This window comes from Halomonas sp. H10-59 (assembly GCF_040070555.1).
GTDB classification, from domain to species: domain Bacteria; phylum Pseudomonadota; class Gammaproteobacteria; order Pseudomonadales; family Halomonadaceae; genus Halomonas; species Halomonas litopenaei.
Map to the genome: position 1 here is coordinate 394,913 of NZ_CP098828.1, position 111,923 is coordinate 506,835.

General features: G+C 65.6%; 107 protein-coding genes and 1 pseudogene (2 of these 108 running past the window's edge). 68 read left to right on the plus strand and 40 right to left on the minus strand.

Features of this window, described 5'->3' with window-relative positions:
- A protein-coding gene (gene polA, locus NFG57_RS01805) for a DNA polymerase I (protein WP_348815219.1) crosses the window boundary here: on the plus strand, positions 1–444 show its 3' end. Its footprint begins 2,358 nt before the window's first position; only the last 444 of its 2,802 coding nucleotides appear in the window; its start codon lies off the left edge, out of view; it ends in the stop codon at positions 442–444.
- Between the two features lie 38 nt (positions 445–482).
- On the opposite strand, the gene NFG57_RS01810 is transcribed toward polA, so the two are convergent.
- Positions 483–1,229 (minus strand): NAD(P)H-dependent oxidoreductase, encoded by a 747-nt coding sequence (locus NFG57_RS01810; RefSeq protein WP_287163403.1) that lies wholly within the window; start codon positions 1,227–1,229, stop codon positions 483–485.
- An 89-nt stretch (positions 1,230–1,318) separates the two neighbouring features.
- Between NFG57_RS01810 and NFG57_RS01815 the strand changes: the two genes are divergently transcribed.
- Together NFG57_RS01815 and NFG57_RS01820 are read left to right on the plus strand one after the other, a co-directional pair.
- Complete coding sequence (locus tag NFG57_RS01815) at positions 1,319–2,200, plus strand: LysR family transcriptional regulator (RefSeq protein ID WP_287163401.1); 882 nt, start codon at positions 1,319–1,321, stop codon at positions 2,198–2,200.
- Between the two features lie 79 nt (positions 2,201–2,279).
- Positions 2,280–3,008 (plus strand): haloacid dehalogenase type II, encoded by a 729-nt coding sequence (locus tag NFG57_RS01820; RefSeq protein ID WP_287163400.1) that lies wholly within the window; start codon positions 2,280–2,282, stop codon positions 3,006–3,008.
- Between the two features lie 8 nt (positions 3,009–3,016).
- On the opposite strand, the gene NFG57_RS01825 is transcribed toward NFG57_RS01820, so the two are convergent.
- The 4 genes from NFG57_RS01825 to NFG57_RS01840 all read right to left on the minus strand — a co-directional run bounded on the left by NFG57_RS01825 (position 3,017) and on the right by NFG57_RS01840 (position 7,683).
- Positions 3,017–4,084: a sodium:calcium antiporter gene (locus tag NFG57_RS01825; RefSeq protein ID WP_348815220.1), complete on the minus strand. Its 1,068-nt coding sequence runs from the start codon at positions 4,082–4,084 to the stop codon at positions 3,017–3,019.
- 73 nt (positions 4,085–4,157) lie between these two features.
- Positions 4,158–4,871, minus strand: coding sequence for a sulfite exporter TauE/SafE family protein (locus NFG57_RS01830; RefSeq protein WP_348815221.1), 714 nt, complete (start codon positions 4,869–4,871; stop codon positions 4,158–4,160).
- Entirely contained in the window at positions 4,865–6,319 is a 1,455-nt protein-coding gene (locus NFG57_RS01835; protein ID WP_348815222.1) for an amidohydrolase family protein, read from the minus strand. Before NFG57_RS01835 ends, NFG57_RS01830 begins: the two co-directional genes overlap by 7 nt.
- Positions 6,316–7,683, minus strand: a complete 1,368-nt coding sequence (locus NFG57_RS01840) for a solute carrier family 23 protein (protein WP_348815224.1) — start codon at positions 7,681–7,683, stop codon at positions 6,316–6,318. Before NFG57_RS01840 ends, NFG57_RS01835 begins: the two co-directional genes overlap by 4 nt.
- A gap of 202 nt (positions 7,684–7,885) precedes the next feature.
- On the opposite strand from NFG57_RS01840, the gene NFG57_RS01845 reads away from it, so the two are divergent.
- The gene (locus NFG57_RS01845) at positions 7,886–8,794 is read left to right on the plus strand and encodes a LysR family transcriptional regulator (protein WP_239452541.1); all 909 of its coding nucleotides are present in this window, start codon (positions 7,886–7,888) and stop codon (positions 8,792–8,794) included.
- Positions 8,795–9,059: 265 nt separating this feature from the next.
- Positions 9,060–9,569 (plus strand): hypothetical protein, encoded by a 510-nt coding sequence (locus NFG57_RS01850; protein ID WP_146164618.1) that lies wholly within the window; start codon positions 9,060–9,062, stop codon positions 9,567–9,569.
- 146 nt (positions 9,570–9,715) lie between these two features.
- Here the strand turns inward: NFG57_RS01850 and NFG57_RS01855 are convergent, their stop codons facing one another.
- The gene (locus NFG57_RS01855) at positions 9,716–10,735 is read right to left on the minus strand and encodes a Fe(3+) ABC transporter substrate-binding protein (RefSeq protein ID WP_348815225.1); all 1,020 of its coding nucleotides are present in this window, start codon (positions 10,733–10,735) and stop codon (positions 9,716–9,718) included.
- 382 nt (positions 10,736–11,117) lie between these two features.
- Here NFG57_RS01855 and NFG57_RS01860 point away from each other — a divergent pair, with 382 nt between their 5' ends.
- A complete protein-coding gene (locus tag NFG57_RS01860; RefSeq protein ID WP_045991380.1) occupies positions 11,118–12,263 on the plus strand; it encodes an ABC transporter ATP-binding protein in 1,146 nt (381 codons plus the stop codon).
- 78 nt (positions 12,264–12,341) lie between these two features.
- Here NFG57_RS01860 and NFG57_RS01865 read toward each other — a convergent pair whose 3' ends face one another.
- On the minus strand, positions 12,342–13,997 hold the full coding sequence (locus NFG57_RS01865; protein ID WP_231498506.1) for an iron ABC transporter permease: 1,656 nt from the start codon (positions 13,995–13,997) through the stop codon (positions 12,342–12,344).
- A 217-nt stretch (positions 13,998–14,214) separates the two neighbouring features.
- On the opposite strand from NFG57_RS01865, the gene NFG57_RS01870 reads away from it, so the two are divergent.
- Genes NFG57_RS01870 through NFG57_RS01880 form a run of 3 tightly spaced genes read left to right on the plus strand, consistent with a single transcriptional unit; the run spans position 14,215 to position 19,030 of the window.
- Complete coding sequence (locus tag NFG57_RS01870) at positions 14,215–14,808, plus strand: TetR/AcrR family transcriptional regulator (RefSeq protein WP_348815226.1); 594 nt, start codon at positions 14,215–14,217, stop codon at positions 14,806–14,808.
- Between the two features lie 16 nt (positions 14,809–14,824).
- A complete protein-coding gene (locus NFG57_RS01875) occupies positions 14,825–15,982 on the plus strand; it encodes an efflux RND transporter periplasmic adaptor subunit (protein ID WP_108131137.1) in 1,158 nt (385 codons plus the stop codon).
- A gap of 3 nt (positions 15,983–15,985) precedes the next feature.
- Positions 15,986–19,030, plus strand: a complete 3,045-nt coding sequence (locus tag NFG57_RS01880; protein WP_348815227.1) for an efflux RND transporter permease subunit — start codon at positions 15,986–15,988, stop codon at positions 19,028–19,030.
- Positions 19,031–19,045: 15 nt separating this feature from the next.
- On the opposite strand, the gene NFG57_RS01885 is transcribed toward NFG57_RS01880, so the two are convergent.
- The 4 genes from NFG57_RS01885 to dctP all read right to left on the minus strand — a co-directional run bounded on the left by NFG57_RS01885 (position 19,046) and on the right by dctP (position 23,232).
- The gene (locus NFG57_RS01885) at positions 19,046–20,005 is read right to left on the minus strand and encodes an alpha/beta fold hydrolase (protein ID WP_213229982.1); all 960 of its coding nucleotides are present in this window, start codon (positions 20,003–20,005) and stop codon (positions 19,046–19,048) included.
- Positions 20,006–20,201: 196 nt separating this feature from the next.
- On the minus strand, positions 20,202–21,530 hold the full coding sequence (locus NFG57_RS01890) for a TRAP transporter large permease subunit (RefSeq protein ID WP_045991386.1): 1,329 nt from the start codon (positions 21,528–21,530) through the stop codon (positions 20,202–20,204).
- Positions 21,527–22,039 (minus strand): TRAP transporter small permease subunit, encoded by a 513-nt coding sequence (locus NFG57_RS01895; protein WP_045991387.1) that lies wholly within the window; start codon positions 22,037–22,039, stop codon positions 21,527–21,529. Before NFG57_RS01895 ends, NFG57_RS01890 begins: the two co-directional genes overlap by 4 nt.
- Positions 22,040–22,125: 86 nt before the next feature.
- Positions 22,126–23,232 (minus strand): TRAP transporter substrate-binding protein DctP, encoded by a 1,107-nt coding sequence (dctP, locus tag NFG57_RS01900; protein ID WP_045991388.1) that lies wholly within the window; start codon positions 23,230–23,232, stop codon positions 22,126–22,128.
- 374 nt (positions 23,233–23,606) lie between these two features.
- Here dctP and NFG57_RS01905 point away from each other — a divergent pair, with 374 nt between their 5' ends.
- Genes NFG57_RS01905 through rmuC form a run of 3 tightly spaced genes read left to right on the plus strand, consistent with a single transcriptional unit; the run spans position 23,607 to position 29,073 of the window.
- Entirely contained in the window at positions 23,607–26,117 is a 2,511-nt protein-coding gene (locus NFG57_RS01905) for a GNAT family N-acetyltransferase (protein WP_348815228.1), read from the plus strand.
- A gap of 34 nt (positions 26,118–26,151) precedes the next feature.
- The gene (locus NFG57_RS01910; protein ID WP_348815229.1) at positions 26,152–27,618 is read left to right on the plus strand and encodes an aminoacyl-histidine dipeptidase; all 1,467 of its coding nucleotides are present in this window, start codon (positions 26,152–26,154) and stop codon (positions 27,616–27,618) included.
- A 12-nt stretch (positions 27,619–27,630) separates the two neighbouring features.
- Entirely contained in the window at positions 27,631–29,073 is a 1,443-nt protein-coding gene (rmuC, locus tag NFG57_RS01915) for a DNA recombination protein RmuC (RefSeq protein WP_348815230.1), read from the plus strand.
- A gap of 78 nt (positions 29,074–29,151) precedes the next feature.
- On the opposite strand, the gene NFG57_RS01920 is transcribed toward rmuC, so the two are convergent.
- The gene (locus NFG57_RS01920) at positions 29,152–29,625 is read right to left on the minus strand and encodes a Dps family protein (RefSeq protein ID WP_108131144.1); all 474 of its coding nucleotides are present in this window, start codon (positions 29,623–29,625) and stop codon (positions 29,152–29,154) included.
- A gap of 182 nt (positions 29,626–29,807) precedes the next feature.
- Complete coding sequence (locus NFG57_RS01925; RefSeq protein WP_348815231.1) at positions 29,808–30,944, minus strand: glycerate kinase; 1,137 nt, start codon at positions 30,942–30,944, stop codon at positions 29,808–29,810.
- A gap of 212 nt (positions 30,945–31,156) precedes the next feature.
- On the opposite strand from NFG57_RS01925, the gene NFG57_RS01930 reads away from it, so the two are divergent.
- Genes NFG57_RS01930 through NFG57_RS01945 form a run of 4 tightly spaced genes read left to right on the plus strand, consistent with a single transcriptional unit; the run spans position 31,157 to position 33,808 of the window.
- A complete protein-coding gene (locus NFG57_RS01930) occupies positions 31,157–31,690 on the plus strand; it encodes a hypothetical protein (RefSeq protein WP_108195008.1) in 534 nt (177 codons plus the stop codon).
- Between the two features lie 17 nt (positions 31,691–31,707).
- A complete protein-coding gene (locus tag NFG57_RS01935; RefSeq protein ID WP_348815232.1) occupies positions 31,708–32,085 on the plus strand; it encodes a hypothetical protein in 378 nt (125 codons plus the stop codon).
- Between the two features lie 59 nt (positions 32,086–32,144).
- The gene (locus tag NFG57_RS01940; protein ID WP_231498421.1) at positions 32,145–32,789 is read left to right on the plus strand and encodes a DUF1007 family protein; all 645 of its coding nucleotides are present in this window, start codon (positions 32,145–32,147) and stop codon (positions 32,787–32,789) included.
- Complete coding sequence (locus tag NFG57_RS01945; RefSeq protein ID WP_348815233.1) at positions 32,783–33,808, plus strand: sodium:proton antiporter; 1,026 nt, start codon at positions 32,783–32,785, stop codon at positions 33,806–33,808. Before NFG57_RS01940 ends, NFG57_RS01945 begins: the two co-directional genes overlap by 7 nt.
- A 108-nt stretch (positions 33,809–33,916) precedes the next feature.
- On the opposite strand, the gene NFG57_RS01950 is transcribed toward NFG57_RS01945, so the two are convergent.
- Positions 33,917–34,342 carry an HIT domain-containing protein gene (locus tag NFG57_RS01950; RefSeq protein ID WP_045991397.1) on the minus strand — a complete coding sequence of 142 codons (426 nt, stop codon included), beginning with the start codon at positions 34,340–34,342 and terminating at the stop codon, positions 33,917–33,919.
- Between the two features lie 91 nt (positions 34,343–34,433).
- Here NFG57_RS01950 and NFG57_RS01955 point away from each other — a divergent pair, with 91 nt between their 5' ends.
- The 3 genes from NFG57_RS01955 to NFG57_RS01965 all read left to right on the plus strand — a co-directional run bounded on the left by NFG57_RS01955 (position 34,434) and on the right by NFG57_RS01965 (position 36,141).
- Positions 34,434–35,180 carry a sulfite exporter TauE/SafE family protein gene (locus tag NFG57_RS01955; protein ID WP_124804986.1) on the plus strand — a complete coding sequence of 249 codons (747 nt, stop codon included), beginning with the start codon at positions 34,434–34,436 and terminating at the stop codon, positions 35,178–35,180.
- Between the two features lie 159 nt (positions 35,181–35,339).
- Positions 35,340–35,471, plus strand: coding sequence for an entericidin A/B family lipoprotein (locus tag NFG57_RS01960; protein WP_045991399.1), 132 nt, complete (start codon positions 35,340–35,342; stop codon positions 35,469–35,471).
- 355 nt (positions 35,472–35,826) lie between these two features.
- Entirely contained in the window at positions 35,827–36,141 is a 315-nt protein-coding gene (locus tag NFG57_RS01965) for an I78 family peptidase inhibitor (protein ID WP_045991400.1), read from the plus strand.
- 107 nt (positions 36,142–36,248) lie between these two features.
- Here the strand turns inward: NFG57_RS01965 and NFG57_RS01970 are convergent, their stop codons facing one another.
- The 3 genes from NFG57_RS01970 to NFG57_RS01980 form a co-directional block, all read right to left on the minus strand.
- The gene (locus NFG57_RS01970; protein WP_045991401.1) at positions 36,249–36,752 is read right to left on the minus strand and encodes an acyl-CoA thioesterase; all 504 of its coding nucleotides are present in this window, start codon (positions 36,750–36,752) and stop codon (positions 36,249–36,251) included.
- 170 nt (positions 36,753–36,922) lie between these two features.
- On the minus strand, positions 36,923–38,230 hold the full coding sequence (locus NFG57_RS01975) for a TIGR00366 family protein (RefSeq protein ID WP_045991402.1): 1,308 nt from the start codon (positions 38,228–38,230) through the stop codon (positions 36,923–36,925).
- 151 nt (positions 38,231–38,381) lie between these two features.
- A complete protein-coding gene (locus NFG57_RS01980) occupies positions 38,382–39,725 on the minus strand; it encodes an MATE family efflux transporter (protein ID WP_231498423.1) in 1,344 nt (447 codons plus the stop codon).
- Positions 39,726–40,164: 439 nt separating this feature from the next.
- Between NFG57_RS01980 and NFG57_RS01985 the strand changes: the two genes are divergently transcribed.
- The 10 genes from NFG57_RS01985 to NFG57_RS02030 all read left to right on the plus strand — a co-directional run bounded on the left by NFG57_RS01985 (position 40,165) and on the right by NFG57_RS02030 (position 49,477).
- On the plus strand, positions 40,165–40,407 hold the full coding sequence (locus NFG57_RS01985; protein WP_348815234.1) for a Flp family type IVb pilin: 243 nt from the start codon (positions 40,165–40,167) through the stop codon (positions 40,405–40,407).
- A 36-nt stretch (positions 40,408–40,443) separates the two neighbouring features.
- On the plus strand, positions 40,444–41,361 hold the full coding sequence (gene cpaB / locus NFG57_RS01990) for a Flp pilus assembly protein CpaB (protein ID WP_348815235.1): 918 nt from the start codon (positions 40,444–40,446) through the stop codon (positions 41,359–41,361).
- A 205-nt stretch (positions 41,362–41,566) separates the two neighbouring features.
- Complete coding sequence (locus NFG57_RS01995; protein WP_348815237.1) at positions 41,567–42,886, plus strand: type II and III secretion system protein family protein; 1,320 nt, start codon at positions 41,567–41,569, stop codon at positions 42,884–42,886.
- A gap of 43 nt (positions 42,887–42,929) precedes the next feature.
- Complete coding sequence (locus NFG57_RS02000; protein WP_052704231.1) at positions 42,930–44,210, plus strand: CpaF family protein; 1,281 nt, start codon at positions 42,930–42,932, stop codon at positions 44,208–44,210.
- Complete coding sequence (locus tag NFG57_RS02005) at positions 44,207–45,085, plus strand: type II secretion system F family protein (RefSeq protein ID WP_348815238.1); 879 nt, start codon at positions 44,207–44,209, stop codon at positions 45,083–45,085. The genes NFG57_RS02000 and NFG57_RS02005 overlap by 4 nt, the downstream gene beginning before the upstream one ends.
- Positions 45,086–45,129: 44 nt before the next feature.
- Positions 45,130–46,008, plus strand: coding sequence for a type II secretion system F family protein (locus tag NFG57_RS02010; RefSeq protein ID WP_045991405.1), 879 nt, complete (start codon positions 45,130–45,132; stop codon positions 46,006–46,008).
- Between the two features lie 22 nt (positions 46,009–46,030).
- Positions 46,031–46,840: a tetratricopeptide repeat protein gene (locus tag NFG57_RS02015; RefSeq protein ID WP_348815240.1), complete on the plus strand. Its 810-nt coding sequence runs from the start codon at positions 46,031–46,033 to the stop codon at positions 46,838–46,840.
- Entirely contained in the window at positions 46,837–47,256 is a 420-nt protein-coding gene (locus NFG57_RS02020) for a DUF3613 domain-containing protein (RefSeq protein WP_348815241.1), read from the plus strand. The genes NFG57_RS02015 and NFG57_RS02020 overlap by 4 nt, the downstream gene beginning before the upstream one ends.
- Positions 47,257–47,410: 154 nt before the next feature.
- A complete protein-coding gene (locus NFG57_RS02025) occupies positions 47,411–49,036 on the plus strand; it encodes a pilus assembly protein TadG-related protein (RefSeq protein ID WP_348815242.1) in 1,626 nt (541 codons plus the stop codon).
- A gap of 3 nt (positions 49,037–49,039) precedes the next feature.
- Positions 49,040–49,477: a TadE family protein gene (locus NFG57_RS02030; protein WP_124804980.1), complete on the plus strand. Its 438-nt coding sequence runs from the start codon at positions 49,040–49,042 to the stop codon at positions 49,475–49,477.
- A gap of 137 nt (positions 49,478–49,614) precedes the next feature.
- Here NFG57_RS02030 and NFG57_RS02035 read toward each other — a convergent pair whose 3' ends face one another.
- The 3 genes from NFG57_RS02035 to NFG57_RS02045 all read right to left on the minus strand — a co-directional run bounded on the left by NFG57_RS02035 (position 49,615) and on the right by NFG57_RS02045 (position 52,462).
- On the minus strand, positions 49,615–49,863 hold the full coding sequence (locus NFG57_RS02035) for a YfhL family 4Fe-4S dicluster ferredoxin (RefSeq protein ID WP_045991409.1): 249 nt from the start codon (positions 49,861–49,863) through the stop codon (positions 49,615–49,617).
- Positions 49,864–50,051: 188 nt separating this feature from the next.
- Positions 50,052–50,531, minus strand: a complete 480-nt coding sequence (coaD, locus tag NFG57_RS02040) for a pantetheine-phosphate adenylyltransferase (protein WP_045991410.1) — start codon at positions 50,529–50,531, stop codon at positions 50,052–50,054.
- On the minus strand, positions 50,531–52,462 hold the full coding sequence (locus NFG57_RS02045; RefSeq protein WP_045991411.1) for a beta-ketoacyl synthase: 1,932 nt from the start codon (positions 52,460–52,462) through the stop codon (positions 50,531–50,533). Before NFG57_RS02045 ends, coaD begins: the two co-directional genes overlap by 1 nt.
- Before the next feature lie 543 nt (positions 52,463–53,005).
- Here NFG57_RS02045 and NFG57_RS02050 point away from each other — a divergent pair.
- A complete protein-coding gene (locus NFG57_RS02050; RefSeq protein ID WP_045991412.1) occupies positions 53,006–53,695 on the plus strand; it encodes a class I SAM-dependent methyltransferase in 690 nt (229 codons plus the stop codon).
- 59 nt (positions 53,696–53,754) lie between these two features.
- Here NFG57_RS02050 and NFG57_RS02055 read toward each other — a convergent pair whose 3' ends face one another.
- Positions 53,755–54,660, minus strand: a complete 906-nt coding sequence (locus tag NFG57_RS02055) for a LysR family transcriptional regulator (protein WP_222568317.1) — start codon at positions 54,658–54,660, stop codon at positions 53,755–53,757.
- A 113-nt stretch (positions 54,661–54,773) separates the two neighbouring features.
- Between NFG57_RS02055 and NFG57_RS02060 the strand changes: the two genes are divergently transcribed.
- Together NFG57_RS02060 and NFG57_RS02065 are read left to right on the plus strand one after the other, a co-directional pair.
- On the plus strand, positions 54,774–55,190 hold the full coding sequence (locus NFG57_RS02060; protein ID WP_348815244.1) for a PACE efflux transporter: 417 nt from the start codon (positions 54,774–54,776) through the stop codon (positions 55,188–55,190).
- Positions 55,085–55,516: a multidrug efflux SMR transporter gene (locus tag NFG57_RS02065; RefSeq protein WP_083970209.1), complete on the plus strand. Its 432-nt coding sequence runs from the start codon at positions 55,085–55,087 to the stop codon at positions 55,514–55,516. Before NFG57_RS02060 ends, NFG57_RS02065 begins: the two co-directional genes overlap by 106 nt.
- On the opposite strand, the gene NFG57_RS02070 is transcribed toward NFG57_RS02065, so the two are convergent.
- Complete coding sequence (locus NFG57_RS02070; protein WP_348815246.1) at positions 55,510–56,934, minus strand: mechanosensitive ion channel family protein; 1,425 nt, start codon at positions 56,932–56,934, stop codon at positions 55,510–55,512. The two genes, NFG57_RS02065 and NFG57_RS02070, sit on opposite strands and share 7 nt — an antisense overlap.
- A gap of 316 nt (positions 56,935–57,250) precedes the next feature.
- Here NFG57_RS02070 and dacB point away from each other — a divergent pair, with 316 nt between their 5' ends.
- The 4 genes from dacB to aroQ all read left to right on the plus strand — a co-directional run bounded on the left by dacB (position 57,251) and on the right by aroQ (position 62,953).
- The gene (gene dacB / locus NFG57_RS02075) at positions 57,251–58,729 is read left to right on the plus strand and encodes a D-alanyl-D-alanine carboxypeptidase/D-alanyl-D-alanine-endopeptidase (protein ID WP_348815247.1); all 1,479 of its coding nucleotides are present in this window, start codon (positions 57,251–57,253) and stop codon (positions 58,727–58,729) included.
- A 37-nt stretch (positions 58,730–58,766) separates the two neighbouring features.
- Positions 58,767–59,141 (plus strand): diacylglycerol kinase, encoded by a 375-nt coding sequence (locus NFG57_RS02080; protein ID WP_045991417.1) that lies wholly within the window; start codon positions 58,767–58,769, stop codon positions 59,139–59,141.
- A 147-nt stretch (positions 59,142–59,288) separates the two neighbouring features.
- On the plus strand, positions 59,289–62,264 hold the full coding sequence (gene glnE / locus NFG57_RS02085; RefSeq protein WP_348815248.1) for a bifunctional [glutamate--ammonia ligase]-adenylyl-L-tyrosine phosphorylase/[glutamate--ammonia-ligase] adenylyltransferase: 2,976 nt from the start codon (positions 59,289–59,291) through the stop codon (positions 62,262–62,264).
- Between the two features lie 248 nt (positions 62,265–62,512).
- On the plus strand, positions 62,513–62,953 hold the full coding sequence (gene aroQ, locus NFG57_RS02090) for a type II 3-dehydroquinate dehydratase (protein ID WP_108131164.1): 441 nt from the start codon (positions 62,513–62,515) through the stop codon (positions 62,951–62,953).
- Between the two features lie 7 nt (positions 62,954–62,960).
- Here the strand turns inward: aroQ and NFG57_RS02095 are convergent, their stop codons facing one another.
- From NFG57_RS02095 to NFG57_RS02105, 3 genes are all read right to left on the minus strand, one after another.
- A complete protein-coding gene (locus NFG57_RS02095) occupies positions 62,961–63,884 on the minus strand; it encodes a DMT family transporter (protein ID WP_108448540.1) in 924 nt (307 codons plus the stop codon).
- Positions 63,885–64,047: 163 nt separating this feature from the next.
- Positions 64,048–65,019, minus strand: coding sequence for an AEC family transporter (locus NFG57_RS02100; protein WP_045991421.1), 972 nt, complete (start codon positions 65,017–65,019; stop codon positions 64,048–64,050).
- Positions 65,020–65,087: 68 nt separating this feature from the next.
- Positions 65,088–65,879, minus strand: a complete 792-nt coding sequence (locus NFG57_RS02105; protein ID WP_348815249.1) for an IclR family transcriptional regulator C-terminal domain-containing protein — start codon at positions 65,877–65,879, stop codon at positions 65,088–65,090.
- Between the two features lie 356 nt (positions 65,880–66,235).
- On the opposite strand from NFG57_RS02105, the gene NFG57_RS02110 reads away from it, so the two are divergent.
- The 11 genes from NFG57_RS02110 (at position 66,236) to NFG57_RS02160 (ending at position 77,130) form a co-directional block, all read left to right on the plus strand.
- Positions 66,236–67,624 carry an adenylosuccinate lyase family protein gene (locus NFG57_RS02110; RefSeq protein ID WP_348815250.1) on the plus strand — a complete coding sequence of 463 codons (1,389 nt, stop codon included), beginning with the start codon at positions 66,236–66,238 and terminating at the stop codon, positions 67,622–67,624.
- Between the two features lie 183 nt (positions 67,625–67,807).
- Positions 67,808–68,629: a CoA transferase subunit A gene (locus NFG57_RS02115; protein WP_348815251.1), complete on the plus strand. Its 822-nt coding sequence runs from the start codon at positions 67,808–67,810 to the stop codon at positions 68,627–68,629.
- An 8-nt stretch (positions 68,630–68,637) separates the two neighbouring features.
- On the plus strand, positions 68,638–69,405 hold the full coding sequence (locus NFG57_RS02120; RefSeq protein WP_331281207.1) for a CoA-transferase subunit beta: 768 nt from the start codon (positions 68,638–68,640) through the stop codon (positions 69,403–69,405).
- Between the two features lie 87 nt (positions 69,406–69,492).
- Positions 69,493–70,698 carry a 3-oxoadipyl-CoA thiolase gene (pcaF, locus tag NFG57_RS02125; protein ID WP_108131170.1) on the plus strand — a complete coding sequence of 402 codons (1,206 nt, stop codon included), beginning with the start codon at positions 69,493–69,495 and terminating at the stop codon, positions 70,696–70,698.
- Between the two features lie 18 nt (positions 70,699–70,716).
- Entirely contained in the window at positions 70,717–71,895 is a 1,179-nt protein-coding gene (locus NFG57_RS02130) for an alpha/beta fold hydrolase (protein ID WP_348815252.1), read from the plus strand.
- A gap of 370 nt (positions 71,896–72,265) precedes the next feature.
- Positions 72,266–73,093 carry a 3-keto-5-aminohexanoate cleavage protein gene (locus tag NFG57_RS02135; RefSeq protein ID WP_348815253.1) on the plus strand — a complete coding sequence of 276 codons (828 nt, stop codon included), beginning with the start codon at positions 72,266–72,268 and terminating at the stop codon, positions 73,091–73,093.
- 455 nt (positions 73,094–73,548) lie between these two features.
- Complete coding sequence (locus NFG57_RS02140) at positions 73,549–73,986, plus strand: hypothetical protein (protein WP_045991427.1); 438 nt, start codon at positions 73,549–73,551, stop codon at positions 73,984–73,986.
- A 28-nt stretch (positions 73,987–74,014) separates the two neighbouring features.
- Positions 74,015–74,995: a pca operon transcription factor PcaQ gene (gene pcaQ, locus NFG57_RS02145; RefSeq protein ID WP_287163351.1), complete on the plus strand. Its 981-nt coding sequence runs from the start codon at positions 74,015–74,017 to the stop codon at positions 74,993–74,995.
- A gap of 214 nt (positions 74,996–75,209) precedes the next feature.
- Positions 75,210–75,935, plus strand: coding sequence for a protocatechuate 3,4-dioxygenase subunit beta (gene pcaH / locus NFG57_RS02150; RefSeq protein ID WP_348815255.1), 726 nt, complete (start codon positions 75,210–75,212; stop codon positions 75,933–75,935).
- Between the two features lie 62 nt (positions 75,936–75,997).
- Complete coding sequence (gene pcaG / locus NFG57_RS02155; protein WP_083970203.1) at positions 75,998–76,636, plus strand: protocatechuate 3,4-dioxygenase subunit alpha; 639 nt, start codon at positions 75,998–76,000, stop codon at positions 76,634–76,636.
- Between the two features lie 131 nt (positions 76,637–76,767).
- Complete coding sequence (locus NFG57_RS02160; RefSeq protein ID WP_108131173.1) at positions 76,768–77,130, plus strand: RidA family protein; 363 nt, start codon at positions 76,768–76,770, stop codon at positions 77,128–77,130.
- Between the two features lie 61 nt (positions 77,131–77,191).
- On the opposite strand, the gene NFG57_RS02165 is transcribed toward NFG57_RS02160, so the two are convergent.
- A complete protein-coding gene (locus tag NFG57_RS02165) occupies positions 77,192–78,094 on the minus strand; it encodes a LysR family transcriptional regulator (protein ID WP_045991431.1) in 903 nt (300 codons plus the stop codon).
- 287 nt (positions 78,095–78,381) lie between these two features.
- Between NFG57_RS02165 and NFG57_RS02170 the strand changes: the two genes are divergently transcribed.
- The 14 genes from NFG57_RS02170 to NFG57_RS02235 all read left to right on the plus strand — a co-directional run bounded on the left by NFG57_RS02170 (position 78,382) and on the right by NFG57_RS02235 (position 92,297).
- Positions 78,382–79,500: a muconate/chloromuconate family cycloisomerase gene (locus NFG57_RS02170; protein ID WP_124804967.1), complete on the plus strand. Its 1,119-nt coding sequence runs from the start codon at positions 78,382–78,384 to the stop codon at positions 79,498–79,500.
- A 75-nt stretch (positions 79,501–79,575) separates the two neighbouring features.
- Positions 79,576–79,866 carry a muconolactone Delta-isomerase gene (catC, locus tag NFG57_RS02175; RefSeq protein WP_045991433.1) on the plus strand — a complete coding sequence of 97 codons (291 nt, stop codon included), beginning with the start codon at positions 79,576–79,578 and terminating at the stop codon, positions 79,864–79,866.
- Between the two features lie 106 nt (positions 79,867–79,972).
- Positions 79,973–80,932: a catechol 1,2-dioxygenase gene (catA, locus tag NFG57_RS02180; protein WP_108131175.1), complete on the plus strand. Its 960-nt coding sequence runs from the start codon at positions 79,973–79,975 to the stop codon at positions 80,930–80,932.
- Positions 80,933–81,154: 222 nt separating this feature from the next.
- Positions 81,155–82,522, plus strand: a complete 1,368-nt coding sequence (locus tag NFG57_RS02185; RefSeq protein WP_108131176.1) for a Rieske 2Fe-2S domain-containing protein — start codon at positions 81,155–81,157, stop codon at positions 82,520–82,522.
- A gap of 20 nt (positions 82,523–82,542) precedes the next feature.
- Positions 82,543–83,034, plus strand: coding sequence for a benzoate 1,2-dioxygenase small subunit (gene benB, locus NFG57_RS02190; RefSeq protein ID WP_331281208.1), 492 nt, complete (start codon positions 82,543–82,545; stop codon positions 83,032–83,034).
- A 20-nt stretch (positions 83,035–83,054) separates the two neighbouring features.
- Positions 83,055–84,074: a benzoate 1,2-dioxygenase electron transfer component BenC gene (gene benC, locus NFG57_RS02195; RefSeq protein ID WP_348815257.1), complete on the plus strand. Its 1,020-nt coding sequence runs from the start codon at positions 83,055–83,057 to the stop codon at positions 84,072–84,074.
- A 138-nt stretch (positions 84,075–84,212) separates the two neighbouring features.
- On the plus strand, positions 84,213–85,484 hold the full coding sequence (locus tag NFG57_RS02200; protein WP_348815258.1) for an ABC transporter substrate-binding protein: 1,272 nt from the start codon (positions 84,213–84,215) through the stop codon (positions 85,482–85,484).
- A 90-nt stretch (positions 85,485–85,574) separates the two neighbouring features.
- On the plus strand, positions 85,575–86,435 hold the full coding sequence (locus NFG57_RS02205) for a branched-chain amino acid ABC transporter permease (RefSeq protein WP_348815259.1): 861 nt from the start codon (positions 85,575–85,577) through the stop codon (positions 86,433–86,435).
- Between the two features lie 91 nt (positions 86,436–86,526).
- Entirely contained in the window at positions 86,527–87,621 is a 1,095-nt protein-coding gene (locus NFG57_RS02210; protein WP_108448474.1) for a branched-chain amino acid ABC transporter permease, read from the plus strand.
- Positions 87,618–88,436 (plus strand): ABC transporter ATP-binding protein, encoded by an 819-nt coding sequence (locus NFG57_RS02215; RefSeq protein WP_348815261.1) that lies wholly within the window; start codon positions 87,618–87,620, stop codon positions 88,434–88,436. Before NFG57_RS02210 ends, NFG57_RS02215 begins: the two co-directional genes overlap by 4 nt.
- Entirely contained in the window at positions 88,433–89,203 is a 771-nt protein-coding gene (locus tag NFG57_RS02220; protein WP_348815263.1) for an ABC transporter ATP-binding protein, read from the plus strand. Before NFG57_RS02215 ends, NFG57_RS02220 begins: the two co-directional genes overlap by 4 nt.
- Before the next feature lie 53 nt (positions 89,204–89,256).
- Positions 89,257–90,030 (plus strand): benzoate diol dehydrogenase BenD, encoded by a 774-nt coding sequence (gene benD, locus NFG57_RS02225; RefSeq protein WP_348815264.1) that lies wholly within the window; start codon positions 89,257–89,259, stop codon positions 90,028–90,030.
- A 197-nt stretch (positions 90,031–90,227) separates the two neighbouring features.
- The gene (locus tag NFG57_RS02230; RefSeq protein ID WP_348815265.1) at positions 90,228–91,454 is read left to right on the plus strand and encodes a benzoate/H(+) symporter BenE family transporter; all 1,227 of its coding nucleotides are present in this window, start codon (positions 90,228–90,230) and stop codon (positions 91,452–91,454) included.
- 378 nt (positions 91,455–91,832) lie between these two features.
- Positions 91,833–92,297: a hypothetical protein gene (locus NFG57_RS02235; protein WP_348815266.1), complete on the plus strand. Its 465-nt coding sequence runs from the start codon at positions 91,833–91,835 to the stop codon at positions 92,295–92,297.
- Positions 92,298–92,324: 27 nt separating this feature from the next.
- On the opposite strand, the gene NFG57_RS02240 is transcribed toward NFG57_RS02235, so the two are convergent.
- The 4 genes from NFG57_RS02240 to adhE form a co-directional block, all read right to left on the minus strand.
- Positions 92,325–92,696, minus strand: a complete 372-nt coding sequence (locus NFG57_RS02240) for a DnaJ family domain-containing protein (protein WP_108448480.1) — start codon at positions 92,694–92,696, stop codon at positions 92,325–92,327.
- 106 nt (positions 92,697–92,802) lie between these two features.
- Entirely contained in the window at positions 92,803–94,203 is a 1,401-nt protein-coding gene (locus NFG57_RS02245) for an amidase (RefSeq protein ID WP_348815267.1), read from the minus strand.
- Between the two features lie 118 nt (positions 94,204–94,321).
- The gene (locus NFG57_RS02250) at positions 94,322–95,260 is read right to left on the minus strand and encodes a helix-turn-helix domain-containing protein (protein ID WP_222515717.1); all 939 of its coding nucleotides are present in this window, start codon (positions 95,258–95,260) and stop codon (positions 94,322–94,324) included.
- A 274-nt stretch (positions 95,261–95,534) separates the two neighbouring features.
- Positions 95,535–98,318, minus strand: a complete 2,784-nt coding sequence (adhE, locus tag NFG57_RS02255; RefSeq protein WP_348815269.1) for a bifunctional acetaldehyde-CoA/alcohol dehydrogenase — start codon at positions 98,316–98,318, stop codon at positions 95,535–95,537.
- Between the two features lie 476 nt (positions 98,319–98,794).
- Here adhE and NFG57_RS02260 point away from each other — a divergent pair, with 476 nt between their 5' ends.
- From NFG57_RS02260 to NFG57_RS02275, 4 genes are all read left to right on the plus strand, one after another.
- Entirely contained in the window at positions 98,795–100,258 is a 1,464-nt protein-coding gene (locus NFG57_RS02260) for an aldehyde dehydrogenase family protein (protein WP_108448484.1), read from the plus strand.
- Positions 100,259–100,423: 165 nt separating this feature from the next.
- Complete coding sequence (locus tag NFG57_RS02265) at positions 100,424–100,621, plus strand: hypothetical protein (RefSeq protein WP_045991360.1); 198 nt, start codon at positions 100,424–100,426, stop codon at positions 100,619–100,621.
- A gap of 174 nt (positions 100,622–100,795) precedes the next feature.
- Complete coding sequence (locus NFG57_RS02270) at positions 100,796–101,545, plus strand: carbonic anhydrase family protein (protein ID WP_348815270.1); 750 nt, start codon at positions 100,796–100,798, stop codon at positions 101,543–101,545.
- Between the two features lie 186 nt (positions 101,546–101,731).
- On the plus strand, positions 101,732–102,514 hold the full coding sequence (locus NFG57_RS02275) for a hypothetical protein (protein ID WP_348815271.1): 783 nt from the start codon (positions 101,732–101,734) through the stop codon (positions 102,512–102,514).
- A gap of 224 nt (positions 102,515–102,738) precedes the next feature.
- Here the strand turns inward: NFG57_RS02275 and NFG57_RS02280 are convergent, their stop codons facing one another.
- Entirely contained in the window at positions 102,739–103,584 is an 846-nt protein-coding gene (locus tag NFG57_RS02280) for a TIM44-like domain-containing protein (protein ID WP_045991358.1), read from the minus strand.
- 138 nt (positions 103,585–103,722) lie between these two features.
- Between NFG57_RS02280 and NFG57_RS02285 the strand changes: the two genes are divergently transcribed.
- Positions 103,723–104,304: an isochorismatase family protein gene (locus NFG57_RS02285; RefSeq protein ID WP_348815273.1), complete on the plus strand. Its 582-nt coding sequence runs from the start codon at positions 103,723–103,725 to the stop codon at positions 104,302–104,304.
- A gap of 125 nt (positions 104,305–104,429) precedes the next feature.
- On the opposite strand, the gene yaaA is transcribed toward NFG57_RS02285, so the two are convergent.
- Both yaaA and NFG57_RS02295 read right to left on the minus strand, forming a co-directional pair.
- The gene (yaaA, locus tag NFG57_RS02290; RefSeq protein WP_348815275.1) at positions 104,430–105,206 is read right to left on the minus strand and encodes a peroxide stress protein YaaA; all 777 of its coding nucleotides are present in this window, start codon (positions 105,204–105,206) and stop codon (positions 104,430–104,432) included.
- 175 nt (positions 105,207–105,381) lie between these two features.
- On the minus strand, positions 105,382–106,413 hold the full coding sequence (locus NFG57_RS02295; RefSeq protein ID WP_348815276.1) for an NADP(H)-dependent aldo-keto reductase: 1,032 nt from the start codon (positions 106,411–106,413) through the stop codon (positions 105,382–105,384).
- Between the two features lie 258 nt (positions 106,414–106,671).
- Here NFG57_RS02295 and NFG57_RS02300 point away from each other — a divergent pair.
- A pseudogene (locus NFG57_RS02300) lies at positions 106,672–107,127 on the plus strand (sel1 repeat family protein); the annotation flags it as partial.
- Positions 107,128–107,478: 351 nt separating this feature from the next.
- Complete coding sequence (locus NFG57_RS02305; protein WP_108131597.1) at positions 107,479–107,985, plus strand: hypothetical protein; 507 nt, start codon at positions 107,479–107,481, stop codon at positions 107,983–107,985.
- 202 nt (positions 107,986–108,187) lie between these two features.
- On the opposite strand, the gene NFG57_RS02310 is transcribed toward NFG57_RS02305, so the two are convergent.
- The 7 genes from NFG57_RS02310 to NFG57_RS02340 all read right to left on the minus strand — a co-directional run.
- On the minus strand, positions 108,188–109,156 hold the full coding sequence (locus tag NFG57_RS02310) for an NAD(P)H-quinone oxidoreductase (RefSeq protein WP_348815277.1): 969 nt from the start codon (positions 109,154–109,156) through the stop codon (positions 108,188–108,190).
- Positions 109,157–109,222: 66 nt separating this feature from the next.
- On the minus strand, positions 109,223–109,774 hold the full coding sequence (locus NFG57_RS02315; protein ID WP_045991353.1) for a TIGR00730 family Rossman fold protein: 552 nt from the start codon (positions 109,772–109,774) through the stop codon (positions 109,223–109,225).
- 54 nt (positions 109,775–109,828) lie between these two features.
- On the minus strand, positions 109,829–110,350 hold the full coding sequence (locus NFG57_RS02320) for a DUF501 domain-containing protein (protein WP_045991352.1): 522 nt from the start codon (positions 110,348–110,350) through the stop codon (positions 109,829–109,831).
- On the minus strand, positions 110,334–110,648 hold the full coding sequence (locus tag NFG57_RS02325; protein WP_045991351.1) for a hypothetical protein: 315 nt from the start codon (positions 110,646–110,648) through the stop codon (positions 110,334–110,336). Before NFG57_RS02325 ends, NFG57_RS02320 begins: the two co-directional genes overlap by 17 nt.
- A gap of 138 nt (positions 110,649–110,786) precedes the next feature.
- Positions 110,787–111,254, minus strand: coding sequence for a Cys-tRNA(Pro) deacylase (ybaK, locus tag NFG57_RS02330; RefSeq protein WP_348815278.1), 468 nt, complete (start codon positions 111,252–111,254; stop codon positions 110,787–110,789).
- A gap of 2 nt (positions 111,255–111,256) precedes the next feature.
- Positions 111,257–111,661 carry a thioesterase family protein gene (locus NFG57_RS02335; protein ID WP_045991349.1) on the minus strand — a complete coding sequence of 135 codons (405 nt, stop codon included), beginning with the start codon at positions 111,659–111,661 and terminating at the stop codon, positions 111,257–111,259.
- A gap of 144 nt (positions 111,662–111,805) precedes the next feature.
- Positions 111,806–111,923: the 3' portion of a hypothetical protein gene (locus tag NFG57_RS02340; RefSeq protein ID WP_045991348.1), read on the minus strand. It continues 686 nt past the right edge of the window; 118 of the gene's 804 nt are visible here — the last part of the coding sequence; its start codon lies beyond the right edge, outside the window — the gene reads right to left on this strand; its stop codon occupies positions 111,806–111,808.

Sequence of the window (111,923 nt, forward strand, 5' to 3'; positions counted from 1 at the left end):
ACCTATATCGACCGCTACTTCGATCGCTACCCGGGGGTGGCCCGCTATATGGAGCGCATCCGCGCCCAGGCCGCCGAAGACGGCTACGTCGAGACGGTGTTCGGACGCCGGCTCTACCTGCCGGAGATCCACTCCCAGAACCGTGCCCGGCGCCAGGGCGCCGAGCGTACCGCCATCAACGCACCGATGCAGGGCACCGCGGCGGACATCATCAAGCGCGCGATGATCGATATGGACGCCTGGCTCGCAGACCAGGCCGGCAGCGACGGCTTCGACGCCTGGATGGTGATGCAGGTCCATGACGAACTGGTGTTCGAGGTCAGAGATGACCAGGCCGAGACCTTCATGGAAGAGGTCAAGACGCGCATGCAGAACGCCGCCAGCCTCGACGTACCGCTGATCGTCGAGGCCGAGTGCGGTGACAACTGGGACGAAGCGCACTAAGGCGTTGCCGCGGATACTGGAGTGCCGAGTCGGAGCTTCTATCGCCATCGCAGAGGATGACGCAGGCCCAGCCGACCTTGCTCGTCCCAGTCATCCCACCCTGAGAAGGGGATCGTCGACTCCCCTTCCAGGCCCTTGAGCCTGGCCCGCCAGTCGGCCTTGGTGCTTTCGAGGTGCCGGCAGAATGCGGTCTCCTCCTGATAGGCGAGGCCGCCGCCCTGGATGCCGAAGGCGAGCTGTGGTGGCAGCACTTCGAGGCCCAGGTAATACAGGGAACAGTGGAAGGGGTACATCAGCCTAACAATGTCTCCCGCTCTGCCAGCGGGCTCGAAGGCTTCCGCCGGCGATCCTGTCGTCACCGCGCAGATGGCGCGTTTGCCCTTGAGTCGCCCGTGATCATAGCGGCGACTTCCGGAGTACATCCCTCCGTACACCATCACGCGATCGAACCAGCCCTTGAGCATGGCCGGTGGTCCATGCCACCACAGTGGAAACTGAAAAATCACCAGCTCTGCCTGTTCCAGCCGTTGGATTTCTCTTGCCACATCCTCGGGAAGCTGTCCTCCTTCGAAGGCATGGCGTTGTTCCGTCAGTGCCCTAAACACCTGCGAATCCTGGCGATTGCGATAGTGGCGAGGGTGTTCAATGGCATCGAAGCCTTCAGCGTACAGGTCGCTGATGACCACCCTATGGCCCTGGGAGGTCAGAGTGTCGGCGGTGATGGCGGTCAAGGCGCCGTTCAAGGAGTGGGGTTCAGGGTGACAGTGAACGATCAGGACATTCATGGTCGACTCCGTTGCGGTGGGTGTGGTTCAGGCTATGCCTTACACTTGTGCAACAAAATTCCCTATTCTTGTCGGTAGGCTTTGCAAAAATGAACAGTTGGGACGACTTGAGGACGGTGCTCGAGATTTCGCGCTCGGGCTCTCTCTCAGGGGCGGCACGCCAGCTTGGCGTCAGCCACGCCACCGTGTTTCGGCGCTTGCGAAACATCGAGCGGCGCCTGGGCGTGCTGTTGTTCGAGCGCTCACCCGGTGGTTACCAGCCCACCTTGGCGGGGGAAGAGATGGCGCAGGCGGCAGCGCGCGTGCACCAGGAGGTAGAAGGGGTGACGCGCCGCATCCAGGGGAGGGATCAACGGCTGGAGGGCGTCATTCGCGTCACCCTGACAGACTCCTTGCTGCAGGGGCTGCTGATGCCGGTATTCGAGGCGTTCCAGCAACGCCATCCCGCCATCGTGCTTGATGTCTCGGTCTCCAATGCCCTCTATGATCTGGCTGCTCGCGACGCCGAGGTGGCGATTCGGCCCTCCAACCAGCCGCCCGAGACGTTGGTGGGTCGGCGAGTCGGTTCGATCCGCCAGGCGATCTACGTGGCTCGCGATGGCGACATCTCCGAGCCGGGCGATATTACCGCCTGGATCGATCAGGGACAGCGCCCCGACGATGCGGCGCTGGCGGCTTGGATGGAAGACAAGGTCGAGCAAGCGATGGTCCGCTTCCGTTGCGATAGCCTGCTGGGGCGGCAGCAGGCCGCCAGGCGTGGCTTGGGGGCGGTGGTGCTTCCTCGTTATCTGGGCGATGCTGATGTCGGCTTGAAACAGGTAGGAGATGAGTTGGAGGCATTGGCGGTCGACCTGTGGCTGTTGGCCCACCAGGACATGCGTCAGGTCGTGCGTATACGCCTGTTTCTCGACTTTCTTGCCGAGTCGCTCAGGGCGAGGTTGGCGCCCGGGGCGGCAGACCCAAAGCGCTAGGCCAAGCCTTGGTACCCGCCGTAGGGTACCGCTACGACTTTGGACAAGACCCACCGGCCGCGAAACAAGGAGAGCGATCATGACGACAGCACCGGTACGCCCGCAGATACTCGCCTTCGATATCTTCGGCACTGTGGTCGACTGGCACGGGAGCATCGTCCGGGAGGTCGAGGCGCTGGGTTTGCTCACGTCGCCAGGCGCCTCGGCACCGATGACGCCCGCGGACTTCGCCAGAGCCTGGCGCGCGGGCTATCGGCCGGCCATGGACAGGGTGATGTCCGGCGAGCTTGGCTGGACGCGTATCGACGACTTGCATCGGATGATTCTCGATGAGCTGCTCGATCGCCACGGGCTGGCACTGGACGAGGCGGGCAGGGCCCATCTCAACCGCGCCTGGCATCGTCTGGCGCCCTGGCCCGACAGCGTCGAGGGGCTGTCACGGCTCAAGCGCGGCTTTACCCTGTGCACCCTGTCCAATGGCAACCTGGGGCTGCTCGCCAATATGGCCAAGCACGCCGGCCTGCCCTGGGACCTGATCCTGTCCGCCGAGGTCTTCCGCGCCTACAAGCCCCATCCCGACACCTACCTGGGAGTGGCCGAGGTCTTCGAGGTGGCCCCCGAGGAGGTGATGCTGGTGGCCGCCCACCAGGATGACCTCGACGCCGCCCGCCGCTGCGGCCTCAAGACCGCCTACATCGAGCGTCCCCATGAGTTCGGCGAAGACGCCCCCAAGGCGGTGGAAGGTTCGCCCGACAACGATTTCCACTGCACCTCGTTGATCGATCTGGCCGATCGTCTGGGCGCCTAGTGTCATCGCTATCCAGTCGTGGCGTGGGCGCTGACAGCGCCCGATGGCGGCAGGTGCGGCACCAGGTCGATGGTGCCGAAGGACTCGAGCGAGACCCACACCACGAAGGCCGCGTAGACCACCAGCAGACAGATCGACTCGCGCCGCGACAGGATCATGTGGGTGCGCATCATCAGAAACAGCAGCACCGTGGCGAAGGTCAGCGCGGCCATCATCGGCGCCGCCAGCGAGAAGTCGATCACCGCGGTACCGGCGATCAGCACGCCTGCCGGGATGCACACCAGCAGGTCGAAGGTGTTGCTGCCTAGCACATTGGCGATGCTGGTGACGCCGCGTCCCTGGCGTGCCGCGCGGATGGAGACGAAGGCATCGGGAATCGAGGTGCCGGCCGCGACCACGGTGATGCCCCACAGGAAACTCGGGGTGCCGAAGATCTCGCCGAAGTTGATCGCCGCGCGCACCAGCCCCTCGACGCCGACCACGATGACCACCAGCGACAGCGCCAGTCGTCCCCACTCTCGTCCCGGGCGGATGTCGCTGACGTCCTCGTCGGATTCATGATCCAGAGTGTCCTGGTACTGCACAAATAGGTAGAGCCCGTACAGGGCTACCGGCATCAAGGCCAGCCAGCGGGTCATCTCGCCCTGGATGCTGCCGCCCTGGGGCGAGGTCTCCACCGGATGGTAGATGGCGGCGAAGGCGAAGGTCAGGGTCAGCACCGCCACCGCGATCATGTAGAACTGGGCTTCCTTGTAGACCAGGTCGCGATTGGCCTGAAGCGGTGACTTCGAGGCCAGCCCGCTGAGCCCGGGAATCACCAGGATATTGAACAGCGCCGAGCCGACGATGGCCGCCACACCGAGCTCGAACTCGCCGTGGACCAGGGTCGAGATGGCGGTGGTGGACAGCTCCGGGAAGCTCGAGCCTACCGCCACCACGATGGCACCCTGAACGATTTCCGGCAGCCGGTAGTAGGCCGACAGGCGCTGGCTCGAGTGTTCGAGCAGACCGCTGCCCTTCCAGATGATGGCGGTGGCGATGATGGCGACCAGCGTCCAGAGCAAGATGGCGGACATTCCCTATCCTTGAGCGAGAAGTGGCCCTGTCAGCTTAGCCTTCCTGATCGCTCGCGCAAAAGACAGACGCTGGCTATCGCGGCACCATCAGGAACAGCCCGGAGAGTAGCGCAAACAACAGGACCCCCTGACGCAGGCGCTTGGCATCCAGACGCTGGTGCATGATTCGGCTCAAGACGGTACCGATCAGCAGAGGAGGAAGAAGAGCGAGCGCCCACCACAGCTGTGCCTGTTGCACGGCACCTGCCATGGCGAGAATCAACAGTGACAGTACCTCGCCGACCACGAAGCAACAGGCAATGGTGGAGCGTAGCTCGGGACCCGGTCGATGCTGGTAGAGCAGGGCCAGGGGAGGGCCACCGACCCCGGTGGCGGTTTCGGTGACACCGGTGATGGCACCCACCGTGAGGCAGGCGCCGGTGCCCGGTCGAAACACCGGAGCAAAGAGGGCGACCAGCACCGCGAGCACGGTGGATGCTCCGATCAACTGGTTGAGCCCCTGAGTGCTCAGCACCATCAACACCGCGAGCCCGGCCAGGGTGCCTGGCAATCGTCCAGCGCTGATCCAGGCGCTGCCGCGCCAATCGATGGCCTCGCGCTCGCGCAGCGCCACCAGGAGATTCAGCGGAAGCATCAGGACCAGCAATGCCACCGGCAGCAGAGTCGGTGCCAGAATTCCCAGCACCGGGGCCACGATCAGCGCGAAACCGATACCGATGGCTCCCTGGACGAAGGACGCCAGCAGGGTGGCTACGGCGGCGATCGCATAGGTAGTGGTCGTTAGCATCGGGGCTCCCCATTGCCTCGCTGCCTGAAGGGCGTCGTTTCACCAGCTTTTCCATGGCGCTCGCGATGCACCTCGGAGGTCGGATGGACCCGCTGGATCGGTGCCTTGTTGATGGCGGCGGGAGCCACCTCGCGGACCTCGGCAAGCAGTGCCCGTGCGTCCCAGTCCACTGGCCAGCCTTGCCAGAGTCTCAGTCGGCCAGCGGTGAACACGGCTTCGATCTGATCCCGATTGCCGTAGCGCACAAGTTCCCAGGGCCGGTCCCAGGAAGGCGTCATCTCAGGCACCTCGAGATCCACCAGCAGGAAGTCGGCGGCTTTATCCACAGTGATGTCGCCGGTGATGCTGCCAAGCCCGCAGCACTCGGCGCTGCCCTGGGTAGCGTGCTCCAGCCAGCGCCAGCCACCGCCACAGGAGCTGTCGCCGGTAGCCAGACCGAAGGCCATTCGCTGGCTGGTCTCGGCCGCATCCATCAGGCGAAAGCCATCACTGCGGGTACCGTCTGTACCGAGCCCGAAACGGATGCCAAGCGCCGCCATCTGCAGGGCGGGCGCCACCGCGTTGCCTTTCCAGCTGCTGGCGACCGGATTGAAGGCCACCGCGGTATCGGTATCTCGCAGCAGATTGAGTTCGTCTGGCGTGACCAGGGTGGCGTGGGCGATCAGGGTCTGTGGGCCGAGTGCGCCCACCGCATGCAGATGCTCCAGCGGCCGCTGTGAGCGCGTTACCAGAGAACGTTCGACCGCCTGGAGGTGCTCGTTGACGTGGCTCTGGAAGATCGCTCCCTTGTCGCGGCATAGCGTGGCGACGTCATTGAGCATATCGTCGCTGGCCGCTTCGGGAATGGAAATTGCCAGGGATGGATGGATCAACGCGTGGTCGCGGTAGTCCGCCAGGTGGGCCACGGCACGGTCGAGAATGGCGTTGCGTTGCCGGGGCGAACCGCTACCGCCCCGATCATTGCAGATCATGCCGAGCACGCAGCGAAGCCCACTTTCTTCGGCCGCCTTGGCGAGTGCGCCGATTTCCCCCGCACTGCGGGTGCCCGCGTCCACCGCAGTGGTAAAGCCTCCACGCAAGGCCTCGAGTGCCGCCAGTTTGGACGACAAGTGAAGCAGTCGCTCGTCCAGGCTGGACTCCAGCGGCACCCAGATGCGTCGAAAGATTTCGGAGGGTTCCCCGAACACCAGCGACTTGCCCAGTGACTGGGTCAGGTGATGGTGGCTGTCGACGAACCCCGGCATCATCAGGTGTCCCGGCAGGTCGATCGGGGACAACGTCGGATGACGGGCGACTAGGGCTTCCTTGGGTCCGATATCGATGAAGCACCCGGCGCTCGTCACGACTCCCATGTCACGCTGAATGCTTCCATTCGCGAGCAGTTCTCCAGGGCACAGCAGCAGCTCGCTGGCCGAGAGTCGCTGGCGCAGTTGCTGATCGAGCGTCATGAATCTGTCTCCGGAGCTTCGGTGTGGGAGGGCTGGGTCTCGCGGGCGCTGTTGCCGCTGCCCAGGTGGTAGAAGGCCAGGTTGACGATCACCGCGGTGAGGGTGCCCATGGCCAGTCCATTACCCAGGATGATCTGCAGGTGGGTCGGGAAGGCTGAGTAGAAGCCCGGTACAACGATCGGCAGCAGACCCATGGCCAGCGCCGAGGCCAGGGTGAAGAGGTTGCCGTGCTCATTGAAGTCGACGCGGCGCAGGATGTTGATGCCCATGACCCCGATGATGGCGAAGACGATGACGGCGGTGCCGGCCACCACCGGTGTCGGCAGGGTGGCGGCCAGTCGGCCCAGAGGTGCCAGCATGGCCAGCAGGATCAGCAGACAGCCGGCGGCGATGGTGACATAGCGCAAGCGCACGCCAGTGGCCCGGATGATGCCGATATTCTCGCCGCTGGTGATGATCAGCGAGGTGCCGAGGCACCCGCCGAACAGCGAGCCCAGGGCGTCGGCGCGAATGTTCCTGGGAACCAGGGCCTTGGCGTCGCCACGCTTGCCGACGATTTCGGCGGTGGCCATGGTCTGGCCGGTGGCCTCGGTCATCGACACCACGCTGAAGATGATCAGCGGCAGCGACGCCAGCAGGTCGAACTTGGGCATGCCGAAAGGAAAGAGTTGGGGCAGGGCGATCAAGGGGCCATCGAGGATGCCCGCCACGCTGAGGTGACCGAAGGCTGCCGCGATCAGCGCACCCATGACAAGTCCGATCATCACCGAGATGCGACGCAGGGCGCCGGTAAACACTCTGGCACTCACGACGATGCAGGCGATGGTGGCCAGCGCCAGCAGAATGGTCGAAGGGGCAGCGAAGTCGGGGCTGTCAGGGCGCCCGGCGATGAGGCCACCGAAGATCTTGACCAGGTTGATGGCCACCAGCAGCAGCATGGTGCCGATCACGATGGGCGGAAAGAAGCGGAGAACTCGGGTGAAGAAGGGCAGTGCCAGGAAGTAGAACAAGGCGGTCAGAATCACCGCACCGGTTGCGGTCTGGATATCGGTGGCCTGGGCGATCGCCAGAAAAATGACGATGGGGGCACCGCCAGGTACCTGCACGAACGGGAGTCTCGCGCCGAAGCCCAGTACCCCGATGGATTGCAGCAGGGTGCCGAGGCCACAGGCGAGGAAGGTGGCGCTCATCAGCGGTACCGTGACGTCAGGTCCGAAGCCCAGCGCCTGGCCGACCAGGAAGACCGCCGTGATCGGTGCGGCTGCCATCACCAATACGTGCTGCAAGCCGTAGAGGATGGCGGCCTTCAGTGGCAGCCGTTCATCCACCGGATCGACGGAATCGGTGCGAAGAGGAGAAGACATGGGTGGCCTCATTGTTGTTGTCGTTCAAGAATGTGCGTCCAGGTGTTTGCCGAACCGCGTTTCTTCTGCGGGTTTCAGAGGAAAGCTAGCGCTGAGTTAGTGTGCGCGTCTATCATCGTTTTTCGTGAGATGTGTTGCCGAAATGGCAACGATTAGTGAGCCAGCCATGGTCTGACGAATCAGGAGACACCGCGTGCCCTTGATGACCACCGCGCTACGCTATTTCGATGAGGTTGCCCGACAAGGGTCGATCCGCAGGGCCGCAGACCAGCTCCATGTGGCAGCATCGGCGGTCAATCGCCAGATCCTCAAACTGGAGGACGAGCTTGGCGTACCGCTGTTTGAGCGGCTTCCCCGCGGCCTGCGCCTGTCCTCGGCGGGCGAGCTGCTGGTCTATCAGGTGCGACAGTGGCAGCGGGACGAACGTCAGCTGCTGGGGGTGCTGGACGATATCCGTGGCACCGGTACCAGTGAGGTGCGGGTCGCGTCGGTGGAGTCAGTGACCGACCGCCTGCTGCCGGTGACCATTCGGCGCTTCATGGAGCGCTATCCTCGTGTGCGTTTCGACCTGTCCACCGATCTTACCGACCCCATCATCGACGCTATCCTGTCGGGAGAGGCTGACATCGGACTTTGCATCAATCCGCCGTCCAACCCCCGTCTGCGTACCCTGCGACGGCTCGAATTGCGTTTCGGGGCGGTCATGGCGCCGTGGCACTCTCTGGCCAAGGCGAGCGAGCTTCGCCTCAAGGATTTCGAGAACGTCCCGGTGATCTTGCCGGACCAGGCAATGTTTCGTGGCTCTACTCTGGAACGCGCGCTGTCCACTCAGGACGTGCGACTCTCCGCCGTTGCCGCGTGTGGCCGCATCCTGAGCATGAAGTCGCTCGCCAGAGAGGGCGTGGGCGTGGCGTTTCTCAATCCGCTGGATGTGACTCGTGAACTGGCCGAGGGGGAGCTTGTCTTTGTGCCTTTGCGGGATCGCGGTATCGCTGCGGCACAGTTGGAAATGTGTGTGGCCAAGGATCGGCCGCTGCCTCTGGCCATCGCCGTATTCGCCGAAATGCTGGATGAGGCGCTGAAGGAACTGGATGTCGCCACCACCGTCTAGGGCTTGTCTGAAAAGTGCCTGCGCTCGGTAATACGGCGTTAAAAATCGGATCAAAATGCTCATTTACACCCCGTAAACTGCGCTTTCTCACCGATTTTTGCCTTGTCTAACCTTCGCTCGTCGACTTTTCGGACAGCGCCTAGTCACTCGCGTCACGCGAAGTAGGTCTTCAGACTGCCGAGATGGCACTGCGGGTGCTATGGTGTCGGTCATGGATTGCTTATCTGGTCGTGGTTGCCACGGCCTCACTGCCGGAGACAAGGATATGACACGGGGAAAGATGGGATGGGCCGCTGTGGCCATGCTGACACTGGCTGGCTGTGCGTCGACCTCACAACCGCAGACGGCGGCCGAGATGTTCGACTGCGACGCCCTCAATCAGGCCGTGGCCAGTGCCGACAATGATTTCACCGACATCAAGGGACGCTTCGACGACACTCGGCTGACCCGCAGCTGGGAAACCGATGTCCAGGCCTTCCACGACTCCTGTCTGATCACCTCGGCGCAGCGCCCGGATCACTACTCCTGTTTCGGACGGATGGACAGTGACGACCCGCGTGGTGCCCTGGTGGCCGGTGGTGAGGCCCTTGGCCAGTGCCTGGGCAGTGACTGGACCTCCACCCGCGAGACGTCCGATCGTCTGGTCTTCTCCAGGGCCGGCAGCGACACCACCGTGACGCTGGAAACCTTCCTCAACGACCGCGGCCGCCGTATGGGCAGCCTGGATGTCTGGCAGCATCCGGATGATCTGCGTCTGGAGTCCACCGACGGCTGACTGCCGCTGTTGGACCCATGACGGGTCCATTGACTGCACCAACGACAGGGCCCGTGCCGATCGGCACGGGCCCTGTCGTTGTGGCCTTGGCGTTTGTGCTGCTTGCGCAGGCCCTCGTCAGCGGCGAGGGCCCGACGTGATTGAGCCTAGCGCCAGCCGACGCGATCGAAGATCTTGACCGCTTCCGGGTTGTTCTTGCCCAGCACGCTGACGTTGACCTCGTCCTTCTTGAACTCGCCCCAGGAGCCGAGTACCTCGTCCACGGCGACGCCCTCGACCACCGGGAATTCGTGGTTGCCCACGGCGAACAGTTCCTGAGCTTCGTCGGAGGCCAGGAACTCGAGGAAGGCGACGGCGTTGTCGTGGTTAGGTGCACCCTTGACCAGGCCGGCACCGCCGACGTTGACGTGGGCACCACGGTCATCCTGGTTGGGGAACAGGATCTGCACGCTTTCGGCGGCCTCGCGCTCGTCGGCGTCGTCGGAGGTCAGCAGACGCACGTAGTAGTAGTGGTTGGCCACCGCCACGTCGCACTCGCCGCTGGCTACGCCCTTGATCTGGTCGCGGTCGCCACCCTCGGGGTCGCGAGCCATGTTGTCGACCACGCCCTGGGCCCACTCTTCGGCACCTTCCTCACCGTGGTGCTCGACCATCGAGGCCAGCAGTGACTGGTTGTAGATGTTGTTGGAGGAACGGATGCAGATCTTGCCCTTGAGGCTGGGATCGGCCAGCTTCTCGTAGCTGTCGACCTGCTCGGGCTCGATGGTCTCGGGGTTGTAGAAGATCGCCCGCACGCGCTGGCTGAAGCCGAACCAGTCGCCTTCGGGGTGGCGCATGCTCTCGGGCAGGCGCTCGTTGAGCACCTCGGAGTCCACCGGCGCGAAGATGCCTTCCTCCTCGGCGCGCCACAGGCGGCCGGCGTCCACGGTCATCATGATGTCGGCGGGGCTGGCCTCGCCCTCGCGCTTGATGCGCTGGATGAGCTGGTCGGAATCGCCCTGAAGCACGTTGACCTCAATGCCGGTCTGTTCGGTGAAGGCGTCGTACATGGCCTGGTCGGAGTCGTAGTGACGTGCCGAGTACACATTGACGCTGCCGTCGGCGTAGGCGAGACCGGAAGCGCCGGCCAGGGCGATGGCGATGGCAAGACGAGAGACGTTGGACATCGGAGACCTCGAGTGGCGGATGGAATGATAATACGTGTCATTCGGTGTCCGTATTGAACGACCTCCCGGGCACGGCGTCAATCACTGTGCCTCCTTGGGCTGATGTAGGGTGCTTCTCTCGGCATAGTGGAGGGGGCACGATCGATGTACTGATGGGGGCTACGTCGGGGGCGGATACCTCCGACCATCGGGCGCTCCAGCCTGGCGCTGCGCCCCCTGGCACCCGCTGCTTCGGGAGCCGGCAGGGCGGCGAGGCTGACCCACTAGCGCGGGAGATATCGCACAGGCAAAGGAGAAGGCGTGTCGAAAGGATTCGCGTTACCATGGCCAATCCATCGGCTTTCGCCGTCGTCCATCCGACCTTCGACACGCGATCCCCTCCATGACCTCACACCTTGCCAGCTCCGCCACCGTTTCCGAGCAGACCTTCGAGGAAGGCGTTGTCGCCGATCCTCTGCTGGCTGTGCGCAATATCCAGCATCGATACGACAGCAAGCTTGCCGTCAGCGACGCCTCCTTCGACATCGCGCCGGGCGAGGTGGTGTGCCTGCTCGGGCCGTCGGGCTGTGGCAAGACGACGCTGCTGCGCATCGTCGCCGGACTCGAGGCGTTGCAGCAGGGGGAGCTCAAGTTTGACGGCCAGACCCTGGCCGCACCGGGGCGCCCCCACGTGCCGCCGGAGAAGCGCAGCGTGGGGCTGGCCTTCCAGGAATCGGCACTGTTTCCCCACTTGAGCGTGCTCGACAACGTGACCTTCGGGCTCAAGGGGATGCCGGCGCGGGCGCGCCGTGAACGAGCCCTGGAACTGCTCGCTCAGCTGGGTATGGACGGCTACTCCGAGGCCTTCCCGCACACCCTGTCCGGTGGCCAGCAGCAGCGGGTGGCCCTGGCCAGGGCCCTGGCGCCCTCGCCGCAATTGATGCTGCTGGACGAGCCTTTCTCGAGCCTCGACGCGCGTCTCAGGGACCGTATCCGCGATGACACCCTGCACGTGCTCAAGCAGGTGGGCGCAGGCACCCTACTGGTGACCCATGACCCCGAAGAGGCGATGTTCATGGCCGATCGCATCGTGCTGATGCGCGATGGTCGGGTGGTGCAGGTAGGCACGCCGGAAGAGCTCTACTGCGCGCCGGCCGACCCCTTCGTGGTGACCTTCTTCGGGGACGTCAATCGCCTGGAAGGCGTCGCCCAGCGTGGCTATGTGCATACCGCGGTGGGGCCCGTCGCCACCGACCTGCCTGACGGCGCCCGCGCCCAGGTGCTGATGCGCCCGGAGGCGCTCAGGGTGGTGGAAATCGAGAGCGACGGCCAGCACGCCCACCACAGCCACGTGCTGATGGCACGACTGCTGGGGCGTTGCAGTCTGCTGCACCTCTGCGTGCACGGTATCGATGGCCAGGAGGCCCACATGCACGCCCGGGTACCTGGGGTCTTTCTGCCGAGGGAAGGCCAGGCCGTGCAGGTCAGTCTCGACCCGGCCCAGGTATTCGTGTTCCCCGCCGAGGCGTCCGGCGCCGAAGCCGTCTAGACCCCCTGGCCCCGGCGCACCAGGGGTGGGGACTATTCGTATCCAGTCGTATCCAGTCGTATCCAGCAGGGGCCAGCGTCAGTCGCTGGCCTGGCCCGGGCGTGAGCGGCGCATCGCCAGGCTCAGCAGCACCACCGGAATGATCCCCACGGCAACGATGGCCAGGGACGCTGTCGAAGCCTCGGCCAGGCGTTCGTCAGCGGCCAGGTTGTGGGCTCGCACCGCCAGGGTGTCGAAGTTGAACGGGCGCAGGATGATGGTGGCCGGCAGCTCCTTCATCACGTCGACGAAGACCAGGATCCCGGCGGCCAGCAGGCTGCCGCGCATGATCGGCGTATGCACCTTGCGCAGGGTGCCGGTGGCGGTCTCGCCGAGGGTGCGGGCGGCCGCGTCCATCGACGGGGTGACCTTGCCCAGGCTCGCTTCCACGGCGTTGAACGACACCGCGAGAAAACGCACCACATAGGCATAGATCAGGATAAAGGCGGTACCGCTGAGGATCAGGCCGATCACCTCCCCGGTGGCGGCCTTGTACAGCTGGTTGAGCTGGACGTCGACCCAGGCGAAGGGGATCAGGATGCCTACCGCCACCACCGACCCCGGAATCGCGTAGCCCAGCGAGGCCACCCGAGTGGCCGTGCGGGTCAGCGGGCCCTGTTCGAGTCGGGCGCCATAGCTCAGCACCACCGCCAGCCCCACCGCGATCAGGGCGGCGACGGCTGCCAGCAGCAGGCTGTTGCCGGCGTACTCGAAAAAGGCGCTGCCCAGCACGCTGTCTCCGGCCTTCAGCGCCATGTACCCCAGCAGCAGGCAGGGCAACAGGAAGCCCACTGTCACCGGCAGCGCGCAGGCCAGGGTGGCCGCCCAGGCGCGTGCACCGCTTAGACGGTACTCCGGTAGTTGCTGGTAGCGGTGAGAGGTGTGGTGGAAGCGGCGCTTGCCCCGGGACCAGCGCTCCAGCAGCACGAACAGGATCACGAAGGCCAGCAGGCACGCCGCCAACTGGGCGGCGGCGACCTGTTCGCCAAGTCCGAACCAGGTGCGATAGATGCCGGTGGTGAAGGTATCCACGCCGAAGTACTGCACCGCGCCGAACTCGTTGAGGGTTTCCATCAAGGCCAGCGACACGCCCCCCACCAGCGCCGGTCGCGCCAGCGGTACCGCCACCTGGGTAAACATTTGCCAGGGGCCGCGGCCCAGGGTGCGTCCCACGTCGAGCATGCACACCGACTGCTCGAGGAAGGCCGCCCTGGCCAGCATGTACACGTAGGGGTAGAGCACCAGGGTGATCAGGGTGGCGGCACCCGGTAACGAGCGGATGTCGGGAAACCAGTAGTCCCCGCGGGACCAGCCGAAGGCTTCGCGCAGGGCCTCCTGCACCGGCCCTGCGTACTGCAGAAAGTCGGTGTAGGCGTAGGCGATGACGTAGGTGGGTACCGCCAACGGCAGCAGCATGGCCCATTCGAACAGGCGCTTGCCGGGAAAACGGCACATCACTACCAGCCAGGCGCAGCCGGTACCGATGGCCAGGGTACCAAGGCCGACGCTGAGTACCAGGAACAGGGTGTTGAGCAGATAACGCGTCAGCACAGTGTCGGCCAGGTGACGCCAGATATCGCCGGCGGGCACCAGAATATGGGCCAGGATCACCAGCACCGGCAGTGCCACCACCGCGGCGACAGCCAGCGTCAACCAGCCCCAGCGCGAAAGCCGCCGGGAACGAACCTTGGCCACGGAATGAGTACTGCTGGACACGGACGGACTCCTGCTGCGGGCACCGCTGACGGACGGGAGGCCAGATCATACCAGTCCGTGCCGGCGGCTGCAGTTGGCCATCAAGGGGAGGCATGGAGGCGCGCACCAAACGGAAGTGAGACCTTGGCTCGGCGGGCTTTGAAAGTGAATAACTATTCATTTATTTTAAGAGGCATCTCAAAAGAGGGTAAATGTCATGCGCCCACGCGACGACACCAAGCGGGTGGCACTGCTCGAGGCGACCCTGGTCGAGGTCACCGAGCACGGCTTCGGCGTGGCCTCGGTGGCCCGTATCGCACGTCGCGCCAGGGTGTCGCCCGCCACCCTCTATATCCACTTTGCCGACAAGGACGCCCTGCTGGAGGCGACCTTTGTGCACGTCTGTGACCAGCTGATCGATACCGCCCTGGAGGCCTTCGATGCGGCACTCGAGCTGCGCCAGGCGCTGCGCGAGATGTGGCATGCGCTGTTTCATCTGGCCCTCGACCAGCCGCGCCTGTTTCGCTTCCACGACGCCTTCAGCCATTCGGTATGGATGAATGATCGGGTCCGCGAGCGCAACGATATGCGCCTGGCGCCCTTGCTCGATGCCATCGCCCAGGGGCATCGGGATGGCGTGCTCAAGCCGGTTGGGCTTGCGCTGCTGGAAAGCTTCATGTTCCGCCCGATCTACCACCTGGTGCAGAGCCAGGGGAGCCACCCGTTCGAGCCCACCCACACCAATATCGACCAGGCCTTTGCGATGGCCTGGGACGCCATTGCCGTTCGCCACGACAACCCGCGTCCCTGACGCCTCAGGAGCCCCCATGACCTTCTCTACGTTTCCTCCGACGTCGCGCCTTGAGCGCCTGCTGGCCAGGTTCAGTCTGCTTGCCGTCGTGGCGCTTGTCGCCGGCTGTGAATCCGACCAACCGCCCTTGTCCCAGCAGCAGGTACACCCGGTGAAGCTGGTGTCGCTGGACGCCGGGCGCCAGGGCATGTTGATGCGTTATCCCGGCCAGGTGCAGGCCTCGGAGCGTTCGGAGCTGTCGTTCCGGGTCGGTGGGGAGCTGCGCGAGCTGGCCGTGCAGCCGGGGGATGAGGTGGAAGCGGGGGACCTTATCGCCCGCCTCGATGATCGTGATGCCAAGAGCCAGCTGGCCAACGCCCGTTCGAGCTACAACCTGGCCGAGGCGACCTACGAGCGTATGCGTATCTCGCTGGAGCGTGGTGCCATCAGTCGGTCCCGCTTCGACGAGGCGCGTGCCGAGTTTCTGTCGGCCCAGGCCCAGCTCAAGCAGGCCCAGGACCAGCTCAGCTACACCGAGCTCAGCGCGCCCTTCAGCGGCGTGATTGCGTCGGTCCCGGTGGACAACTATCAGGTGGTCGGTGCCCAGCAGACCATCGCCGAGCTGCAGCAGCCGGGATCCATCGACGTGACCTTCCAACTGCCTGAGCAGCAGGTCCGCCGGATCAATGACGAGCGCGCCCAGGCGGTGCAGGACGGCGAGGATGCGGTGGTCTGGGTGACCTTCGCCGAGAACCAGCAGCAGCGCTACCCGGCCCGCTACAAGGAGCACGACAGCAGCGTCAGCCAGGGGTCGCTGAGCTATGAGGTCACCCTGACCTTGCCTGAACCCGACGACATCACGGTGCTGTCGGGCATGAGCGCCACGGTGCTGCTGGACATGAGCGCCCTGACCGGTGATAGCCAGGATCCCTGGCGGGTGCCGGTGGCGGCGGTGGCCACGCGGGAATCGCAGCCTGACCAGGCGGTGGTGTGGCGCTTCGTGCCCGACGACGAGTCCCGCGCCGATGGCCCTGGACGTGTCGAGGCGGTGCCGGTCGTGCCGGGGCGCATCACCACCCAGGGGATGCTGATCGAGGGCGAGCTCGAGGCCGGCGACCGGCTGGTCGCCGCCGGTGCCGAACGCATGCAGGAAGGACGCAGGGTACGACCCTGGATCAAGGAAGAGGGGCTCTGATCGATGGTCGACTACTTTCTGCGCCAGAAGGTCATCAGCTGGATGATCACCCTGCTGCTGGCCGTCGGCGGGGTGGTGTCTTTCTTCGGGCTCGGGCAGCTGGAGTTTCCCGAGTTCACCATCCGCAACGCCATCATTTCGACCCAGTACCCCGGCGCCACGCCAGAACAGGTAGAAGAGGAGGTCACCCTGCGCCTGGAGAAGGCGATCCAGCAGATGCCCGACCTGAAGCGGGTCAGCTCGGTCAACGCCGACGGCCTGTCGCAGATCACCGTGGAGCTCGAGAACACGGTGCGCGAGCACGAACTTGCCCAGTACTGGGACCTGCTGCGGCGCAAGATCAGCGACGTCCAGGCCGAGCTGCCCCCCGGCGCCGGGACCTCCATCGTCAACGATGACTTCGGTGACGTCTTCGGCCTGCTGTTGACCCTGACCGGCGAGGACTACAGCCAGCAGGACCTGGAAGACCACGCCGACCTGCTGCAGCGGGAGCTGCGCCTGGTCGACGGGGTCAAGAAGGTCGCCATCGCCGGCACCGTGCAGGACCAGGTGGTGGTGTCGCTGGACCGTGACCGGATGCGCGCGCTGGGGATCTCGCCACAGCAGTTGAGTGACCTGCTCAACGCCCAGAACGTGGTGGGCGACGCGGGCCATATCAAGCTCGATGGCCTGTCGCTGTCGGTGCAGCCCACCGGCGAGTTCGACAGCGTCGAGTCGCTCGAGCGGCTGGTGGTGGGCCGTCCCGGTGACGGCCTGATCCGCCTTGGCGATATCGCCGAGGTCACTCGCCAGACCACCGATACGCCCCAGTTGCTCTACCACGCAGGGGGGCAGTCCGCGCTGTCCATCGGCATCTCGTTTGGTTCCGGCGTCAACGTGGTGGAGGTCGGCGAACGGGTCGAGAAGCGGCTTTCCGAGCTCGAACAGCGCATGCCGCTGGGCATGGAACTGGCCACCGTCTACCACCAGCCCGAGGTGGTGGAGGACGCGGTCAACGGCTTTCTGATCAACCTGGCCGAGGCGGTCGGCATCGTCATACTGGTGCTGTTGCTGTTCATGGGGGTGCGTAGCGGGCTGCTGATGGGCCTGATCCTGCTGCTGACCATCCTCGGCACCTTCATCATGATGTCGATTCACGGCATCCAGCTGCAGAAGATCTCGCTGGGCGCCTTGATCATTGCCCTCGGCATGCTGGTGGACAACGCCATCGTGGTCACCGAGGGCATGATGATCGGCCTTGCCCGGGGCAAGACCAAGCGCCAGGCGGCGCTGGAGGTGGTCGGTCAGAATCGCCTGCCGCTGCTGGGTGCCACGGTCATCGCGATCACCGCCTTTGCTCCCATCGGGCTGTCGCCGGACGCTACCGGCGAGTTCGTCGGGTCACTGTTCTGGGTATTGTGCTATTCACTGTTCCTGAGCTGGATCACCGCCCTGACCCTGACCCCCTTCTTCTTCGATCTGTTCTTCAAGGAACGCATCGAAGCGGGCGAGGAGGGGGATAGCGATCCCTATCGTGGCCTGCTGTTCCGGGTGTTTCGCCGCCTGCTGGTCCTGGGGATTCGGTTCCGCTACCTGACATTGGTGCTGGCGGTGGCGCTGCTGGCCGGTGCCTTGTCGCTGTCGGGGCAGGTCAAGAACGCCTTCTTTCCCGACGCCACCACACCGCTGTTCTTTGCCGATGTGTGGTTGCCGGAGGGCACCGACGTGCTGGAGACCGAGCGCACCATCGCGCGCCTCGAGACGCAGGTGCTGGAGATGCAGGACGTGACCCGGGTGACCAGCGTGATCGGTGGCGGCGCACAGCGCTTCACCCTGACCTATGCCCCCGAGGACCGTTATGCGAGTTTTGGTCAGCTGATCGTCGAGACCGAGGACCGCGCGTCCCGGGAAGCCCGCATGAAAGAGGTGATCGAGACCCTGCGCGAGGACTTCCCCCGGGTCCAGTACAAGGTCCAGGCGTTGCAGGTCGGCCCCTCGGCCAAGGCCAGCATCGAGGCGCGCATCTACGGTGACGATCCCGAGACCCTGCACCGCCTGGGCGCCGAGGTGCGTGGCATCTTCCAGGACGAGCCGATGACCGACAGCATCCGGCTGTCCTGGAGCAATCGCGAGAGCGTCATCGTGCCCGAGTTCCTCGAGCAACAGGCACGTCGCGTCGGAGTCACCCGGGACGCCTTGCACCAGGCGCTCAGGCTCAACAATGACGGCGAGCAGGTCGGCGTCTACCGCGAAGGCAGCGAGCTGATTCCGATCGTGATGCGCTCCCGGGAGGACCAGCGCCACGACATCGACAACCTCAGCGCGGTCAACGTCTGGAGTGAAGAGCAGGGACGTTATCTCAGCGCCGGCAACGTGCTCGGCGAGCTGCACACCGAGCTGCGTGATCCGCTGATCAAGCGTCGCGACCGGCGTCGCATGCTGGCGGTGTACGCCGAGCCGATGCCGCTGTCCGGCGAGACCGCTGCCAGCGTGCTGGCGCGGCTGCGTCCCCAGGTCGAGGCCATCGAGCTGCCGCCGGGCTATGCCATCGAATGGGGCGGTGAGTACGAAACCGCCAGCGACGCCCAGAAGGCGCTGCTGTCATCGCTGCCCATGGGCCTGCTCGGGATGTTCATCATCACCGTGCTGCTGTTTGGCCGGCTGCGCCAGGCGCTGGCGATCTGGTCGATCGTGCCGCTGATGCTGATCGGTATCATCGGTGGCCTGGCGTTGCTCGGGGCGCCCTTCACCTTCATGGCGCTGCTCGGCACCTTGAGCCTGATCGGCATGGTGCTGAAGAACGCCATCGTGCTGATGGAAGAGATCAACGTGCAGCGTGGCCAGCAGGACAATGCCCACGACGCCGTGATCCAGGCCGCGGTCAGTCGTGTGCGGCCGGTGACCATGGCCGCCGTGACCACCATGCTGGGGATGCTGCCGCTGTTCACCGATGCCTTCTTCGCCTCCATGGCGGTGGTCATCGTGTTCGGTCTGGGAGTCGCCACCCTGTTGACCCTGGTGATCCTGCCGGTGGCGTATTGCACCCTGATGCGAATTCGCGCCGACTGATCCTACCGCCGCTGTCTAGCCGCCGGCTCCCTGAACGCTGGCCCCATGGGGGCCAGCCTCGTCGGCGATGGGGGACCAGGGGGCGGCTGACACGCCATCTGGCTGCGTCGACGGGGCCCGCTCCACCAGCCAGGAAGAAACCAGCGGCCACAGGGTGTCACGGTGGCGGCGGCGAAATCCTTCCAGGTGCCCCAGCACACCACTGCCCATTACCCTGGGAGACAGCTGCAGGCGCTTGATCGAAGCCCCGGTGAAGTAGCCTGCCAGCAGGTCGATGCTGTCGCTGCTGGCGTAGGGGTCGTCGTCGAGCCCCACCACCAGCAGAGGTAACGCCACGCGGGCGAATCGCACTTCGGCGTTGAGTTCCGGGTCGTCGAAGAAGTAGCGCGGCAGGCTGGTCCAGCGACTGCACTGGCGAGCCACACCATCGGGCACGTCTTCACCGATACCGAGCCGTCGGCAGGGCACATAGCCTTTGATGCGGGACAGCAAAGGAAACACCAGTTTGAACAGCATCCAGGCGCGCAGCCTCAGCCAGGGTGATGAGATGAAGCGCAGACAGCTGGCATTGCAGGCGATCAGCACCGCGCCGCTCAAGTGTCGACTGGCGTCGCCCAGGCCGATGGCATGGCCACCGAAGCTGTGACCGATGGCAAGCAGCGGCAAGTCCGGCCAGTGCTGGCGAGCCCACTGGGTCACGCTGTCGGCGTCTAGCTCGGCCCAGTCCTGCATGCGCACCCCCAGTTTCTCGAGATGCTCCGGTCGCGACCGCCCGATGCCGCGATAGTCGTAGCTCAGCACGTGGAAGCCTTGCTCGGCCAGGAATAGTGCGAAGGCCTGATAAAGGCGTTGTGACACCGCCGAAGCGGAGTGAATGATCACCACCCCACGTAGCGGCTGTGTGGCCTCGAAGTGGCTGGCGCCGAGCGGATAGGCATCGGAGGCGGAGAGGGTGAAGCGGGTCACGTTGGCCATGATGCTGCCCTTGCACAGAGTGTCTAAGAACTCTTAATACGATGCAGGAACGGCGTCGAGGCTTTACCCAATCAGGAGCGCGAGGGGATGAAAAGTCGAAGAATATGCCGGAAACGCACTGTCAAAATCGTCGTTCTAAACGAGTAGCCCCCGCGAAGCGGGGGCTGTGTGGTTGTGCTGGAGGCTACCCTGAGGGTCAGTAGCCCAGCAGCATCGAGGGCAGGCCTGTGACCAGGGCGGGGAAGTAGGACATCAGCACGCAGGCAATCAATATCAGCGCGCAGAACGGGATCACCGCCTTGTACAGGTCGAGGGTCTCGACCTCCGGTGGCGCCACGCCCTTCAGGTAGAACAGCGCATAGCCGAAGGGCGGGGTCAGGAAGGAGGTCTGCAATACCACCGCCACCATCACCACGAACCACAGCATGTCGACGCCCATGGTCTCGATGATCGGCAGCATGATCGGGAAGCTCAGCAGCACGATGCCGGTCCAGTCGAGGAACATGCCCAGCACGAATACCAGCAGGAACATCAGGATCAGTGCGCCGGTGGTGCCACCGGGCATCGCCAGCACCAGTTCGCTGATCACGTCCATGCCGCCGCCGATGGAGAACACCCCGGTGAAGGCGGTCGCCCCCACCAGCACGAACATCACCATGGTGGTGGTCTTGCCGGCCTCGATGAAGGTGTTGTAGCAGGTCGACAGCTTGCGATCACCGAAGATCAGGAACAGCAGGAAGGCCAGGGTCACGCCGATGGCCGAGGCCTCGGTGGCCGTGGCGATACCGGTGAACAGGGCGCCCAGCACCCCGAGGATCAAGCTCATCGGCGGCAGTACGTACTTGCACAAACGGATCACCAGCTCCCCGGTGCTGGTCTCGGCACGCTCCTCGGCGCCTACAGGAGGGCCGAAGTCGGGCTTGATCAGGCAGATCACCAGCACGTAGAGCGCGTACATCGAGCCCAGCAGCAGACCCGGCACCAGGGCGCCGGCGAACAGCGCGCCCACCGACACCGGCGAGTAGCTGGCCATCAGGATCAGCATGATGCTTGGCGGAATCAGGATGCCGAGACAGCCGCTGGCCATGATGACGCCGGCGGACAGGCCCTTGTTGTAGCCGTACTTGAGCATCGGTGCCAGGGCGATCAGGCCCATCACCGCGATGGAGGCGCCGACGATGCCGGTGGTGGCCGCCAGCAGCACCGAGACGATGACCACGGTCAGCGCCAGGCCGCCGCGCACGCGTCCGAGCAACAGGCGCATGCTCTCGAACATCTTCTCGGTGACGCCCGAGTCGTTGAGAAAGCGCGCCATCAGAATAAACAGCGGGATCGCCACCAGGACATAATTGTCCATGGCGCGCCCATAGATGTTGTTGATGATGATGCCGAGCACCTGGGGACCGGGGCCGAACCAGGCGCCGAGTACCGCGACACCGCCCAGCACGAAGGCCAGCGGGTGGCCCATGAACAGCCCCAGCATCAGGCCTGCAAACATGAAGATGGTCAGAAGTTCAGCGCTCATTTGGCTTCCTCCACGCCCTGGCCTGTCAGCTCATTGATGGCGCGAATGACGATGGCGATGGCCTGCAGAAGGATCAGCACGCTGGCGATGACCAGCACGGCCTTTACTGGGTAGACCGGGATCGAGACGATGCCGTAGGTGGACTCGGCGCGGCTCCAGGAGCGCTCGAAGAAGCGCCAGCTATAGGTAATGAACATGATGATGAAGGGGGTGAAGAACAGCAGGTAGCCGAGCAGGTCGATCAGTGCGCGACCGCGCCGGGACAGCAGCTGCTTGACGATGTCCACCTCCACATGGGCGTGATGGCGCAGCCCGTAGGCGGCCATCAGCATGAAATGGGTACCGAACAGCATGGTGGTGACGTCGAAGGCCCAGTCGCTGGGGCGTCCGATAAAGAAGCGCATCGCGATGTCGTAGACCACCACGAGGGTGATGATCGCGATCAGCGGAGCGATCAAACGGCCGAACCACTCGTTCAAGCAGTCGATGGCCTTGGCAATGGCGTTCATGGTGGGGTTCTCGTCGAAGTCCAACGATGACCGGCGGCCTCGCGCAGAGAGCCGCCGGCCGGTAGTGACAGAAACGTGCCTGGTTGTTACTCGAGGCAGGCTTCGATCTCGTCAAGCGACGGTAGGTTGTCGGTGACGCGGCTCATGTTGTAGGGCACCGAGACGTCACGCCACTGAGCGTAGTCCTGCATGTAGCTGATCATCGACTGGTAGACCTTGCCGAGCATCGGGTCCTCGCAGGAACCCTGCACGATCACCTGGTTGGTGACCTCCTGGATCTGGGCCAGGTCTTCCTCGGACAGCTGGTTGATGGTGGTGCCGTCCTCGAGGAACTTGGCGGTACCCTCGGTGGACTGCTTCTCGGACCAGGCCAGCGACCAGGCCATGGTAGCCTCGGAGGCGATCTTCAGCTTCTCCTGGGTCTCCTCGGACAGAGCGTCCCAGGCGTCCTTGTTGATCATCACGCCGAACACGCTGGCAGACTGGTGCCAGCCCGGCGTCATCCAGTAGTCGGCAACCTCGGAGAAGCCGGCCTTGTAGTCGACACCGGGGGTCGAGAACTCGGCGCCGTCGACCACACCACGCTCGATGGCCTGGTAGATCTCGCCGCCGGCCAGGGTGACCTGGGAACCACCAAGCTGCTCGAGCACCCGGCCCTGGTCACGCCCGGACAGACGCAGACGCTTGCCTTCGATGTCGGCGAGAGAAGCGATCGGAGTGCCGCCGCGGAAGCCGGACTCGTTGTTGGTGATACCGTAGGGCAGGTAGACCAGGTTGTACTGGCCGTAGATCTCCTGGTAGAGCTCGAAGCCGCCCCACTGGGTGATCCAGTTCAGGTAGTCCATGCCGTTGAACAGGCTGGGGGTGGCTGCCAGCGGCGAGAACGCCGGGCTGCGGCCGGCCCAGTAGCCCGGCCAGTCGCCGGCGGCCTGGATGCTGCCGGTCTCGGTGGCGTCGAAGACCTCGGTGCCGGGCATCAGGGTGCCGCCGGCGTAGAACTCGATCTGGATCTCGTCCCCGGCCAGCTGGTTGACCAGCTCGGCCCAGTGCTTGTCGATCTGGATCAGGTCGAGGTTTTCCGGCCAGGTGGTGGTCATGGTCCACTTTTCCTGGGCCATGGCGCCACTCGACAGGGCGGCCAGGGCGATGCCGGCAGCCATGCTGGTCAGGGTAAACTTGGTCATTTGCTTCATGCAGGTGCTCCCCGTGGGTTGTTGTGTTCTGTGCAAAGGAGGCGATCGCTGCCTCACCGAAATTGCGTCTGGCACCCTGGGCCATTGTCTTGGGTTCGGTGCCTGGGGGTAGTGGCGTTCCAGCGTGGGGTTGGCCCACGGTGGCGCCTCGGCTTCATCAAGCTAGCACGGTCTTCAAGAGATGATCGATGCGACCCATGTCGATGAAACGGCACACTTTTTTGGCGACTGCACAGTCGATAGCGTGAGAAAAAGTTTCGACAATTCAGCAAAATGAATAAGTTAGAGCGACATCTATGCTGCGCTGCCGTAGTCGGCTCGATCGTTTAATCGGCGCAGCCTTTAGACCAAAGTTGATTTATCAGGGAGCCTTAATGTCCCACTTTTTGACCCGACAGGACCTCGCGCGGCTCGCTGCCTTTCGACAGCAACTGCGAGGGCGGCGCTTTCGCGGCTTGCTGTGGGTGAGCGAGGCTCCTGACCGGGCGCGGGGCGTCGCTCGCGAGTGCCTGGCCCAAGGCGGATGGTCGGCGCCGCTGTGGGTCGGGGAAACGTCGATCGACGAGGCTGCTGACGGGGCCGGCACCGGGGCCCATGCCAGGGCCGGCACCGGGGCCCATGACAGAGCCGCCACCGGGGCCCATGACAGAGCCGCCACCCCCCCGCCGTCGCTTGAGCGCCTTCCCGCCGCCAAGGCGCGTACCCGGCTCGGCGGCGAGCACGACCTGGTGGTGTTCGACGCCGCCTCGCCAGGCACTGGCCTCGATCCTGACGCCCTGGGGGCGGTGGCCGGCACCCTGGTGGCGGGAGGCCTGCTGGTGCTGTTGACCCCCGACGACGGTGGCCGCCGACCCGACGACGACTACCGCCGCCTGGCGGCTCACCCTTGGCGGCCGGAACAGCTCACGAGCCGTTATCTAGAGCGCTGCCATCGTCTGCTGGCGGGTTTTCCCGGGATGCTGCGCTGGCGGCAGGGGGAGGGCCTGACGGCAACGCCCGATGATGGCCAGGAAAGCCCTTTTGCCGATGGCTCATGTCCAGACAGCCCGTGTCTAGACAGCCCCGACCCGGATTGCCTGAGCCCCGACCAGGCCGAGGTGGTACGTCGGCTGACGCGGCTCAGGCGTCGCCGCCCGTTGGTGATCACCGCCGATCGTGGTCGCGGCAAGTCGGCGGCGCTGGGCATCGCCTGCGCCCGCTTGCTGGTCAAGGCCGAGCAGCAGCGCCAGGCGCCGCTGGATATCCTGGTGACGGCACCGAGGGCGTCCTCGGTGGCGCCGGTATTCGAGCGCCTGGCGGCGCTGCTGCCCGAGGGACAGGGCGATGAAAGGGACTTCGAGGCGCCTGGTGGCAGGGTGAGGTTTGTCGCCCCGGATGCGCTGACCGACGCCGTCGCCCAGGGCGAGGCCGGTGGCCCCGGCTCGCTGCTGCTGGTGGATGAGGCGGCGGCGATTCCGGCGGCGCTGCTGGGCGAGTGGCTGGCGGCTTTTCCACGGCTCGCCTTCGCCACCACGGTGCACGGCTACGAGGGCTCCGGGCGAGGCTTTGCGTTGCGCTTTCGTCGTCATCTGGAGGCGCAGACGCCCCAGTGGCAGTCCATCGAGCTCAGGACGCCGATACGCTGGGCCGATGGAGACCCCCTGGAGCGGGCCATCGACGCGCTGCTGTGTCTGGATGCCGAACTGCCGACAGTACCGAAGGTGGCGAGGGTGAGTGCGCCTGGCCCTGGTCAAAAGTTGGCCGAGCTGCCCTGTACCACGCTCGATCGCGATGCCCTGAGCCGGGACGAAGCCGCCCTGAGGGCCATCTTCGGCCTGCTGGTCCAGGCCCACTATCGCACCACCCCGGCGGACCTGCGGGCGCTGCTGGACGCGCCGGCGACCCGCATCTCGATCCTCGGGACGCCACGTTCGCCGCTGGCGGTGTGCCTGTGCGTCGATGAGGGCGGCTTCGATGCCGATCTGGCCGAGCGGGTGCTGCTGGGACAGCGACGCCCACGTGGTCACCTGATGGCCCAGTCGCTGGCGGCCCACGCCGGTGAAGCAGCGGCACTGAAGGCACCCAGTACCCGGATCACCCGGATTGCCGTACACCCCGACTGGCGCCGCCTGGGGTGCGGGGCGAGGCTGATCCAGGAAGCGGCACTCCAGGCCGAACAGGCCGGCAAGGCGCTGCTGGGGGCGAGCTTCGGTGCCGATCCGGAACTGCTGGCGTTCTGGCAGGCCCAGGGATTTCGCCCGGTGCGCCTGGGGCTGACCCGAGAGGCCGCCACCGGCGAGCATGCGGCGATGGTGGCGCTGGCCCTGGGGGAGCACAACCGGGACCTGATCGAGCGGCTGTCGCGACGCTTTGAGCGGCAGCTGCCAGGGCTTCTGGCCTTCGAACTGACACGCCTGTCGCCACCCTTGGTGCTGGCGTTGCTGGGGAGCGTCGGCGATCGCTGTGCATTCGACGCCGATGACTGCTTTTCTCTCGAGGCCGAGGACCGCTTTTCGCTCGACGCCGATGACCGCTTTTCTCTCGACGCCGAAGATCGCTTTTCTTTCGACGCCGATGACCGTCGTGAGCTCCAGGACCTGGCCAGGGGCCAGCGCGAGCCGGCGCTGGCGCGTCCGGCCATCCAGGCCCTGGTTCGCCGGCTGGCGTCGCTGTCACTGTCGCCGCCCATGTCGTCGTCCATGTCCAAGGCGAGGTCCAAGGCTGACGATGACCACGACAGTCTGGCCTGGCTCGCAGCGTGGGCGTTTCAGGGACGTTCGGAAAGTTCCCTGGCGCAGGGGCTATCGCTGCGCGGCAAGGCACAGGTCAAGCAATGGTTGCGGGACGCCGTGGGCCGAGCCCTGGCACTGCTGGAGGCCCTTTCCAAGGCCCCGGGGCGAGGGTAGAGTGCCAACATTCGCAAAGGCAGACATAGACATCATGAACGAACATCTCGATAGCCTCGCTCCGACCGCCGTATGGCGTCACTTCCGTACCCTGTGCAACACGCCGCGCCCCTCGGGCCACGAGGCGGCTCTGGTCGAGATCCTTGAAGCCTGGGCAGACGAGCACGGCATCGCCCACGACCGTGACGCCTACGGCAACCTGCGTCTGTCCAAGCCGGCGAGCCCCGGGCGCGAAGGGGCACCGGGTGTGATCCTCCAGGGCCATCTGGACATGGTGGCCCAGGCCAACGCCGACAAGCCCCACGACTTCACCCGGGACCCCATCGTCACGCGGGTCGAGGACGGCTGGCTCAAGGCCGACCAGACCACCCTGGGCGCCGACAATGGCCTGGGGGTGGCGGCGGCGCTGGCGATCCTCGGCGATGATGAGCTCGTCCATGGTCCGCTGGAGGCGATCTTCACCCTGGAGGAAGAAACCTCCATGGGCGGTGCGCTGAATCTGGCCGAAGGCTGGCTGGAGGGCAGCCTGTTGCTCAACCTGGACTCCGAGGACCGTGGCCAGGTCTACATCGGTTGTGCCGGTGGCGCCGACGTGGTGGTCGAGGCCCAGTTGCCGGTGGAGTCGGTGGGCGAGGACGAAGAAGCCCTGACGCTGAGCCTCAAGGGCCTGCGTGGTGGCCACTCCGGGATCGATATCGACAAGGGGCTGGGCAACGCCAATCGCCTGCTGGTGCGGGTGCTGCGCGCCCTCGACAGCTGCGAGGTTCGCCTGGTCGACTACCGTGGCGGCACCCTGAGAAACGCCATCCCCCGCGAGGCCGAGGCGGTGGTGATGGTGCCTCGGGACGAGATCGACGCGCTGCGCTCGCGCATCGAGCGCCTCGAGGCCGACATGCGCCGCGAGCTGTCCGGCGTCGACGAGGGCCTGCGGCTGACCCTGGAGCCCTGCGCCACGCCGCGCGAGGAAGCGCTGACCCGCCACGCCAGCCGCCTGCTGGTGGCGGCGTTGCACGCCGCGCCCTGCGGTGTCGAGCGCATGAGCGTCGAGGTGCCAGGCGTAGTCGAGACCTCCAACAACCTGGGCGTGGTCAGTCTCGAGAACGGCCGCTTTCACCTGTGCGCCCTGGTGCGTTCACTGCGCGACAGCGCCACCATGGATCTGGCCGAGCGCTTCACCGCGCTGTTCGAGCTGATCGGTGCCCGTACCCGGGTCGAGAACGGCTACCCCGGCTGGACGCCTCAGCCCGACAGCGACCTGCTCAAGCGCTTCTGTGAGCTGCATCGTCAGCGCCTGGCGGTGGACCCGGAGATCAAGGTCATCCACGCCGGGCTCGAGTGCGGGATTCTCGGCGGCAAGTACCCCGAGCTTCAGATGATTTCCTTCGGCCCCCTGATTCGCGGCGCCCACTCGCCGGACGAGCGCGTCGAGATCGCTTCGGTGGAGGAATTCTACGGCCTGCTCAAGGCGCTGATCGGCGACCTGGCCGAGGGCTCCCGCTGATATGAGGCTGAGATGAGTCCGGCCCTCGAGTCACTGTTCGCCCAGCCCCTGGCGCCGGCTCTTGCCGGCGTCTCGCTGCTGGCGATTGCGTTGCTGGCGCTGGCCTGGCGAGGGTATCGACAGGGGCAGCGGCGTGAACAGGCCCTGGCAGCTGAGCTCGAGACGACCAAGGCTCAGCTCGAGCAGCGGCGCGAGGCCGCACGCCAGCTCGAGCAGGAGCTGGCCATCAGCGATGCCCAGCTCGACGCCAGCCGAGAGCAGCTCGAGACCCAGCGGGGCGAGCTCGGCGCCGCCCGTCAGCAGCTCGCCGATGTGCGTGAGCACAACGCCCGCCTGGAGACCGAGCGCGAGCAGATGGCGGCGCGTCATCGCGAGCAGATGGCGCTGGTGGAATCCTCCCGGGAGCAGCTCAAGCAGGAATTTCATCGGCTCGCGGGCCAGGTCTTCGACGAGCGCCAGCAGGCCTACCAGACCCAGAGCCGCGAGGGACTCGAGTCGCTGCTCAAGCCGTTTCGCGAGCAGGTGGACCAGTTCCGCCAGCGGGTCGAGGACCTGACCGGACAGCACAGCCGCGAGGCGGTATCGCTCAAGGCCCAGATCGAGCAGCTGGCGGGTCTCAACGCCCGCCTCGGCGAGGAGGCGGCGGGGCTTGCCCGGGCGCTCAAGGGCGACCAGAAGGCCCAGGGCGGCTGGGGGGAGTTGATGCTGGAGACCGTGCTGGAACGCAGCGGCCTGCGGCGCGACATCGAGTACCGCCGCGAGGTGTCGATGAACGGCGAGCAGGGACGACAGCGTCCCGACGCCATCATCTACCTGCCCGAGGATCGCCACCTGATCGTCGACGCCAAGGTCTCCCTGACCGCCTGGACCCGGGTGGTCAACGCCGACGACGAGAGCGAGCGCGAAAGCGCCATGAGCGCCCATCTGACCTCGCTGCGCAGCCATATCCGCGGACTCGCCGCCAAGGACTACCCGGCCCTGCCGGGGCTGCATTCGCCGGACTTCGTGTTCCTGTTCGTACCGGTGGAACCGGCCTTCGCCGCGGCCTTCGAGCGTGATCCCTCGCTGTTCCAGGAAGCCTTCGACCGCCAGGTGGTGGTGGTCACCCCGACCACCCTGCTGGCCAGTCTGCGGACCGTGGCGGGGCTCTGGAGCATGGAGCGCCAGAACGAGAACGCCCGGGTCATCGTGTCCCGGGCAGAGCGCCTGCTGGCCAAGTTCTCTGGATTCGTCGACAGCCTCGACGACGTCGGCAAGCACCTGGAGCGCGCCAGCGCCAGTCATCACCAGGCGATGAACCGGCTGTCCCAGGGCCAGGGCAGCCTGGTCGCTCAGGCGCTCGAGCTCGAACGCCTCGGCGCGCGGATGAAAAAGCCGCTGCCGGAGGAGCTCAAAAGGGCGGCTCAGTCGCCGGCGACGCTGGGCAACGATGGTCAGGCCGTCGACGACGACTGAAGTGACCGCCGTAAACGACGACGCCCCGCTCAAGCCGAGCGGGGCGTCTTCCTTTGCACTGCGTGGGTCGCCAGGGGGTCAGCCCAGGTAGGCGCCCAGCATCCACACGGTCTTTTCCTGCTCGCGGATGTAGTCTCCGACCTGGGAGGCGGTGCCTTCATCGTCGGCGTCGGAGGCAACGGACAGGATCTCGCGCTGCAGTTCGATCAGCCGCTGGTAGCCTTCCAGCACGCCGCGCACGCAGGCTTCGCCGTCATGCACGTCCTTGGCCTCGGTGATGCGCGACAGCGAGATATAGTCGCTGTAGGCGTGAACCGGCTTGTGACCGAGGGTCAGGATGCGCTCGGCGACCTCGTCCACCTTGGCCAGCAGGTCGGTGTAGAATTCCTCGAATTTTTCGTGGAGTTCGAAGAAGTTCGAGCCCTTCACGTTCCAGTGATAGCCACGAACGTTCATGTAGAAGATCTGGTAGTTGGCCAGGAGCTCGTTGAGCTTTTCGGCCAGATCGCTGGCGCTGCCTGAATGCAGGCCGATGGCGTTAGTGTCGCTCATGCAATACCTCCTTGATCGCTGTGTTCCAGTCTATCCCTAAGGGAGGGCGTTGGAGAGTGAATCTCTTCCATCGCCACGATAGCGTCCATTGATGACGCCTGCCTATGACGTAGGGATGACATAGGGACGACGAAGGCCGCTTTCAAGGGCAGCCCTGTCACCTTGGTAGGCCGGGCCTCCCTTCAACGGCCGATGGCCTGGAGCGTGCGAATCAGGTTCTCGCTTCGATCGGCGAGCAGCTCGGCGCAGCGTTCCAGCGCCTCGTCCAGTGCCATCGGGCCGTCGGCCAGGGCGAAGGCGGCGCTGACGCCCTCGTCCAGCGCCGCCTGCCAGCCTGGCGCCATACGTCCGGCCAGCACGATCACCGGCACCCCCTTGGCGCGGGCCGCCCGCGAAATGCCGATGGGGGTCTTGCCCGACAGGCTCTGGCCATCGAGCTGACCCTCGCCGGTGATCACCAGATCCGCTCGTGCCAGGCGTTCGTCCATGCCGGCCTGTTCCATGATCATCTCGATACCTGGGCGAAGCTCGCCGCCAAGGAAGGCAGCGACGGCAAAGCCCATGCCTCCGGCCGCGCCCGTGCCGGGGGCGTCGCGCAGGTCCTCGCCGAGGCACTCGGCGGCCTTGTCGGCCCAGTGCGCCAGGGCGGCGTCCAGGCGCGCTACATCGGCTTCGCTGGCACCCTTCTGGGGACCGAATACCGCGCTGGCGCCGCGCTCGCCCAGCAGCGGATTGTCCACGTCCACCGCCGCCTCCACCCTGACATCGGCCAGGCGCGAATCGAGCCCCGACAGATCCACCCGAGCCAGTCCCTCGAGTCCCGCCCCGGTGGGGGGAATCGGCTGGTCGTCGGCGTCGAGCAGGCGGGCACCCAGGGCCACCAGCATGCCGGCGCCCCCGTCGTTGGTGGCGCTGCCGCCCAGGGTGATCAACAGGCGTTCGGCGCCAGCGTCCAGGGCGGCCAGGATCAGCTCGCCGACGCCGTGGGTGGTGCTGTCCAGCGCGGTGCGCTCTGACGAGCTCAGCGCCTGCAGGCCGCTGGCCTCGGCCAGCTCGATATAGCCGGTGCGGGACTCTGGGTGCCAACCCCAGGCGGCCTCGGCGGGGCGCCCCAGGGCGTCCTGTACCCTGGCGCTGCGTTTTTCGGCCCCGGTGGCGCCGAGCAGGGCGTCGAGGCTGCCCTCGCCGCCATCGGCCATGGGGCACTCGTCGATGGTGATGTCCGGGTCGGCGCGGCGGGCTCCCTCGGCAATGGCGCGGGCGGCGTCGCTGGCGGCCAGGGCATCCTTGTAGCTGTCGGGGCAGATCAACAGGTTCATGGTCGGTCCTCTGGTGAAAAGGTGGGCGCACGCCTGAGGGGCGACAGGCCGATCGCCGCTGGGCCCGAGGTTCGGCTGGGCGAGCGTTTGCCCGTGGCTCGGGACAGCGTAGACTCTTCACAGTATTTCACGCCCCTGGCTGGGAGGTCCTGATGCAAATGTACAAAAATTTGCCCGATAGAGGCCGCAACATTTGGGCGAAATGCTCATCAGTGGCGGTGCTGGGCCTGTTGCCCTGGCTGAGCGCCTGTCAGAGCACGCCTCAGCAGATGCCGGTGGCGGAACCCGCTCCCTCGTCCGGGTGTCAATGGCCGGTGGTAGCCGGCTCGGTATCCCTGGCCGATGTGGTCACGGTGCTGGAAGGCCGCGACTTCCTGGTGCGTGATACCGATACCGCACTCGGGGTGGTCAGCGCCGAGAAGACCGAGCGCACCACCTACCATAACGCCGACGCCGTGCGCCCACGCCTGGGCGGCTTCGTGCTGGGTGGCAGCGGTGGCCACGTCGGCGCCGGCGTAGGGGTCGGCTTTGGCTCCTGGGGCTGGGGTACCAACGACGATGCGACCCGAGTCGAGCGGGTCTCGGTGGCGCTGGATGGCCAGGACGTCCGTCTGACGCGGGATATTCGCCTGTTTGACTGGACCGGCCAGCTACGTGAGTCCCGCACCGCCAGTGACGCCGACTTCTGTGCATCGGTGCGTCAGCAACTGGCGTCGGTGGCATCCAGCAGCGGGGGTGTGCAATGACGCGAAGGTGGACATCAGTGGAGGGAAAGGCCCCCGGAAAGAGACTGCTGGCGGTGGTGCTGATGGCCGTCTGGCTGTCGGGCTGCGCCGGCTCATCGTCGGTAGCCGAGCCGCCGCGCCAGATGCTGGTCGCGGTGGCGCCCGGGCCGGCCCTGAACGAAACCCTGGCGATGCTGATGGAGCAGGGCTACGTCGTCACCCAGGCCGACGGCGAACTGGGGCGCATCGACGCCTCCCTGGCACGTCCGCCGGGCTATCGCCTCGAGGCGCGGGTCGAGCCTGCCGGCGCCTCCGGTGCCAGCGTCTCGCTGCAAGGCTACCGTGGCGGGCGGCGCCTGCCGCCTGCGGTGGTGGAACCCCTGTTTGTCGAACTACAAGGAAGACTCGCCCGTTGATCTATCTCTCGCGTGCTGTGGCCGGATTTCAGGCCGCTTTGGACTTGCATCGCCGCGCCGTGGCGGCATTTCTTCTGTCTCTCGCGCTGGGCGCCGGCCTGTGGCTGGCGCCCGCCACACTGGCGATGGCGCATCCCCATAGCTGGGTGGATCTGTCGGTGACGCTCGAGACCGACGACCAGGGCAGGGTCACCGCCCTGCGCCAGGTGTGGCGCCTGGATCCCTTCTACAGCCTGGTGCTGCTCGAGGAGGCTCGCGCCGCCGAGGATGGCCAGGACGCCGCGCTGGATCGCCTGGGGGGCGACATGCTGGTCAATCTTGCGCCTCGGGACTTCTTTACCGAGGCCGAGGTCGACGGCAAGGCGCTGGCCTTCGCAGCGGTCAGCGAAGCCACGGTGATGGCCCGTGACGAGCGCGTGGTGCTGCACTTTCGGCTGCCGCTGGCCGAGCCTCAGGACCTTGCCGGCAGTACCCTGGAATATCGCGTCTTCGATCCCTCCTACTACGTCGAGGTGGTGCACGAAGCCGACGACGAGGGGCCTCTGGCCCAGGCGTTGAGCGTGCCGGATGCCTGTCAGGCGTCGATCATCGTCGCCGACCCCGATCCCGAGAAGGTCATGGCGGCGGCCCAGCTCGATGTCGACGATAGCGCCCCCCAGGGGCTCGGTCGCTTCTTTGCCGAGACGGGGCGGGTGTCATGCTGAGCAGGCAACGACCCTGGCTGCAGCTGGCTCTGGCGCTGGGCGTGGTGGCGGTGCTCATCCTGGCGCTCGAGGCCAGCGGTGCGCTGGACGCCCTCGGACACTGGGTCATCGCCATGCAGGCCGACCTGCACCGCCGCTTGACCCAGGCGGTAACGCTGCTCGACCGGACCCCTTCCTCCGACGCCTGGCTGACCTTGATCGGCCTGAGCCTGTTCTACGGCGTTTTCCATGCCGCCGGTCCAGGCCACGGCAAGGCCGTGATCAGCGCCTACCTGGTCTCCCAGGGCGGAGCCTGGCGGCGGGCCCTGGCGCTGTCGGTGGCGGCCGCCCTGCTGCAGGGTGCGGTGGCCATCGTGCTGATCCTGGCGCTGGTGCAGGGACTTGGCTGGCTGACCCGGGAGGCCCTGGGCAGCGTGGTCTGGGTCGAGCGACTGAGCTTTGCGCTGGTCGCGCTGCTGGGCCTGTGGCTGAGTGCACGGGCGCTTGGACGACTGCTCAAGATCGCGCGATCCTCCTCGGCGGACCTGCCGCCTTCTCATGATGGCCACCATGGCCCTCATGAACCGCACCGCCACCACCAACACCACGGTCACCACGACTGCTGCTCAGGCCATCATCATGTCTCGCCCCACGGGCCGCGTCGGGAGGCCTGGCTTGCGGTGCTGGCGATCGGCGCAAGACCCTGCTCAGGGGCGGTGCTGCTGATGGGGGTGACCAGCCTGCTCGGCCAGCCCTGGATGGGGGTGGCCGCGGTACTGGCGATGTCGCTGGGTACCGCCTTGACGGTATCGACGCTGGGGCTTGCCAGCGTGTTGGCGCGGGACTGGGTCGCCGCCCGTGCAGCACGGACCTCCGCCACTCGTGGTCGAGTGATGGCGCGGCTGGGTGCGCTGGTAGCGCTGACCGGGGGGCTGTTGATCGCCGGGCTCGGGATCCTGCTGATGTCTCAGGTCGGCGCCAGCGACCCCAGCCTGCCACTGATGTCCCCCGGAGGGCGACCAGGGGGACTGGGAGCCTGAGCTAGGCCGCTTCGACCTGGCTTTCGCGATGGGACCTGGGCTGTAGTCCGCTATCTGGCGGCCCGGGGCCATGCCCGGGGCACTGCCCCGAGCATCACACCGTCTCGTTCAACCCTTGAAGGACAGCCCGCCTGCCAGCGCCAGGATACGGTCCTTGGTGGCGGCAAGGCTGTCCTTGTCGTAGGGCGTCGCCTGGCCCTGACCCCACACCGGGCCAGGCCAGGCGGGGTCGCCCTGGTGGCGAACGATGACGTGGATGTGCAGTTGCGCGACCATATTGCCGAGGCTGGCGATATTGAGCTTGTCGCCGCTGGCATAGGCCTTCAACGCCTTGCCGATGCGGGTGGCCTCTCGCCATAGCTGCTGCTGGTCCTGTTCGGACAGATCGTACACCTCGCTCACCTCGGCGCGGCGCGGGATCAGCACCAGCCAGGGATAGCGGGCGTCGTCCATCAGCCGCAGCTGACACAGTGGCAGTTCGGTGATGGGGTAGCTGTCCGCGACGAGGCGCGGATCGACGACGAAGTCGCTCATGCAGGGCCTCCAGGATGGTGTCCAGCGCCTAGGGTACATCAGAGCGGGTGGGCAGGGTGACAACGTAGATGATTCGAACAGAGGACGACAGATGACGCCAGTCGAGGGAGTGGCCCTGCTGCTTGCGGGTATCGTGGCAGGTTTTATCAATGTGCTGGCGGCCGGGGGCTCGATGCTGACCCTGCCGCTGTTGATGTTTCTGGGCCTGCCGCCGCAGGTGGCCAACGGTACCAACCGGGTGTCGATCACCCTGCAAAGCGTGTCGGCGGTGGCCAACTTCTTCCGCGCCGGCGCCCGTCATATCCGTCTCAGCCTGCGCCTGTCGGTGCCCGCGGTACTGGGCTCGATGCTGGGGGTGTGGCTGGCGCTCAGGGTCAGCGACGCCCTGTTTGAAACCATTTTGATGGTGGTGATGGTGGCTGCGGCGATCATCATGCTGTTGCCCCAGCCGAAGCTCGACACCCGCCCGCTGACCGTCGAGCGACTGACCCCTGGGGTCTATCTGGCGATGTTTGTCATCGGGCTCTATGGCGGCTTTCTGCAGGTGGGTGTCGGCATCCTGTTCATGATCGTGCTCTATCGCATGCTCAAGATCGATCTTGGCCAGGTCAACGCCTTCAAGGTACTGATCATCCTGGTCTACACCCTGCCGGCGCTGGCCATCTTCCTGTGGCACGACCAGGTGCGCTGGAGCTACGGCCTGGTGCTGGCTGCCGGCAGCATGACCGGGGCCTGGCTGGCGGTGAAGGTCAACATGAGTTCCCGTGGCGCCATGGTGGTCAAGTGGCTGACGGTGGCGGTGATTGCCGTGATCATTCTCAAGCTGGCGCTGTCGTGAGGGGCTTCGCAGTAGCCGGACGGCGTCTGGCGTTGTGCCGTGTGGCGGATTACCTCGTCCGAGCGTTGGCTGGGAGGCTAGCGATGGGCGGTGATCGTGCTAGATTGTCAGAGGATGATGTATTTCGCTTACCTGCCTGGCTGCAAGGAGATAGGAACCATGAAAAGGATGCTGTCGTTGATTCTGGTATCAGTATTCACCCTGGCGCTGTTGAACGGCTGCAACACCGTTCGTGGGGTGGGCGAGGATATCGAGAAGGGTGGAGAGGCGATCCAGAAAAGCTCCAGCTAGCCAGAAAAGCTCGGTCTAGCCGGAAACATTCCGGCTAGACCGAGCCAGGAAACGTAGGGGCAGCGAGAAGAACCACGGCGGTGAGTCGCCTCGTCGTCGCTGTACTCCCGATGGGTGCTCTTTGTCGCCGTGCCTCTGCTGACCGCGCTATCCGTTTCTCCGTCGGAACTTTCCCGCCATTGCTGTCTCCAACAGGTTTCATGTTCGTCGTCCCGGCCGCCCGGCCTGCCAGATGGCAACGAGTTGACCACGGCCTGTCCGTCAGGCGCAGCGCCGTGATAGGTTTTGAGGCGCGCTGCAGCGATACGAGGCTGGCGGGCGCTTGCACAAGGATTTCTGGCACTGGAGGCCATCGATGAAACCACTTCTTCCCCTGCTGCTGGTCGCGGCTCTGGCCGGCTGCTCGTCGTCGTCCGGCGGATCCGGCGAACCGGCACCGCTGCCGCCGGAGCGCGCTCCCATGGCCGAGGCCTGCGACGCCGAGGCGGTGCAGGGCCTGGTCGGCCAGAGCTACGACGCCAGCTTCGATGAACGGCTCAAGGCCGAGAGCGGGGCCAAGACGGTGCGGGTGCTGCGTCCCGGCGGGGTTGCCACCATGGACCTGCGGCTGGATCGCCTCAACGTGCGCCTGGATGATGCCGATGTCATCCGTGAGCTGGCCTGCGGCTGAGCGTCACGCTGCCCGCCCGGCAATCGACAAGGCCGCCCTTCGGGGCGGCCTTGTTGTGTGGACTTGTTGTGTGAAGACCTATCGAGCTGTCGGGCGATGACACGCCTTCAGCGCTCGCCCAGTTCCTGGTTCGTTCGCATCTCTTCCTCTTCGGCCTGCTTGCGCAACTTCTTGCGCAGTGCGGCTTTTTCGTAGCGCAGCTTGCGGATCGGCGTGTCCAGGGTCAGCGGAGGCACCGAGGCCGGGCGGCCGTCGGGGTCCACCGCCACCATGGTCAGGTAGCAGCTGTTGGTGTGGCGAATGACCTTCTGGCGGATGTCCTCTGCCACCACTTTGATGCCGATCTCCATGGAGGAGCGCCCAACATGGTTGACGCTGGCCAGAAAGGTCACCAGCTCGCCCACGTGGATCGGTTGCTTGAAGCGCACCTGGTCCACCGACAGGGTCACCACATAATGGCCTGAATAGCGGCTGGCGCAGGCGTAGGCGACCTCGTCGAGCTTCTTGAGGATGGCGCCACCGTGTACCTTGCCACTGAAATTGGCCATGTCGGGGGTCATCAGTACGGTCATGCTCAATTCGTGCTGACCCGGTAGGCTCTGCTCTGCCATCGAAGTTTCCTCGGAATACGGTGCGCGGGGGGGGCTGTTGGCGTCTGTCTGGCGCTCCACCACAGCATAACGCCTTGCCCCCCGGCAAGGGGACAAGGCGCTCGTTGAAAGTCAGTTGTCGCCTCGGCTGTACAGGCCGCCAGGCGCCCGGCTGACGCTCCGGGAGGCCTCTACAGCCAGGTCAGGCAAACCGAGATGATGATGCCGGTGACGAACAGCTGGATCAGGCAGAAGCCCATGATGTCCTTGGCCTTTAGCCCGGCGATGCCGAGTACCGGCAGCGCCCAGAAGGGCTGCAGCAGGTTGGTCCAGGCGTCACCCCAGGCCACGGCCATGGCCGCACGGGGAATATCCACGCCAAGCGCCTGGGCGGCAGGAATGACCACCGGGGCCTGAACCGCCCACTGGCCGCCGCCGGAGGGCACGAACATGTTGACGATGCCTGCGCTGAGGAAGGTCCAGAACGGCAGGCTGGTCTCGGTGGCAAAGGAGATCATCGCCTCGGACATGGTCTCGGCCAGTCCCGACTGGATCATGATGGCCATGATGCCGGCGTAGAAGGGGAACTGGATGACGATGCCGGCGCCACCCTTGATGCCCTCGTGCAGGCTGTTGAGCAGGCTCTGGGGGGTGCGGTGGAGGATGATGGCCAGGAACAGGAACATGAAGTTGACCACGTTCAGGTTCAGACCGCCGCCGCCGACGAAGTAGCTGATTAGATAGATCAGACCCGGTACGCCTACCAGCAGCGCCAGGGTCATGCTGTTCTCGAGGCGCTCGGCCGGGCGGGTGATGCGTACCCGACGGTCCTCGTCATCTCCCAGCAGCGCCGGATCGACGTAGACGCTTTCCTTTTCGCCGGGCAGCATCAGCCGGTTGACCAGCGGCACCGCGATGAACAGGGCCAGCACGATCAACAGGTTGAAGTAGGAGAAGATCGTCTCGCTGGTGCCGATCACGCCGATCTGCTCCACCGAGAAGTGGCCATCGGTGGCGATGGTCAGCGGCACCGAGCCGGCAAGACCACCGTGCCAGACCACGAAGCCGGAGTAGGCGCTGGCCACCAGCAGGCGATAGTCCACCCGAATGACCCGGGCCAGCTCCTTGGCGAACAGTGCGCCGACCACCAGACCGAAGCCCCAGTTGATCCAGCTGGCCGCCAGCGACACCAGGGTCACCAGCAGGATGGCGGCGCCGGCATTGTTGGCGAGGCCTGCCAGGCTCTGCAGCAGTCGCTTGACCGGCGGTGAGCTTGCCAGCATGAAGCCGGTGACCAGCACCAGCAGCATCTGCATGGAGAAGCTCAGCAGGTTCCAGAAGCCGTCACCCCAGTAGGTGAGCACGGCCATGGGCGACTGGCGTTCGATGGCGATGGCTGCTGCGGCGGCGATGATCGTCAGCAACAGGACGAAGATGTAGGGATCTGGCAGATAGCGTTCCACCAGTTTCACGGCGGGTCGTGACAATGCTCTCAGCATGGCGTGTATCGCTTCTTCTGGTTGTGAAAGAGGGCCTTCCCGGGCCACTGGGAGTCAACGGTGCCGCAGCAGGCGCCCGTGAGTCAAAACCACCTGTAAGGCAGATAACGTCTCGGCACATTCACCATCGGTGATCTTCGGCCGTCGCTCCTCAGGCGGTGTCACGCCAGCGCGTGCTGCGATAGCGAAGATAGTAGGTCACAAGTACCGCCGAGCGCACTGCGGTAAAGGTCGTAAAGGCCAGCCACAGGCCGTGGTTGCCGAGCCCCTGGGTCAGCCACCACAGCGGCAGATAGACCGCCAGGCCGATGAAGATGGAGTTGCGCATTTCGGCAATCGCGGTGGCGCCGATGAAGACCCCATCGAGCAGGTAGCTCCACACCGCGATCAGCGGCATGGCGACCATCCAGGGCAGAAACTGGGCCGCCGTGGCGCGTACCTCCGGCAGGCCGGTAAGCAGCGCGATCAGGGCATTGCCGCCCAGCGCGAAGGCGAGGCTTGCCAGGGCCGCAGTGGCCAGCGAGCACAGCGCCGCCGCGCGCACCGAGAGAGCGAAGTCATCGAAACGACGGCGACCGATGGCGTGACCGGTGAGGGCCTCGGCGGCGTTGGCGAAGCCGTCCAGGCCGTAGGAGGTCAGCATGATGAACTGCAGCAGCACCGCGTTGGCGGCCAGCACGGTGTCCCCCTGGGACGCCCCCTGGGCGGTAAAGAAGGCCTGGGCGAACAGCAGGCCAAGGGTGCGCACGAACAGGTTGGCGTTGACCGAGAACAGCTCCCGGTAGGCGCCAATGGTCAACAGTCGCGCCCGCTCGAAATGTCCGCCCAGTCGGCCCAGGCGTCGACGGCACAGCCACAGCCCCAGGGCGGCGGTGGTGTAGTCGGCGATTACCGTTGCCCAGGCCACGCCGTCGCTGGTCATGTCGAGTCCCACCACGAACAGCACATCGAGCACGATATTGACGCCGTTGTTGGTCAGCAGCAGCAACAGCGTCACCCGACTGTTCTGCTGGCCGAGGAACCAGCCGAGGATGGCGTAATTGGCCAGCACCGCCGGCGCCGACAGCAGACGAATGGCGGCGTAGCTCTCGGCGAGCCCGGTAGCCTCGGGGCTTCCATCCAGTAGCCATAGCCCCAGCGCGATCAGCGGGTCACCCAGCAGGATCAGCGCAAGTCCGATCCCTCCTGCCAACAGCAACGACTGCCCCAGCAGATGGCGCACCTGATCGTCGCGCTCGCGTCCCAGCGCCTGGGAGGTCAGGCCGGTGGTCCCCATGCGCAGAAAGCCAAACCCCCAGTAGAGGAAGCCGAACAGGGTCGCGCCCAGCGTCACTCCGGCCAGGTAGCGTGAGTCGGGCAGGTGGCCGACCACGGCGGTGTCGACGAGGCCCAGCAGCGGCACCGTGATATTGGACAGGATGATCGGCCAGGCCAGGCCGGCGATGCGCGGCAGGCGTTCGAGGGTGGACGAGAAGGTGCTGGTGGAGGTCGACACGATGAAAGGCCTGTTCGGCTGAAGGCAAGGGCGCAACGGGACGGCGGCGAGGTGGGCAAGTGTCCGGTGATGGGGGAAGGGGGTCAAGGCCATGACCCCAAGGCGACGGCCTCAAGGTAATGCCGTCGCCAGGCATGGCGGTCGCGTTGCGGGAAGTGGCTGCTCAGGGCAGGGCCATGCCTGGATTTGAAATGTCCGATATATCATTCAAGTGTCATCTCGTGTGATGAAACAATCTGTATCTCCTGTTAATCAATAGATACGTTTGGTTTCATTCTAGAGGATGACAAAAATAGTCAGGATGACTACTAATAAAGAGAGGTCGATATTAATAAAAAAGAATTAATAAAAGACAGGAGGTATAAGAAGAAAACAGGAATCACTCGCGAAAAGCTGACGATATACAAAGAAAAAAACGATTTTACGCAGGAGTGTCAAAATGAAAGTATTCCAGCGCTTTTCCCCGGGCGAGGCGGCCCCTGTGCGCAAGATTTCCACCCTGAATCACCCCCGCTACCGTGGGCAGCGCGGTGCCAGCGCGATCGAGTATGCGATCATTCTTGCTGTAATTGGTGTCGCGATCGTGCTCTCCGTTCAGAGCGGTGTCATGGATAGCATCACAGACCTGCTTGATACCCAGATATCAGGAATTACCGACAGTGGTGACGGTGACGGCACCTAGCCGTTGATTTTATATAGATTATAAAGGCCTTTCTTAATGTCACCTCTCCTATTAAGGGTGCTGGCTGGTGGTCTTGTGCTCTGCGCTCTGGTCATGGCCTTTATCGGCTGGTCGCTAAGTCGTACCGCGATGACGACGAGCGTCGATTCGGTGTCAGGCCCCGAGCCCACCCCCGAACCTCTGGGCCATCCGGTTCTGGTGGCGGCCAGGGACCTGGCAGCGGGGGAGCGTCCTGCCGATCTCGAAGACGCGTTGCGCCTGGCCTACTTCCCCGAGCCGCCTGCAAGCACCTTCTCTGCTCTCGATCAGTTGCCCGACACGCGCCTGGCACGTCCTCTGGCGGAAGGCGACGTGCTGCGTGAAAGCGGCTTTGTCGGTGGCAGCGCTCTGGCCGAGGTGGTGCCTCCGGGCTTTCGCGCGGTGGGGGTCGGCATCGATGCAGTGATCGGGGGCGGAGGTTTCGTCGCCCCGGGGGATCGAGTCGACGTGCTCTATTTTGCCGAGGCTCAGGGGGAAGGTGGCGAGCGACATCGCCTGGCACGACGACTGTTTGCCGACGTGTCGGTGCTGGGGGTCGGTGAGCGACTGGTGGGTGTCGACGGTGACGATGAAAAAGGTGGAGAGCGCACCGCGGTGCTGGCGATGCCCGAGACCGAGACCGCCCGGCTGCTGCTGGCCGAGACCACCGGGCGGCTGCGCCTGGCGGTGGTGGGCAGCGAGGAGGCCGCCGGCTTTGGCGAGGGGATCGATGATCTGCGCATGATGGCAGGCGGCGCCAGCTTCCTGCCGGTATCCCTGGGCCAGAGCCTCAGTGAGCCGGGCCAGACCGTCAGCTTCGAGGAGTTGACCGGTGTCGAGCGACCGGCAGCGAAAAGGGCTCCCGCGCCGCCACAGACCGGCTATCGGGTGGTGCAGCACGTCGGCGCCAGTCGCAGCGTGGTCACCCTGCCGTGACGGCGGTGGAAGAAGCAGGCAGACAACCATAACGAGAGGCCGGTAGTCGCCGAGGGAAAGGCGAGATACCGCGCCCGCGCAGGGAACAGGAAGGACCATGACGCGAGACAATGAGATCGTCCCACGCAGATCGGGGCGCGGGGGTACGTGCGCCGGAACACCGGTTAGCCGTCTGGCGAACGCGGCCCCTTCGGCACCGTGCCTGATGTTCGGCCTTGGGCGTAGCCTGGTGCTTGGCCTTGTAGTCGGTCTGGCACTTATGCTGGCCGGTGTCACGGCAAGCAATGGCCAGGCGCTGGCGCAACAGCCGCCGCTGACCCTGGCGGTCGGCGATCAGGAGTGGCTGGGCCAGCCCGGCCGTATCACCCGCACGGCGGTGGGGCGGGGCGACGTGGTCGAGGCCCAGGTTCTGGACCCGCGTTCGCTGCTGGTCACCGCGGTGGGGCCGGGCAGCACCACCCTCAAGGTGTGGACGGCGGGGGCCAGTCAGCCCCGCGAGACGCTCATTCAGGTACGTCCCGCCGGCGGCGAGGGGCTCGAAGGCGAGTACTCGCTGGCCCCCCATTCTTCCAGCGCCGAGATCCGTGGCGTTACGAGGTCGTTGGAACGCCACGATCAGGCGGTGTCACGCTTCGCTACCCCTCCCATCGATGCCAGCCAGCAGCTAGGCCCTGTTCAGGTGCAGACGGATATCCGCGTCGTCGAGGTCAACCGCAGTCGCATGGCCTCGGCCGGCTTCTTCATCGGTCGCAACCAGGCCGGCTCCACCCGCTTCGCGCTGGGGCGCAGCGACGAGACCCTCGACTTCCTTTCTGGCGGTGCGGTGGCACCCAACGCCGGAGACGGTGGCTTCTCGATCATCCAGGTCAACACCAGCGGGGTGCTGTCGGCGATCAGTGCGCTGAGCGCCAACGGCTTCGCCTACACCCTGGCCGAACCCAGCCTGGTCAGCCTGTCGGGCCAGACCGCCAGCTTCCTGGCCGGTGGCGAGTTTCCCTTCCCGGTGCAAAGCGGCGATGACGAGATCAGCGTCGACTTCAAGGAGTTCGGTATTCGCCTGCAGCTGACGCCGACGGTGCTCGATGAGCGTCGGATCATGCTCAAGGTGGCGCCCGAGGTGTCCGAACTCGACTTCTCCCGGGGCGTGCAGACCGCAGGAGTGGCGGTGCCGGCACTCAACGTGCGCAGGACCGACACCACCGTGCAGCTCGGCAACGGCGAGAGCTTCATCATCAGTGGCCTGGTCAGTCGCAACATCATCCAGAGCGTGGACAAGATTCCGGGGCTTGGCGATATCCCGGTGATCGGCAGCTTCTTTCGCTCCACCCGACTGGATCGCGACGAGAAGGAGCTGGTGATGATCGTGACCCCCCACCTGGTGCGGCCACTGGCTGCCGGCGTCGATCTGGGGCCGATGCCTGGGGAGGCTTTCGAGGACTATGACCCCAATTTTCTCGAGCTGATGTTCGATCCCCGTGATGCCCAGGAGATCCAGCGTGTCTCCGAGGTCGGCTTCAGTCCCTGAAGGTTGGCGTTCGACGGCTGGTGTTCGGCGATCAGGAGGATGCATGCACTTTCGTCAAAAGCGAGTCCAGGAAACTGAGCCCCAGTCCGCCCCGGTGGTGGGGCCTGGGCTGGTCAGCGAGTTGCACCAGCTGGTCATCGAGCGCCTCGAGGATGATTCGCGGGGACTGCTGGATGATCCGCTGCAGCTACGCCAGCGGGTGCGGGAGCTGATCGAGGAGACCCTCAGACTCAGGGGCTACGCGCGTTCCGACGAGTGTCTCGAGCGGCTGGTCGAAGGTGTCTGCCGCGAGCTCAACGGCTTTGGGCCGCTGGAGCCGCTGCTCGCCGATGACGGTATCTCGGACATCCTGATCAACGGCCATTCCCAGGTGTTTATCGAGCGCGGTGGTCGGCTCGAACCCTGCGCGGTCAACTTCCTCGACGACGACCATGTGCTGAGGGTGGTGCGACGCATGCTGGCCCCCCTGGGTAAACGGCTGGACGAGTCGAGCCCCATGGTCGACGCGCGACTGGCCGACGGCTCCCGGGTCAACGCCATCATCGCGCCGCTGTCGCTCAATGGCCCCAGCGTGTCGATTCGCAAGTTTCGCCGCGAGGCGCTGGGTGCCGATGACCTGGTGGCCATGGGCAGTGTGCCGCCCAACCTCATGACCTTTCTGCGCCGGGCGGTGGAAGAGCGCTGCAATGTGCTGATCAGCGGCGGCACCGGTGCTGGCAAGACCACCCTGCTCAACGTCTTGAGTGGGGCGATACCGGCCAGCCAGCGGGTGGTGACCATCGAGGACAGCGCCGAGCTGCAGCTCGCCAGCCATCACGTGGTACGCCTCGAGACCCGGGCGCCAAACATCGAAGGCGAGGGCGAAGTCGGCGCCAGCGCCCTGGTCAAGAACGCCCTGCGCATGCGTCCTGACCGGGTGCTGCTGGGGGAGAGCCGGGGCGACGAGGTGCTCGACATGCTGCAGGCCATGAATACCGGCCACCAGGGCTCCATGAGCACGGTGCACGCCAACTCCGCCGGCGACGCCGTGGTGCGCCTGGAAATGATGGTACGGATGTCACGCTTTCAGGGCACCGACGCCCTGGTACGCCAGATCATCACCACCGCCCTCGATCTGATCGTCCATGTGGAGCGGGGCAGCGACGGCAAGCGTCGGGTGGCCGAGGTACTGCGAGTCGGTGGTCTCCAGCGCGGCGAAGTCCAGCTGGAGCCCTTGTACCGAGCCGGCGGTGGCGCGGTGCCCTCGCTGCAGCCACCGGGCGACGATGACTCACCGATCGGCTGGCGCCGGCTGCTGAGCTCCCTGCAGGAGCCTTCGCCATGACGGTCTGGGGGATGTTTTCGCTGGTAGCCCTGTGCCTGGGGGGCGCCGCCTGGCTGTTGCTGAAGAGCGCCAGTGCGCTTACAGAACGCGCCGCAGGTGGCACACGCACCGCCCGGCGGCGGCTGATGTCCCAGGATTCGTTGATGGAGTGGCTGGTGGAGAGGCTCACCGCGGCGGGGCTGCCGGCCTCGCCGGCCGTCGTGGCGCTGTCGGGAGGCTGCCTGCTGGTGCTGGCGATGCTGCTGCTGTCGAGGCTGGGGGCGGTGTGGGGACCCGCCATGGTGCTGGTCATGGTACTGGCAGCCAACGCCCTGATTCGCTTCAGAGCGGCAAGGCTGCGACGCCGGGCGAGGCGCCAGCTTGGGCCCTTTCTTGGGCATATCACGCGAGGGCTCGGCGCCGGTCAGGGCCTGGAAACCGCCTTCGAACAGGCCATCAAACGCTCTCGACCGCCGTTGTCGGATGCCCTTTCCCGAGTAAAGCTGCGTCGCCAGCTGGGCCAGGAGCTGGACGAGGGCCTGGCCCGGGAGGGCCAGATACTCAGGCTCGACGAACTGCGGCTGCTGGCCACCGCGATACGCATCAATCAGAGTCACGGCGGCAGCCTTTCCGAGATGCTCGACGCCTTCGCCTCGGCCCTGCATCAACGCGAGCAAAGTGGCCGAGAACTCGCCGCCATGACCGGCGAGACCCGCGTCAGCGCCTGGGTGCTGGGACTGTCGCCGCTGGCGTTGACGCTGTTTATCCACTTCACCCAGCCGGAATTTCTGGCACCGATGCTCGAAAGTGCCGGCGGACGCCAGGCGTTGATGCTGGCGGTGGCGCTGCAGCTCGGCGGCGGCTGGCTGCTGTGGCGAATGCTCAAGTCGGTGTAAACCCGGGCGCGTCGCGACATGACGATAACGAACAGGAGGCGCGGATGTGGAACCTATGGTGGAGCGGGGCGGTGATGGCGTTGGCGCTGGCGGCGTCACTGCTGTTGATCAGCGCCCGCCGGCCGCTGGGCGCCGAGGGCGAGCGACGCCACGACGAATCCCGGCTGCTGCGCGAGGGGCGCGGCCTGTGGCGTAGTCGGTCCCGTCAGCAGGGTATGGCGGCGCGACTGTCGTTGCGCCTGCGCCAGTGCGGGCATGTCGGTGCCAAGGCGCAGCTTGCGGTGTTGCTGGCCTGGGGCGTGCTCGCTGTCGGTGCGGTGATGCTGGGGGGGCTTCTGGCGCTGGCCGGTGGCAGGCCACCGTTGGCGGTGGTCGCCATGGGAGCCGCCTGGGGAGGCTTCGCGCTCGGGCTCGGCTGGCTCGCCATGGAGCGCAAGCGGCGGCGGCGCATTCGACGACTCGATGAGGATATCGAGCTGGTGCTGCAGGTGACGCGGATGCTGTGGGACACCGGCATGACCCTGGAGAGCCTGCTCAACCGGCTGATCCAGCAGCTTGGTGCGACCACCCCGGACATGGTGCTGGAGCTTCGTGTCGTGGCCAATCGTATCGACAGCGGCCAGGACCGGGAACGGGTGCTGGAAGAGGCGGCCGCGGTGCAGGCCAGCGAAGGGGTCGAGCAGTTCTTTCTGCTGTTCGCCCAGATCGCCCGTACCGGCGGGCGAGCCAGGGACAGTCTGGCGACCCTGGTCGATCGCCTCGGGGCGCAGCGACGTACCCGGCTGCAACAGAAGGTCAGCCAGCTCTCCGGCACCATGTCGCTGGTCATGATGCTGTGCCTGTTTCCCGCCCTGCTGATCGTCATGGCAGGGCCTGCGCTGGTCAACCTGGGCGGCCTGATGGGGTCGCTCGGTGGACCATGACAACGGATCGCTGGAGGCGCCCATGCGCATGACAACAACGCTGAACAAGCGCTCGCCATCACCGAAGATGCGTCGCCTGTGGCTGGCCACCGGTGTGGTGCTGATGACCGGATGCTCGAGTACACCGGATGGCCCAACGTCGATGGCGGCGCTGGGCGCGCTGTCGCCGGACATCTCGCGGGCCGCCCCGGAGCAGAGCGTCGGCCCCTGCGGCCGACGCTACGACGCCGAGATCGGCGTCGAGCTGTCGCTGATCCAGCGCATGCTGGACGACGACAAGCCGCGCTCGGCCGCGGCCCATCTAGAGGCCGGCGACTATGGTCTACCGCTGGCCTGGCGGCTTGAGGGCGAGGCGCTACGCGCCGTCGGCGACACTGTCGCCAGCGACCGGGCCTACGAGGCCCTGCTGGGCACCTGCCTGGCCGCGGACGGCTATCGCGGGTTGGCCCGCAATGCCTTCAGTGAGGGACGGCGTGAGCAGGCGCTGGCGCTGATGCGCGAAGCCCGCCAGACACGGCCGATCGATCCACGCATTCGCAACGACCTGGGCTATCTGCTGATGCTGGCGGGGGACAATCGGGCCGCCGCCGAGGAGTTCCGCACCGCGCTCGAGCTGGACTCGGGGCACGAGCAGGCCGCCGCCAATCTGGTGCTGGCGCTGAGCCGCAGCGGACAGCGGCAGCGTGCCGCCGACGCCGCCCGGCACTTCGGTGTGGATGCAAGGCTGGTGGGCGTGCGCGATAGCGCTGCAGCCACAGAGCTCTCTGCATCGGGCTCGGCATCGCCGTCGGTATCACGTCCGGGGGCGCAGGCCGAGAGTGAAGAGTCATGAAGCCTCGTCGATCCATCCATCCGTGCAAGGAGCGCCTGTCCATGCTGTCGAACCTGTTGTCGAAAAAGACCTTGCTCGAGCCGCGAACGCTGGTCACCGTCGCCCTTATCTGCCTGCTGGTCAGCCTAGCGCTGGTGTTCTGGCCCGACAGCGCCAGCGCGCAGCAGACAGGAACCGCGCAGGCCAGCTCCCAGGCCGTTGCCTCGTCGCAGGTCGTGCGCCTGCCGGCCACCCGGGATCCCTTCGGCGAGCGTACCCGCACGCTACTGGCCGTCCAGCGCGACGGGCGCCTGGCGTCACCCTCGCCCCAGGCGCTTTCTGGCAAGGTGCAAGGTCAGATCTACCAGCGCTATGTGGACAGCTTCGGCCACCCGATTCCTGAGCGCTATATCGAGACGGGCTTTGGCGAGGACTAGACGTGCCATGGCGCCGTCGCCGCGGGTTGAGCCCTGGCCGAATCACGTAACCGGAAAGGCCAGAACCGGCTGGTCGGCGGACGATCGTGCTCAGGCGATTGGGCGAGCGAAGGAGCGCAGGTGTGGCCCAGCATCCCAGCGTGGCGCCATCGGCGTGATGACCGCCTTCTTGCTGGTGGGGCTGGTGGTGGTGGTGACGCTGGCACTGGACGCCGGTCGCCTGTATCTCGAGCAGCGCCGACTTCAGCAGGCTGCCGACCTGGCGGCGGTCTCGACGGCAGCAGGCTGCGACGCGCTGTTTCAGGGCGAGGCGTGCCGCTCGGGAGAGCTGCGCCAGGCCGCCATCGCCGCCGCCGCGGCCAACGGAGTCGTCGTGGGCGCCGATAGCGAACAGGGCGAGGCCACTCTGGCGGTGACCCAGGGGGCGCTGGACGATGAAGGTGCTTTTTATGACGAGGCGGGACTGGCCAACGCCGTCAGCGTGGTCCTGAACCGCCAGGTGCCCAGCAGCCTGCTGGCCAACCTGGGAGAGCTGCTCGGGAACGAGGTGGAAGATCTGGTCATGCTCCAGGCCAGCGGTGTGGCGCGGCGAACCGCGGTGGTGACCCTGAGCGCCGGCACCCGCCTGCTTGCGCTCGATACCAGCGAGTCGACGCTGCTCGATGCGCTGCTCGGCAAGCTGATCGGGGGGAGTCTCGATCTCACCGTGCTGGGTGCAGATGACGGCGTGGGCCTGGACGTCAGCCTGGGCGAGGTGCTGGACGTGGAAGCGCTGGACGTCGACCTCGATGAGGGCCTGACTCAGAACTTGGCCCAGACCTTGAACGAACCCCTGGATCTGCACACGCTGGGCAGTCGACTGGCATCGGTGTTGGATCTGGCGGGTGGCAACCCGGTGCTTGGCGACGCGCCAGGCGAGAGCTTCACCCTGGGCGAGCTGCTGGCGATCGATACCAGCGGCGAAGTGTCGATGACATCCTTGCTCGAAGCACGCGTTCCGGTCCGGGATCTGCTCGAAGGGGCGCTGCTGCTGACGACCAGCAAGCAGCAGGATGGCGTCAGCCTCGGCTTGGCCGATCTCTCTCCGCTTGTTGTCGGCCTGGGGCTAGGCCTTGCCGATATCTCGCTTGAACTCGACGTTATCTCGCCGCCGAGCATCGCCGTGGGCCCTCCGGGGCCCGCAGTAGCAAGCCTCGCGAGCGATTGTGCACCTTCCAGTTGCTATCGCAGCGTGGCACGCAATGCCCAGCTCGGGGTGGCGCTGGATGTCGAGCTGAATGTTCTTGGGCTGATCGGTGTGAAGGCGAGCACGCGAGTGACCGGGGCCAGTGGCAAGGCGGCGATCGGTTCACTGGCCCCAGCGGACGATAGCCTCGCGCTGACGCTCGCCGCCAGGCGCGAATTGCTCGAGGTCACCCAGTCGGTGGAGGGTACTGGATTGCTCGGCATCGGCTCGGTTTCGCAGACCGTGCGCTCCGGCGGGACTGGTGATGCCACGCAGCTCATCCGCTGGCCAGCGCAGAAGGGGGCGGAGTTCGATGACCAGGGGGGGGCTCAACTGACCGGCGTGCTCAGCGGCCTGCTATCAGACCTGGGGCTCTCGGCGCTGTTGTCCGGGACCCTTACGGACGTCAATACGATACTGCTCGAGCCGCTGCTCGAGGGGTTGGGCATCGGTATCAACACCCTGGAGGTGCGGGTGCTGGCGGTGGACGCCGGAGGCGTCGAGTCGTTGACTGCCTGCGAGGCAACCCAGGCCGGCTGTCGAGGAGGAACCTAGACCATGCATAGAGGCAAGGGCACGCGAGCGTGCCGCCAGGGCGGAGCAGTGGCCATCGAGTTTGCCATCGTGCTGCCGATCTTCCTGCTGTTGCTGTACGCCCTGGTCAGCTATTCGGTGGCCATGGTGCAGCAGCACCAGTTGACCCAGGTGACCAGCGAGGCGGCCAGGTCTGCCGCGGTGGTGGCGAGCGCCCCCTGGCTCGCCGACGAGGATATGCTGGCCGAGGCCACCCAGCGAGTGCTGGACAGCATCGAGGCCATGGGCTGGCTCGCCGACGATACCCCTGGCTGCATCGAAGGTGCCAGGGTGGCGATCGAGGACGACACCCTGACGGTGTGTCTTGAGCGCTCGCTTTCGATAAAGACCTTGAGCGTGGCGGGCATCAGCGTCCCCGATCTGCCCGACGCCTTGAGTGGGCGGGCGGTGATCAAGCTCTAGCCGGCGTGCCGCCCCTGGCCTTGAAACGACACGAGCCGCCCTTGGGCGGCTCGCGGAGGTTTGCGGGTCGTGGCTTGCGAGAGGTGGTGTGCGGGTCGTGGCTTGCGTCGTCGAGCAGACTTGGCTCGTTGCCGGACTCAGGCAGCGGTGATGATGTGGTACTTCTCCATCAGCTGATCATGGCTCTCGACCCGCTCCGGGTCCAGCGGAATGCAGTCCACCGGACACACCTGCTGGCACTGGGGCTCGTCATAGTGGCCCACGCATTCGGTGCACAGGTTGGGGTCGATGACGTAGATCTCCTCGCCGGGAGAAATGGCGCCATTGGGGCATTCCGGTTCGCAGACGTCGCAGTTGATGCACTCGTCGGTGATCATCAGTGACATTGGGGGGTCCTCGCGCAGAGTCGTGGCCACAGGGCCAAGGCAGCGTGCCGCCGGAATCTCGCCGTCGCGAGGGGGCCGGGCAGGCTGCACGGGGGCTCAGCATGGCCGATAGCCACCCTGGAGTTCGGGATCAACGGGAAGACCACGGCCTGATCGCAGCGCGCCGAGGTCAATTCCCAGTGTGATGGTCAAGTATTGTAATGGCTACGCAGGGTTTGTGCGACCTTGGGGTGCACATGCTTCGAGATGTCGCCGCCCAGCCGAGAGATCTCCCGCACCAGAGTGGAGGAAATGTAGGAGTTCTCCACCTCCGGGGTCAGGAACACGGTCTCCAGGTCCGGCATCTGGGCGCGGTTCATGTTGGCCAATTGCAGCTCGTACTCGAAGTCGGAGACGGCGCGCAGGCCTCTCAGCAGCACCCGGGCGTTCTGCTCTTTCATGAACTCCGTCATCAGGCCGGAAAAGCCCACCACCTCGACGTTGCCAAGGGAGGCAACCACCTCTCGGGTCAGCGCCAGACGGGTGTCCAGATCCAGCGTCGGGCCCTTGCCAGGGCTCGAGGCGATGGCCACCACCACCTTGCCGAACAGCCGCGAGGCGCGCTCGATAAGGTCATAGTGGCCATTGGTGATGGGATCGAAGGTGCCAGGATAGATGGCGGTGGTCATCACCTCTTCTCCTGTCTCTCGTCAGCGAACGGCGTGTCCAGCTCGTCGCCGGCTTCGTCGAGCCGGCCGAAGGGATTGTCCACGCTCAGCGACACCGGCTGCTGGTAGCCGGGGATGTGGATGCTGTCGGCACCGACCTCAAGCTCAGGGCCTTCCAGCACGCCTTCACCGAAACGATAGCGCACGGCGAAGTGTCCCGCATCGGCCTGTTGGTGGTAGACGGCGGCCTGGGCCCGGGTCGCCTCGCGACGCTCGCGCCAGGCGGCCATGGCATCGGCGCCGTGGCGCTTGGCCAGCAGCCGTTCGGTGGCCTCGGGGGAGATCAGCACCCCGGTGGCGTTGTTGCCGCCAAAGCCCTTGGCGTTGATCAGGCTGGCGTCGGCCTTGAACGCCTGGGTGTCCTTGAACAGTCGCAGGCGCTCGGCGTGGACGTCGTCGGCGACCCGGTCGAGGGTACAGATGCCCGGCAGCAGACCGTAGGCGAAGCTGCCCAGGGCGTTGGTGAGCTGGTCGCCGGCGGCGCTGCCCTGGGAGTGGCCAAGGTAGGCCTTGATCGCCACCACCGGCCAGTCGGTGATGCCGTGGGCCTTGGCCACGGCGTCGAACACATGGGACTCGGTGGTGCGGTTCTTCGGCGTCGAGGTGCCGTGGGCGTGGATATAGCTGCGTTCTCGCAGGCTGGTCTCGCCGAGCATGTCGCGAATCAGCGAGCAGGCCTTGCCCAAGGTCACGTAGTTGCCGATGCCGGGGGCCGAGATCGAACGCTTCCAGCCGTCGGCGTTGACGAACACCTCCGGTGCGGCGGCCAGGATATCGGCACCCACTTCCAGCGCCAGGCTGTCGTCCATCAGCATCACGAACTGGCTGGACTCCCCCATGGTAAAGCCGCAGTTACGGGCGAAGGGACGGCTGGCGCGCTGGTAGTCGGCGTCGGTCAGAAGCTCCAGGGCGTCCAGCGCCTTGAGGCTGTCGTCGTCGGCCAGCGCCCCCATGGTGCGAAAGCCCTCGATGATCTCGGGGGTGATCGGGGCGTCCGAGGTGCCGACCATGACGATGCGGCGGCGGCCGCTTCTGATGTCGTCGATGCCCAGGCGCAGGTTGTAGAGGAAGCTGGCGCAGGCGCCCAGAGCGGCGCCGGTGGCACCGACGCTACCCAGCACATAGGCATTGAGGAAGTCAGCGGGCATCTGGCCATAGCCCAGCGGCATCTGCTTGGAGGTCGCGCGCTTGCCCGAGACGAAGCTCTTGAGCAGGCCTCCCCAGCCCTCGTCGTCGAGCTGACCGATGGAGTTGCCGGCATAGACGGCGATGGCGTCCGGGTCCAGGCGGTCGCGCAGCGAGTCCCAGTCGAGTCCACTGTCACCGAGGCAGTCGCTGGCGGCGAATACCGCCATGGAAAGCCCGCGCGGGTGGTGCACGCTGCGGTAGAGCTGACTCGGGTCGAAGCCGCTGGGCAACTGGCCTGCGGCACGGACCTGGGCCTGGCGGGTCTCTGGCAGCATCACGTCCATCTGGCCGGCGGGTACCGTGACTTCCAGATGATGGCGATCGACCTCACGCACCTGCCAGGTGGGCGGCAGGTTGTCCGGTAGCTGTCTGCGGCGCAGGCGAAAGGTCAACGGCGATTCCAGCGCCAGGTTGGCGCGGCGATTGGCGGGCAGCCCCTCGTCATTGAAACGGGGATCCTCGATGCGACGAATCAGGGTGTGACTGAGCACCTGGTCGCGGGTCTCCTGCGCCAGCTGGGCGGCATCGAGCACCTGCCCCTGGGCGTTGTGCCAGCGCTGGTCGGCGTCGCAGTGCGCCAGGCGCATCATCGCCGCCAGGCCGAGCAGGGTGGAGGTCTGCTCGGCCTCGGGAAGGGCGTCGAGCACGGTGCGACGGAAGGCCTGGTGGCCCGAGGTACGGCCGGCCGGGTTGACGCCGCCCATGCCCACGATCACCGGTAAGTGTGACAAGCCGGAGTCCTCGTATTGAAGCGGGTGAAAGGCTCGCTCTCGGAGCGGAGAAACGACATTGAAGGGCGCTGCGACAGCCCCGGACAGCCTGGCTGTCCGTGAACGAGGTAAAGACGGCTCGACTCTCGTGTTGCCTTGCAGCGATAGCGTGACGATCGCCTGCAAGCGTCGGTCGAGAGGAGCCTGAACCTCACCATTCTGGCGGCGAGGAGTCGTGCCTCGCGCGATGCCGCGTGCGCCCCAAGCAAAACGCCGTTCGATATTGCCATGGGAGAGGGATTCAGGCCAGCGATGTTAGCACTTGGTCTTGCCTCAGTCATGCGCGTTTCGGTGAAGCCAAGGGGGAGAAAGGCTTGGCGCCGGGGCTCGCGCCTGGTCTCGCTCGACAACGTGAATGGTGAAGGCGGGACGAGTCCTGCGGTGTAAGCCCCTGCTTACGCGTGAGGCACTTGATACACTGCACGCCAGGGCAAGACCAGGTCTTCGCCTCGCCGTTTCCACTGCCCGAGATCGCCCATGTCCGACGCCCCCCGCATCGTCACCTCGAACCAGACCGGCCCCCACGAGGACCTGCCGCGTCGGGTCAGTCGCGGTCTGTCCCATGTCTGGCGCAAGCCGCTGGCCGAGCACACCCGTGAAGCCTTCGCCGAGGCCGAGACCTGGCGCAGGGCTCAGGGTGAGCGAGGGCTTATTCTCGACGCCTGCTGTGGGGTCGGGCTGTCGACCCGCAAGCTGGCCGAGCGGTTTCCCGAGCACTGCGTGATCGGCGTCGATCGCAGCGCCGATCGACTGTCGCGGGACCACGGCCGGCTGCCGGACAACGCCCTGCTGGTGCGCGCCGACCTGGTCGACTTCTGGCGGCTGGCGCTGGCCGAAGGCTGGCGACCGGAGCGCCACTACCTGCTGTACCCCAACCCCTATCCCAAGTCGGTGCAGCTCAAGCTGCGCTGGCACGGGCATCCGGTATTTCCCGCCATCGTCGGCCTGGGCGGACGTCTCGAGGTGCGCTCCAACTGGCGTCTGTACATCGAGGAGTTCGCCATCGCCGTGTCCCGGGCCACCGGCGTCACCACACCGCTGGGGCCCTTCGACCCCGGCGATGACCCGCTCACCCACTTCGAGCGCAAGTACCACGAGCACCACCAGCCGCTGTGGCACCTGGTCGTCAACCTTGACCATCGCCCGGGGCTGATGCCCGGCATGTAAGCGGCCACTCGCCGACTCCCAGGCCGGCACTCTATCAGGGGGGGGGCACGGCAAATGGCTCACCGGGACGAACTGTGCTCCAGCGCGCGGAAGCTTTCGCCCAGGGTACGGGCGAGCCAGCTGGCGATGGGGCCACGGGCGGCGTCGCGGCGGGCCACCGTCTCCACCTCGATGGTGGGGGGCTCGCCGAGCCCCGGTCCGGTCAGCTCGACCAGTTGGCGACGGAAGGGCGGATAGTGCGCGATGTGCTCCGGTACCAGCGACCAGCCAAGCCCGCGGGCGGTCAACTCGGCCATGGAGTAGAAGCTGTTGAGTCGCCAGTGCTGGGGGCTCAACGGTTGTTCGGCCTGACGGTCTGGCTGGCGCGAGGCGATCATCAGCTGACGATGATGGGCCAGTTCGCTACGGGTCACCGAGTGGACGCTGGCCAGGGGGTGGTCGCTACCCGCCACCCAGCGCTGGCGCAGGTGGGCAATACGTTGGCCTTCCAGCGGGCCGGCGGTGTGGGCCTGGCTCAACAGGATGCCGAGATGGGCGGTGCCCTGTTCGACCCAGTCGGCGACGTCGCCCTGGGCGCCGTAGAGCAGGGTCAGCGATAGCGCCGGGTAGTGTTGCGCCAGTGCCTCCAGGGTGGCATCCACCGGCGGCATCTCGACCAGCGCCTCGTGGATCGCCACCACCAGCTGGGCCTCCTCGCCCTGGGACAGGGTCGCGGCTCGCGCATTCAGGCGCTCGCACTGGGCCAGTACCGCCCTGGCTTCCGGCAGCAGCGCCTGACCCGCCGGGGTCAGGGTTGGCGAGCGCGAACTGCGGTCGAACAACTCGCAGGCCAGATCGAGCTCGAGATGGGCGATGGCGGTGCTCACTGCCGACTGGGCGCGGCCAAGGTGGCGCGCCGCGGCGGAGAAGGAGCCACGCTCGGCGCAGGCAATGAACAGGCGTAGCTGATCCAGGGTCCAGTGCATGGGGTGGGTCTCACCTATCGTAAAACCTGATAGTAGCTACCTGGTAACCATCGTCCAAGTCACTAGAATAGCGATCCATCGATAGTCATCATGCCGTCGGCGGGGGTAGTCAAATGCGGTCGCTCAAGGAACGCCTGGTCCATATGGTGTCGTTTGAACTCGGCGGGCTGGTGATCGTCACCCCGTTGGCCAGCGTGCTGACAGGCCACGGTCTGGGCGAGATGGGCGTGCTGGCGGCGGGGCTGGCCACCGCCGCCATGCTCTGGAACCTGGTCTGGAACTGGCTGTTCGATCGCTGGCTACCGACCCGTCGGCGCACCCTGTCCCAGCGTTTTGCCCAGGCCATGGGCTTCGAGACCGGGCTTCTGATCATGACCCTGCCGGCGGTGGCCTGGTGGATGGAGATCGGCCTGGTCGAGGCATTCTGGCTCGACGCCGGCTTCATGCTGTTCTTTCTGGTCTATGCCATGGTCTTCAATTCCCTGTTCGACCGCATCGTCGAACGTCGACTCCACGGAGCAAACGGATGAGCTACTTGTACCTGGCGCTCGCCATCGTGGCCGAGGTCATCGCCACCTCAGCGCTCAAGGCCTCCAACGAGTTCACCCGGCTGTGGCCAAGCGTGGTGGTGGTGGTCGGCTACCTGGCGGCCTTCTATTTGTTGTCACTGGTGCTGCGCAGCGTGCCGGTAGGCATCGCCTACGCCTTCTGGGCGGGGCTTGGCATCGTGCTGGTGACCCTGGTGGGTATCGTGGTCTACGGCGAGAAGCCAGACCTTCCCGCGGTGATCGGATTGGCCATGATCGTGGGAGGTGTCGCTGTCATTCAGCTGTTTTCCTCGGTGTCCTCTCACTGATGGGGTGGTTCGTCGTGTGACCGGGTTGAGTCGTTGCCGCCCAGCAGGTCGGTGCGGCCTTCCGGCGGCGTCGTAGTGCCGATGGACTGCTCGATGGCCCGGCGTTCGGTCTCGAGGCCGCCTTCGGCACTGGTGACGTCGGCACTGTCACTGGCCGGGACGACGTTGCTCGGTGCTGTCGTGGACGGTGTCGCGACTCCCTGAGGCGGCTCGACGGCGGAGACTTCTGATGGGGAAACGACGGGTACACCCTGGGGAAAGATGATTTCCCGGGCCTCGTCCGGCATCGAGATACCGGCTTCGGTCAAGGTGTTCTTGATCTGGCGCAGTACTGCCGAGCGCAGCTTGACGCCGGCGATGGTCTGGCCGTCAAACCAGAAGTAGGCCTTGAGATTGACCGTGGATGCGCCAAGGGCATCGACCAGTACCATGGGTTCGGGGTGCGCGATGATCGCTTCGTGCGCGGTCAGAACCTGATGGATCAGCGTCTGGGCATGGGTGACAGAGTCATCGTAGCCGATGCCGATATCGACGCTGGTCCTGAGGCCTGGTGAGGTGGAGTAGTTGATGACGATCGTCTTGAAGATCGTGGCATTGGGAATCTGAATATGATTGCCCTCGGCAGACAGCAGCACCGTCGAGCGGGCGTTCATGCTTTGCACGATTCCGCTGTGCTCTGCGACGGTGATCCAGTCGCCGCGACGAAAGGGCTGGCGTATCGACATGATCAGCGTGGCCAGGAAGTTCTCGGCGATGTCGCGAAAGGCAAAGGATACGACAATGCCGATCATGCCGGCGCCGCCGACCACGGAGAACGCCAGGCCGGTCAACCCGGCGACCTGCAGGATGAGATAGATGCCGAGCAGCAACACAGGAAGGGCGATGGCACGGGCCAGCACCTGGCGTAGAAAGGGCGAGGCGACACGCTTGCGCAACAGACGCCTGGCCAGCGCCGAGACCAGGCGTGCAAGCAGCCAGGCCAGCGGCAGCACCAGCAACGCCAGCAAGGCCAGCGGTACATAGGTCAACGCCTCGCGGCCAAAGCGCCCAAGTTCGTCGATGACCGGCGTCAGCGACAGCGTGAATTCGGGCTGCACCTCGATGCGATTGACGACGGCGACAACGCCCTCGGTCTTGGCGGTCAGGGAACCGGCCCAGTCGCGGTGGTTCCCCGAGGCCGTCGCACCGTCCAGGTAGACGATGCCTTCCTTGACCTCGACGGCGAGACTACGATACCAGCCGGCCGAGGCCAGAATGCCGGTCAATCGACGTTCGATATCGGCATCCTCGGTGCGCTCGGAGACCGCGATCGTCTGGGTGCCCTCGACGCTCGGCGCCTCCTGGGCACGTGCGCTGCTGTCGAGTACGACGTTGCCAAGCATGGTGCCAAGGATCAGTACGTACAGGATCCCGCGCATGGCCTTTCTCCACGAATGCAAGTCGCTTCTCAGCATGCTGGTATTTGCCTGGCTTAGCCACTGCAGGCTGTGCTTGGCTGGCGCTATTTCTGCTCGTCGATACGCGCGGTCGTGCGTCGGGTGACGTCGGTCGAAGAAGGCGGGTGGTTCTCCGAGGATTGCGAGAATCGTCACCGATCCGCCGCCGGCCCGGTGGCGTAGAGAGCGTGCGTGGTCATGTCATCAAGCTATAGTCGAATCCTTGGACGCCAGGCGGTAGACTCGGCCCTCGTTGCGCCGCATGGGCGCAACGCCCGTTCATCGCAGGGAAGTCTTCATGTCGCCTCGCTCGCCATTCGCCTGGCCCGTTCTCCTCGTTTCCGCCCTGGTGGCGTTGTGCCTCTCGCTGTTGTCCGCCGCCTCGGCGCAGGCCGCCGGCTTCGGCAATCTGGCCGAATTATCCAAGCAGGGCTTTCTGATCAGTGCCGAGGCACGTCTGCTCGGCACCGGTGATGCGCCCGGCGAGACCCTCGGCAGCCTGACCCCGGAGCGCCAGCTCACCCCGGCCTCGGTGACCAAGGTCTACACCGCGGCAGCGGCGCTGGATGCCTGGGGCCCGCAGCATCGCTTCACCACCGAGCTCGTCAGCACCGCGCGCCCGGGAAGCGACGGTACCCTGGCCGGCGATCTGGTGATGGTGGGGGGAGGCGATCCCAGCCTGACCAGCGAGGACCTGTGGCGCCTTGCCCAGCGTCTGCACCAGGCCGGGGTGCGCCGGGTGACCGGACGGCTGGTGGTCAGTCAATGGCGCTTCGGTCCGGTGACCTGCCGGACCATCGATCGCTGCACCGCCCGCGAGCGCTCCGACAACGCCTACAGCGCGCTGCTGACGTCGGCCGGGGTCAACTACGGTAGCTGGTGCGTGCAGGTGGCGCCTGGCGCCGTCGGCGGCCCGGCGCGTATCACCGGCTGCAACAGCCAGGCGCCGCTGTTCGCGGTCAACAACAGGGTCACCACCCAGGGCGCCAACGCCGGCACCAGCCTGCAGGCGACCCGGGTCAATGGCGCCGAAGGCGAGACCCTGACGGTCAGCGGCCAGATTTCGTCCAACGCCCTGCCGCGCGAGGTCTACCGTGCCAGCGCCGATCCGGCGGCCCAGACGGCGGCGACCCTCAACGCCATGCTGGCGCGCTCCGGCATCCTCGTCGAAGGCGGCGTGGCCACCAGCAGCGAGGCGCCCCCCGGCGGCGCCCGTCGCCTTGCAGCGGTGGACGGCAAGCCGCTGCAGGAGATCCTGCTGCGCATGCTCAACTACTCCAACAACTACATGGCCGATGTGCTGGCGCTGGATCTGGTGGAGGGGCCGCGGGTCGAACTCGATCAGGCCGGTGCGGCGCTGGAGGCCTTTGTCGCCCGGGTGCCTGGCCACGGCGAGGTGACCCTGGAAAGCGGCAGCGGCCTGACCACCGGCAACAAGATCTCGGCCCGGGGCGGCAACGCCCTGCTCGAGTACATGTTCGGGCGGGCGGACCTGTTCCCGGTGTTCAACGCCGGCCTGCAGGCCCCGACCAACGGCCCCATGCGCTTTATCCGGCGCGGTTCGCCGACCTTCCAGAGCCACGTGACGCTCAAGACCGGCACCCTCAATCAGCCGGTGGCGGTACGCGCGGTAACCGGCTACTTCCGTACCGCCAGCCACCGCTTCGGCGTTTTCACCGTGCTGGTCAACGGCACCGCCAACACCCCTTACATCAGCTGGGCCAGGGTCCTTGACCTGGTATCCCTGGATCTCGACCGCATGATTGCCAACCACTGAGGGGCCGGGAGTGCCCCTTTCGCCACGAGGAACCCTCATGAAGCCCGGACACACCGGCTGGCGCCACCTGATTCACTCGACGCGTTACTCGCTCAAGGGCCTGCGGGCCGCCTTTCGTCACGAATCCGCCTTTCGTCAGGAGCTCGCGCTGTGCCTGGTGCTGGTACCGCTGGCCTGGTGGATCGGTGACACCCCGGTGGAGTGGATCCTGCTGGTCGGTAGCTGCTTCATGGTGCTGATCGTGGAACTGCTCAACAGTGCCATCGAGAGCGTGGTCGATCGCATCGGCCCCGAGCGCCATGTGCTGTCCGGTCGGGCCAAGGACATCGGCTCGGCGGCGGTGATGCTGTCACTGGCGATGGCGGGGCTGACCTGGGGGCTGCTGGCCGTGGAGAAGTTCCTGATGGCATAGGCGGCCGTGCTCACACGACCGGGCTTGCCTGATGGCCCAAGGGACCGTGCTCACAGGCCCGGGCTTGAGTATGCTCAGGGGAGGAGCACAGGCCCAGGCCCGCCGTGATCTGCGCACGGGGGCGACGAGTGAACAAGGAGAGCCGCCATGCAGCTGAGCCAGGATTTCTTGCCCCGAGACGACATCCCCACCGCCCTTGTCGGTGCCCTGGATGCCGCCTGGGAGCGCCTTGCCTCGCGGCTCGAACAGGCAGACAACGTCGCCGAAATGAGCGGCAATGAGCCCCCCGGCGAACTTTATCAGGCATTGGAGCCCCATCGCCGGGTCGAGCTCGCCCGGGTGCTGGCGATCTCCGAGTTCGCCTGCGAGACCCTGTGTCGCCATCCCCAGTGGCTGGGTTGCCTGGACTCCAGCGGTGAGCTGGATCGTGCCTTGACGCCCGAGGCGCTCAGGCAGCTGCTCGACGAGGGCCTCGAGGCCGCCGAGGATGAAGCCGCCATGCAGGCGGCGATTCGGCGCTTTCGAGCAGCGCGCATGCTGGCCATCGTGTGGCGCGACATCAACCGCCCCGAGGGCGTCGACGCCTGGGCCACCGGTGCCGCGGTGTCGCGCCTGGCCGAGGTCTGCCTGGAAGGGGCGCTTGGCTGGCTCGAGCGCTTTGTCGAGGCCCGCTGGGGGCGTCCTGCCCCGCGCGAGGACGGCAGCGAACAGCGCCTGGTGGTGCTCGGCATGGGCAAGCTGGGCGCCGGCGAGCTGAACCTGTCGTCCGACATCGATCTGATCTTCGCCTACCCGGAGAAGGGCGAGACCCAAGGTGGGCGCAAGTCGCTGGACCACGTCGAGTACTTCACCAAGCTCGGTCAGAAGCTGATCTCGGCGCTGGACCCGGTGACCGCCGACGGCTTCGTCTTTCGCGTCGACATGCGCCTGCGCCCGCTGGGTGACGGTGGGCCCCTGGTCGGCAGCTTTTCTTCGCTGGCCGGCTACTACCAGGATCAGGGCCGCGAGTGGGAGCGCTACGCCATGCTCAAGGCGCGCCCGGTGGCCGGCGATATCGACGCCGGCTATGAGCTGTTGTCGAGCATCCGTCCCTTCGTCTACCGCAAGTACCTGGACTTCGGCGCCATCGAGTCGCTGCGCGAACTCAAGGCGATGATCAATCGCGAGGTCCGTCGCAAGGGCATGCAGGGCAATATCAAGCTGGGGCCCGGCGGCATCCGCGAGGTGGAGTTCATCGTTCAGGCGTTTCAGCTGATCCGCGGCGGGCGGGATACGGAGCTGCAGGTAACCTCGCTGAAGACCGCCATGCAGCGGCTGCCGGAGTTGGGCCTGCTGCCCCAGGAAGTGATCGACGAACTGCTGCCGGACTACGCCTTTCTGCGCGACCTGGAGCACGCCATCCAGGCCCTCGAGGACCGCCAGACCCAGGCGCTGCCCGACGACGACCTCTACCGCGAGCGGGTGGCGCTGGCCATGAACGCCCAGGGCTGGCCGGCGCTGATGGCGCGCCTGGACGAAGTGCGTGGGCGGGTGCGCAAGCACTTCGACGCGGTCATCAGCGACCCCGAGGACGAGGTCGAGGAAGATGGCGTCGACGAGGGTGCCAGTCTCGATACCTGGCGCCAGCTATGGCGCGGCGAGCCGGACGACGACGAGGCCCAGGCGACACTGCAGGACGCCGGCTTCGACGATGCCGCCACCGCACTCAAGCGAATCAAGGGACTGGCCGGGTCACGCCAGGTTCAGGCCATGCAGCGGGTGGGCTACGAGCGCCTCGATGCACTGATGCCGATGCTGCTGGACGCGGTGGCCGAGAGCGAGGCCCCGGATGCGGCGCTTGAGCGGGTGCTGCCGTTGATCGAGGCGGTGCTCAGGCGCACCGCCTACCTGGCGCTGTTGCGCGAGAACCCCGACGCCCTGGGCCACCTGATGAAGCTGTGCGGCGCAAGTCCCTGGATCGCCGAACAGATCGCCCGCTACCCGATCCTGCTCGACGAGCTGCTGACCCCGGACACCCTCTACACCCCGGCGGACAAGGCGCGCCTGGCCGACGAGCTGCGCCAGACCTTGGCGCGGATTCCCGAGGACGACGAGGAAGCCCAGCTCGAGGCACTGCGGGTGTTCAAGCACGCCCAGGTGCTGCACGTGGCGGCCTCGGACATCGCCGGCACCCGCCATCTGATGAAGGTCAGCGACTACCTCACCTACATCGCCGAGGTGATCCTCGACGCCGTGCTGGCCATGGCCTGGAAGACCCTGACCCGCAAGCACGGCTATCCACTGGGCAAGGACGGCGAGCGCGCCGGTAAAGCGCCGGAGTTTCTGATCGTCGGTTACGGCAAGCTTGGCGGCATCGAGCTTGGCTACGGCTCGGATCTCGACCTGGTGTTCCTGCATGACTGCGCCTCCCAGGGCGAGACCGACGGCAAGCGCGTGATCGACAACACCGTGTTCTTCACCCGGCTGGGCCAGCGCATCATCCACCTGCTGTCGGCGGTGACGCCGGCCGGTTCGCTCTACGAGGTCGACATGCGGCTGCGCCCCTCGGGCAACTCCGGTCTGCTGGTCAGCCCGCTCAAGGCCTTCGCCGAGTACCAGCGCGAGCAGGCCTGGACCTGGGAGCACCAGGCGCTGGTGCGCTCCCGGGTGGTGGCCGGCGACGCGACCCTGGCCGAAGGCTTCGAAGAGGTGCGCCGGGAGATCCTCGGCCGCGAGCGCGATCGCGAGGCGCTGCGCGAGGAGGTGGTCAAGATGCGCCACAAGATGCGCGATCACCTGGGCTCGAAGGGCTCCGACGATACCTTCGACCTCAAGCACGACCCCGGCGGCATGGTCGACATCGAGTTCCTGTGCCAGTACGCGGTGCTGGCGCTATCCCACCAGACACCGGAGCTGATGCGCTTCAGCGACAACATGCGCATCCTCGAGACCCTGGAGGAGACCGACCATCTCGAGGCCGGCGAGGCCCAGGCGCTGCGTGACGCCTACCTGGCCGCGCGCAGCGCCAACCACCGCGCCGCCCTGACGCGGGAAAGCGCCCGGGGCGACGTCGAGGCGTTCAAGGACCACCGCCGGGCCATCATCGAGGCCTGGAAAGCCTGGCTCGAGCCTAAACAGGGGTGAATGACGGCGGGGTCCAGCCGCGCTCGAGTGGCACACCGCAAGAGGGCGAGGCACGTCTGGGCAACAGGTCAAACACCTGGTGAAGCGACATGCCTGTGGATTCAAGCGTCGCACCTCGCTGTCGGTTCGCGCCAGCTGGGCGTGGACGCCTTCAAGCAGTTCTGTGAGGATGAACGAAAGCGTGCCGCCGACGAGCAGGCCGTCTCTCTTTTTGCCCACCACCGGCGTGAACAGTTGAAGGAGAATCCTTGATGAGTGGCAAGGTACTGGTGCTGCATGGCCCCAACCTCAATCTGCTGGGCACACGTGAGCCCGAGATCTACGGCCACGAGACCCTGGCCGATATCGACAACGCGCTGCGCGAGCACGCCGTGCTCGAAGGCTGGGAGCTCGCCAGTCGCCAGAGCAATCACGAAGGTGAGCTGATCGACGCCATCCACGCCGCGCGTCTCGATGGCACCGTCGCCATCATCATCAACCCGGCGGCCTACACCCACACCTCGGTGGCGATCCTCGATGCCCTGAACGCCTTCGACGGCACAGTGATCGAGGTGCATCTTTCCAACGTGCACAAGCGCGAGAGCTTCCGCCATCACTCCTACGTCTCGCTGCGTGCCGATGGCGTCATCGCCGGGCTCGGCAGTCAGGGCTACCACGCCGCCCTGGATGCAGTGATCAGAAAGGGCTGACGCCGGATCAGCGATCGCGCCCCCGAGTCAGCGCCAGGGTGATGCCGGCGGCGCTGATCAGCGCCGCGCCGATCCAGGTCTCCGGGCGTGGCACGTCGCCGAAGAAGATGAAGCCGAACAGCGCCGCCCAGACGATCTGCAGGTACAGAAAGGGCGAGACCAGCGAGGCCGGCGCGTAGCGCATGGCCAGGATCAGTGTGAGCTGACTGGCGGCGCCCATCAGGCCGACGAAGACGAACAGCGGCAGATCTCCCAGTGCCACCGGGGTCCAGAAGGCCGGAACCACCGCTGAGCTGACCAGGGCGCCGGCAAGGCCCGCGTAGAACAGCGAAGTGAGGGGATGGTCCTCGCGCCCGAAGCGTCGGGTAGACAGCTGGTAGAGGGCGAAACAGGCGGTCAGACCGAAGGGCAGCAGTATCGCCGGGTTGGCGCGCCAGTCCACCGGGCCCACGCAGATCACCACCCCACCGAAGCCCACCAGGATCGCCAGCCACTGGCGCCAGCCGACCCGCTCCTTGAGCAGCGGAATCGCCAGCAGGGTCACCAGCAGCGGCGAGCTGAAGTTGATGACGTAGACCTGCAGGATCGGCAGGGTGCGAAAGGCCAGGTAGGCGAAGGTGCTGGCCCCCAGCAGCAGCAGGCCACGAACGAACTGGCCGCCCAGGGATGACGTCTTCAGCATGGCCATGCCCGGCCCACGTCCCAGATAGACCAGGTAGCCGGTCAGCACCAGCATATGGCCAACGTAGCGCGCCCAAACCACCTGCACCGGCGAATAGTCCTGGGCCAGAGTCTTGACCCCGGTGTCGAGCATGCAGAACAGGAGCCCCGCCGCCAGCATGAAGGCGATGCCCTTCATCGGCCGGTCGCGATTGAGGGCCTGGGGCGGCGTCAGGGGCGTAGTGTCTGGTGTCGATGAAGGTGTGGACATGGCGGGCCGTTGGCGGTCGAAGCGGGACGGCGACATTCTGCGCCGACAAAAAAGTAGCAAGCTAAATGATGCCTTTCATGGTACGTGAGCCAGCAGTCGGTCGCCAGCGAGTCAGCCAGGGTTGGGCATCAGGCCTCAGTCAGTTGTCGGCACCGCGGGAGGTTCAGCCAAGCAGCGGCATCAGGCCGGTGTGTGATAGCGCCCACAGGACAACGCTAAGAGTCACAAAGCTTGATAGCGTGCTTGCCATCAGGGCTGCGGCACCCACGCCCTCCATGCCGAAGCGCTGGGCGATCAGCGGGTAGATGCTGATCATCGGGCAGGCGGCGAAGATCATGGCGCCGGCGAAGATCAGGGGGGGCAAGGGTGCCAGGACGGTCTGGAAGGCCAGTAGCATGCCCAGCACCAGCAGCGGGTGGAGGACCAGCTTGCCGAGCATGATCTGGCCCATGTCCTTGACCATGCCGCGGATCTTGAGGCCGTACAGGGTGCCGCCGATGACGAACAGCGCAGCGGGCCCGGCGGCGCCGGCCAGCAGCTCGATGGTGCGATCCAGCGTCGCCGGCAGGCGTATTCCCAGTGCCGCCAGTGCTAGCCCCAGGCTCAGCGAGATCAGGATCGGGTTGCGGACAAGCCTGGTCAGGGTCTGGCGCAGGGCATCACCGGCGCGGGTGTCGCGCTGCTGACCGACCTCGGCCAGTACCAGTGCGCCGGGAATCACCAGCAGGATTTCGACCATCATGGTGTGGACCATGATGATACCCGCCGCCGCCTGACCCAGCGCCAGGGCAGCGATCGGGTAGGCGACAAAGCCGCTGTTGGAGGCGGACATGCCAAGGGCTTGGATGGCCCGCTCGGTGGGGGACTTCTTTTGGCGATTGCGCGGCAGCCACAGGCAGGCGACGAAGGTGGCCACGGAACCCAGGGCGTAGGCTGCCAGCAGCGGTAGGCTGATCACCTCGCCAAGCGAGTTGCGGGTCAGGGCGCCGAGGATCAGTGCCGGCAGCGCAGCATACAGCACGAAGTTGGCGACACCGGAGAGCTGCACCGGCGATACCAGGTTCCAGCGCCGGGCCAGAAAGCCGACGCCGATCAGCAGAAAGATCGGTGTGGTGATGGAGAGTATCGCTAGCATTCAGGCCTCCCTGCCATTGTCATACTTCTCCATATGCGCCTGTCCCCAGTGCGCTCAGACAAAGACGATCAGCTCACGTTGGCACGAATCTGGCGAGCCTTGGCCTGGAGCAGCGGCAGGTAGCGCTCAAGCAAGGTGACGTGGTCGATTCTGGCGGCGTTGGTGCTGATATTGATCGCACCGATCAGCTCGCCGTTGGCGTCGAAGGCGGGTACTGCCAACGAACGCAGCCCAGAATCCAGCTCCTGATCGACGATGGCATAGCCCTGCTGGCGAGCCTGTAGGATGGCGCGCTTGAGCTCAGCCTTGTCGGTAATCGTCTTGTCGGTGAAGCGCTCGAGGGTGGTGCGCTCGATAAAGGCATCCAGTTCGTCGTCGGTCTTCTGTGCCAGCAGCATGCGCCCCATCGAGGTGTAGGCGGCGGGCAGCCGCGTGCCCACCGACAGGGTGATGGCCATCAGCCGCTGACGCGACGCCGAGCGAGCCACATAGGTGACCTCATCGCCGTCGAGTACGCCAAGAGAAGAGGATTCGCCGCTTTCTGTGGTGATGTCCTCGAGCACCTGCTGGATCAGGTGCTGATAGTTGTTGGCGGACAGGAAGGCGTAGCCGAGCTTGAGCACCCGCGGCGCCAGCTCGAAGTGGCGATGGTCCTTGCGCACATAGCCCAGGGCATGCAGCGTCAGTAGAAAGCGTCTGGCGCGGGCACGGTTCATGCCGGTGCGCGTCGCCACCTCACTCAAGGTCATCCGAGGGTGGGCCTCGTCGAAGGCCAGAATGACGTCGAGGCCGCTGGCCAGGGCAGTGACGAAGTCGCGGTCATCCGGGCTCAGGGCGGCGTCGGCCGGTGCCGTATCCATCGAGGTGTCCTTTTTTCAGATTCGAGTGTCACTAAGATCTAGTGTTGCAGTGATCGAGCGCCACGACGTGAGAGCGTTGTACAGCCCGAGCGACGATGATAGCAGGGCAGCGTCCGGATACGGTCCCCGATGTCATGGCAGCAAGAAGACATTCGTCTTCTGTGGGCGACGGTTTGCTCCCGTGTTGTCGATAATCTAGCATGCTTGTTCGAGGTGCGAACACCTGTGCGACTATTGGTGGAGCGGCCACGCTGTCGCCATCGCGTGTCCTTGTCGTTGCCTCCTCGCTGCTATCCCCTTGAACTCGCCCCGGTCGATACGCCCCATTCGCTCCCCAGAAGAAGAGGAACCTTGCCATGTCCGACGCCCTGCTGAGCCATCCATTCATGAGCCAGAGTGCCCTGGAAGCCTGTCGCGACGATGACCTGGTGGCCTCGATGCTGGCCTTCGAACTCGCCCTGGCGCGCGTCCAGGAAGGTGTCGGCGCACTGCCAGCGGGCAGCGCCGGGCGCATGGCGGCGGCGCTTGAGCATCATGACTTTGACACCGCGGCCATCGCCCGGGGTATCGCCAGCGGCGGCAACGCGGCGATCCCCTTCGTCAAGGCCGGGCGAGCGGCGTTGCCGGACGAGCTCAAGGCGTGCTGGCACCAGGGGGCGACCAGCCAGGATGTGGTGGATTCGGCGCTGATGCACCTGCTGACGCCGCGCCTGGCGAGCCTGGATGGCCTGCTCGAGCGCTGTCGCAACGCGGTTCTCGCGCTGATGCGTGACCACGAGCAGACGCCCATGGTCGGCCGTACCCTGATGCAGCAAGCGCTGCCGATGACCTTTGGGGTCAAGGCGGCCCAGTGGGGCATCGGGCTCGAGCGCGCGCGACGCCGGCTTGGGGATATCGCCGCCGAAGGACTGCCGGTGCAGTTCGGCGGTGCAGTGGGGGTGCACTCGGGCTGGGGGGAACAGGGGGTCGAGCTGATGCAGGCCTTGGCCGAGGAGCTTGGCCTGTCCTGCCCGGTACAGCCCTGGCATACCGACCGCCAGCCGATCCATGCCTTGCAGACCGCCCTGGACGCCGTCGCCGGGGCGCTGGAGAGCCTGGCGCTGGACGTCGCCCTGCTGACCCAGACAGAGGTTGGCGAAGTCAGCGAGCCGAGCGCCCCTGGCATGGGCGAATCGTCGTCGATGCCGCACAAGCGCAATCCGGTACGCTGCGCCCTGATTCGCGGCGCGTCGCGTCGGGTGCACGGCCACACCACGGTGATCATCGGTGCCGTGGCCCAGCCGCTGGAACGGGGCCTCGGCGAGTGGCACGCCGAGTGGGCACCGCTCAGCGAATCGGTGCTGCTGGTGGAAGGGGCGCTGGAGCAGGCGGCAACCCTGCTGGAAGGACTCGAAGTACATCCTGAGCGCATGGCCGCCAACCTGGCGTTGACCGGCGGCGCGATCATGGCCGAGCCGGTGGCGCGCCTGCTGACACCCCACCTCGGCAGCGACAGGGCCAAGGCGCTGGCGGCCGAGGCTGCCGAGACCGCGCGCCGCCAGGGGCGTCCTTATCACGAGGTCTTGCACGAGGTGCTGAAGGCGGAGGCGGGCGAGCCATCCACCGCAGAGCAGAGCAGTGAGGCTCCCCGGCAGCCCCCCGATATCAGTGTCGAGCAGCTCAAGGCCGCCACCGATCCGGCGTTATACATTGGTAGCAGTCGACAACAGGTCAGCAAGGCCAGGGAGTGGCTGGAGCAACGCTAACACGTTGATTGATCGGTAGAAGAACGAGAAGGGGCGGGAGCGGCGTATGCCGTTCCCGCCCTTTTTGCGTTTGACGGCCCTGACGATCAGCAGTAACTTGTTCGTATAACAAACCTACGTTCACATAGCGAACAAGGCTGTTCTGTCCACCGCATTGGTTCATCGTTAACAGAGGCAACCCACATGGCCGAGATCCTGAGTCTTGACGAAGCGGTAAGGCGCTACGTCCATGACGGCGCCACCGTCGCCATGGAAGGCTTTACCCACCTGATTCCTTTCGCCGCCGGGCATGAGGTCATTCGCCAGCGTAGGCGCGACCTCACCCTGATTCGGATGACCCCGGACCTGGTCTACGACCAGTTGATCGGTGCCGGCTGCGTGAAGAAGGTGATTTTTTCCTGGGGGGGCAACCCTGGCGTCGGCTCGCTCCATCGCCTGCGTGATGCGGTGGAAAAGGGCTGGCCCCAGAAGGTCGAGATTCTCGAGCACAGCCACGCCGCCATGGCCTGCGCCTTCGAGGCCGGCGCCGCCGGATTGCCGCTGGCGGTGCTGCGCGGCTACGTCGGCAGCGAGCTACCCAACGTCAATGACCAGATCAAGTTCATCGAGTGCCCCTTCACCGGCGAGCGCCTGGCGGCGGTGCCCTCGGTGCGCCCGGACGTCTCCATCGTTCACGCCCAGAAGGCCGACCGTGCCGGTAATGTGCTGATCGAGGGCATCATCGGGGTGCAGAAGGAAGCGGTGCTGGCAGCCAGCCGCGCCATCGTCACCGTCGAGGAGATCGTCGATGACCTGGACACCCACCCCAACGCCTGTGTGATCCCAGGCTGGGCCATCGACGCCATCGCCGTGGCCGAAAAGGGCTCGCTGCCGTCCTACGCTCACGGCTACTACCCGCGTGACAACCGCTTCTACAAGGAGTGGGACGCCATCGCCCGCGACCGTGAAGCCTTCACCCGCTGGATCGACGACAACATCATGAACACCGCGGAGGACGCCCGATGAGCACCGCAATCGACTACAGCGCCAGCGAGATGATGACGGTCACCGCCGCCCGGGCGCTGGAAAACGGCATGACCTGTTTCGTCGGTATCGGCCTGCCGTCCGAGGCCGCCAACCTGGCGCGACTGACCCATGCCCCCGAGGTGGTGCTGATCTACGAATCCGGCACCCTGCAGACCAGGCCGGACGTGCTGCCGCTGTCGATCGGCGATGGCGAGCTGTGCGAGTCGGCGCTGACCACGGTGTCGGTGCCGGAGATGTTTCGCTACTGGCTGCAGGGCGGAAAGGTCAGTGTGGGCTTTCTGGGAACCGCCCAGATCGATCGCTACGCCAACCTCAACACCACCCTGATCGGCGACTACACCGCACCCAAGGTACGCTTGCCCGGTGGCGGCGGGGCGCCGGAGATCGCTACCAACGCAGGTGAAGTGTTCATCACCCTGAAGCACTCGCCGCGGGCCTTCGTGCGTGACGTCGATTTCATCACCACCCTGGGCTTCGGCCGCGACGGCAAGGGACGCGACGGCGTACCCAATATCGGCAAGGGGCCGACTCGCGTGATCAGTGACCTGTGCGTGATGAAGCCGGACCCCGAGGATCGTGAACTGACGGTGGTCTCGCTGCATCCCGGCGTGACGCGCGAGCAGGTCCAGGAGGCCACCGGCTGGGACATTCGTTTCGCCGCCGAACTCGAGACCACGCCGGTCCCCAGTGCCCATGAGCTCGAGGTGCTGCGTGAGCTGAAGGCGCGCACCGATCGTGCCCACAGCGGCCAGTAACCGGCCCGTCAGCCTCAACCAGACCTCCATTTCGCCCCTTCCCCGACACACCCCGCGCCAGTGCGCGGGGTGACCAAGGAGTCCGACATGACCGACGTCTTTCTCTGTCATCCCCGTCGCAGCGCCATCGGGCGCTTCGGTGGCACCCTGGCAAGCGTGCGTCCCGACGACCTGGCCGCCGACATCTTCAAGGCGGTGCTGGCCCAGGCGCCAGAGCTTGATCCCGGCGCCATCGAAGAGGTCTTCATGGGCTGTGCCAACCAGGCCGGCGAGGACAACCGCAACGTGGCGCGCATGTCGGCGCTGCTGGCGGGTCTGCCGACCTCGGTGCCCGGTACCACCATGAATCGTCTGTGCGGCTCCGGCATGGATGCGGTAGGCACCGCCATGCGCGCGATCAAGGCCGGCGAGATGGATCTGGCCCTGGCCGGCGGGGTGGAGTCGATGTCCCGGGCGCCTTACGTCATGGGCAAGGCGGAAGGCGCCTTCTCCCGGGGGCAGCAGATCGAGGACACGACCATCGGCTGGCGCTTCGTCAACCCGCTGATGAAGAAGCTTCACGATACCCACTCGATGCCCGAGACCGCCGAGAATGTAGCCGAACAGTTCGACATCTCCCGCGCCGATCAGGACGCCTTTGCCGTACGCTCCCAGCAAAAGGTCGCGCGGGCCCAGCAGGAGGGTCGCTTCGCCGAGGAAATCACCCCCATCGAGATCCCCCGGCGCAAGCAGCAGCCGCTGGTGTTCGACATCGACGAGCATCCTCGCGCCGGTACCACCCTGGAGAAGCTGGCCGCCCTGCCGACCCCCTTCAAGGACAATGGCAGTGTCACTGCCGGCAACGCCTCCGGGGTCAACGACGGCGCCTGTGCCATGCTGGTCGCGAGCCAGGCGGCGGTGGAGCGCCATGGCCTGGTGCCGATGGCGCGTATCGTCGGCATGGCCACCGGCGGGGTGGAACCGCGCATCATGGGCTATGGCCCGGTCCCGGCGGTGCGCAGGCTGCTCGAGCGCAGCGGCGTTACGATCGATGAGATCGACGTGATCGAGCTCAACGAAGCCTTCGCCGCCCAGGCCCTGGCCTGTCTGCGCGACCTCGGCGTCGCCGACGATGATCCCCGGGTCAACCCCAACGGCGGGGCCATCGCCCTGGGCCATCCGCTCGGCATGTCCGGGGCGCGCCTGTTGATGACCGCCGCCCACGAGCTCAACAGGAGCGGCAAGCGCTACGCCTTGTGCACCATGTGTGTGGGCGTGGGCCAGGGCATCGCCACCCTGATCGAACGGGTATAGAGGAACAGGAGAGAGGTCATGGCATTTCTGAATATCGAAGGACGCAGTGTCGCGTATCGCCTGCTCGGCGCCGAGGCCAATCCTCTGGTGGTGCTGGCGCATCCGCTGGGCATGAGCCAGGCGGTGTGGGACGACGTCCTGCCGGTGCTGCTGCCACGCTACCGGGTGTTGACCTGGGACCTGCCCGGTCACGGCGCCAGCCAGGCCTGGGGCGACGGGCCGATCACTCCGGCCGAACTGGCGAAGGAAGCCATCGCCCTGGCCGACCACGCCGGCGCAGGCCGCTTCCACTTCGTCGGTACCTCCATCGGTGGCGTGGTGGGGCAGCAGCTGATCAGCGAGCACGGCGAGCGCCTGCTCTCCGCCGCCCTGACCAACACCGGGGCGGTGATCGGCACCAGCGAGCTATGGACCACCAGGGCCGAGCGTGTGCGGCGCGAGGGCCTGGCGGCGATGTCCGGCGAGATCGTGCCGCGCTGGTTCGCTGCCGCCTGCTTCGACGCCGAGCCGGCCCTAAAGGCGGGCTGGTGCACCCAGATGGGGCGCGGTGACGACGAGTCCTACGCGCTGCTCTGCGAAATGCTGGGGCGAGATACCTTCACCGGCAAGCTCTCCGGCAAGGGCGTCAAGGTGCAGCTGTTCGGTGGCAGCGAGGACCTGGCGACGCCACCGGCCACCCTGGAGGCCCTGGCGGCCGAGTGCGACGGCGCCCCGCTCGAGGTGCTCGAGGGCGTCGGTCACGTGCCTTCGGTCGAGGCGCCAAGCCGATTCGCCGAGAAGCTGCTGGCGGTGATGGCGGTGGACCTGGGCGATGTGGGCGCGGAGGGCGTCGACTATTCCACTGGCCTTGTGACCCGCAAGCAGGTGCTGGGCGAGGAGCATGTGGCCCGTTCCACCCACAACGCCAACAGCCTGGACACTCCGTTTCAGCAGATGATCACACGGCTGGCCTGGGGCGAGCTGTGGTCCAACGACGACCTGACGAGACGCGAGCGCAGCATGATCACCACCGGCATTCTCGCCGCCCTGGGGCGCGAGGAGCTGACCCTGCACCTGAAGACCGCCCAGCGTATCGGCCTCAGCGAGGCGGAGCTGCGTCAGGTGCTGATGCACGTGGCCATCTATGCCGGCGTGCCGGCGGCCAATCATGCCTTTGCCCTGGCCAAGGAACTGGGTTGGGGGACGGTGGAGCCCTGAAGGTTCGTCGTCATACGTTTGATGGTAGCCACTGAATGAAGGTGACGGGGAGCCCCATGTCTGGTGATGTCGGCCTGTGTCTGGCGGCTCCTTGTTCCTGCGTCAGCATCCCCGGCGCGAGCGTGCCTGACGCCGTCGTGAAACGGTGCGGACGTCAGTTCGCCGGCCCGCATCGGCAGACCTATCGTCAGTAGGACCCCGGTACCTGGCATCGCCTTCGAGCCTGCCTCTGTTTGCCTGCGGCATCTCGCTCCACTTGCAGGCCCACCGTTACTTCAAGGATGAGCTCGGGACCAATGTCGCCTGCCCGTCGTGGGGCTGCTCGTCTTGGTTTTCCCTATCTTAGCGTTTCGATAACAAGAGAGGACACATGTCTACTCCCTGCATCATCTGTGTCGCCATCACTGGCAGCGTGGGCCGCAAGGAACATAATCCGGCCATTCCCGTGACCATCGAAGAGCAAGTCGAAAGCACCCAGGCGGCCTTCGAGGCGGGAGCCGCCATCGCCCATTGTCATGTGCGTAACGACGATCAGTCGCCCACGTCGGATCCGGAGAAGTTTGCCAGGCTGATGGAAGGCCTGAGGACCCATTGCCCGGGCATGATCATCCAGCTTTCCACCGGCGGTCGCTCCGGGGCCGGAGAGGCGCGCGGCGGCATGCTACGCCTCAAGCCCGACATGGCAAGCCTCTCGGTGGGCTCCAATAACTTCCCCAACCGCGTCTACGAGAATCCGCCCCAGCTGGTGGAGTGGCTCGCCGACGAAATGCTCAAGTACGACGTCAAGCCCGAGATCGAAGCGTTCGACCTGTCGCATATCCATCAGGCGGTGGCTCTGTCGAAACAAGGCAAGCTCAAGGGGCCGCTTTACGTCCAGTTCGTCATGGGCGTCAAGAACGCCATGCCGGTGGACAAGCCCACCCTCGACTTCTACGTCGAAACGCTGAATCGGCTCGCACCGGACGCCCAGTGGTGCGGCGCCGGGATCGGGCCCAACCAGGCCCTGCTCAACGAGTGGTCGATCGCTGCGGGCGGGCATACCCGCACCGGGCTCGAGGACAACGTGCGCCTCGATCGTCATACCCTGGCTCCCTCCAATGCGGCCCTGGTCGAGCGCGTCGTGACCCTGTGCGAGAAGTACGAGCGGCCGGTGGCCACCTGGCACCAGGCCCGCAGGATACTCGACCTGACTGAATGATCGGGAGGCATCTTCAGCCTATGGAAGGCTGGCTCTCGGACTGGAACATCCGCCATAGCTGGCGATGGCCGTCTGGGCTGCTTCCCCATCGGTTCGTCTGCTGCTGATCGAGAAGCGCCAGTATTGGGGCTCAGGCTCCCTGAAGGGCATGCGCCGGCCCTGGCCAAGGAACTGGGCTGGGGAAGCGGCGAATCATCGGCATGAGGGACATGGTTTGCCGCTTGGGGTAAAAGAGTGGTAAATAGCTGACTCACGGAGCACAGAATCCTCCAGGCAGGCAGCAAGGCTTCCTGGCCTTTGGTGACTTGCCATGCCATAGGTGGCAGGGCAACCCTGCTGCTCCATTCGTGGATCCTCGGTCAGTTGCTAGACTTGGCAAAAGGAGAAGGAGAGGATTCCGTCAGGCAGGGAGTGCCCGATGCATGCCCGTTTCGGCAGCAAGAGGTCAACTATTGATGTGGTTCAAGACGTTTGTGGCGATACTGCTCGGCACCCTGATGGCGAATACGGCGTCGGCAGAGTGGCGCTACACCCAGGCCCACCAGATGTTCGGCGACGCCCCGGCGGCGCGAGTCGATGATGGCAGCGGTCATTCTCTGGCACTGGTGTGCTGGAACGGTGTGCCCATGGTATCGGTGGCCGGTTATGCCTCCCAGATGGGCGCCGATCGGCGCAAGCCGCTGGAGGTGCTGGTGGACGGCATCGGGTATCGCCTGGAGTCACGCCACTCCCCCCACGACGGCGTGTGGTTCGCCCCGTCTCCCCTCGGTTTGACCAAGACCCTGCAAGGCGGCAACGTGGCGGTGGTCACACCCCAGGATACCCGTCCCTCACGCTTCCCGCTGAGTGGCGCCGACGAGCCCATCGAGCGCGTGCTGGCAGCCTGTCGCTAGCGCTGTCGGCGTGGTGGAGGCTGACGAGGTGCCACGCCACGGCGCCACGCTGGACACCCGTCACGTCGCCAGATCGCAGGCCACCATGCTCAATCATCGTATCAAGCTGCGCCATCTCAACGCCTTCCTCGAGGTGTCGCGCAGCCGCAGCTTCGCCCGTGCCGCCGACGCCCTGGCGATCACCCAGCCGGGCATCTCCAAGGCCATCCGTGAACTCGAGGAGATCGTTGGCGCCAGCCTGTTCGAGCGTAGCGCCCAGGGCGTCAGTCTGACCCAGGCGGGACTCACCCTGTTGCGCCACGCGGGGCCTGCGCTGCGCGCCCTGGAAGAGGGCGTGGTGGCGCTGGCCGACGGCCATGGTGGGCAGCGTTGGCTCAGGGTCGGGGCGCTGTCGACGGTGGAATCGCGGCTGCTGCCGGCGGCGATTCAGCACTTCCAGGCCTCGCCGCTGGGCCAGGAGACCAGCGTGACCGTGACCACCGGCGCCAGCGCCTTTCTGCTGTCGCGGCTGGCGCTGGGTGAGCTCGACGTGGTGGTGGGGCGTATGACCGAAGCCCGCGAGATTCGTGACCTGGCCTTCGAACATCTCTACTACGAATCGCTGCGGCTGGTGGTGCGCCAGGGGCATCCGCTGGCCACCGCCTCGCCCTGTCCTCCCGAGGTCCTGAGCGACTACCCCTGGGCCGTGCCTCCCCCTCAGACCACCTTGCGTCAGCGGGTCGACAGCTTCTGTGTGCGTCACGCCATCAGTTTGCCCGCGCCCTGTCTGGAGACCCTGTCGCTGCCGGTCAGCCGGCGCTTCACACTGGACACCGATGCCATCTGGGTGGCGCCCTTCGAGGCGGTGGCCGAGGATCTGGAAAGCGGCCAGCTGGTCGAGCTGGCACTGTCCTTCGAGCACCAGGGTGGCTCGGTAGGGCTGTGTACCAACACCTCTTTGAGCCCCAGCCTGGCGCTGGAAGGCTTCGCCGAGTCGCTGCGCCAGGCCGCCGCGGCAAGACCCCAGTAGCGGCGCCGAAATATCTGGGGGCGAAGCAGCAGGCCAGTACGTACTCGTTCCTGCGGTCCGACGCCCCGCCATCCGGTCATCATAACCCCTGGGTTATGACGACCGGCCAAGGTCTCAATTGGCTCCCCGGGCTTGGCTGGTCACACTGCTGTCATCGCCTCGTGTCTCGAGGCGCGTGTGAACAACCAACAATCACGCCAGGACCTCTTCCCCCATGACCCTCAATCGTCGCTTCGTTGAGCGGGATCGCCAGTGGCACCCCGCCGCCTACACCCCCGGCTACAAGACCTCGGTGCCGCGCTCGCCCTCCCAGGCGCTGGTCAGCCTGCAGACCCCCAGTGTGTCGGAACTCACCGGCCCCGAGTTTAGCCGCCTGCGCATGGGACCCCATGACAACGACCTGCTGTTGAACTTCCGCGATGCCGATAGCCCCGGTCTGCCGGTGGGGGAGCGGGTGATCATGTTCGGCCGGGTCGTCGACCAGTTCGGCAAGCCGGTGCCGCAGACTCTGGTAGAGATGTGGCAGGCCAATGCCGGTGGCCGCTATCGCCACAAGAAGGACAGCTATCTGGCCCCGCTGGACCCCAACTTCGGCGGCGTCGGGCGCTGTCTCACCGACGATGATGGCTGGTACCACTTCCGCACCATCAAACCCGGTCCCTATCCCTGGCCCAATGGCATCAACACCTGGCGCCCGGCGCACATTCATGTGAGCGTCATGGGCCCGGCCATCTCCACCCGGTTGATCACCCAGATGTACTTCGAGGGGGACCCGCTGATTCCGATCTGCCCCATCGTCCAGACCCTGAAGGACGAGGAGGCCGTGGGCACCATGATCGGTCGACTCGACATGGCCCGCTCGCGTCCCATGGACGCCCTGGCCTACCGCTTCGACCTGGTGGTGCGTGGCGAACTGCAGACCTATTTCGAGAATCAGTGAACAAGAACAGGAACAACAGGTGCCGTGGTGCCCGAGTCGGCCCACGGCAGCGAGGAGACCTCATGCAACAGCCAAACCTTACCCCCACCGCGAACCTGATGCTGCGCGAGACCGCGTCCCAGACCGCCGGCCCCTACGTGCACATCGGCCTGGCGCTGGCCGTCGCCGGCCTGCCCGAGCGCGACGAGGAGATCTGGAACGAACTGGCCAAGGATAACGCCGAAGGCGAGCGTATCGAGGTGGCGGGACGGGTCATCGACGGTAACGGCGACCTGGTCCGCGACGCCCTGCTGGAGGCCTGGCAGGCCGACGCCAACGGTGACTATCAGACGGCGTTCGACCTCAAGGCGCCGTTCAACAGCTTCGGGCGTACCGCGACCACCGCCGAGGGCAACAGCGAGTGGCGCTTTGTCACCGTCAAGCCCGGCGCCATCGCTCGGCCCGACGGTCGCACCATGGCCCCGCACATCAACCTCACGATCTTCGCCCGGGGCGTGAACCTGCATCTGCAGACCCGGCTCTACTTCGATGACGAGCACAAAGCCAATGCCGGCTGCCCGGTGTTGGGTGCGATCGAGTCGCCGGCCCGGCGCCAGACGCTGATCGCCCGGCGTGAAGAGGGCGGGGAAGGCGGCCTGCCACGCTATCGTCTGGATATCGTGCTGCAGGGGGAGGGAGAGACGGTGTTCTTCGACTTCTGATCGCGTTCGCCTGACCACACGGACGTCGTGGCGTGAACCGCGGCGTCCGTGTCGTTATTTGCCCGCGTTTGCACCGACGCTTCCATGGCCTATGCTAGCGGTCTTTTCCGCCCTGGCTTCGAGGCACCTCCATGGATATCCACCGCATCAATCCCACCCCCCGCTGGTCCGACATCACCGTGTTCAATGGCATGGCCCACTTCGTCGAAGTCGCCGAGGCGGACACCCGCGCCGATATCACCGGCCAGGTGGAGCAGATCTTCGAACAGGCCGAGGAGTCGCTGGCCAAGGTGGCCAGCGACAAGACACGCATCATCTCGGTGACCATCTACCTGACCGACTTTGCCCACTTCGATGCCCTGAACGTCGCCTGGGAGGCCTGGTTCGAGCCCGGCACCGCTCCCAGCCGCGCCTGCGTCAAGGCCGAGCTTGCCAACCCCGAACTGCTGGTCGAGATGGCCTTCGTGGCCGCGGCGGGGGAAGAGTTTCGCTAACACCGCAGCGCTATCAACGCGCCGCAGGCAGGGCCCTGGCCCTGCCGCCCCTCGATATGTTTCACGGGTACTTGCCCGTCCGACGATTCTCCACCAGCACCTCAAGGATGGCGTTGGCCGCCTGCATGGTCGCGCTGGGCGTCTCTCCCCGGCGCCGGCTGCAGACGATCGGTGAAGTTATGTGCTTCTCCGCCAGGTACAGGTAGCGAATGCCATCGCGGTTCTGTCGCTTGACCTGCTCCGGCACCAAGGTGATGCCGAAGTCCGACACCACCAGGCCCAGCGCCGTCTGCATCTCGTTGGCCTCCTGCACCACCGTGACCTTGAGCCCCCGGCGGCGAAACAGCCCCAGCACCAGGTCGGCAAGGCTCGGGCGCGGGCTCGCCGGATACAGCACCAGCGGGTAGCGGGCGAGCTCCTCCATGGTCGGGGTGGTGCCCACCAGCGGGTGGCCCTCCGGCACCGCCGCCATCATCGGTTCCTCGAACAGCACCTCCTGTTCCACGTCGGGATCGTCGATCCTCAGGCGTCCGAAGCCGATATCGATACGTCCTGCCTTGAGCGCCTGCACCTGCTCCACCGTGGTCAATTCGGCCAGGGTCAGCTCCACCTCGTCCTTTTGTCGCAACTCGCGCACCAGCAGCGGCAGCTGGCCGTAAAACAGCGAGGGCACAAAGCCGATACCGAACATTTCCTTGTGGCTTCGAGACATACGGCGTACCGCCGCCACCGTGGTATCGAGCTTCTCGAGCATCTGCAGGGCATGCTCATGGAAGAACTTGCCGGTGGGCGTCAGGGTCAGCCCTCGGGGACCACGAATGAATAGCTGGGCCCCCAATTCTTCCTCCAACTGATTGATCTGCCGGGTCAAAGGGGGCTGCGCCATATGCAGCCTGGCGGCCGCCCGGGTGATGTTCAGCTCTTCCGCTGCGGCACAGAAATAGCGCAGGTGTCGAAGCTCCATGATACCTCCAGGGTATTGCGATCTACCCAGACCATATTGGTTGTGCCCCTCAAAGACAATCACACTGCACTCAATCGCCGGATCAAGCGCCTTTCCGCGGTAGTTCTCTTCCGATGTCGATGGCAGTGGTGCTTCGCAGCGTAAGAGAAATCTTACCAAGGTATGGCTTGATCGCTTACGAGTCGCCGAGGCTTTGCAGCGCTTGCGGCTTTCCTCATCACCCAGATCGTCACCCAGATCGCCAGCCCGTGGATGACAACGAGCTGATGGTAATCGCCGGAGCCACCATGACCGCCCTGATCGAAAGCGTCGAGACCCTGCTGGTCGACCTGCCCACCATCCGACCGCACAAGCTGTCGATGGCCACCATGGCCACCCAGACGCTGGTGATCGTACGCCTCAAGTGCGCAGACGGTATCGAAGGCATCGGCGAGGCCACCACCATCGGCGGCCTGGCCTATGGCCCGGAAAGCCCGGAGAGCATGAAGGTCAACATCGACACCTACCTGGCGCCGGCGCTGGTCGGCCTGGCGGCGGACAACGTCAACCTCGCCATGGCCCGGCTCGACAAGCTGGCCAAGGGCAACGTCATCGCCAAGTCGGCGCTCGAGACCGCGCTGCTGGATGCCCAGGGCAAGCGTCTCGGCGTGCCCCTGGCGACACTGCTGGGCGGCGCCCGCCACGATCACCTGCCGGTGCTGTGGACGCTGGCCAGTGGCGATACCGACAAGGATATCGAGGAGGCCAGAAAGCGCCTCGAGCAGCGTCGCCATCGTGACTTCAAGCTCAAGATCGGCGCCAACGAGGTGGATCACGACGTGCGCCACGTTGCCGCCATCAAGGCCGCACTGGGGGATCGCGCCAGCGTCAGGGTCGACGTCAACCAGGCCTGGGACGAGGCCACCGCGGTGCGCGCCATCGCCGCCCTCGAGGAGGCCGGGGTCGACCTGATCGAGCAACCCATTCCGGCCCACGAGCGGGCTGGGCTTGCACGACTGGCCAATCGCTTCGAGGTGACCATGCTGGCCGACGAAGGCGTCCAGGACCTGCGCTGCGGGCTGGCACTGATCGAGTCCGGCTTCAGCGGCGCCTTCGCCCTGAAGATCGCCAAGAGCGCCGGGCCGCGCGGCGCGCTGCGCCTGGCCCACCTGGCCGACGCCGGGGGCATTGGCCTCTACGGCGGCACCATGCTCGAGGGCACCATCGGTACCGCCGCTTCGCTGCACGCCTGGGCGACCCTGCCCGAGATGGCCTGGGGCACCGAGATGTTCGGCCCCTTGCTGTTGACCGATGACATCGTCACCACCCCCCTGCGCTACGACGACTTTGGCGTGGCGCTGCCGCAAGGCCCGGGACTCGGGCTCGAACTGGATCACGACAAGCTGCGCGAGTACGCACGCAGCTAAGCGACATCGCCATCAGACCGGCCGCGCGAGCCTCCAGGGCTGCATCGACGGCCCCCGATCGAGAGGAGAACGAAGATGCTGTTTCAGGTGGAAATGACCGTCAAGCTGCCGCCGGATATGGCGCCGGAGCGCGCCGCCGAGATCAAGGCCCGCGAGAAGGACTACGCCCAGGAGCTGCAGCGCTCCGGCAAGTGGCGCCATCTGTGGCGGGTGGCCGGCAGCTATTCCAACGTCAGCGTGTTCGACGTGGCCGACAACGCCGAGCTGCAGGAGCTGGTATCGAACCTGCCGCTGTTTCCCTACATGGAGATCCGCGTCAAGCCGCTGTGCCGCCACCCGTCCTCGATCCGCGATGACGACAGCTAGGGTCTGCCCCTGGCCAGCCAGACGTCGGGGCAGAGCGAATCGCCAGGCCCCGGCCAGTACCGCCAACAACGATAACGACAAGTACGCCACACCTGAGGACCGCCAGATGAACAGTCTCAATCCCACCACCAAGTCAGTGCGCATCTTCGACACCCCGGAGGTACAGGACTTCCTCAATACCGTCGCCGGCTTCGACAAGACCGAAGGCAACGAGCGGGCCAAGGAAATCCTGCATCGTCTGCTGTCGGACCTGTACAAGCTGATCGATGACTTCGACGTCACCCCGGAAGAATTCTGGCAGGGCGTCAGCGTGCTCAACGCGCTCGGCGCCGAGACCCAGTACGGCCTGCTGGCCCCGGGTCTGGGCTTCGATCATTACCTCGACATGCGCATGGACGCCGAGGACGCTGCCCGCGGCCTTGCCGGGGGTACCCCGCGCACCATCGAGGGGCCCCTGTACGTCGCCGGTGCCCCGGAGTCCGAGGGCGAGGCGCGCCTGGACGACGGCTCGGACACCGACGCCGAGGCAATGTGGCTGACCGGTCAGGTACGCGATACCCAGGGCCAGCCGATCTCACGGGCCAAGGTCGAGATCTGGCACGCCGACAGCAAGGGCAACTACAGCTTCTTCGACCCGTCCCAGGCCGACTTCCACCTGCGTCGTACCATCTACACCGACGCCGATGGCCGCTATCGCGCGCGCAGCATCATCCCCTCCGGCTACGGTTGCCCCCCGGACAGCCCGACCCAGCAGGTGCTGGACCTGCTCGGTCGTCATGGCCAGCGACCGGCGCATATCCACTTCTTTATCTCGGCGCCCGGGTACAAGCACCTGACCACCCAGATCAACCTCGCCGGCGACCCCTACACCTACGACGACTTCGCCTTCGCCACCCGCGAGGAGCTGGTGGTGGACGCCAGGCGCATCGAGGACGCCAGCGAGGCCAGCGATCGTGGCCTCGAGGGGCCCTTCACCGAGGTGGTGTTCGACATCGAGCTTGCCGCCACCAGCGAGACCGAGCTGCAGCAGCGCCACAAGCGCCCCCGCGCCCTCGAGGACGGCTGAGCCGCCTGGACTCGCGACAACCCTGAACCGACCACCGAGTGTCACGGGAATCGCTGTGATGGACAGCCCTGTGATGGATAGCCCCGAGGTAAATCGCGCCAAGCCAGACCAGGCCTGCCCTGCGGGCAGGCCGCCCCAAGGGGCCGGCGGGACGAGCGACTCGAATGAGCTGTCTGTGTGAGCCGCCCGTGTGAGCGGACCGTGATAGAGAGGAGAACAACGATGAGCAACAAACTCGATCAGATCGAAGCCCGCGTGCGTGGTGCCGTCGAGGATGACCCCGAACAGGGCGTCTTTCGCTGCCACCGCAGCATGTTCACCGACCCCGAGTTCTTCGAGCTCGAGATGAAGCACATCTTCGAGGGCAACTGGCTGTTCATGGCCCACGAGAGCCAGATCGCCGAGCCCGGTGACTACTTCACCCTGAACATGGGGCGCCAGCCGGTGGTCATCACCCGCGACAAGGAGGGCGAGCTTCACGCCCTGATCAACGCCTGCGCCCACCGCGGTGCCACCATCTGCCGTCGCAAGCAGGGCAACAAGGGCACCTTCACCTGTCCCTTCCACGGCTGGACCTTCAAGAACGACGGGCGTCTGCTCAAGGCCAAGAACGAGAAGGCCGGCGCCTACCCGGACGCCTTCAAGCAGGACGGCTCCCACGACCTCAAGCGCCTGCCCAAATTCAGCAATTACAAGGGCTTCCTGTTCGGCAGCCTGAGCGACGACGTCATGCCCATCGAGGAGTACCTGGGCGAGACCATGAAGGTCATCGACAACATCGTCGACCAGGCCCCGGAAGGTCTCGAGATCCTGCGCGGCACCTCGTCCTACACCTACACCGGCAACTGGAAGCTGCAGGCCGAGAACGGCGCCGACGGCTACCACGTCAGCACCGTGCACTGGAACTACGCCTCCACCATGGACCGTCGCAACTACGACGAAGGCGGCACCAAGGCGGTGGACGCCGACGGCTGGTCCAAGTCCAAGGGCGGTTTCTACTCCTACGAGAACGGCCACATGATGCTGTGGACCCGGCTGCTCAATCCCGAGGTGCGTCCGGTCTACGAGCACAAGGAGCGCATCGAGAAGGAGCTGGGCGAGGCCCGCGCCGACAACATCGTCAACCAGACCCGCAACCTGTGTCTGTACCCCAACGTCTATCTGATGGACCAGTTCTCGACCCAGATTCGGGTGTTGCGTCCGCTGGCGGTGGACCGTACCGAGGTCACCATCTACTGCTTCGCGCCCAAGGGTGAGTCGGCGGAGAACCGTCGCGTGCGCATCCGCCAGTACGAGGACTTCTTCAACGTCAGCGGCATGGGCACGCCGGATGACCTGGAGGAATTCCGCGGCTGCCAGAACGGCTACAACGGTGCCCTGGCCGAATGGAATGACCTGTCGCGTGGCGCCAAGCAATGGATCGATGGTCCCGACGAAGACGCCAGCGCCATCGACATGAAGCCGCTGAAGAGCGGTGCCTCGCCGGAGGACGAAGGCCTCTACGTGCTGCACCACCAGCACTGGGTCGAGGAAATGCTGCGCGCCATCGACAAGGAACGCAGCCAGTTCATCGCCACGGCCTCAGCCTGAATCCTGCGGAAAGGAGACGAATCATGAGCATCAGCTATCACGACATCCAGGCCTTTCTTTATCGCGAAGCACGCCTTCTGGACGAACGCGAGTGGGACGAGTGGCTGACCCTGTACCACAAGAAGGCCGAGTTCTGGATGCCCTGCTGGGACGACGACGACACCCTGACCGGCGACCCGAACAGCGAGATTTCGCTGATCTACTACCCCAATCGGGAAGGGCTCGAAGATCGCGTCTATCGGATCAAGACCGAGCGCAGTGGCGCCAGCACGCCGGAGCCGCGCACCACTCACCAGATCACCAATATCGAGGTGATGAAGGAGGAGGGCGACAGCCTGGAGGTGCGCTTCAACTGGCACACCCTGAGCCACCGCTACAAGCAGACCGACAGCTACTTCGGGGTGTCTTTCTACACCCTGGACGTGTCCGGTGACAGCCCGCTTATCACGCGCAAGAAGGTGCAGCTCAATAACGATTATATCCACCAGGTCATCGACGTTTATCACATTTAAGTCGGTGAAGGAGAACGACCATGAGCTTCACCATCGCGCTCAACTTCGAAGACGGGGTGTCGCGCTTTATCGACTGCAACGAGGGCGAGACCGTCCTCGATGCGGCCTACCGCAACAAGGTCAATCTGCCGATGGACTGCTCCGACGGCGTCTGCGGCACCTGCAAGTGCCACTGCGACCAGGGCGAGTTCGAGCTGGGTGACGAGTACATCGATGAGGCGTTGTCCGACGAGGAGCTGCACGAGGGGCAGGTGCTGACCTGCCAGATGGTGCCGTCCTCTGACTGCGTGCTGTCGGTGCCGGTGGCCTCGACCGTATGCAAGACCGAGGTCGACAGCCGTGCCTCCACGGTGGTCCACGTCGAACCCTTGTCCGAGGACTCCATCGAGCTTGCCATCGATATCGAAGGCGAGCCGCTGAACTTCCTGCCGGGGCAGTACGTGCACCTGGAGGTACCGGGCTGTGGTGAGCACAGAAGCTATTCGTTCAGCTCGCTGCCGGGGGAATCCCGCGCCAGCTTTCTGATCCGCAATGTGCCGGACGGGCTGATGAGCGTCTATCTGGCGGACAAGGCCAAGGCCGGTGACGCCATGGCGGTGACCGGCCCCATGGGCAGCTTCTACCTGCGCGCCATCCAGCGCCCGATCCTGATGCTGGCCGGCGGCACCGGGCTTGCTCCCTTCCTGTCGATGCTCAAGCAGCTTGCCGCGCTCGAGGCCCAGGGCGAGGGAGCAGGCCAGCCGATCCACATGATCTATGGCGTGACCAAGGACGATCATCTGGTCAAGTGCGAAGAGCTCGACGCGGCGGTCGAGGCGCTGCCCGACTTCGACTACCTGACGGTGGTCGCCGACGAGGACAGCAGCCACGAGCGCAAGGGCTACGTCACCCATCACATGGACCCGCAGAAGCTGCATGACGGCGACGTCGACGTCTACCTTTGCGGCCCGCCGCCAATGGTGGACGCGGTGCTCAAGCACTTCGACCAGCAGGGCATCAAGCCGGCGAGCTTTCACTACGAAAAGTTCACGCCCAACTGACGCGCCCTGCCCGGAACCAGATCTGGCAAGGGAGACCTTTCGCCCTTGCCGACAACAGACAGCCGCAGGCCGGGGCTCCCTGTCCAGCGAGAGCCCCGCAATCTCATAACGATAATCACAACCTGACGAGACATGATCATGGCCAAGCTCACTATCGATAAAAACCTCAATACCGATAACACGCACAGCACCGATAACACGTACAGCCGCCGCCAGGCTTCCCTGTCATCCCGGCGCCACAGCCCGCTTGCACGTTCGCTGCAGGCCGCGACCCTGGCGCTGGCCGGCGCCGCCCTGTCCACCCAGGCCCTGGCCGAGCACGACGTCAAGCTCGGGCTGATGCTGCCGTACTCCGGCACCTACGCGGCACTGGGCGAGTCGATCACCAATGGGCTGAAGCTCGCTATCGAGCAAGAGGGTGGCAGCCTCGGCGGTCACGGTGTCGAGTACGTGACCCTGGACTCCGAGGCCAACCCGTCCAAGGCGCCCCAGAACATGAGCCGCCTGGTCAAGGGTGATGGCGTCGACGTGGTCATCGGTCCGGTCCACTCCGGCGTCGCCATGGGCATGCTGCGGGTGGCCAAGCAGACCGGCGCCATCACCATCATTCCCAACGCAGGACTCGAGGCGGCCACCAACCAGCTGTGCATGCCCAACGTCTTCCGCACCTCGTTCAGCATGTGGCAGAACAGCTATCCCATGGGGCAGGTGGCCTACGATCAGGGCCATCGCAAGATCGTCACCATCACCTGGGATTACGCCGGCGGCAAGGAAGACCTGGCCGGCTTCGAGCAGGCCTTCACCGATGCCGGCGGCGAGATCGTCGAGCAGATCCTGGTGCCGTTTCCGAGCACCGAGTTCCAGACCTACCTGGCGCAGATCGCCAGCATCGCCCCTGACGCCGTCTACACCTTCTTCGCCGGTGGTGGCGGGGTCGGCTTCGTGCGGGACTACGCCGCCGCCGGGCTCAACGACAGCATTCCGCTGTATGGCTCGGGCTTCTTGACCGACGGCAACCTGGGGGCTTTGGGTGAGGCCGCCAACGGCGTACAGACCACCATGCACTACGCCGAGACCCTGGACACCCCCCAGAACCAGGCCTTCGTCTCGGCCTACCAGGAAGCCTACGGCGAGGCCCCGGACACCTACGCGGTGCAGGGCTACGACGCCGGCAAGCTGCTGGCCCAGGCCTACGCATCGATTGACGGCGAGCCCGACCGCGAGGCGCTGATCGCGGCGCTGGAAGCGGTAGAGCTCGACAGCCCGCGCGGCCCGGTGAGCTTCTCGGCCTCCCACCACCCGATCCAGAACGTCTACCTGCGCGAGGTAAGGGACGGCGAGCACCACGTCACTTCGATCGCCAGCGAGCAGCTGGAAGTTCCCGACAGCGCCTGCCCGATGAAGAGCTGAGGCGACCTTCGTTCACCGCGTCAATGACCTGGCCGAGGCGCCCGTGCATACCGGGCGCTCTCGGGCGGGCCAACGCCAAAGGAGTTCTTCATGGACCTTGCCTTCTTCGGGGTGCAGCTGCTCAACGGCTTTCAGTACGGCCTGCTGCTGTTCCTTATCGCCAGCGGCCTGACGCTGATCTTCGGCATCATGGGCATCATCAACCTGGCCCACGGCGCCATGTACATGATCGGCGCCTATCTGGCCTTCGACCTGACCCAGCGCCTCGGCAACTTCTGGCTGGCGATCCTGATCGCGGTGCCCATCGCGGTACTGCTGGGGCTGGTCATCGAGCGGCTGTTTCTCGACACCCTGTACAAGCGTGACCACCTCTACCAGGTGCTGTTGACCTTCGGCCTGATCCTGGTGCTCAACGAGGCCCAGCGCATCATCTGGGGCGGCGACGTCCACTCGGTGGCGCTGCCGGAGCCCTTTACCGGCGCCATCGCCCTGACCGACAACCTGCAGTACCCGGTCTATCGGCTGTTCGTGGCGGCGGTATGCCTGGTGCTGGCGGGGGTCATCTACTGGATCATCCGCCACACCCGGCTCGGTATTGTGATCCGCGCCGGCGCCGTCAATCGCGAGATGGTCGAAGGGCTCGGCATCAATATCCGCACCCTGTTCACCCTGATCTTCAGCGTCGGCGTGGCACTGGCGGCCTTCGCCGGGATGATGGCGGCGCCGCTGTCGTCGATCACGCCGGGCATGGGGGACTCGATCTTGATCACCTGCTTTGTGGTGGTGGTCATCGGCGGCATCGGCTCGATCAAGGGAGCCTTCTTCGGCGCGCTGTTGATCGGCATGGCCGAGACCTTCGGTCCGGTGCTGATCCCGAGTCTCGCCAGCATGCTGATCTACCTGATCATGGCGCTGGTGCTGTTGATCAAGCCGCGCGGCCTGTTCGCCTGAGACCCGACGACAATCACCCTCCGCTCGGGCATCCCTTGCCGCCTGATCGGACCCCTTTGCAGACGGGATACTCGTCTGGAGGAAAAACACCATGTTGCATCGATATCCCAAGCGCGTGACGGTACTGCTGCTGGCGGGCCTGGCGCTGCTGATCGCCTATCCGGCCTGGGGGCCGGCGGTATTCGGGGAGTCCAGCGCCTTCTTCATGGAGAAGCTGACCCTGATGCTGATCTTCGCCCTGTTCGCCGTCAGTCTCGACCTGCTGGTCGGTATCCTTGGCCTGGTCAGCCTGGGCCATGCGCTGTTCTTCGGCCTGGGGGCCTACACCCTGGCGATGGCTAGCCCCGACTTCAGCGCCGCCTCGCTGTGGTGGATGCTGCCGCTGGTGATGCTGGTCTCCGGCCTGGTCGCCGCCATCGTCGGCCTGCTGGTGCTGCGCACCAAGGGCATCTTCTTCATCATGACCACCCTGGCCTTCGGCCAGATGCTGTTCTACACCGTCAGCACCTCCAGCATGACCGGCGGTACCGACGGCGTTTTCATCATGTTCCGCCCGAGCCTTGCCATGGGCGAGACACCGCTGATCGACCTCGACAACCCGCTGACGTTCTTCTACTTCTGCCTGGCTCTGCTGGTGGCGGTCTACCTTATCCTGCGCGCCCTGACCCGTTCCCACTTCGGCCAGGTGCTCGATGGCATCCACGACAACGAGCACCGCATGCAGGCGCTGGGCTACGCCACCACCGGCTACAAGCTGATCGCCTTCGTGGTCTCGGCGATGATCGCCGGCGTCGCCGGCATGCTGGCGGCCATGCAGTACGGCTTCGCCAACCCGGCCCAGCTTGGCTGGCACCACTCCGGCGAGGTGCTGATGATGGTCATCCTCGGCGGCATGGGCACCATCTTCGGGCCGATCCTCGGCGCCTTCGCCTACGAACTGCTGCTGTACTTCTACGAGCACCTGACCAACCACTGGCCGATCCTGATGGGTCTGACCATCATTATCGCGGTGCTGGTGCTGCCCAAGGGCATCGCCGGGCTACTGCTCGACCCGCCGGGGCGCCAGGCCTCGCTGCTGGGGCGGCTTGGCGGTGGCAAGGACAACCTGGCGAAGGGCAGACAGACTTCCGCCTCTGACAGCGACGGTAAAAGCGTCGGCAAAAGCGCCGGGGAGGTGTCCTCATGAGCAGCATGCTCAAGACCCGCGGGCTGACCCGCAGCTTCGGTGGCCTGCTGGCGGTCAATGACGTCGACTTCGAGGTCGAGCAGGGCGAGATCCACGCCATCCTCGGTCCCAACGGTGCCGGCAAGAGCACCCTGATCAATCTGCTGTCCGGCGAGATTCCGCCGACCCGCGGCGAGATCGAGTATCGCGGCAGCGCGATCCAGGGCAAGAAGGCCCACCAGGTCGCCCGGCTCGGTATCGGTCGCAGCCACCAGAAGACCAATATCTTTCCGCGCCTGAGCTGTCTGCAGAATTGCCAGCTGGCCGCGCGTATCCACCACGGTGGCGTCATCGGCAGCTGGCGCTCGCGCCGGCGGGCCCGCGAAGTCGATGAGCGGGCGCTGGCCGCGCTGGACACCTGTGGTCTGGTGACCCGGGCCCATACGGTGTCCTCCGGCATGAGCTACGGCGAGCAGCGCCAGCTGCAGATCGCCATGGTGCTGGCGACCCAGCCACAGCTGATGCTGCTGGACGAGCCGATGGCCGGCATGGGCCGCGAGGAGACCGACCAGGTCGCCGACCTGCTCAAGCGGCTGTCTCGCGACTACACCATCGTGCTGATCGAACACGACATGGACTCGGTGTTCCGCCTGGCTGATCGCATCACCGTGATGGTCGACGGTTGCGTGCTGGAAAGCGGCGACACCGAGAGCATTCGTGCAAGCGAAACGGTGCGTGACGTCTATCTGGGACGTCACGACAGCAGCGAGGAAAGTCGCCCCAGCGATAGCGTCGATATCGGCAACGGCTCCAGCAATAGCGAGGTGACGTCATGAATGTGGCGATCAAGGAGGCGGGAACTCAAGGGGCAAACGCCGAGGTGGGCGTCGAGTCGCCGTTGATCGAGGCCACCGGCCTGCACACCTTCTACGGCGAAAGCCATGTGCTGCACGGGGTGGACCTGACCCTCAGGGCCGGCGAGACGCTGAGCCTGCTCGGTCGCAACGGCATGGGCAAGACCACCACCTTGAAGTCGATCCTCGGCTTCGTGCCGCCGCGCCATGGCGAGGTGCGGATCATGGGGGTGGACACCCGCAAGCGCCGTCCCTGGCAGATCATTCGTCAGGGCATCGGCTACGTGCCGGAAGGGCGGGGCATCTTTCCCGGTATCAGCGTGCGCGAGCATCTGGTGATGGCCGCACGCCCGGGGGCTGACGGTCGTACCGATTGGGACATCGAGCGGGTGCTGGACACCTTTCCCCGGCTCAAGGAGCGCATCGGCCACGATGGTTCGCTGCTGTCCGGCGGCGAGCAGCAGATGCTGTCGATCGGTCGCGCGCTGATGCTCAACCCGCGGCTGTTGATCCTCGACGAGGCCACCGAAGGGCTGGCGCCGCTGATCCGCGACGAGATCTGGTCGATCCTGCGCACCATCAAGGCCTCGGGCATCGCCAGCATCATCGTCGACAAGAACATCGACAACCTGCTCGAGGTGGGCGACCGCCACCTGTTGATCGTCAAGGGCAAGGTGGTGTTCGACGGTGACAGCCAGGCGTTGAGGGCCGATCCCTCGATCCTCGATACCCACCTCGGTGTGGGCTGAGGCCACGCCGTGGCCACTTCACCCACCGCATCCGACAGCAGAAGGACAGCAACATGAAGCGATTCGAAGGACAGGTGATGCTGATCACCGGCGCCGCCCAGGGGATCGGTCGGCGTCTGGCCGAGCGGGCCGGTGACGAGGGCGCTGCCCTGGTGCTGGTCGATCGTGCCGAACATGTCCACCAGGTGGCCCGTGAGCTTGACGAGCAGGGAGTCGAGGTCCTTGCCCTGAACGCCGATCTGGAAACCTGGGAGGGCGCCGAGGGCGCCATCAAGAGCGCCATCGAGCGCTTCGGGCGACTGGACGTACTGGTCAACAACGTCGGCGGTACCATCTGGGCCAAGCCCTATAGCCACTACAGCCCGGAGCAGGTCGAGGCCGAGGTGCGTCGCTCGCTGTTTCCGACGCTGTGGTGCTGTCGTGCGGCGCTGCCTCACCTGATCGACAGCGGCGGCAATATCGTCAACGTCTCCTCGGTGGCCACCCGCGGGGTCAATCGGGTGCCCTACGCTTCGGCCAAGGGCGGGGTGAACGCCATGACCGTGGCGCTGGCCATCGAGATGGCCGAGCACGGCGTACGGGTCAACGCCACCGCCCCCGGCGGCACCGAGGCGCCGCCCCGGCTGACGCCGCGCAACGCCGAGCCCCAGAGCGAACAGGACAAGCTGTGGTACCAGCAGTTGATCGACCAGACCCTGGCGTCGAGCCTGATGCACCGCTACGGCACCCTGGACGAGCAGGTCGGGCCGATCCTGTTTCTGGCCTCCCGCGACGCCAGCTATATCACCGGCACGGTGGTGCCGGTGGCCGGCGGCGACCTGGGCTAGCCGGTTGATGCCGCGTGACGTGGACCCACCTTGCATCCCGCTGTACCTGCGGGGGCACCGGGACGGCGTGGTGAATCTTGTATCCTCCTTGGCCTGGCCGTGTGCCGGGCCTTTTTTGTCTTCCGTCGATGTCGCCGGGGGGCCCACCAGCTGACATTCCTGGCCGGACATCGACGCCATCATCAAGGAGCCAGCCCATGCACCGAACCGACTCCGATACCGTAACCGCACGCCAAGGAGCGGCTGCGGGGTCGTCCCTTTTTCGTGACCTGTCGCTGTCGGCGGTGACGGCAGGCTTTGTCGCGGTGCTGATTTCCTACTCGGGGCCGCTGGCGATCTTCTTCCAGGCCGGTGCGGCGGCAGATATCTCACCCGAGATGATGACCTCCTGGGTGTGGGCCATTTCGTTGGGGGCGGCGGTGTCGGGCATCGTCCTGAGCCTGTGGCTCAGGGTGCCGGTGGTGACGGCCTGGTCGGCGCCGGGTACGGCGCTGCTGATCACCCTGTTCCCGGAGCTGTCGCTGGGCGAGGCGGTAGGCGCCTACCTGACGGCGGCGGTGCTGATGCTGATCATCGGTGTCACCGGCAGCTTCGACCGGTTGATGGCGCTGATTCCGTCGGGCGTGGCCGCCGGCATGATGGCGGGCATCCTGTTCCAGTTCGGTCTGGGCGCCTTTGCGGCCATCGAGACTTCGCCCTGGCTCGCCGTCGGCATGCTGCTGGCCTATCTGGTGTTCAAGCGGCTGGCGCCGCGCTATTGCCTGATCCTGTTGCTGATCACCGGTGTGGTGCTCGCCGTGGTGCTGGAAGGCGCGAGTCTCGCCGGCGTCGGTGTGCACCTGGCGATTCCCCGCTTTATCGCTCCCGAGTGGACCATCACCAGCACCCTGAGCCTGGCGTTGCCGCTGGTGGTGGTGAGCCTGACCGGCCAGTTCCTGCCGGGAATGGCGATCCTGCATGCGGCGGGCTATCACACCAGGGCCCGCCCGATCCTGACGGTGGCCAGCCTGACTTCCTTCGCCACCGCCTGCTTTGGCGGCATCACCACGGTGATCGCGGCCATCACCGCTGCGCTGTGCACCGGCAAGGATGCCCACCAGGACCCGGGCCGTCGCTACGTCGCCGGGGTCGCCAACGGCGTCTTCTATCTGGTCGGCGGGCTGTTCGCCGGCACTATCGTGGCGCTCTTCACTTCCTTGCCCGGCGCCTTTGTGGCGGTACTGGCGGGGCTTGCCTTGATCGGTGCGATCACCAGCAACCTGGCCGCCATGATCGCCGCCGAGGACCACCGCGAGGCCTCGGTGATCGCCTTTATGGTGACGGCCTCGGGCATGAGCCTGTTCGGTCTGGGCGCGGCCTTCTGGGGGGTGGTGATCGGCATGCTGGCGGTCAGGTTGCTGCATGGTGGACGCGCCGCGGCCTGACGCTGGCGGTGATGCATGGTTCCAGGCCGAATGGCGCTCGAGCGTCGCGAATTCATCGATGACTTCACCCTCGGTGAGCCTGACCGCGGCCGTCTGATACCGTCGGATTAGTGTGCTGAAACGATCGCGGCGTCAGGGTGGGAGCGCGGGGTGACAAAGTTGCCGGCTATCATCGGCGGAGCCCTATTTGGGCGCTGTCCGAAAAGTCGACGAGCGAAGGTTAGACAAGGCAAAAATCGGTGAGAAAGCGCAGTTTACGGAGTGTAAATGAGCATTTTGATCCGATTTTTAACGCCGTATTACCGAGTGCAGGCACTTTTCAGACAAGCCCTAGGCAAAGATGTCCGCTGTACTCGCTCGAATCACCAGGAAACCGCCGTGACCTCGTATTCAAGAAGTGCTCTCGCCTGCCATGCGCTGGCGACCCTGATTCTGATCGCCTTTGGTCTGGTCTATCTCGGCCGCAGCGAATTCATGCCCTACCATGCCGCCGCCATGGGGCTCGACTGGGAGTCGGTCGCTCCAGGCACCCGGCAGGTCCTGCTGGCGCTGATGCACGCCCTGGGGGGCGCCTGTCTCAGCGTGGCGATGCTGGTCGGTGTGCTGCTGTGGGGGCCGTTTCGGAGGGGGGCCGACTGGGCGACCTGGACGGTGCCGCTGGCCGGCTTTGTGCTGTGCGCGACCTCGCTCTACGCTCAGGTCGGGGTCGCCCTCAGGACGCCGGCGTCGCCTCCCATGCTGCCGGTCATCGCCGCCGGTGTCTTGCTGGCGCTGGGGCTGTGGCGGTCACGGCGCTGGCGCCAACGCGACGTCCCGTTGCACACCCGGTCGGACTCACGCTAGCACACCGTACTGACGGTAACCGCAGGGTCAGTCTCCCTCCCACTTCTCCAGCAGCCGGTCATGATAGCGCCCCAGCTCAAGAAGCCGACTGGCACCCCGCCCGCTTTCGCCAAGCCGCGCGCGCAGAAGACGCAGGCGTTTCTCGCAAGCGCTTCGCTCGGCGGCTTCCTGTGTCTGCGCCAGCAGGTCTTCCACCTCACGAATCTCGCGCTGAAGCTGAAGCTCCGGGGGCAGATAGCCTGAGTTCTTCAGCAGTCGGTAGCCTGCCCGCAGCGCCTCGGGAATCATGCTGTCGTCGTCGAGTTCGATGGGCTTGCCGTGATCCGGCAGGTCGTCGAAGGCGCCTTCCTGCTGCGCCTTCTGGATACGTGCCTCGGCCAGTTGGTCGAGCAGGGACATGGGAGCACCTCGTGGCGTAAAGCGGTCCTGTTGACCCGACTTTAGGCCATCGGAGCGCTCCCATCACCCGCCAGCGGGAGCCATCAAGAGAAGGAAGGCGCGAGGGCTACAGCTCTGGATGTCGACGATGCCAGTCGGTGACCTGCTGGAAGGCCCAGCCAGCGCGTACCAGCATCGCTTCGTTGAACATCGGTGCGATGAACTGGAAGGCGATGGGCCCGCCCTGCTGGCTGAAGCCCGCCGGCAGGGTAATGGTCGGGTGCCCGCTCAGGTCGAAAGGACAGGTATAGCGCAGCATGCCGGAAAACAGCGCTTCATCCTCGCCGAACTTCTCCATGAAGGCCATCGACGGGGCGGCGTAGGCGGTGACCGGGGCGATCAGCAGGTCGACACTGGCCAAGAGGCGATCGACCCGGCCCTTGAACTCGGCCCGGCGCAGCAGTCGTTGCTGGTGGTCCATGGCGCTCTGGGCGCGGCCCAGGTCGATCAGACCAGCAAGACCAGGGCCGTACGCTTCGCGCTGGCTGGGGAAGGTCTCGGCATGGGCGACGGCGGTCTCCACGCCGCACAGTGGCGCCCAGTCGAATACCGCCTGCTGGGTGTCGGGGAAGTCGATTTCCTCGATCACTGCACCGAGCTGTCCTAGCGTGGACACGACCTGTTCGAGGACGCCGCGGGTTTCGTTATCCACCGCTTCGATGGCCCAGTGAGGGTCGAGCCCGATACGCAGGCCCTTCAGGCCCCGTGTCATGCCGGCCAGGTAATCCGGCACGGCGAGGGGGACGGCGGTGGGGTCACGTTCGTCGGCACCGGCAATAACGCCAAGCAGCGCCCCTGCGTCGGCGGCGCTGCGGGCGATCGGCCCGATGTGGTCCATCGAGGCCGCCAGCTCGAAGGCGCCGTGTCGGCTGACTCGGCCCCAGCTCGGCTTGAGGCCGGTGACGCCGTTGGCGGCCGAGGGGAAGCGAATCGAGCCACCGGTGTCGGTGCCCAGCGAGCCAAAGCACAGCCCGGCGGCGGTGGCCACGCCGGAACCGCTGGACGAGGCGCCTGACCACAAAGCCTCGCCCCAGGGGTTGGTGGGCGGCGTGATGTCGGGGTGGTGATCGGCGAAGGCGCCTTCGGTCTGCTGCAGCTTGCCTAGCAGCACGGCCCCGGCCTGGTCGAGGCGTGTGACCACGCTGGCCGTTTCCTGGGGCACGTGGTCACGGTGCAGGGGCATGCCGTGGGTCGTCCGGGTCCCCGCTGTCCACAGCAGATCCTTGACGGCCACTGGAACACCCTGAAGCGGCCCCTTGTGGATGCCAGCGGCCAGATCGCGGTCCGCCTGGGCGGCCTGTTCAAGTGCACTGTCGGCCATGACGGTGACAAAGCTGTTCAGGGTGGTATCGACGCTGTCGATGCGCTCGAGCATGGTTCGAGTGACCTCGACGGCGCTCAGTTCCCTGGACTGGATTCGACGGCCGATCTCCATAAGGCCGTCAAAGTGCAGCGGATGGTCTGTCATTGTTGTCATCCTGATGGTGAGAGAAGACGCTCACCTTCAGGGTAGGCAGGGCGTGGGACTCAGGTTTGCCTGAACGGGCCAAGCGGTGGCCCGAGAGGGCCAGAGCGAGCTGGTGGGGTCACATCGTCTCGGGTGCGTGGCGACCTGCTTGCAGCAAGGTAGAGGGCGGATGACCGTAGGCCTGACGGAAGCTACGGCTGAAATGGGAGACACTGGTGAAGCCATGCTCCAGGGCGACCTCGGTGACGCTGCGGATACCACCTGCCCGCAGGGTGGCGCGACTCTGCTCCAGGCGAATCGCCCACAGGACTGCCATGGGGGTGTGACCGTGCTGAGCGAACAGCCGGGTGAGGGTGCGCCGAGAGACATGGTTGTCCCGGGCGATGCGATCGAGGCTCAGGGACGGGTCCTGGTGCTGTTGTCGAAGGTAGTGGCAAAGGCGTCGGTAGAGCGCGTCATTGCGACTGTCGCCAGCGCCGCCCAGCCCCTCGAGCACCAGAGCCGCCAGATCGACCATCGCCTCGCCGAGCCCGATCGACGACGCTTCGGCGTCTAGCCGGGCGCCGTCTCGGATCAACGCCTTCAAAGAGGTGGCGCCGGGCAAGGTCGCCGGGATAGGTCGCGCGGTCAGCGGCTCGGTGGAGGTCAGGCGACGCATCAAGGGCGCCCGAGGAAGGCGCACCAGATGAAGCGCGCTGGCGCTCAGGCACCATTCGAACGGGCGGCAGGCATCGTACAGCACCAGGTCGCCGGGCCCGATGGCGATACGCCGCTGATCCTGGTCGAGTCTGGCCGTGGCGTTCTCGAGAAAGCCGAGCCACAGGTCATCGTCGCTGTCGCGGGACAGGTGGTGTGACTGCCGGCGCCAGCGGTGGGAAGAGGCGGCCATGGTACTGATGGCGACGTCGCCGTATTGCCTGACGTTGAGACTGCCATGGAAGGGCCGTTCGTCGAGGCATTGGCTGTCGGCTGGAATGCAGTGGCTGCAGACGACGTCGTGCCAGAAGGCGAAGCGCTCTCGGGAGTCGATCTGTCGGGTGGTAAAGGCGGCCGTCATGCGGGTGTCCTTCCGGGCGGGGCGGCCACAGGGTCTCAAAATGGACATTGATGCCGCCATCGTCCCGACACTATAGCGCAGGTCTAGCGCAGGTATAGCACAGGCGGGTTTGGTGGCGGCATGCACGCCGGTTGGGCCCTTAGCGCAGGGGATAAGCACTGGTGACTGTTTGCGAGACGCAACAGCCCCCGCGAGATCGCTCTCGCGGGGGCTGTGGTCGTGGCGGGACCCCTTTCGATCAAGCCCTGCCAAGGGCTCTGGCGCTAGCTTGGGCTCAGGCGTCGGCCTTCTCCTTTTTCACCTTGCGGCCAGCCGGCTTGCCGGCGGGTATGCTCGCTTCGTCCCTGGCGTTCTGTCGAACCTTTTCTGGGGCCTTGTCAGGGGCATTGGCAGGCGTCCGGGCCGGCGCACGCGCTTCGCTCTTCTTGATCACGGTGGTGCCGGCGAAGGTCTCGCCCTCTACATAGACCTCGCCGTAGTAGGACGCTCGCAGCACTTCCTTGAGCTCGCTGATCAAGGGGTAGCGCGGGTTGGCGCCGGTGCACTGGTCATCGAAGGCTTCCGCGGCCACTTCATCGAGCTTGGCCAAAAAGTCGGCTTCGGGGACGCCGGCCTCCTTGATCGAGGCGGGGATGTCCAGCTCGCGCTTGAGCTCATCGAGCCAGTTGATCAGTCGCTCGACCTTCTGGGCGGTACGGTCGCCGGCCAGGGACAGCCCCAGGTGATCGGCGACCTCGGCGTAGCGGCTGCGCGCCTTGGGTCGGTCGTACTGGGAGAAGGCGGTCTGCTTGGTCGGGTTGTCGTTGGCGTTGAAGCGCACCACGTTGGTAATCAGCAGCGCATTGGCCAGACCATGGGGCAGGTGGAACTCGGCGCCGAGCTTGTGGGCCATGGAGTGGCACACGCCGAGGAAGGCATTGGCAAAGGCCATGCCGGCGATGCTGGCGCCGCTGTGGACCTTTTCGCGGGCCACGGCGTTGCGCTCGCCCTCACGGTAGCTGGCAGGCAGGTACTGTTTCAGCAGCTTCAGCGCCTGCAGCGCGTGACCGTCGGAGAACTCGTTGGCCAGCACCGAGACGTAGGCCTCCAGCGCGTGGGTCACGGCGTCATAACCCCCGAAGGCGGTCAGCGAGCGGGGCATCTTCATCACCAGGTTGGCATCGACGATGGCCATGTCCGGGGTCAGCTGATAGTCCGCCAACGGGTACTTGATGCCGGTGGCGTCATCGGTGACCACCGCGAAAGGCGTGACCTCGGAGCCGGTGCCGGAGGTAGTGGGAATGCACACCAGGCTGGCCTTTTCGCCCATGGTGGGGAACTGGTAGATCCGCTTGCGGATGTCCATGAAGCGCATCGCCAGATCCTGGAAGTGCACGTCCGGGTGCTCGTACTTGACCCACATGATCTTGGCGGCGTCCATCGGTGAGCCGCCGCCGAGCGCCAGGATCACGTCGGGCTGGAAGCTGGCCATGGCCTCGGCGCCCTTGTCGACGATCGACATGGTGGGGTCGGCCTCGACGTCGTAGAAGGTGTGGACCTCCATGCCGAGTCCCTTGAGCAGTGCCATCAGCTCATCGGCGTAGCCGTTGTTGAACAGGAAGCGGTCGGTGACGATAAAGGCGCGCTTCTTGTCCTTGAGGTCGGTCAGCGCCACCGACAGGCTGCCGCGACGGAAGTAGATCGATTCGGGGAGCTTGTGCCACAGCATGTTTTCCGCCCGGTTGGCCACGGTCTTGGTGTTGATCAGGTGCTTGGGACCGACATTTTCGGAGATCGAGTTGCCGCCCCAGGAACCGCAGCCGAGGGTCAGCGAGGGCGCCATGTCGAAGTTGTACATGTCGCCGATGCCGCCGTGGGAGGTGGGGATATTGACCAGGATGCGCGCGGTCTTGAGGCGGTCGCCGAAGTAGCGGATACGCGACTGCTGGGTGTCCTGGTCGGTGTAGAGCCCCGAGGTGTGGCCGATACCACCGAACTCGACCATGGTGCAGGCCTGGTCCACCGCGTCCTCGAAGGAACTGGCGCGGAACATGCCGAGCGTCGGTGACAGCTTTTCGTGGGCAAAGGCGTCGTCGATGCTGACCCGTTCGCCCTCGCCGATCAGGATCTTGGTGTCGGCCGGTACCTCGATGCCGGCGAGTCCGGCGATGGTCGCCGCCGACTGGCCGACGATGGCGGCATTCAGTGCGCCATTTTTCAGAAGCACCTGACGGACCTGGTCGGCCTCGTCGGCGGACAGCAGGTAGGCCGCGTGGGAGGCGAAGCGTTCACGCACCTCGTCGTAGACCTCATCGAGCACGATCACCGCCTGCTCCGAGGCGCACACCACGCCATTGTCGAAGGTCTTGGACATCAGGATCGAGGCCACCGCGCGCTTGATGTCCGCGCTCTCGTCGATCACCACCGGCACGTTGCCGGCACCCACGCCGATGGCCGGCTTGCCCGAGGAGTAGGCCGCCTTGACCATGCCGGGGCCGCCGGTGGCCAGGATCAGGTTGATGCCCTCGTGCTTCATCAGGGCCTCGGACAGCGCCACCGAGGGCTGGTCGATCCAGCCAATGATGTCCTGTGGTGCGCCGGCGGCCACCGCCGCCTCCAGCACCAGCTTCGCGGCGGCGTTGGTGCAGTGACGTGCGCGCGGGTGGGGCGAGAAGATGATGCCGTTGCGAGTCTTCAGCGAGATCAGCGCCTTGAAGATGGCGGTGGAGGTGGGGTTGGTGGTGGGGATGATGCCGCAGATCAGGCCCACCGGCTCGGCGATGGTCATGGTACCGAGTTCATCGTGGGTGGCGATGACGCCGCAGGTCCTGTCGTCCTTGTACTTGTTGTAGATGAACTCCGAGGCAAAGTGGTTCTTGATCACCTTGTCCTCGAGCACGCCCATGGCGGTCTCTTCCACCGCCTGGCGGGCCAGCGGAATGCGGGCCTGGTTGGCGGCAAGCGAGGCGGCGCGAAAGATCGCATCGACCTTCTCTTGAGAGAAGCTGGCAAAGACCCGTTGCGCGGCCTTGACCCTGGCGACGAGGGCGTCGAGTTCAGCGAGGTTGGTAACAGCCATCATTGGCCTCCAGTAACATGACTAAGGAAAGAAAAAGCGACCTGCGAAACCTCCTTGGCGTGTGCAGCGCCTGTTGCTCGGAGCTGGGCATGTGCCTGGCTCGGGCGCCGGCGAGCATAAGAAGCAAAGCGGCTTGAAAGGTGGCTTGATGTCTTCCCGTCGAGATTCAGTCTATGGCTGTCTCGATTCAGCTCTGCTGACAGGGGTCAGTTTTGTCGCCGGTATTCCGCTGATTCGAACATCATGATGATCGCAAGCATCAGCCCGGCCTATCCGTGGGCTGGGGTAGGGAGGGCGCTTCAGCCGAGCCCCCTGTGGAGGAGGAGAGGTAGGCTCCACCTCGGTCAGGAGAGGCCATTGGCAATAATGTCAGGACACAAATCGTCACTCCGACGGGTCTTGCGACCCGAGTGATGGTTGACTAGCCTTGTGTGACGATAGTTGGACGAAAGCTATACAGAACGAAAGGAGTCGTTATGTGGAGCCTCAAGGATTTTCATCTGCAGCCGATCGCCGGTGAATGGAGGGCTGGAAGTTCCGGCGAGTCGCTCAAGGTGATGGACCCCTACCACCAGAAACAACTGGTGGAGATCACCCAGGCAGATTGCTCCGACGTCGAGCGTGCCTTTGATGCGGCCGACCGAGCGCAACGGCAGTGGGCGGATACCAGCGCTACCCACAGAGCGGCTGTACTGCGCCGTGTCGCCGAACTGATGGAAGAGCGCAAGGATGAACTGGTCGAGTGGCTCATCCGCGAGTCGGGCAGCACTCGCATCAAGGCCGAACTCGAGTGGAACAATGCCTGGGAGATGTCGCTCGAAGCCGCCGCCATGGCCACTCGCGTGCAAGGTACCACTGCCGCTTCGAGCGTCCCGGGCAAGGACCATAGGGTCTATCGCAAGCCGCTGGGCGTGATTGGCGTGATCAGTCCCTGGAACTTTCCCTTCCACCTGACCCAGCGCACCATCGGCCCCGCCCTTGCGCTGGGTAACGCCGTGGTGCTCAAGCCTGCCAGCGATACCCCCTTGACCGGTGGATTGCTGCTGGCACGGCTTTACGAGGAAGCGGGGCTGCCGAAGGGGCTCCTCAGTGTTCTGGTTGGTGCTGGCAGCGAGCTCGGCGACCCGCTGGTCGGACATCGGCTCGCCAAGCTTATCTCCTTCACCGGTTCCACCGAGGTGGGCCGACAGATCGCCAAGGGGGCGGTCGGCGGAGAACATATCAAGCCAGTGGCACTGGAACTCGGCGGCAACAGTCCCTTTGTGGTGCTCGATGACGCTGACATCGATCGGGCCGTACGGGCGGCGGTGGTCGGCAAGTTCATGCATCAGGGCCAGATCTGCATCGCCATCAACCGTATCATCGTCGATGCGTCGATCCACGACGCCTTTGTCGAGCGCTTCGTCGAGCGGGTCAAGGGGCTCAAGGTCGGGGACCCCTCCGACGCACATACCGTCATCGGACCGATCATCAACGATCAACAGCTAGACGGGCTGAAGGACACCATCGACAGGGCCCGTGAGTCTGGTGCCCGGGTGGCGCTCGAGGGCTCTCTTGAAGGCCCTTGCCTGCATCCCTGGGTGTTCAGCCACGTCAGCGAAGAGATGGACCTGGCCTGCAACGAGATCTTTGGTCCGATCGCCGGCATCATCAAGGCCGACGGTGAGGCCGAGGCGATACGCATCGCCAATGCCACCGAGTATGGCCTCTCCGCAGCGGTCTTCAGCGGTTGTTCGGCGCGCGGCGAACGGGTGGCACGCCAGATAGAGTCGGGAATGGTGCACGTCAATGACATGCCGGTGAACGACGAACCACACATGCCGTTCGGTGGTGAGAAGAATTCCGGGATCGGCCGCTTCAACGGCGACTGGGTGCTGAACGAGATGACAACCGTGCAATGGGTCAGCGTCCAGCACGAGCCTCGCGACTATCCCTTCTGATGGTTTCCTCGGATACGGTGCGAAGCGCGTGCCGCCTGCTAGAGTCAAGTAGACTTAGGGTTGTGGCTTGAACCCTCTGTGAGCGTCCCTGGACCCTGGCCAGAGTCAACCGACAGCGCTAGGGTGAAAGGGAATCACGACCAACGTCTTAGACAAGGAGATGTTATGAAAAACAGCATGATGCGTCGTTTCGGAATGGCTTTCGTGATCGCGATGATGGCGGGTGGTCTGGCCGCCTGCGAAGAGGAAGGCCCTGCCGAGCAGGCCGGCGAGGAAATGGATCAGGCGGTCGAGGATGCCGGTGAGTCCATGGAAGACATGGGCGAAGAGATGGAAGAGTCGGCCGAGGAAGCCACCAACTGATGTGACAGGCGTCACCGTCAGCGGCGCTATGCCGAGAGAGGCAGCGTGAAGGACGGGTCTGCTCACACTGACCTTGTGGGTCGGTGATGTCGCCTGTCTTCGCCGCTGAGGAGTATCAGGATAAGAGGTCTGTCCCCAGGGGCAGGCCTTTTCTGTGTGCAACGGAGTTGTTTCATGATCAAGCGGATCAAGATCGCGGCGGCACTGAGCGGCCTGATGATGTCCCAGGCAGTAATGGCCGCCGCGCCCGAAACGTCACACTGGTCCTACACGGGAGACACGGGACCTGCCCACTGGGCTGACATCGACGACGACTTCAGTATGTGTGGCCTGGGTCGCAACCAGTCGCCCGTCGATATCGATGGCGCTATCGATGCCGAACTTCCACCGCTACAACTTGACTACGCGACCACCGGGACCAGGGTCTTCAACAATGGCCACACGGTGCAGGTAGCCTCCCCCGAGGGCAACACGCTGACGCTTGATGGCGATCTCTTCACCCTGCAGCAGATGCACTTCCACGCGCCTTCCGAGCACACGGTAGACGGACAACGTTTCCCGCTGGAAGCGCATCTGGTGCACAGCGACAAGGACGGCAATCTGGCGGTGGTCACGGTGCTGTTCGAGGAAGGCGAGGAAAATGCAGCATTGCGCTCGCTTGCCGATAGCCTGCCGGATACCGCCGGTGAACGTGCCGACGTAACCGATACCGTGAATTTCACGCAGATGTTGCCGGCCCAGCATGACTACTATCGCCTGAACGGTTCCTTGACCACGCCACCCTGCTCCGAAGGCGTCCGCTGGGTGATCATGCAGAGCACGCAGGGTATTTCATCTGAACAGGTCGAGTCGTTCTCTGCTGCGATCGGGGAAGCCAATAATCGGCCGCTGCAGCCTCTGAATGCCAGAGTGCCTCTCAAGTAGTTCCGTCTCTCGACAACACCTTGTCACATGGTGGTAACCATCGCTCCCGGACGTCGTCGGCGCTGCTGCGCTGGGTCAGGGAAGTGCGCTTGCATGGCATCATTGATGCCGACGGTACTAGCCAAGTCGCGATTGTCACTCTAATGTAAACGGGGAAGTTACAAATTTTTCTCCTGGAGGTGCTTCATGAAGCAAGGAATGTTTCGTCGTCTGGCCCTGGCCAGCGCTGTGGCGTCCATGATGCTGGTACTGGCGGGTTGCGAGGACGATGCGGCCGAAGACGCTGGCGCTCAGGTGGACGATGCACGCGAAGCGGTGGAAGAGCAGGCGCAGGAGACCGCCGCCGAAGCGGAGCAGTTGGCCGAGGACGCCGGAGAGGCGATGAGCGAGACCGCCGACGATGCCGAGCAGGCGATGGATGAAGCCGCCGCCGAAGCGGAGCAGCAGGCCGAGGACGCCGGAGAGGCGATGAGCGAGACCGCCGACGACGCTGAGCAGGCGATGGATGAAGCCGCTGCCGATGCCGAACAGCAGGCCGAAGAGGCGGAGCAGGCGATGGATGAAACTGCTGCCGACGCTGAACAGGCGATGGATGAAGCCGCCGCTGATGCCGAGCAGCAGGCCGAGGACGCCGAGCAGGCGATGGACGAAACCGCTGCCGATGCCGAGCAGGCGATGGACGAAACCGCCGCGGACGCCGAGCAACAGGCCGACGAGGCTGCCGCAGGAGCCTCCAACCTGGTCGACGACGCTCAGGAAGCGCTGGGTGATGCTGCCGATGCCGTGCAAGAGCAGGCCAACGAGGCCATGGAGGGCATGAGCAATCTGGCAGAGGACGCCCAGAATGCCCTGAGCGATATGGCCGGTGACGCCGAACAGGGGGCCGATGCGGCTGCCGAGAGCGCGGGTCAGGCGGTCGAGGAAGCCGGTGACGAGGTCGAGCAGGCGACCGACGAGGCGGCCCAGTAAGTCGAACCTTCTGGTCGGGGCTTTTGCTCCGGGCGTCGGTTCTACAGGCCCGGTTTGGTCAGGCTTGGCGCCTTCATGGCGCCTTCAGACGCACCCACCGGCCCTTGAGCCCGTCAGAAACACAAAAAGGCCGAGATCCAGGATCTCGGCCTTTTTGCGTTGCCTATCTGTGGGCTGGGTGGCCATCACTGCCCGCCGCTGAGGGCGGCAGGCAGCGACGATGATCAGCCGTTCTGCTCGATGCCCTGGATGTACCAGGGGGCATCGTCACGCATTTCGCGGATCAGGTGCCAGGTCTCGTTGAACTCGGTTTCGCTGCCGTTTTCCTTGAGCACGCCGTGGAACAGCACCCGTGCCTCGGCCTGGTTGGCGAACTCCTGAACGCCGCCGAGCTCCGCAAACAGGCGCACGATTTCGGTCTGGTTGTTGGCCGGCTCCTGGGCCCGCTGTTCGCGCAGCAGGTTGTAGAGTTCCGGCGTCACGTACTCCTGGATGCGCGGCAGGTCGTTGTTGTCCCAGGCCCGCTGCAGGGTCATGAAGTGCTCCTTGGCGCCGCCGAGGAAGCGTTCACGGTCGAACCAGGCGGGGTCTCCCTGAGGCCCTCCGGTCTGAGTGCCTGCGCTGTGGGCACCGAGACCTCCGGCGGAGCCTGGCATATTGAACGGTGAGCTCTGATGCTGTTCACGGTGCATGCCGGATGAACCGCCTCCCGCCGATGCGGTGGCCGTGCGCCGCCGTGCCAGCAGCTTGAACAGCAGGAAGGCCGCGCCTGCCATCAGCAGCAGGTCGACCATGCCGAGGCCATCGAAGGCGCCGCCGAAGAACAGCGCGCCGAGCAGGCTGCCGGCCAGCAGACCGCCGAGCATACCGCCCATCAGGCCGCTCTTCTTGCCGGCGGTCGGGGCGGCGTTGGGACGAGCGGTGTTCTGTGACTGGGTCGCACTGGGGCTGGCCTGGCGTGAGTAGGAACCAACACTCTTGCCGCCACCCAGGCGGCGGGCGTCGGCGCTGTCGACGGCAAGGCCGAAGCCCATCACGCCGACAAGGATCATCACGAGAAGGTGACGCATCGAAGACATCTCCGTAGTTCGGCCTGCATTGGCCAGTCTGGGCCTTTGACCCTGGTGGTCAGAGGCACGTCGCTCGTCCATTCTAGCGATAACGGGCGCCGCGGGAAGCCGTGTACAACGAAAAGTCGAGGAGACCCCATGCTGATCGAACGTAGTGACAGTCTGCTGCTGGTGGTCGACGTGCAGACGGCATTGATGCCGGTGGTGGAAAGAGGGGATCAGGCGATCACCGAGATCGGCTGGCTGGCGGCCGTGGCAGAGCGCCTGGAGGTGCCTGTGTGGGTAACCGAGCAGTATCCTCAGGGGCTCGGGGTGACCGAGCCGCGCCTGAAATGCGCCCTGCCACAGAGCACCCGCTGGTTCACCAAGAGTCACTTCAACGCCTGCCGGGAGCGCGATATTGCACAGGCCTTCGAGGCGGCTGCGCCGCGTCAGGTCGTGATTGCCGGGGCCGAAGCCCACATCTGTGTGCTGCAGACGGCACTTGGCCTGCTGGAACGGGGTGTCGAGCTGTTCTGGCTGGTCGAAGGCTGCGTCAGTCGCCGCAGCGATGAAGCGAGACTTGCCGGCGAGCGCGCAAGACAGGCCGGCGCCTGGCAAGTCAGCGCCGACATGGTGGCCTACGAATGGCTGGAACGCTGTGACGACGCGACCTTTCGCGAGGTGCATCGTGAACTGCTTCGCCCCAGGGCGTCCCGGCCGCTGCGGCTGGCGCCCTGAGAATCACCGCTGGCGCGCCAGCCAAGCCAGACAATAGAGCCACACCTTCATGATCGCTGAAAGGTGGCACCGTGCACCATCTTCGGCGCACGGACGAGACGCTACCGGCGTAGCGGCAGCGCGACTCAGGCGGGGTTGTCGCGGGTGAACACCAGGGTGCCACCCTCGGACTCGGCGGCGTTGAAGCGGTACCCGGCCACGTCGAAGTCCTTGAGCCCTTCCTTGTCGTCCAGGCGTTGCTGGATCATCCAGGCGGCCATCAGGCCTCGGGCCTTCTTGGCGTAGAAGCTGATGATCTTGTAGCGATCGTTCTTCCAGTCCTTGAACACCGGGGTGACCACTTCGGCCTTGAGCTTTCTGGAATCGATGGCCTTGAAGTACTCGTTGGAGGCCAGGTTGACCAGCACAGGTGTTCCGCTCTGTGCCACCGCCCGGTCGAGCTCCTCGGTCAGCAGCGGCTTCCAGAAGGCGTAGAGATCCTTGCCCTTGGCGTTTTCCAGACGGGTGCCCATTTCCAGGCGATAGGGCTGGATCAGATCCAGCGGGCGCAGCAGGCCATAGAGGCCCGACAGGATGCGCAGATGATCCTGGGCGAAGCGGTTGTCGGCTTCATCGAAGGCGTCGGCCTGCAGGCCGACGTAGACGTCGCCCTGGAAGGCCTGGGCGGCGACCTTGGCGTTGTCCGGAGTGAACGGGGTCTGCCACTGTCCGAAGCGCGCCGCGTTGAGTCCGGCGATCTTGTCGCTGACGCCCATCAGCTCCGAGATGCGGGCCGGGCTGTAGTCGCGCAGGATGCCGATCAGCTCGCGGGAGCGGTCGAGGTAGTCGGGCTCGCTGTGGATATCGGTGGTGGCCGGGGTCTCGAAGTCCAGCGTCTTGGCCGGAGAGATCACGCTGAGCATGGGCGTGCTCCTGATGTCAGGTAGGGAAAATTGGCAAGTGGCCGTCATTGTACCAAGCCCCGCCGCCGCTCGGGACGAGGGCGAGGCTATGGACGCCATAGTAAAGAGGGCATGCCTGCCGGCAAGGGCAGGCGTTGTTCTCTACTTGAGGCCGGGGCTGGGGGGCGAGGCCGCTTCAGGGGCTGGGGTTGGGCAGCCTGTGATGGATGGCCTCGATGCCTTCGATGACTTCGTCGGCCAGCACCAGGGCCTCCGAGGCGAGGTTGCTCTCGAGCTGCTCCATGGTGGTCGCGCCGATGATGTTGCTGGTCAGGAAGGAGCGCGAGTTGACGTAGGCCAGCGCCATCTGGGCCGGGTCCAGGGCGTGCTCGCGGGCCAGTTCGACGTAGGCCCGGGTAGCATCGATCGCCTGATCGGAGCTGTAGCGGCTGAAGCGGTCCCACAGGGTCAGGCGGGCGCCGGGCGGCCGGGCGCCGTCCAGATACTTGCCCGACAGCACGCCGAAGGCCAGCGGCGAGTAGGCCAGCAGTCCTACCTGTTCGCGGTGAGCGATCTCTGCCAGCCCCACCTCGAAGGTCCGGTTGAGCAGGTTGTAGGGGTTCTGTATCGAGGCGACCCGCGGCAGGCCCAGGGACTCGGCCAGTTGCAGGCAGCGCATCACGCCCCAGGGTGTCTCGTTGGACAGACCCACGGCACGTACCTTGCCGGCATCGACCAGTTCCTTGAGGGCCGACAGTGTCTCTTCCAGATCGGTGGCCTGCTCGTCCTCGTCGTGGGTATAGCCCAGGCGACCGAAGAAGTTGGTCGAACGGTCCGGCCAGTGCAGCTGGTAGAGATCGACGTAGTCGGTGTTCAGGCGTGCAAGGCTTGCGTCGATGGCCTCATGAAGATGGGCGCGAGTCAGGCGAGGTCCGCCGCGGATGTGCTTGATACCGGGGCCGGCAGCCTTGGTGGCGATGACCACGTCGTCGCGGCTTTGGCGGCCCTTGAGCCAGGAGCCTACATAGCTCTCGGTCAGTCCCTGGGTTTCGGCCTTGGGCGGCACCGGGTACATCTCGGCGGCGTCGATGAAGTTGACGCCGAAGGCCACCGCGCGGTCGAGCTGGGCATGGGCCTCGGCTTCAGTGTTCTGCTCGCCGAAGGTCATGGTTCCAAGGCACAGGCGACTGACGTCGATGCCGGTGTTGCCAAGGGGACGGATCTGCATGGGGACTCCTTGTGGTAGGCCTTTGTCAGGGGGGCGCAGCGCCGCCGCCGGACCGTTTTTGCTGCAAAGCATCGAGATGGTACCTTTGGCCGATAGGGGTCGCCAAATCCCGGGGGTTGAGTCCGTATCGGGCCAGGCGTATGCTTGCCACCCCGTTGCCGCGGAGGAGTCCGTGGCACCGTCGATTCAACAGGAGATCGCCCGCGACACAGGAGGTGTCCGGTCCGACTTCCATCCTTTGGACTCAAGGTTGTTGCCATGCAGCAGGCATCGTCACTGAAGACGCGGCTCGAGTACCGTCTGGCCCAGCAGTTGTTTCACACTCGCTGGTTGCCCCGCTCGCCGCGAACCCAGAGGCTGACCATGCGTCTGTTTCAACGCTGTGCGGACGCCGGGCACCCGGCGGCACTGTCGTTGTACGGGCACATGCTGTTTCACCGGTCACGGGCACCCCAGGACAAGGCACGCGGCGCTCGCTACGTGCTGCAGGCCGCCCATGGCGGGGACGTCAGGGCGCAGTACCAGGCAGGCCAGATCCACGAACATGGCTGCGCGCTGTACCCGGCGCGCCACGACCACGCCGTGACCTGGTACGCCCGGGCCGGGGAAGCGGGTCATGCGTTGGCGGCGGCGCGCCTGGAGCGCGCCTACCGGGATGGTGAGCTGTCGCTACCGGTGGATCCAGAGCGTGCCGCCTACTGGGCGGTGCTGGCTTCTGCAGGGCAGGCCTCGTCAGGACAGCCCTCGTCAGGGCAGGCCTCGTCAGGGCAAACCTTGGCACGCCAGGCCTCGCCAGGTTCGGCCAATAGCGCCCTGGCCAATGGACAGCCTGTTCCGGGGCAGTCCGCCAGGCAAGACGGTGTCACGCTGGACAAAGCGGAAGCCCAACAGCGACACTAGAGGTATCAGGCGCGGCGGTTGGGTCGCGCACGGGTCCCGGTGAGGCCGAGACGAGCGGCGGTTCAGGATTCCCTGGCCGCCGCTGGTAGTTTGGGCCTCGGGTACGGTTTTCGTTGTCGGGTGACGTCGGGGAGGCGTTTTGGCCGACTGTCACGACGAGGTTTGCTGCCTGTGGTGTTACCGACTCTGCTGGATATCGAAGCCTCTGGATTCGGGCGCGGCAGCTACCCGATCGAGATCGGCCTGGCGCGGCCGGACGGCAGCTGCTGCGCCTTTCTGATTCAGCCCCTCGAGGAATGGACCCACTGGGATCCCAAGGCCGAGCTGCTGCACGGGATATCCCGGGCCCGGCTCGAGCGCGAGGGCTATCCGGTACGTCATGTCGCCCGTTGGCTTAACGATGAGCTGCACGATATCGGCATCGCCTACAGCGATAGCTGGGGGTACGACAACACCTGGATGTCGCTGCTGTTCCACCACGCCGGCATGATCCCCGCCTTCCGCCTGGAAGCGCTGCGGCGGTTGCTCGACGAGACCCAGATGGCGATGTGGAGCGACATCAAGGAGTCGGTGATCGAGGAGCGGGGCATCCAGCGCCATCGCGCCGGCGAGGACGCCCGGCTGCTGCAGTTGACCTTCGCCCGCACCCAGGAGCTCAGCGCGCGCCGCTGACGCTCACTGTTTATCGCTCTCGCTGACGCTCACTCTTTCTCGCGTTCTTTCTCGCACTCTTTGCTTCGCCATGGCGCCGCTCTATGTGGCGCCGCTCTCTATGGAGCTGTTGGGAGCCTGCCTACCTGAACAGTTACCCACAGCCGGTCCGACTGACCGTCTGTGGATAACGTGCGCTGGTGTGAACCTTCAGGGAGCGAGATCAATCGGCGGCGACACGCAGCAGCAGCTTGCCGGTGTTGGCATTGTCGGCGAGGTGCTGGTGGGCGGCCTCGACCTCCGCGATGGGCCAGTCGGCGTCGATCAGCGGAGCGAGCTCGCCGCGCTCGAGCCTTGGCCACACGTGGCGAGCGAGTTCACCCAGAATCCTGCCCTTGTCTTCCGGTGACCTGGCCCGCAGGGTCGAGCCGATCAGGCGCTGGCGCTTCATCAGCAGGCGGCCGATATCGAGCTCGGCGTGGCGTCCGCCCATCAGCCCGATCACCACCATTCGTCCATCGGCGGCCAGCACCCGTTGATTGTCGGCCAGATAGCTGGCCCCCACCGGGTCGAGGATCAGGTTGACCTCGCCGAATGCCTTGACCGCCTCGACGAAACTGCCCTGGTGGCGGTTCCAGCCCGCCCTGGCACCCCGCGACAGGCAGCGCTTGAGCTTTTCATCGCTGCCCACGGTGACAAAGCAGGGGTGACCGAACTCGCGGCACAGCTGGATCGCGGCGGTACCGACGCCGCTGGCGGCGGCGTGCAGCAGCACCTGCTCGCCTTCGGCGAGTTGGCCTTCGATGAACAGGTTCAGCCAGGCGGTGGCGTAGACCTCCGGCAGGGCGGCGGCCTCGCGCAGGCCAAGGCCATCGGGCACCGGCAGCACCTGGCGTTCGTCCACGCAGACCTTCTCTGCGTAGCCGCCACCGGCGAGCAGCGCGCACACTTGCTGTCCAACCTGGAGCTTTTCGACCTCGGGGCCGAGCGCCACCACGCTACCGCTGACTTCCAGTCCCAGCACCTCGGAGACGCCTGGGGGCGGTGGGTACTGACCGGCGCGCTGCATCAGGTCGGCGCGATTGACGCCGGCCCAGGCCACCTCGATATGCACTTCTCTGGCCCGGGGGGCGGGGAGATCGTCGGTGGACCGCCAGATCAGGCGGTCGCCGTCTTGCTGCATGGCGTACATCGGACATCCTCCATGATGAAATGAGAGGTCGACGAGGCGGCTGAGAAGCCGCTTGGACGCAGGAGCCTAGCGCTTGTCCAGGCGGGCCTCGAGCGCCTCCAGCAGGGCGTCGGGGTTGGCTGCACTGATCAGCGTATCGAGCGTGGCGGTGTCGAGAAAGCCCTGCTCCACCCCGGCGTGGAGGAACCTAAGCAAAGGGCGATAGAAGGCGCAAGTGTCGAGAATACCGATGGGCTTGGCGTGCAGGCCGAGGTAGCGCCAGGTCCAGGTCTCGAAGAATTCCTCCAGGGTGCCGATCCCGCCCGGCAGCATCACGAAGGCGTCGGCGTTGGCCGCCATCTGGGCCTTGCGCTCGTGCATGTCGCCGACACGAACCAGCTCGGTCAGGCCATCGTGGGCCAGCTCCCGGTCCACCAGGTGGTGGGGCATGACGCCGATGACCTGGCCTCCGGCCTCCAGGGTGGCATCGGCCAGCGCGCCCATCAGGCCGACACTGGCGCCACCGTAGACCAGGCCATGGCCACGTTCGGCCAGGCGCCGGCCGAAGGCGCGGGTATCTTCGAGAAAGCGGGGATCTTCCCCCTGGCGTGAACCAAGATAGACACAGATCTGGGCCATGGAACGTTCTTCCTGTCGCGGCGTGAAGGGGGAGAGCGCTTGTCTGCGAGCAGCTCAGGGCAATAGATCGATGATGCCGTAGTGCTCGTCGACCCACTGGCCGATCACATTGTTGCCGCACAGGTGATGGGCGTACTGGGTGTGCAGGCAGCGCACCTGATCGTGGTTGGCGATGCCGCCGATGCCGCGTTCACGCAGCACCTTGTCGTAGCCCAGACGCTCGACCTCGGCACGCTGCTCGGCGCTCATGTGCGCCCAGCGGGTGGCGATGTAGTCCTGGTGGCTTGCATGGTAGGCCGCACGGAAGTCGTCATCCTCCTTCAGCCGGGCTTCCAGCGACTTGATCACGCCGGCTGCCTCGATCCGTGACAGCTCCACCTTGAGCAGCTCGGAACTCAGCCAGAACAGGGTGGGAAACGGCTTGCCGTCGACGATCGGGGCCATGCGCAGCACCAGCGGAGTGCCTTCGCCGTCGGTGGCGGCAAGGGCCTCGATGCCGCGGGGCTCGCGACCGAGCTGCTCGGCGATGATCGCCGTCTGGGCGGCATCGGGGGGCGTGTCAGGACGGATCACCATCGGGGTTGTCTCTTACGAATTTGGTGGAGCGCCCCACCGCGCGAAAGAAGGCACGATTGAGCTGTTCCGGGGTGGGGACGTAGGCCTGCTCGCGCTCGATGAACTCGGCGCCGCGTGCGATCAGCACGTCGTAGAGGCGATTGAACGGGGCATCATAATCGTAGGGATCGGCGCCGAACAAGCGAATGTGCGGATAGTCGGCGAAGCGCTCGAGGAAGAAGGCTTCCAGGCTGGCCTCGGCGGCGCGATGGCGGACCTTGTCGTCCGGGTCCAGCCACAGGGTGTAGCGGATCGCCATGGGCACCTCTGGTGTCGATATGGCTCCACCCTAGCATTTTTGCCATTTTGACGCTTGTTCGGCCGGTCTTTTTACCGCGAACGGGGCGGTCTCGAAGGGCTAGCTCGAGAGGTTGTCTCGAAGCGCTATCTCGAAGCGCTATCTCGCCAGCGCCACCACCTGGGCATCGGTCAGCGCGATCAGGTCGTTCGGGGCCAGGGTGATTTCCAGGCCGCGGCGTCCGCCGCTGACGTGGATCTGGCTGTGGTCGTGACAGCTGTCATCGATAAAGGTGGCCAGACGCTTCTTCTGACCCAGCGGGCTGATGCCGCCGACCACATAGCCGGTGGCTCGTTCGGCCGCTTCGGCCTCGGCCATGGCGGCCTTGCGACCCTTGGCCGCCTTGGCCAGGGTCTTGAGGTCGAGCTTGCGCGACACCGGCACGATGGCCACCACCAGGCGCTGGCCATCGATGCTGGCCAGCAGGGTCTTGAACACCGCCGCGGGGTCCAGCCCCAGCGCCTCGGCCGCCTCCTCGCCGTAGGCCGGCGAGCGCGGGTCATGCTCGTAGCTGAGGGTGGAAAATGGTCTGCCGGCCTTTTCCAGCGTCTTGACGGCAGGGGTCATGGTCAGGCGATCTCCGGTTCGTGAAGGTGCTCCATCAGGGCTTCGCGCAGCTCGCCTTCAATCGGCACCGCCTTCTTGGTCTGGTGGTCGAAGTGCACCAGCACGGTGTGGCCGAGATTGGTCAGCTCGCCCTTCTGGTGGGCTTCCTGGGTCACGGTGAAGGAGCTGTTGCCCAGGCGTGACAGGTAAGTGCGAACCTCGATGTCATGGCCATAGTGGAGTTCGGCGCGATAGTCGATCTCCATGCGTGCCATGATCAACCGCCACTTGGCCGGGTCCAGGTCCGGGGTGAACAGGCGGAAGAGGTCATTGCGTGCCAGCTCGAACCAGGCCGGCAGGCGGGTATTGTTGACGTGACCGAGGGCGTCGGTGTCGTAGAAGGCGGGCTCGATGGTGCGGGTCAGCATAGGGCGTTCTCGTTTGTTGTGGTGGCGATGTGGTGATGTCAGGGTTTCAGGATTATCCCAAGCAAGCGCTAGGTCAAGATGCGGGCGTCGGCGCGCCCGTCTTGGCTCAACGCTTGGCTCAGCCTTTAGCTCAGCCCTTGTCTCTCAACTTCGGCGGCCTGCCCACCACTGCTGCACACGCATCCACGACAACAGCCACAGGGTGGCGGCGGCGAAGCCCAGCAGGGTGCCTGGCCACAGGCCGAGGCTTGCGTAGGTCAGT

Excerpts from the sequence above, each read along its gene's own strand:
- NFG57_RS01810 (WP_287163403.1), bottom strand. The coding sequence starts at position 1,229 with ATGAATGTCCTGATCGTTCACTGTCACCCTGAACCCCACTCCTTGAAC.
- NFG57_RS01815 (WP_287163401.1), top strand. The coding sequence starts at position 1,319 with ATGAACAGTTGGGACGACTTGAGGACGGTGCTCGAGATTTCGCGCTCG.
- NFG57_RS01820 (WP_287163400.1), top strand. The coding sequence starts at position 2,280 with ATGACGACAGCACCGGTACGCCCGCAGATACTCGCCTTCGATATCTTC.
- NFG57_RS01825 (WP_348815220.1), bottom strand. The coding sequence starts at position 4,084 with ATGTCCGCCATCTTGCTCTGGACGCTGGTCGCCATCATCGCCACCGCC.
- NFG57_RS01830 (WP_348815221.1), bottom strand. The coding sequence starts at position 4,871 with ATGCTAACGACCACTACCTATGCGATCGCCGCCGTAGCCACCCTGCTG.
- NFG57_RS01835 (WP_348815222.1), bottom strand. The coding sequence starts at position 6,319 with ATGACGCTCGATCAGCAACTGCGCCAGCGACTCTCGGCCAGCGAGCTG.
- NFG57_RS01840 (WP_348815224.1), bottom strand. The coding sequence starts at position 7,683 with ATGTCTTCTCCTCTTCGCACCGATTCCGTCGATCCGGTGGATGAACGG.
- NFG57_RS01845 (WP_239452541.1), top strand. The coding sequence starts at position 7,886 with ATGACCACCGCGCTACGCTATTTCGATGAGGTTGCCCGACAAGGGTCG.
- NFG57_RS01850 (WP_146164618.1), top strand. The coding sequence starts at position 9,060 with ATGACACGGGGAAAGATGGGATGGGCCGCTGTGGCCATGCTGACACTG.
- NFG57_RS01855 (WP_348815225.1), bottom strand. The coding sequence starts at position 10,735 with ATGTCCAACGTCTCTCGTCTTGCCATCGCCATCGCCCTGGCCGGCGCT.
- NFG57_RS01860 (WP_045991380.1), top strand. The coding sequence starts at position 11,118 with ATGACCTCACACCTTGCCAGCTCCGCCACCGTTTCCGAGCAGACCTTC.
- NFG57_RS01870 (WP_348815226.1), top strand. The coding sequence starts at position 14,215 with ATGCGCCCACGCGACGACACCAAGCGGGTGGCACTGCTCGAGGCGACC.
- NFG57_RS01875 (WP_108131137.1), top strand. The coding sequence starts at position 14,825 with ATGACCTTCTCTACGTTTCCTCCGACGTCGCGCCTTGAGCGCCTGCTG.
- NFG57_RS01880 (WP_348815227.1), top strand. The coding sequence starts at position 15,986 with ATGGTCGACTACTTTCTGCGCCAGAAGGTCATCAGCTGGATGATCACC.
- NFG57_RS01885 (WP_213229982.1), bottom strand. The coding sequence starts at position 20,005 with ATGGCCAACGTGACCCGCTTCACCCTCTCCGCCTCCGATGCCTATCCG.
- NFG57_RS01890 (WP_045991386.1), bottom strand. The coding sequence starts at position 21,530 with ATGAGCGCTGAACTTCTGACCATCTTCATGTTTGCAGGCCTGATGCTG.
- NFG57_RS01895 (WP_045991387.1), bottom strand. The coding sequence starts at position 22,039 with ATGAACGCCATTGCCAAGGCCATCGACTGCTTGAACGAGTGGTTCGGC.
- dctP (WP_045991388.1), bottom strand. The coding sequence starts at position 23,232 with ATGAAGCAAATGACCAAGTTTACCCTGACCAGCATGGCTGCCGGCATC.
- NFG57_RS01905 (WP_348815228.1), top strand. The coding sequence starts at position 23,607 with ATGTCCCACTTTTTGACCCGACAGGACCTCGCGCGGCTCGCTGCCTTT.
- NFG57_RS01910 (WP_348815229.1), top strand. The coding sequence starts at position 26,152 with ATGAACGAACATCTCGATAGCCTCGCTCCGACCGCCGTATGGCGTCAC.
- rmuC (WP_348815230.1), top strand. The coding sequence starts at position 27,631 with ATGAGTCCGGCCCTCGAGTCACTGTTCGCCCAGCCCCTGGCGCCGGCT.
- NFG57_RS01920 (WP_108131144.1), bottom strand. The coding sequence starts at position 29,625 with ATGAGCGACACTAACGCCATCGGCCTGCATTCAGGCAGCGCCAGCGAT.
- NFG57_RS01925 (WP_348815231.1), bottom strand. The coding sequence starts at position 30,944 with ATGAACCTGTTGATCTGCCCCGACAGCTACAAGGATGCCCTGGCCGCC.
- NFG57_RS01945 (WP_348815233.1), top strand. The coding sequence starts at position 32,783 with ATGCTGAGCAGGCAACGACCCTGGCTGCAGCTGGCTCTGGCGCTGGGC.
- NFG57_RS01950 (WP_045991397.1), bottom strand. The coding sequence starts at position 34,342 with ATGAGCGACTTCGTCGTCGATCCGCGCCTCGTCGCGGACAGCTACCCC.
- NFG57_RS01955 (WP_124804986.1), top strand. The coding sequence starts at position 34,434 with ATGACGCCAGTCGAGGGAGTGGCCCTGCTGCTTGCGGGTATCGTGGCA.
- NFG57_RS01960 (WP_045991399.1), top strand. The coding sequence starts at position 35,340 with ATGAAAAGGATGCTGTCGTTGATTCTGGTATCAGTATTCACCCTGGCG.
- NFG57_RS01965 (WP_045991400.1), top strand. The coding sequence starts at position 35,827 with ATGAAACCACTTCTTCCCCTGCTGCTGGTCGCGGCTCTGGCCGGCTGC.
- NFG57_RS01970 (WP_045991401.1), bottom strand. The coding sequence starts at position 36,752 with ATGGCAGAGCAGAGCCTACCGGGTCAGCACGAATTGAGCATGACCGTA.
- NFG57_RS01975 (WP_045991402.1), bottom strand. The coding sequence starts at position 38,230 with ATGCTGAGAGCATTGTCACGACCCGCCGTGAAACTGGTGGAACGCTAT.
- NFG57_RS01985 (WP_348815234.1), top strand. The coding sequence starts at position 40,165 with ATGAAAGTATTCCAGCGCTTTTCCCCGGGCGAGGCGGCCCCTGTGCGC.
- cpaB (WP_348815235.1), top strand. The coding sequence starts at position 40,444 with ATGTCACCTCTCCTATTAAGGGTGCTGGCTGGTGGTCTTGTGCTCTGC.
- NFG57_RS01995 (WP_348815237.1), top strand. The coding sequence starts at position 41,567 with ATGTTCGGCCTTGGGCGTAGCCTGGTGCTTGGCCTTGTAGTCGGTCTG.
- NFG57_RS02000 (WP_052704231.1), top strand. The coding sequence starts at position 42,930 with ATGCACTTTCGTCAAAAGCGAGTCCAGGAAACTGAGCCCCAGTCCGCC.
- NFG57_RS02005 (WP_348815238.1), top strand. The coding sequence starts at position 44,207 with ATGACGGTCTGGGGGATGTTTTCGCTGGTAGCCCTGTGCCTGGGGGGC.
- NFG57_RS02010 (WP_045991405.1), top strand. The coding sequence starts at position 45,130 with ATGTGGAACCTATGGTGGAGCGGGGCGGTGATGGCGTTGGCGCTGGCG.
- NFG57_RS02015 (WP_348815240.1), top strand. The coding sequence starts at position 46,031 with ATGCGCATGACAACAACGCTGAACAAGCGCTCGCCATCACCGAAGATG.
- NFG57_RS02020 (WP_348815241.1), top strand. The coding sequence starts at position 46,837 with ATGAAGCCTCGTCGATCCATCCATCCGTGCAAGGAGCGCCTGTCCATG.
- NFG57_RS02030 (WP_124804980.1), top strand. The coding sequence starts at position 49,040 with ATGCATAGAGGCAAGGGCACGCGAGCGTGCCGCCAGGGCGGAGCAGTG.
- NFG57_RS02035 (WP_045991409.1), bottom strand. The coding sequence starts at position 49,863 with ATGTCACTGATGATCACCGACGAGTGCATCAACTGCGACGTCTGCGAA.
- coaD (WP_045991410.1), bottom strand. The coding sequence starts at position 50,531 with ATGACCACCGCCATCTATCCTGGCACCTTCGATCCCATCACCAATGGC.
- NFG57_RS02045 (WP_045991411.1), bottom strand. The coding sequence starts at position 52,462 with ATGGGCGGCGTCAACCCGGCCGGCCGTACCTCGGGCCACCAGGCCTTC.
- NFG57_RS02050 (WP_045991412.1), top strand. The coding sequence starts at position 53,006 with ATGTCCGACGCCCCCCGCATCGTCACCTCGAACCAGACCGGCCCCCAC.
- NFG57_RS02055 (WP_222568317.1), bottom strand. The coding sequence starts at position 54,660 with ATGCACTGGACCCTGGATCAGCTACGCCTGTTCATTGCCTGCGCCGAG.
- NFG57_RS02060 (WP_348815244.1), top strand. The coding sequence starts at position 54,774 with ATGCGGTCGCTCAAGGAACGCCTGGTCCATATGGTGTCGTTTGAACTC.
- NFG57_RS02070 (WP_348815246.1), bottom strand. The coding sequence starts at position 56,934 with ATGCGCGGGATCCTGTACGTACTGATCCTTGGCACCATGCTTGGCAAC.
- dacB (WP_348815247.1), top strand. The coding sequence starts at position 57,251 with ATGTCGCCTCGCTCGCCATTCGCCTGGCCCGTTCTCCTCGTTTCCGCC.
- NFG57_RS02080 (WP_045991417.1), top strand. The coding sequence starts at position 58,767 with ATGAAGCCCGGACACACCGGCTGGCGCCACCTGATTCACTCGACGCGT.
- glnE (WP_348815248.1), top strand. The coding sequence starts at position 59,289 with ATGCAGCTGAGCCAGGATTTCTTGCCCCGAGACGACATCCCCACCGCC.
- NFG57_RS02095 (WP_108448540.1), bottom strand. The coding sequence starts at position 63,884 with ATGTCCACACCTTCATCGACACCAGACACTACGCCCCTGACGCCGCCC.
- NFG57_RS02100 (WP_045991421.1), bottom strand. The coding sequence starts at position 65,019 with ATGCTAGCGATACTCTCCATCACCACACCGATCTTTCTGCTGATCGGC.
- NFG57_RS02105 (WP_348815249.1), bottom strand. The coding sequence starts at position 65,879 with ATGGATACGGCACCGGCCGACGCCGCCCTGAGCCCGGATGACCGCGAC.
- NFG57_RS02110 (WP_348815250.1), top strand. The coding sequence starts at position 66,236 with ATGTCCGACGCCCTGCTGAGCCATCCATTCATGAGCCAGAGTGCCCTG.
- NFG57_RS02115 (WP_348815251.1), top strand. The coding sequence starts at position 67,808 with ATGGCCGAGATCCTGAGTCTTGACGAAGCGGTAAGGCGCTACGTCCAT.
- pcaF (WP_108131170.1), top strand. The coding sequence starts at position 69,493 with ATGACCGACGTCTTTCTCTGTCATCCCCGTCGCAGCGCCATCGGGCGC.
- NFG57_RS02130 (WP_348815252.1), top strand. The coding sequence starts at position 70,717 with ATGGCATTTCTGAATATCGAAGGACGCAGTGTCGCGTATCGCCTGCTC.
- NFG57_RS02135 (WP_348815253.1), top strand. The coding sequence starts at position 72,266 with ATGTCTACTCCCTGCATCATCTGTGTCGCCATCACTGGCAGCGTGGGC.
- NFG57_RS02140 (WP_045991427.1), top strand. The coding sequence starts at position 73,549 with ATGTGGTTCAAGACGTTTGTGGCGATACTGCTCGGCACCCTGATGGCG.
- pcaH (WP_348815255.1), top strand. The coding sequence starts at position 75,210 with ATGACCCTCAATCGTCGCTTCGTTGAGCGGGATCGCCAGTGGCACCCC.
- pcaG (WP_083970203.1), top strand. The coding sequence starts at position 75,998 with ATGCAACAGCCAAACCTTACCCCCACCGCGAACCTGATGCTGCGCGAG.
- NFG57_RS02160 (WP_108131173.1), top strand. The coding sequence starts at position 76,768 with ATGGATATCCACCGCATCAATCCCACCCCCCGCTGGTCCGACATCACC.
- NFG57_RS02165 (WP_045991431.1), bottom strand. The coding sequence starts at position 78,094 with ATGGAGCTTCGACACCTGCGCTATTTCTGTGCCGCAGCGGAAGAGCTG.
- NFG57_RS02170 (WP_124804967.1), top strand. The coding sequence starts at position 78,382 with ATGACCGCCCTGATCGAAAGCGTCGAGACCCTGCTGGTCGACCTGCCC.
- catC (WP_045991433.1), top strand. The coding sequence starts at position 79,576 with ATGCTGTTTCAGGTGGAAATGACCGTCAAGCTGCCGCCGGATATGGCG.
- catA (WP_108131175.1), top strand. The coding sequence starts at position 79,973 with ATGAACAGTCTCAATCCCACCACCAAGTCAGTGCGCATCTTCGACACC.
- NFG57_RS02185 (WP_108131176.1), top strand. The coding sequence starts at position 81,155 with ATGAGCAACAAACTCGATCAGATCGAAGCCCGCGTGCGTGGTGCCGTC.
- benC (WP_348815257.1), top strand. The coding sequence starts at position 83,055 with ATGAGCTTCACCATCGCGCTCAACTTCGAAGACGGGGTGTCGCGCTTT.
- NFG57_RS02200 (WP_348815258.1), top strand. The coding sequence starts at position 84,213 with ATGGCCAAGCTCACTATCGATAAAAACCTCAATACCGATAACACGCAC.
- NFG57_RS02205 (WP_348815259.1), top strand. The coding sequence starts at position 85,575 with ATGGACCTTGCCTTCTTCGGGGTGCAGCTGCTCAACGGCTTTCAGTAC.
- NFG57_RS02210 (WP_108448474.1), top strand. The coding sequence starts at position 86,527 with ATGTTGCATCGATATCCCAAGCGCGTGACGGTACTGCTGCTGGCGGGC.
- NFG57_RS02215 (WP_348815261.1), top strand. The coding sequence starts at position 87,618 with ATGAGCAGCATGCTCAAGACCCGCGGGCTGACCCGCAGCTTCGGTGGC.
- NFG57_RS02220 (WP_348815263.1), top strand. The coding sequence starts at position 88,433 with ATGAATGTGGCGATCAAGGAGGCGGGAACTCAAGGGGCAAACGCCGAG.
- benD (WP_348815264.1), top strand. The coding sequence starts at position 89,257 with ATGAAGCGATTCGAAGGACAGGTGATGCTGATCACCGGCGCCGCCCAG.
- NFG57_RS02230 (WP_348815265.1), top strand. The coding sequence starts at position 90,228 with ATGCACCGAACCGACTCCGATACCGTAACCGCACGCCAAGGAGCGGCT.
- NFG57_RS02240 (WP_108448480.1), bottom strand. The coding sequence starts at position 92,696 with ATGTCCCTGCTCGACCAACTGGCCGAGGCACGTATCCAGAAGGCGCAG.
- NFG57_RS02245 (WP_348815267.1), bottom strand. The coding sequence starts at position 94,203 with ATGACAGACCATCCGCTGCACTTTGACGGCCTTATGGAGATCGGCCGT.
- NFG57_RS02250 (WP_222515717.1), bottom strand. The coding sequence starts at position 95,260 with ATGACGGCCGCCTTTACCACCCGACAGATCGACTCCCGAGAGCGCTTC.
- adhE (WP_348815269.1), bottom strand. The coding sequence starts at position 98,318 with ATGGCTGTTACCAACCTCGCTGAACTCGACGCCCTCGTCGCCAGGGTC.
- NFG57_RS02260 (WP_108448484.1), top strand. The coding sequence starts at position 98,795 with ATGTGGAGCCTCAAGGATTTTCATCTGCAGCCGATCGCCGGTGAATGG.
- NFG57_RS02265 (WP_045991360.1), top strand. The coding sequence starts at position 100,424 with ATGAAAAACAGCATGATGCGTCGTTTCGGAATGGCTTTCGTGATCGCG.
- NFG57_RS02270 (WP_348815270.1), top strand. The coding sequence starts at position 100,796 with ATGATCAAGCGGATCAAGATCGCGGCGGCACTGAGCGGCCTGATGATG.
- NFG57_RS02275 (WP_348815271.1), top strand. The coding sequence starts at position 101,732 with ATGAAGCAAGGAATGTTTCGTCGTCTGGCCCTGGCCAGCGCTGTGGCG.
- NFG57_RS02280 (WP_045991358.1), bottom strand. The coding sequence starts at position 103,584 with ATGCGTCACCTTCTCGTGATGATCCTTGTCGGCGTGATGGGCTTCGGC.
- NFG57_RS02285 (WP_348815273.1), top strand. The coding sequence starts at position 103,723 with ATGCTGATCGAACGTAGTGACAGTCTGCTGCTGGTGGTCGACGTGCAG.
- yaaA (WP_348815275.1), bottom strand. The coding sequence starts at position 105,206 with ATGCTCAGCGTGATCTCTCCGGCCAAGACGCTGGACTTCGAGACCCCG.
- NFG57_RS02295 (WP_348815276.1), bottom strand. The coding sequence starts at position 106,413 with ATGCAGATCCGTCCCCTTGGCAACACCGGCATCGACGTCAGTCGCCTG.
- NFG57_RS02310 (WP_348815277.1), bottom strand. The coding sequence starts at position 109,156 with ATGTACGCCATGCAGCAAGACGGCGACCGCCTGATCTGGCGGTCCACC.
- NFG57_RS02315 (WP_045991353.1), bottom strand. The coding sequence starts at position 109,774 with ATGGCCCAGATCTGTGTCTATCTTGGTTCACGCCAGGGGGAAGATCCC.
- NFG57_RS02320 (WP_045991352.1), bottom strand. The coding sequence starts at position 110,350 with ATGGTGATCCGTCCTGACACGCCCCCCGATGCCGCCCAGACGGCGATC.
- NFG57_RS02325 (WP_045991351.1), bottom strand. The coding sequence starts at position 110,648 with ATGGCGATCCGCTACACCCTGTGGCTGGACCCGGACGACAAGGTCCGC.
- ybaK (WP_348815278.1), bottom strand. The coding sequence starts at position 111,254 with ATGACCCCTGCCGTCAAGACGCTGGAAAAGGCCGGCAGACCATTTTCC.
- NFG57_RS02335 (WP_045991349.1), bottom strand. The coding sequence starts at position 111,661 with ATGCTGACCCGCACCATCGAGCCCGCCTTCTACGACACCGACGCCCTC.